Origin of the sequence: Pseudomonas sp. WS 5051 (assembly GCF_012985715.1) — a bacterium.
Lineage (GTDB): Bacteria > Pseudomonadota > Gammaproteobacteria > Pseudomonadales > Pseudomonadaceae > Aquipseudomonas > Aquipseudomonas bubulae.
This window is the reverse complement of record NZ_JAAQWV010000004.1, coordinates 226,178-339,974: the sequence shown is the minus strand read 5'-3', so window position 1 is coordinate 339,974 and position 113,797 is coordinate 226,178. Positions and strand designations below refer to the sequence as shown.

111 protein-coding genes, 2 tRNA genes and 4 pseudogenes (1 of these 117 only partly in view) are annotated in these 113,797 nt (G+C 55.8%); 51 read left to right on the top strand and 66 right to left on the bottom strand.

Translation table 11 applies throughout. From position 1 onward, the window contains the following. Nucleotides 1-42 precede the first annotated feature (42 nt). The 3 genes from HBN79_RS08785 to HBN79_RS08775 form a co-directional block, all read right to left on the bottom strand. Entirely contained in the window at nt 43-297 is a 255-nt protein-coding gene (locus HBN79_RS08785) for a DUF2790 domain-containing protein (RefSeq protein ID WP_095002888.1), read from the bottom strand. Between the two features lie 109 nt (nt 298-406). After that, nucleotides 407-877 carry a cyanase gene (gene cynS, locus HBN79_RS08780; protein WP_138738280.1) on the bottom strand — a complete coding sequence of 157 codons (471 nt, stop codon included), beginning with the start codon at nt 875-877 and terminating at the stop codon, nt 407-409. A gap of 29 nt (nt 878-906) precedes the next feature. After that, a complete protein-coding gene (locus HBN79_RS08775) occupies nt 907-1,566 on the bottom strand; it encodes a carbonic anhydrase (protein WP_095020743.1) in 660 nt (219 codons plus the stop codon). Between the two features lie 110 nt (nt 1,567-1,676). Between HBN79_RS08775 and cynR the strand changes: the two genes are divergently transcribed. The 3 genes from cynR to HBN79_RS08760 all read left to right on the top strand — a co-directional run bounded on the left by cynR (nt 1,677) and on the right by HBN79_RS08760 (nt 3,532). Continuing rightward, complete coding sequence (gene cynR, locus HBN79_RS08770; protein WP_095020744.1) at nt 1,677-2,567, top strand: transcriptional regulator CynR; 891 nt, start codon at nt 1,677-1,679, stop codon at nt 2,565-2,567. A gap of 108 nt (nt 2,568-2,675) precedes the next feature. Then, the gene (locus HBN79_RS08765; protein WP_095018608.1) at nt 2,676-2,903 is read left to right on the top strand and encodes a hypothetical protein; all 228 of its coding nucleotides are present in this window, start codon (nt 2,676-2,678) and stop codon (nt 2,901-2,903) included. A gap of 5 nt (nt 2,904-2,908) precedes the next feature. Continuing rightward, nucleotides 2,909-3,532: a flagellar biosynthesis protein gene (locus tag HBN79_RS08760; protein ID WP_095002953.1), complete on the top strand. Its 624-nt coding sequence runs from the start codon at nt 2,909-2,911 to the stop codon at nt 3,530-3,532. Between the two features lie 369 nt (nt 3,533-3,901). Here the strand turns inward: HBN79_RS08760 and HBN79_RS08755 are convergent, their stop codons facing one another. Together HBN79_RS08755 and HBN79_RS08750 are read right to left on the bottom strand one after the other, a co-directional pair. After that, nucleotides 3,902-5,257 carry a dicarboxylate/amino acid:cation symporter gene (locus tag HBN79_RS08755; RefSeq protein ID WP_095002892.1) on the bottom strand — a complete coding sequence of 452 codons (1,356 nt, stop codon included), beginning with the start codon at nt 5,255-5,257 and terminating at the stop codon, nt 3,902-3,904. Nucleotides 5,258-5,363: 106 nt separating this feature from the next. Continuing rightward, nucleotides 5,364-6,419: a tartrate dehydrogenase gene (locus HBN79_RS08750; protein WP_095018606.1), complete on the bottom strand. Its 1,056-nt coding sequence runs from the start codon at nt 6,417-6,419 to the stop codon at nt 5,364-5,366. Between the two features lie 136 nt (nt 6,420-6,555). Here HBN79_RS08750 and HBN79_RS08745 point away from each other — a divergent pair, with 136 nt between their 5' ends. The 3 genes and pseudogenes from HBN79_RS08745 (at nt 6,556) to HBN79_RS08740 (ending at nt 9,992) form a co-directional block, all read left to right on the top strand. Further along, nucleotides 6,556-7,467, top strand: a complete 912-nt coding sequence (locus tag HBN79_RS08745) for a LysR family transcriptional regulator (RefSeq protein WP_095002894.1) — start codon at nt 6,556-6,558, stop codon at nt 7,465-7,467. 203 nt (nt 7,468-7,670) lie between these two features. Continuing rightward, nucleotides 7,671-7,808: pseudogene (locus tag HBN79_RS23955) on the top strand (aldo/keto reductase); the annotation flags it as partial. A 759-nt stretch (nt 7,809-8,567) separates the two neighbouring features. Then, nucleotides 8,568-9,992 carry a site-specific integrase gene (locus tag HBN79_RS08740; RefSeq protein WP_169916561.1) on the top strand — a complete coding sequence of 475 codons (1,425 nt, stop codon included), beginning with the start codon at nt 8,568-8,570 and terminating at the stop codon, nt 9,990-9,992. Between the two features lie 10 nt (nt 9,993-10,002). On the opposite strand, the pseudogene HBN79_RS08735 reads toward HBN79_RS08740, so the two are convergent. Both HBN79_RS08735 and HBN79_RS08730 read right to left on the bottom strand, forming a co-directional pair. Then, a pseudogene (locus HBN79_RS08735) lies at nt 10,003-10,221 on the bottom strand (DHH family protein); the annotation flags it as partial. 78 nt (nt 10,222-10,299) lie between these two features. Continuing rightward, nucleotides 10,300-10,962, bottom strand: a complete 663-nt coding sequence (locus HBN79_RS08730; protein ID WP_095025352.1) for a hypothetical protein — start codon at nt 10,960-10,962, stop codon at nt 10,300-10,302. 1,195 nt (nt 10,963-12,157) lie between these two features. Here HBN79_RS08730 and HBN79_RS08725 point away from each other — a divergent pair. Then, complete coding sequence (locus tag HBN79_RS08725) at nt 12,158-12,484, top strand: hypothetical protein (protein ID WP_095025351.1); 327 nt, start codon at nt 12,158-12,160, stop codon at nt 12,482-12,484. Nucleotides 12,485-12,662: 178 nt separating this feature from the next. Here the strand turns inward: HBN79_RS08725 and HBN79_RS08720 are convergent, their stop codons facing one another. Both HBN79_RS08720 and HBN79_RS08715 read right to left on the bottom strand, forming a co-directional pair. Next, nucleotides 12,663-13,334: an ankyrin repeat domain-containing protein gene (locus tag HBN79_RS08720; protein ID WP_095023688.1), complete on the bottom strand. Its 672-nt coding sequence runs from the start codon at nt 13,332-13,334 to the stop codon at nt 12,663-12,665. A gap of 645 nt (nt 13,335-13,979) precedes the next feature. Continuing rightward, complete coding sequence (locus HBN79_RS08715; RefSeq protein WP_306300950.1) at nt 13,980-14,231, bottom strand: hypothetical protein; 252 nt, start codon at nt 14,229-14,231, stop codon at nt 13,980-13,982. 124 nt (nt 14,232-14,355) lie between these two features. On the opposite strand from HBN79_RS08715, the gene HBN79_RS08710 reads away from it, so the two are divergent. After that, on the top strand, nt 14,356-15,231 hold the full coding sequence (locus tag HBN79_RS08710; RefSeq protein ID WP_095023686.1) for a WYL domain-containing protein: 876 nt from the start codon (nt 14,356-14,358) through the stop codon (nt 15,229-15,231). On the opposite strand, the gene HBN79_RS08705 is transcribed toward HBN79_RS08710, so the two are convergent. From HBN79_RS08705 to HBN79_RS08695, 3 genes are all read right to left on the bottom strand, one after another. Beyond that, entirely contained in the window at nt 15,218-15,802 is a 585-nt protein-coding gene (locus HBN79_RS08705; RefSeq protein ID WP_256670551.1) for an ankyrin repeat domain-containing protein, read from the bottom strand. The two genes, HBN79_RS08710 and HBN79_RS08705, sit on opposite strands and share 14 nt — an antisense overlap. After that, on the bottom strand, nt 15,795-19,163 hold the full coding sequence (locus tag HBN79_RS08700; protein ID WP_095025348.1) for a TM0106 family RecB-like putative nuclease: 3,369 nt from the start codon (nt 19,161-19,163) through the stop codon (nt 15,795-15,797). Before HBN79_RS08700 ends, HBN79_RS08705 begins: the two co-directional genes overlap by 8 nt. 63 nt (nt 19,164-19,226) lie before the next feature. Further along, nucleotides 19,227-20,582 carry a hypothetical protein gene (locus HBN79_RS08695; RefSeq protein ID WP_254925237.1) on the bottom strand — a complete coding sequence of 452 codons (1,356 nt, stop codon included), beginning with the start codon at nt 20,580-20,582 and terminating at the stop codon, nt 19,227-19,229. Nucleotides 20,583-20,925: 343 nt separating this feature from the next. Here HBN79_RS08695 and HBN79_RS08690 point away from each other — a divergent pair, with 343 nt between their 5' ends. Continuing rightward, on the top strand, nt 20,926-21,573 hold the full coding sequence (locus HBN79_RS08690) for a HEPN domain-containing protein (RefSeq protein ID WP_095025346.1): 648 nt from the start codon (nt 20,926-20,928) through the stop codon (nt 21,571-21,573). Between the two features lie 151 nt (nt 21,574-21,724). On the opposite strand, the gene HBN79_RS08685 is transcribed toward HBN79_RS08690, so the two are convergent. From HBN79_RS08685 to HBN79_RS08675, 3 genes are read right to left on the bottom strand one after another with little or no spacing between them, the layout of a single operon-like run. Next, complete coding sequence (locus HBN79_RS08685) at nt 21,725-24,358, bottom strand: helicase-related protein (protein ID WP_169916560.1); 2,634 nt, start codon at nt 24,356-24,358, stop codon at nt 21,725-21,727. Beyond that, complete coding sequence (locus HBN79_RS08680; RefSeq protein WP_169916559.1) at nt 24,355-26,346, bottom strand: hypothetical protein; 1,992 nt, start codon at nt 26,344-26,346, stop codon at nt 24,355-24,357. The genes HBN79_RS08685 and HBN79_RS08680 overlap by 4 nt, the downstream gene beginning before the upstream one ends. Next, nucleotides 26,343-27,638 (bottom strand): hypothetical protein, encoded by a 1,296-nt coding sequence (locus HBN79_RS08675; RefSeq protein WP_169916558.1) that lies wholly within the window; start codon nt 27,636-27,638, stop codon nt 26,343-26,345. The genes HBN79_RS08680 and HBN79_RS08675 overlap by 4 nt, the downstream gene beginning before the upstream one ends. A 509-nt stretch (nt 27,639-28,147) precedes the next feature. On the opposite strand from HBN79_RS08675, the gene HBN79_RS08670 reads away from it, so the two are divergent. From HBN79_RS08670 to HBN79_RS08640, 7 genes are all read left to right on the top strand, one after another. Beyond that, entirely contained in the window at nt 28,148-28,522 is a 375-nt protein-coding gene (locus HBN79_RS08670) for a hypothetical protein (RefSeq protein ID WP_095025341.1), read from the top strand. Nucleotides 28,523-28,584: 62 nt separating this feature from the next. Beyond that, nucleotides 28,585-30,342 carry a dynamin family protein gene (locus HBN79_RS08665; RefSeq protein ID WP_169916557.1) on the top strand — a complete coding sequence of 586 codons (1,758 nt, stop codon included), beginning with the start codon at nt 28,585-28,587 and terminating at the stop codon, nt 30,340-30,342. Beyond that, nucleotides 30,339-32,576, top strand: a complete 2,238-nt coding sequence (locus HBN79_RS08660) for a dynamin family protein (RefSeq protein WP_095032549.1) — start codon at nt 30,339-30,341, stop codon at nt 32,574-32,576. Before HBN79_RS08665 ends, HBN79_RS08660 begins: the two co-directional genes overlap by 4 nt. Then, on the top strand, nt 32,573-34,966 hold the full coding sequence (locus tag HBN79_RS08655; protein WP_169916556.1) for a dynamin family protein: 2,394 nt from the start codon (nt 32,573-32,575) through the stop codon (nt 34,964-34,966). The genes HBN79_RS08660 and HBN79_RS08655 overlap by 4 nt, the downstream gene beginning before the upstream one ends. A 91-nt stretch (nt 34,967-35,057) precedes the next feature. Next, nucleotides 35,058-35,396, top strand: coding sequence for a YkvA family protein (locus tag HBN79_RS08650; protein WP_095023678.1), 339 nt, complete (start codon nt 35,058-35,060; stop codon nt 35,394-35,396). Between the two features lie 155 nt (nt 35,397-35,551). Further along, a complete protein-coding gene (locus tag HBN79_RS08645) occupies nt 35,552-37,639 on the top strand; it encodes an ATP-binding protein (protein ID WP_169916555.1) in 2,088 nt (695 codons plus the stop codon). 93 nt (nt 37,640-37,732) lie between these two features. Then, the gene (locus HBN79_RS08640; protein WP_169916554.1) at nt 37,733-38,764 is read left to right on the top strand and encodes a WYL domain-containing protein; all 1,032 of its coding nucleotides are present in this window, start codon (nt 37,733-37,735) and stop codon (nt 38,762-38,764) included. A 376-nt stretch (nt 38,765-39,140) separates the two neighbouring features. Here HBN79_RS08640 and HBN79_RS08635 read toward each other — a convergent pair whose 3' ends face one another. The 4 genes from HBN79_RS08635 to HBN79_RS08625 form a co-directional block, all read right to left on the bottom strand. Beyond that, entirely contained in the window at nt 39,141-39,341 is a 201-nt protein-coding gene (locus tag HBN79_RS08635) for a hypothetical protein (protein WP_095023675.1), read from the bottom strand. Between the two features lie 1,305 nt (nt 39,342-40,646). Then, nucleotides 40,647-41,351: a DUF5677 domain-containing protein gene (locus tag HBN79_RS08630; RefSeq protein WP_169916553.1), complete on the bottom strand. Its 705-nt coding sequence runs from the start codon at nt 41,349-41,351 to the stop codon at nt 40,647-40,649. 159 nt (nt 41,352-41,510) lie between these two features. Continuing rightward, nucleotides 41,511-41,645: a hypothetical protein gene (locus HBN79_RS23950; RefSeq protein ID WP_254925236.1), complete on the bottom strand. Its 135-nt coding sequence runs from the start codon at nt 41,643-41,645 to the stop codon at nt 41,511-41,513. A gap of 713 nt (nt 41,646-42,358) precedes the next feature. Further along, a complete protein-coding gene (locus tag HBN79_RS08625; RefSeq protein ID WP_262372320.1) occupies nt 42,359-45,070 on the bottom strand; it encodes a DUF1998 domain-containing protein in 2,712 nt (903 codons plus the stop codon). Nucleotides 45,071-45,222: 152 nt separating this feature from the next. On the opposite strand from HBN79_RS08625, the gene HBN79_RS08620 reads away from it, so the two are divergent. Next, nucleotides 45,223-46,373, top strand: a protein-coding gene (locus tag HBN79_RS08620; RefSeq protein WP_095023648.1) for an IS3 family transposase whose coding sequence is annotated in 2 segments (ribosomal slippage) — nt 45,223-45,460 and nt 45,460-46,373 — 1,152 coding nt in all. Because the reading frame shifts where the segments join, the coding sequence is not laid out codon by codon here. Nucleotides 46,374-46,438: 65 nt separating this feature from the next. On the opposite strand, the gene HBN79_RS08615 is transcribed toward HBN79_RS08620, so the two are convergent. Next, entirely contained in the window at nt 46,439-46,699 is a 261-nt protein-coding gene (locus HBN79_RS08615; protein WP_095023647.1) for a hypothetical protein, read from the bottom strand. 241 nt (nt 46,700-46,940) lie between these two features. On the opposite strand from HBN79_RS08615, the gene HBN79_RS08610 reads away from it, so the two are divergent. Next, nucleotides 46,941-47,525 (top strand): hypothetical protein, encoded by a 585-nt coding sequence (locus HBN79_RS08610; protein WP_095023646.1) that lies wholly within the window; start codon nt 46,941-46,943, stop codon nt 47,523-47,525. Nucleotides 47,526-47,749: 224 nt separating this feature from the next. On the opposite strand, the gene HBN79_RS08605 is transcribed toward HBN79_RS08610, so the two are convergent. The 7 genes and pseudogenes from HBN79_RS08605 to HBN79_RS08575 form a co-directional block, all read right to left on the bottom strand. Continuing rightward, nucleotides 47,750-48,544, bottom strand: a complete 795-nt coding sequence (locus tag HBN79_RS08605; protein ID WP_169916552.1) for a DNA adenine methylase — start codon at nt 48,542-48,544, stop codon at nt 47,750-47,752. A gap of 150 nt (nt 48,545-48,694) precedes the next feature. Next, nucleotides 48,695-49,078: pseudogene (locus HBN79_RS08600) on the bottom strand (lysis system i-spanin subunit Rz); the annotation flags it as partial. 117 nt (nt 49,079-49,195) lie between these two features. Continuing rightward, on the bottom strand, nt 49,196-49,402 hold the full coding sequence (locus tag HBN79_RS08595) for a hypothetical protein (RefSeq protein WP_095020761.1): 207 nt from the start codon (nt 49,400-49,402) through the stop codon (nt 49,196-49,198). Between the two features lie 170 nt (nt 49,403-49,572). After that, nucleotides 49,573-49,887: a type II toxin-antitoxin system RelE/ParE family toxin gene (locus tag HBN79_RS08590; protein WP_169916551.1), complete on the bottom strand. Its 315-nt coding sequence runs from the start codon at nt 49,885-49,887 to the stop codon at nt 49,573-49,575. Further along, on the bottom strand, nt 49,884-50,138 hold the full coding sequence (locus HBN79_RS08585) for an antitoxin (RefSeq protein WP_169916550.1): 255 nt from the start codon (nt 50,136-50,138) through the stop codon (nt 49,884-49,886). The genes HBN79_RS08590 and HBN79_RS08585 overlap by 4 nt, the downstream gene beginning before the upstream one ends. A gap of 146 nt (nt 50,139-50,284) precedes the next feature. Then, nucleotides 50,285-50,431 (bottom strand): hypothetical protein, encoded by a 147-nt coding sequence (locus HBN79_RS08580; RefSeq protein ID WP_169916549.1) that lies wholly within the window; start codon nt 50,429-50,431, stop codon nt 50,285-50,287. Between the two features lie 391 nt (nt 50,432-50,822). Further along, complete coding sequence (locus tag HBN79_RS08575; RefSeq protein ID WP_095002910.1) at nt 50,823-51,359, bottom strand: hypothetical protein; 537 nt, start codon at nt 51,357-51,359, stop codon at nt 50,823-50,825. A 228-nt stretch (nt 51,360-51,587) separates the two neighbouring features. Here HBN79_RS08575 and HBN79_RS08570 point away from each other — a divergent pair, with 228 nt between their 5' ends. Both HBN79_RS08570 and HBN79_RS08565 read left to right on the top strand, forming a co-directional pair. Continuing rightward, complete coding sequence (locus tag HBN79_RS08570) at nt 51,588-51,782, top strand: hypothetical protein (protein WP_240882368.1); 195 nt, start codon at nt 51,588-51,590, stop codon at nt 51,780-51,782. Further along, entirely contained in the window at nt 51,779-52,228 is a 450-nt protein-coding gene (locus HBN79_RS08565; RefSeq protein WP_169916547.1) for a hypothetical protein, read from the top strand. Before HBN79_RS08570 ends, HBN79_RS08565 begins: the two co-directional genes overlap by 4 nt. A 2-nt stretch (nt 52,229-52,230) precedes the next feature. On the opposite strand, the gene ykgO is transcribed toward HBN79_RS08565, so the two are convergent. Then, the gene (gene ykgO, locus HBN79_RS08560) at nt 52,231-52,386 is read right to left on the bottom strand and encodes a type B 50S ribosomal protein L36 (RefSeq protein WP_169916546.1); all 156 of its coding nucleotides are present in this window, start codon (nt 52,384-52,386) and stop codon (nt 52,231-52,233) included. Between the two features lie 180 nt (nt 52,387-52,566). Between ykgO and HBN79_RS08555 the strand changes: the two are divergent. Then, nucleotides 52,567-53,277: pseudogene (locus HBN79_RS08555) on the top strand (tyrosine-type recombinase/integrase); the annotation flags it as partial. 82 nt (nt 53,278-53,359) lie between these two features. On the opposite strand, the gene HBN79_RS08550 reads toward HBN79_RS08555, so the two are convergent. From HBN79_RS08550 to thrS, 9 genes are all read right to left on the bottom strand, one after another. Further along, nucleotides 53,360-53,436, bottom strand: a tRNA-Pro gene (locus HBN79_RS08550). Nucleotides 53,437-53,515: 79 nt separating this feature from the next. Continuing rightward, nucleotides 53,516-53,872: a MerR family transcriptional regulator gene (locus HBN79_RS08545; protein WP_095001969.1), complete on the bottom strand. Its 357-nt coding sequence runs from the start codon at nt 53,870-53,872 to the stop codon at nt 53,516-53,518. Further along, on the bottom strand, nt 53,853-54,155 hold the full coding sequence (ihfA, locus tag HBN79_RS08540) for an integration host factor subunit alpha (RefSeq protein ID WP_002553164.1): 303 nt from the start codon (nt 54,153-54,155) through the stop codon (nt 53,853-53,855). Before ihfA ends, HBN79_RS08545 begins: the two co-directional genes overlap by 20 nt. 3 nt (nt 54,156-54,158) lie before the next feature. Then, nucleotides 54,159-56,537, bottom strand: coding sequence for a phenylalanine--tRNA ligase subunit beta (gene pheT / locus HBN79_RS08535; RefSeq protein WP_095001970.1), 2,379 nt, complete (start codon nt 56,535-56,537; stop codon nt 54,159-54,161). A 26-nt stretch (nt 56,538-56,563) separates the two neighbouring features. Beyond that, nucleotides 56,564-57,580, bottom strand: a complete 1,017-nt coding sequence (gene pheS, locus HBN79_RS08530) for a phenylalanine--tRNA ligase subunit alpha (RefSeq protein WP_169916545.1) — start codon at nt 57,578-57,580, stop codon at nt 56,564-56,566. A 109-nt stretch (nt 57,581-57,689) separates the two neighbouring features. Beyond that, entirely contained in the window at nt 57,690-58,046 is a 357-nt protein-coding gene (gene rplT / locus HBN79_RS08525) for a 50S ribosomal protein L20 (RefSeq protein WP_003442184.1), read from the bottom strand. Between the two features lie 29 nt (nt 58,047-58,075). Further along, nucleotides 58,076-58,270, bottom strand: a complete 195-nt coding sequence (rpmI, locus tag HBN79_RS08520; RefSeq protein WP_002553160.1) for a 50S ribosomal protein L35 — start codon at nt 58,268-58,270, stop codon at nt 58,076-58,078. Nucleotides 58,271-58,330: 60 nt separating this feature from the next. After that, nucleotides 58,331-58,882, bottom strand: coding sequence for a translation initiation factor IF-3 (gene infC, locus HBN79_RS08515; RefSeq protein WP_169916631.1), 552 nt, complete (start codon nt 58,880-58,882; stop codon nt 58,331-58,333). Then, on the bottom strand, nt 58,882-60,804 hold the full coding sequence (thrS, locus tag HBN79_RS08510; RefSeq protein WP_095001972.1) for a threonine--tRNA ligase: 1,923 nt from the start codon (nt 60,802-60,804) through the stop codon (nt 58,882-58,884). The genes infC and thrS overlap by 1 nt, the downstream gene beginning before the upstream one ends. A gap of 362 nt (nt 60,805-61,166) precedes the next feature. Here thrS and HBN79_RS08505 point away from each other — a divergent pair, with 362 nt between their 5' ends. Next, nucleotides 61,167-61,469, top strand: a complete 303-nt coding sequence (locus tag HBN79_RS08505; RefSeq protein WP_095001973.1) for a hypothetical protein — start codon at nt 61,167-61,169, stop codon at nt 61,467-61,469. Between the two features lie 294 nt (nt 61,470-61,763). After that, entirely contained in the window at nt 61,764-61,976 is a 213-nt protein-coding gene (locus HBN79_RS08500; RefSeq protein ID WP_003179963.1) for a cold-shock protein, read from the top strand. Between the two features lie 70 nt (nt 61,977-62,046). Here HBN79_RS08500 and HBN79_RS08495 read toward each other — a convergent pair whose 3' ends face one another. Together HBN79_RS08495 and HBN79_RS08490 are read right to left on the bottom strand one after the other, a co-directional pair. Further along, nucleotides 62,047-62,355, bottom strand: coding sequence for an I78 family peptidase inhibitor (locus HBN79_RS08495; protein ID WP_095001974.1), 309 nt, complete (start codon nt 62,353-62,355; stop codon nt 62,047-62,049). A gap of 159 nt (nt 62,356-62,514) precedes the next feature. Further along, nucleotides 62,515-62,820 (bottom strand): hypothetical protein, encoded by a 306-nt coding sequence (locus HBN79_RS08490; protein WP_095001975.1) that lies wholly within the window; start codon nt 62,818-62,820, stop codon nt 62,515-62,517. A gap of 158 nt (nt 62,821-62,978) precedes the next feature. On the opposite strand from HBN79_RS08490, the gene HBN79_RS08485 reads away from it, so the two are divergent. After that, nucleotides 62,979-63,179 carry a hypothetical protein gene (locus tag HBN79_RS08485; RefSeq protein ID WP_095001976.1) on the top strand — a complete coding sequence of 67 codons (201 nt, stop codon included), beginning with the start codon at nt 62,979-62,981 and terminating at the stop codon, nt 63,177-63,179. Nucleotides 63,180-63,196: 17 nt separating this feature from the next. Here HBN79_RS08485 and HBN79_RS08480 read toward each other — a convergent pair whose 3' ends face one another. From HBN79_RS08480 to HBN79_RS08450, 7 genes are read right to left on the bottom strand one after another with little or no spacing between them, the layout of a single operon-like run. Then, a complete protein-coding gene (locus HBN79_RS08480; protein WP_095023610.1) occupies nt 63,197-64,225 on the bottom strand; it encodes a nucleoside hydrolase in 1,029 nt (342 codons plus the stop codon). Nucleotides 64,226-64,246: 21 nt separating this feature from the next. Continuing rightward, nucleotides 64,247-64,651: a D-ribose pyranase gene (gene rbsD, locus HBN79_RS08475; RefSeq protein WP_095001978.1), complete on the bottom strand. Its 405-nt coding sequence runs from the start codon at nt 64,649-64,651 to the stop codon at nt 64,247-64,249. Then, entirely contained in the window at nt 64,648-65,568 is a 921-nt protein-coding gene (gene rbsK / locus HBN79_RS08470) for a ribokinase (RefSeq protein ID WP_095018576.1), read from the bottom strand. The genes rbsD and rbsK overlap by 4 nt, the downstream gene beginning before the upstream one ends. Before the next feature lie 10 nt (nt 65,569-65,578). Beyond that, nucleotides 65,579-66,613, bottom strand: a complete 1,035-nt coding sequence (locus HBN79_RS08465; protein ID WP_095023609.1) for a LacI family DNA-binding transcriptional regulator — start codon at nt 66,611-66,613, stop codon at nt 65,579-65,581. A gap of 3 nt (nt 66,614-66,616) precedes the next feature. Further along, nucleotides 66,617-67,594 (bottom strand): ABC transporter permease, encoded by a 978-nt coding sequence (locus tag HBN79_RS08460; protein ID WP_095001981.1) that lies wholly within the window; start codon nt 67,592-67,594, stop codon nt 66,617-66,619. Beyond that, complete coding sequence (locus HBN79_RS08455; RefSeq protein WP_095018574.1) at nt 67,591-69,147, bottom strand: sugar ABC transporter ATP-binding protein; 1,557 nt, start codon at nt 69,145-69,147, stop codon at nt 67,591-67,593. Before HBN79_RS08455 ends, HBN79_RS08460 begins: the two co-directional genes overlap by 4 nt. A 55-nt stretch (nt 69,148-69,202) precedes the next feature. Beyond that, a complete protein-coding gene (locus HBN79_RS08450) occupies nt 69,203-70,156 on the bottom strand; it encodes a sugar ABC transporter substrate-binding protein (RefSeq protein WP_095001983.1) in 954 nt (317 codons plus the stop codon). 438 nt (nt 70,157-70,594) lie between these two features. Between HBN79_RS08450 and HBN79_RS08445 the strand changes: the two genes are divergently transcribed. The 8 genes from HBN79_RS08445 (at nt 70,595) to lpxO (ending at nt 78,282) form a co-directional block, all read left to right on the top strand. Then, nucleotides 70,595-71,674, top strand: coding sequence for an asparaginase (locus HBN79_RS08445; protein WP_095001984.1), 1,080 nt, complete (start codon nt 70,595-70,597; stop codon nt 71,672-71,674). A 173-nt stretch (nt 71,675-71,847) separates the two neighbouring features. Then, on the top strand, nt 71,848-72,099 hold the full coding sequence (locus HBN79_RS08440) for a DUF1654 domain-containing protein (protein WP_095001985.1): 252 nt from the start codon (nt 71,848-71,850) through the stop codon (nt 72,097-72,099). Nucleotides 72,100-72,103: 4 nt separating this feature from the next. Beyond that, entirely contained in the window at nt 72,104-72,793 is a 690-nt protein-coding gene (locus tag HBN79_RS08435) for an endonuclease I family protein (RefSeq protein WP_095001986.1), read from the top strand. 156 nt (nt 72,794-72,949) lie between these two features. Beyond that, nucleotides 72,950-73,663, top strand: a complete 714-nt coding sequence (locus HBN79_RS08430) for a GntR family transcriptional regulator (RefSeq protein ID WP_095018572.1) — start codon at nt 72,950-72,952, stop codon at nt 73,661-73,663. Then, on the top strand, nt 73,660-74,664 hold the full coding sequence (locus HBN79_RS08425; protein WP_095001988.1) for an ADP-ribosylglycohydrolase family protein: 1,005 nt from the start codon (nt 73,660-73,662) through the stop codon (nt 74,662-74,664). Before HBN79_RS08430 ends, HBN79_RS08425 begins: the two co-directional genes overlap by 4 nt. Nucleotides 74,665-74,762: 98 nt before the next feature. Beyond that, the gene (locus tag HBN79_RS08420) at nt 74,763-76,226 is read left to right on the top strand and encodes a cytosine permease (RefSeq protein WP_095001989.1); all 1,464 of its coding nucleotides are present in this window, start codon (nt 74,763-74,765) and stop codon (nt 76,224-76,226) included. Further along, the gene (locus HBN79_RS08415; RefSeq protein ID WP_095018570.1) at nt 76,219-77,148 is read left to right on the top strand and encodes a PfkB family carbohydrate kinase; all 930 of its coding nucleotides are present in this window, start codon (nt 76,219-76,221) and stop codon (nt 77,146-77,148) included. Before HBN79_RS08420 ends, HBN79_RS08415 begins: the two co-directional genes overlap by 8 nt. A gap of 234 nt (nt 77,149-77,382) precedes the next feature. Continuing rightward, complete coding sequence (gene lpxO / locus HBN79_RS08410; protein WP_095001991.1) at nt 77,383-78,282, top strand: lipid A hydroxylase LpxO; 900 nt, start codon at nt 77,383-77,385, stop codon at nt 78,280-78,282. A gap of 102 nt (nt 78,283-78,384) precedes the next feature. Here the strand turns inward: lpxO and copD are convergent, their stop codons facing one another. Both copD and copC read right to left on the bottom strand, forming a co-directional pair. After that, nucleotides 78,385-79,233: a copper homeostasis membrane protein CopD gene (copD, locus tag HBN79_RS08405; protein ID WP_095018569.1), complete on the bottom strand. Its 849-nt coding sequence runs from the start codon at nt 79,231-79,233 to the stop codon at nt 78,385-78,387. Between the two features lie 4 nt (nt 79,234-79,237). After that, nucleotides 79,238-79,612, bottom strand: a complete 375-nt coding sequence (gene copC, locus HBN79_RS08400) for a copper homeostasis periplasmic binding protein CopC (RefSeq protein ID WP_095001993.1) — start codon at nt 79,610-79,612, stop codon at nt 79,238-79,240. 109 nt (nt 79,613-79,721) lie between these two features. Between copC and HBN79_RS08395 the strand changes: the two genes are divergently transcribed. Further along, nucleotides 79,722-80,267: a histidine phosphatase family protein gene (locus HBN79_RS08395; RefSeq protein ID WP_095001994.1), complete on the top strand. Its 546-nt coding sequence runs from the start codon at nt 79,722-79,724 to the stop codon at nt 80,265-80,267. Nucleotide 80,268: 1 nt separating this feature from the next. Here the strand turns inward: HBN79_RS08395 and bkdR are convergent, their stop codons facing one another. Further along, nucleotides 80,269-80,757 carry a Bkd operon transcriptional regulator BkdR gene (bkdR, locus tag HBN79_RS08390; protein ID WP_016781430.1) on the bottom strand — a complete coding sequence of 163 codons (489 nt, stop codon included), beginning with the start codon at nt 80,755-80,757 and terminating at the stop codon, nt 80,269-80,271. Between the two features lie 205 nt (nt 80,758-80,962). On the opposite strand from bkdR, the gene HBN79_RS08385 reads away from it, so the two are divergent. The 7 genes from HBN79_RS08385 (at nt 80,963) to HBN79_RS08355 (ending at nt 88,199) form a co-directional block, all read left to right on the top strand. After that, nucleotides 80,963-82,195, top strand: coding sequence for a 3-methyl-2-oxobutanoate dehydrogenase (2-methylpropanoyl-transferring) subunit alpha (locus tag HBN79_RS08385; protein ID WP_169916544.1), 1,233 nt, complete (start codon nt 80,963-80,965; stop codon nt 82,193-82,195). Nucleotides 82,196-82,199: 4 nt separating this feature from the next. After that, entirely contained in the window at nt 82,200-83,255 is a 1,056-nt protein-coding gene (locus HBN79_RS08380) for an alpha-ketoacid dehydrogenase subunit beta (protein ID WP_016781432.1), read from the top strand. Continuing rightward, nucleotides 83,256-84,536, top strand: coding sequence for a dihydrolipoamide acetyltransferase family protein (locus HBN79_RS08375; protein WP_169916543.1), 1,281 nt, complete (start codon nt 83,256-83,258; stop codon nt 84,534-84,536). A gap of 2 nt (nt 84,537-84,538) precedes the next feature. Continuing rightward, on the top strand, nt 84,539-85,927 hold the full coding sequence (gene lpdA, locus HBN79_RS08370; protein ID WP_095001997.1) for a dihydrolipoyl dehydrogenase: 1,389 nt from the start codon (nt 84,539-84,541) through the stop codon (nt 85,925-85,927). Nucleotides 85,928-86,110: 183 nt separating this feature from the next. After that, nucleotides 86,111-87,496: a uracil-xanthine permease family protein gene (locus tag HBN79_RS08365; protein WP_153328380.1), complete on the top strand. Its 1,386-nt coding sequence runs from the start codon at nt 86,111-86,113 to the stop codon at nt 87,494-87,496. A 141-nt stretch (nt 87,497-87,637) separates the two neighbouring features. After that, the gene (locus tag HBN79_RS08360) at nt 87,638-87,901 is read left to right on the top strand and encodes a helix-turn-helix transcriptional regulator (RefSeq protein WP_095018565.1); all 264 of its coding nucleotides are present in this window, start codon (nt 87,638-87,640) and stop codon (nt 87,899-87,901) included. Next, nucleotides 87,864-88,199, top strand: a complete 336-nt coding sequence (locus HBN79_RS08355; RefSeq protein ID WP_095002000.1) for a DUF6388 family protein — start codon at nt 87,864-87,866, stop codon at nt 88,197-88,199. Before HBN79_RS08360 ends, HBN79_RS08355 begins: the two co-directional genes overlap by 38 nt. Nucleotides 88,200-88,213: 14 nt before the next feature. Here HBN79_RS08355 and HBN79_RS08350 read toward each other — a convergent pair whose 3' ends face one another. The 5 genes from HBN79_RS08350 to HBN79_RS08330 are packed head-to-tail and all read right to left on the bottom strand — an operon-like array spanning nt 88,214 to nt 92,936. Continuing rightward, nucleotides 88,214-88,801, bottom strand: coding sequence for an ATP-binding cassette domain-containing protein (locus tag HBN79_RS08350; protein WP_169916542.1), 588 nt, complete (start codon nt 88,799-88,801; stop codon nt 88,214-88,216). Beyond that, the gene (locus HBN79_RS08345; RefSeq protein WP_095002002.1) at nt 88,794-89,585 is read right to left on the bottom strand and encodes an ATP-binding cassette domain-containing protein; all 792 of its coding nucleotides are present in this window, start codon (nt 89,583-89,585) and stop codon (nt 88,794-88,796) included. Before HBN79_RS08345 ends, HBN79_RS08350 begins: the two co-directional genes overlap by 8 nt. Further along, complete coding sequence (locus HBN79_RS08340; protein WP_095002003.1) at nt 89,585-90,391, bottom strand: ABC transporter permease; 807 nt, start codon at nt 90,389-90,391, stop codon at nt 89,585-89,587. The genes HBN79_RS08345 and HBN79_RS08340 overlap by 1 nt, the downstream gene beginning before the upstream one ends. Next, complete coding sequence (locus HBN79_RS08335; protein ID WP_232527677.1) at nt 90,388-91,359, bottom strand: ABC transporter permease; 972 nt, start codon at nt 91,357-91,359, stop codon at nt 90,388-90,390. Before HBN79_RS08335 ends, HBN79_RS08340 begins: the two co-directional genes overlap by 4 nt. Further along, nucleotides 91,356-92,936, bottom strand: a complete 1,581-nt coding sequence (locus HBN79_RS08330; RefSeq protein ID WP_095018563.1) for an ABC transporter substrate-binding protein — start codon at nt 92,934-92,936, stop codon at nt 91,356-91,358. Before HBN79_RS08330 ends, HBN79_RS08335 begins: the two co-directional genes overlap by 4 nt. Before the next feature lie 241 nt (nt 92,937-93,177). Here HBN79_RS08330 and HBN79_RS08325 point away from each other — a divergent pair, with 241 nt between their 5' ends. Next, nucleotides 93,178-93,669: a hypothetical protein gene (locus HBN79_RS08325; RefSeq protein WP_095002005.1), complete on the top strand. Its 492-nt coding sequence runs from the start codon at nt 93,178-93,180 to the stop codon at nt 93,667-93,669. A 63-nt stretch (nt 93,670-93,732) separates the two neighbouring features. Here the strand turns inward: HBN79_RS08325 and HBN79_RS08320 are convergent, their stop codons facing one another. Beyond that, nucleotides 93,733-94,629, bottom strand: coding sequence for a DMT family transporter (locus HBN79_RS08320; RefSeq protein WP_095002006.1), 897 nt, complete (start codon nt 94,627-94,629; stop codon nt 93,733-93,735). Nucleotides 94,630-94,759: 130 nt separating this feature from the next. Here HBN79_RS08320 and HBN79_RS08315 point away from each other — a divergent pair, with 130 nt between their 5' ends. Beyond that, nucleotides 94,760-95,197: an Lrp/AsnC family transcriptional regulator gene (locus tag HBN79_RS08315; protein ID WP_095002007.1), complete on the top strand. Its 438-nt coding sequence runs from the start codon at nt 94,760-94,762 to the stop codon at nt 95,195-95,197. A gap of 12 nt (nt 95,198-95,209) precedes the next feature. On the opposite strand, the gene HBN79_RS08310 is transcribed toward HBN79_RS08315, so the two are convergent. After that, complete coding sequence (locus HBN79_RS08310) at nt 95,210-96,541, bottom strand: PLP-dependent aminotransferase family protein (RefSeq protein WP_169916541.1); 1,332 nt, start codon at nt 96,539-96,541, stop codon at nt 95,210-95,212. 98 nt (nt 96,542-96,639) lie between these two features. On the opposite strand from HBN79_RS08310, the gene HBN79_RS08305 reads away from it, so the two are divergent. Next, the gene (locus HBN79_RS08305; protein WP_169916540.1) at nt 96,640-97,536 is read left to right on the top strand and encodes a DMT family transporter; all 897 of its coding nucleotides are present in this window, start codon (nt 96,640-96,642) and stop codon (nt 97,534-97,536) included. Between the two features lie 125 nt (nt 97,537-97,661). Then, a complete protein-coding gene (locus tag HBN79_RS08300) occupies nt 97,662-98,999 on the top strand; it encodes an MFS transporter (RefSeq protein ID WP_095025813.1) in 1,338 nt (445 codons plus the stop codon). A 55-nt stretch (nt 99,000-99,054) separates the two neighbouring features. Here HBN79_RS08300 and HBN79_RS08295 read toward each other — a convergent pair whose 3' ends face one another. Both HBN79_RS08295 and HBN79_RS08290 read right to left on the bottom strand, forming a co-directional pair. Continuing rightward, nucleotides 99,055-100,410 (bottom strand): ATP-binding protein, encoded by a 1,356-nt coding sequence (locus HBN79_RS08295; protein ID WP_169916539.1) that lies wholly within the window; start codon nt 100,408-100,410, stop codon nt 99,055-99,057. Next, a complete protein-coding gene (locus tag HBN79_RS08290) occupies nt 100,407-101,117 on the bottom strand; it encodes a response regulator (RefSeq protein WP_095002098.1) in 711 nt (236 codons plus the stop codon). The genes HBN79_RS08295 and HBN79_RS08290 overlap by 4 nt, the downstream gene beginning before the upstream one ends. A gap of 171 nt (nt 101,118-101,288) precedes the next feature. On the opposite strand from HBN79_RS08290, the gene HBN79_RS08285 reads away from it, so the two are divergent. Together HBN79_RS08285 and HBN79_RS08280 are read left to right on the top strand one after the other, a co-directional pair. Further along, nucleotides 101,289-101,546: a hypothetical protein gene (locus HBN79_RS08285; protein ID WP_095002012.1), complete on the top strand. Its 258-nt coding sequence runs from the start codon at nt 101,289-101,291 to the stop codon at nt 101,544-101,546. A gap of 66 nt (nt 101,547-101,612) precedes the next feature. Continuing rightward, a complete protein-coding gene (locus HBN79_RS08280) occupies nt 101,613-102,176 on the top strand; it encodes a cysteine hydrolase family protein (protein WP_095002013.1) in 564 nt (187 codons plus the stop codon). A 39-nt stretch (nt 102,177-102,215) separates the two neighbouring features. Here the strand turns inward: HBN79_RS08280 and HBN79_RS08275 are convergent, their stop codons facing one another. After that, nucleotides 102,216-103,304, bottom strand: a complete 1,089-nt coding sequence (locus tag HBN79_RS08275) for a hypothetical protein (RefSeq protein ID WP_095002014.1) — start codon at nt 103,302-103,304, stop codon at nt 102,216-102,218. A 610-nt stretch (nt 103,305-103,914) separates the two neighbouring features. Between HBN79_RS08275 and HBN79_RS08270 the strand changes: the two genes are divergently transcribed. After that, entirely contained in the window at nt 103,915-104,307 is a 393-nt protein-coding gene (locus HBN79_RS08270) for a cupin domain-containing protein (protein WP_095025816.1), read from the top strand. Nucleotides 104,308-104,460: 153 nt separating this feature from the next. Here HBN79_RS08270 and HBN79_RS08265 read toward each other — a convergent pair whose 3' ends face one another. From HBN79_RS08265 to HBN79_RS08250, 4 genes are all read right to left on the bottom strand, one after another. Continuing rightward, nucleotides 104,461-105,354 (bottom strand): hypothetical protein, encoded by an 894-nt coding sequence (locus HBN79_RS08265; protein WP_169916538.1) that lies wholly within the window; start codon nt 105,352-105,354, stop codon nt 104,461-104,463. Nucleotides 105,355-105,649: 295 nt separating this feature from the next. Then, nucleotides 105,650-107,251: an ABC transporter substrate-binding protein gene (locus HBN79_RS08260; RefSeq protein ID WP_169916537.1), complete on the bottom strand. Its 1,602-nt coding sequence runs from the start codon at nt 107,249-107,251 to the stop codon at nt 105,650-105,652. A gap of 720 nt (nt 107,252-107,971) precedes the next feature. Beyond that, nucleotides 107,972-108,319, bottom strand: coding sequence for a hypothetical protein (locus HBN79_RS08255; RefSeq protein WP_095002018.1), 348 nt, complete (start codon nt 108,317-108,319; stop codon nt 107,972-107,974). Nucleotides 108,320-108,337: 18 nt separating this feature from the next. Then, nucleotides 108,338-109,090 (bottom strand): hypothetical protein, encoded by a 753-nt coding sequence (locus HBN79_RS08250; protein ID WP_169916536.1) that lies wholly within the window; start codon nt 109,088-109,090, stop codon nt 108,338-108,340. 683 nt (nt 109,091-109,773) lie between these two features. Here HBN79_RS08250 and HBN79_RS08245 point away from each other — a divergent pair. Beyond that, nucleotides 109,774-110,292 (top strand): cysteine hydrolase family protein, encoded by a 519-nt coding sequence (locus HBN79_RS08245; RefSeq protein WP_138738227.1) that lies wholly within the window; start codon nt 109,774-109,776, stop codon nt 110,290-110,292. Between the two features lie 198 nt (nt 110,293-110,490). Here the strand turns inward: HBN79_RS08245 and HBN79_RS08240 are convergent, their stop codons facing one another. The 3 genes from HBN79_RS08240 to HBN79_RS08230 form a co-directional block, all read right to left on the bottom strand. Further along, nucleotides 110,491-110,709 carry a hypothetical protein gene (locus tag HBN79_RS08240; RefSeq protein WP_095032571.1) on the bottom strand — a complete coding sequence of 73 codons (219 nt, stop codon included), beginning with the start codon at nt 110,707-110,709 and terminating at the stop codon, nt 110,491-110,493. 187 nt (nt 110,710-110,896) lie between these two features. Beyond that, nucleotides 110,897-111,898, bottom strand: a complete 1,002-nt coding sequence (locus tag HBN79_RS23945; protein ID WP_262372319.1) for a polymorphic toxin type 44 domain-containing protein — start codon at nt 111,896-111,898, stop codon at nt 110,897-110,899. Between the two features lie 491 nt (nt 111,899-112,389). After that, nucleotides 112,390-112,477: transfer RNA gene (locus HBN79_RS08230), tRNA-Ser, on the bottom strand. A gap of 124 nt (nt 112,478-112,601) precedes the next feature. Here HBN79_RS08230 and HBN79_RS08225 point away from each other — a divergent pair. From HBN79_RS08225 to tusC, 3 genes are all read left to right on the top strand, one after another. Then, nucleotides 112,602-113,273 (top strand): Bax inhibitor-1/YccA family protein, encoded by a 672-nt coding sequence (locus HBN79_RS08225; protein ID WP_095002022.1) that lies wholly within the window; start codon nt 112,602-112,604, stop codon nt 113,271-113,273. Nucleotides 113,274-113,383: 110 nt separating this feature from the next. Continuing rightward, nucleotides 113,384-113,776: a sulfurtransferase complex subunit TusD gene (tusD, locus tag HBN79_RS08220; protein ID WP_095019560.1), complete on the top strand. Its 393-nt coding sequence runs from the start codon at nt 113,384-113,386 to the stop codon at nt 113,774-113,776. Between the two features lies 1 nt (nt 113,777). Continuing rightward, nucleotides 113,778-113,797, top strand: partial view of a sulfurtransferase complex subunit TusC gene (gene tusC / locus HBN79_RS08215; RefSeq protein WP_095002024.1) — the beginning only. 343 nt of this gene lie beyond the right edge of the window; only the first 20 of its 363 coding nucleotides appear in the window; the start codon lies at nt 113,778-113,780; its stop codon lies beyond the right edge, outside the window.

Sequence of the window (113,797 nt, the reverse complement as noted above, 5' to 3'; positions counted from 1 at the left end):
AAAGACGTATTAAATATTTGCGATATGGATGGGAAGCACACACTAACCGTTAGAACAACCATTCCCCATTACGCGGTATTCGAGAATATGCCTATGCCCCTTGGAGTCTTCATACATCATACGCGCAGGCACCACTTCACAGACATTTGGCACTTCACCCATCGAAATGACTTTTGCGATATCAAGGTCTTGTGAATAACTGTACTGCTCTACCTGAATGTCGTTATCTGCTAGAGGCTGCCCAGCCAAAGCCACAGTGCACAAGCTACTGAGCCCTGCCAACAATAAAATTTTCATGTTCAAACACCTGGGGGTATCGCGTGACGCAAATACCCTTCAATACTTACAGGGTCAATGTAGCGCTTCATGACTCGGCATCGTATTACGACGCCGAGACACTCAACTATCAGAAAGGCTTGGTGGGCAGGTATTTACCATCCAGGGTAATGACTGCGCGCGACCCCCCCTCTGGATCTTCGACTTTTTTAATATCCAGTTTGAAGTTGATAGCACTGATAATGCCGTCACCGAACTTCTCATGGACCAACGCCTTAAGCGTGGTGCCGTAGACCTGCAGCATCTCGTAAAAGCGGTAGATAGTGGGGTCGGTCGGTATACCGTTGTCGATGCTGCCGCGCATCGGGATGGTTTGCAGCAGCGCCACGCCATCAACATCGAGGCCGAGCTTTTCACCCACTACTGTGGCCGCTGCTTTGGGCAAGGGATGTTGACCGAGCAGTGCGGCAGTGACGAACGCCTCGCTGAGCCCTGTGCCATCGGTGATCTGGGCAAATGACAGGTCATTCCGGGCTTTAGCCAGCAAAATGACTTCGGTCAGGGCCAGACGCGAACCTGGATTGATTTGGGACTGGATCATGGTGTTATCTCCTGGGGTAATAAACGAGTTCAAGCAGATTGCTTCTGTTGATAGGGAGCGGCACGTGCGCCGGGGTTGTCCACAAGGGGCGCAAACTTGCCGGTGTTACTATCGAAAGCATCCATACGGCCGCTCTCGATGTCATAGACCCAGCCATGCAGTGCTACGCGTCCCTCTTCGAGGGCCAGGCGTACCGATGGATGCGTCCGGATATTTGCCAACTGGGCGATCACGTTTTCTCGAACCATCGCCTCAACACTGCTGTGTGGGTCCTTATGTTTACGCGCTTCATTCACCACTCGAGCAGAGTCGGCGTACCGTAACCAGCCTGCCACTGCGGGCATGTGATCCAGGCACTTGCAGGTGGCAATGGCAGTCATTGCGCCGCAATCAGAGTGCCCGCAGATAACGATGTCGGAGACTTGCAAGGCAGCAACGGCATACTCGACCGAGGCCGACACACCGCCAGGCTCAGGGCCGTAGGGCGGCACGATGTTGCCGGCGTTGCGAATGACAAACAGGTCGCCGGGCTCTCGCTGCGTAACCAGCTCCGGAACCAATCGGCTGTCAGAGCAGGAGATAAACAGAGCCCGTGGGCTTTGCTGATTAGCCAGATTCTTGAACAGGCCGGCGCGTTCCGGAAAAGCGTTAAGTTGAAACTTTAGAAAACCATCGATGATGTCTTTCATGGTGACTCCTCTTGGTCGCGATGCGTTGGAGCAGAGATTACGGAGTCCGTGACATAAGGTAAAAGTCTCATTTATGATGGAGTACATCAGATAATCTTATGGCTCTGAGCATGCTGGCACGTCACATCAAATACTTTCTCGCTGTGGCGCAACACCACAGCTTCACGAAAGCAGCTGCTGCGCTGCATGTTTCGCAGCCCGCGCTGTCACAGCAAGTCAGGCAACTTGAGGAAAGTCTTTCTGCCCAGTTATTTGACCGATCGGGACGTACGACGCGGCTGACTGACGCCGGCGAAGTGTATTTACGCTATGCACGCCGGGCTTCGCAGGAACTGGAGGAAGGAAAACGTGCAATCCATGACGTGGGCGATTTGAGTCGCGGGGCACTCAGGGTTGCATTGACACCGACGTTCACCACATATCTGGTCGGACCACTGGTCGAAGCTTTCCACAGCCGATATCCGAATATCACCTTGAACCTGCGTGAGATCGCTCAAGAACAGATGGAGGAGCTTCTGCTGGCCGATGAGCTGGACGTGGGTATCGCTTTCGAGGACGGGCACTCTCAGGACATAGAGACCCAGCCGCTTCTGATAGAAGCCCTCGCGCTGGTGGTTGGGGAAAGACACCCGTTGGCTGGACAGAGTGCTATTGACCTGGACGCTCTGAGTGCCGAATCACTGATCCTGCTCAGCGAAGAGTTTGCCACTCGCGAGCAGATCGACCGCTACTGTCGCCAGCACAACATTACCCCGCGGGTGAAAATGGAGGCCAATGTTATCGGTGCAGTCATCGAAGTGGTGCGCAGGACCACACTGTCGACCCTGTTACCGGCAACCGTCGCGCTTGCACATCAGGGGCTGTTTGCCATTGAACTAAGCCCTCAGCGACTGCACCGTACCGCCGTATTGATGCAGCGCAAAGGGGCCTACCAGACTTCAGCTGCACGTGCCTTTATCGAACTGGCCACAGACATTGCGGCCCAACTCGAGAAGAGATAAGGGCATCTGATAGGTGCCCGGAGTTGATACGCCCGCGCAGCACGTTCACGACTTTAAGTCGGGTCAGCTCCGAGGCGTGGTCAAAAAATCTTCAATGGATTGCAGCAGATGACCGAGACGGTCTTGCTGATCATCATTTCCTCAAGACAAAAAAAACCGCGAAATGCGGGTTCAGGGATTACGAGCAAAAGGCTAGGGCCAGAGCCGATTGCTTTCGTGCTGCTTGCTCTCTCAACCGCGCAAGTCAGCCAGGCGGTTGAGCTGCACATTGTCTTCTACACTCTTTTTCGCCAGCTTTTGGACAAGCCTATGAAGGCCAAATATAAAAGGGAGTAAGGATGATGGTTCGAAAAATTTTGGCCGTTGCGGCATTGGTACTGTTAGCCGGTTGCGCCACCAACAGGGCAGAAGTGGATGTTTTACGGCCGGGTGATACTCAGACACCGGCCCCCAGCAATGGCAAAAAGGTTTATATCAGCGCCGTTGATGATCGAGTTTTTCAAATCAAACCTTCCAGCTCTGACATACCTTCACTGAAGTACGACGAGATCGACGATAAGTCGATTACCGAGCGGGCCATCGCGCGTAAGCGCAATAACTTCAATATGGCGATCGGCGACGTGCTGCTGCCTGAAGGGCGCACAGTTTCAGAGCTGGTGGGTAATGCCGTAGCCACTGCCTACCGGCAGGCCGGATACGAGGTGGTAAGCAGCCCCGGTGCCCGTGATGTCAGTGAAGTAAAAGTGAACATCATCGAATTCTGGTCATGGTATTCGGCTGAGGGGGTACTCGATAAGGTGCTACGCAACAAGTCGTTGTTGCAGATAAAAGCCCCTGGTACACCTGTACAGACCGTAAAAACACTGGTCAGTGAGAACGTGAAAGTGGCCACAGATACTGACTGGAAAACCATCACCGAATCCGGACTCGAAGCCATCACCCAGGAAACCCTGAAGCAGCTCTAAGGGGCTCCTGCAGAACACAGTGCAGTGGCCGTCTACTTCAAGTACCAGCCCCCTGGTTGGTCATCGATTGATTCGGTCACTCAATATTTGTGGTTAGCCGTGTTGCCACGAGTGGCGATACATGACCAAGAACCACCAGACAGACCACGCCGATGTGATCTGGTCGGATATGGTTCCGGCCCTGAATATCAGTGAAATCAATAGGGTCGGGACGGAGTGATTCGAACACTCGAACCCTAGCACCCCATTCAAGCTGGACTCACTCAGCGCCAGTTAATACGGGACTCCAGCAACAGGCGTTCGCTGCATAGGTATTCGTGCGCCTGGGCCGCACGAATACCCTTACCCGAGCACTTCAGCAACACACATTTATACCTGGGAGGCACTTGCAAGGCTGGGCTGCAAGGCATTACCCATCACTGGACCAGAGGGATGAGCAGCCTCTTCGTGTACGAACTCTGGTTCAGGCTCCCCTCTTTCACCATTCAACGCCTTGTGCATTTTAACGGTATCCAGCGCCCCGACCCACTTGGCAATAGCCATGGTTCCGACACCATTGCCGATAGTGTTGGTGATCGCACGTGCTTCTGACATAAAGCGGTCAACTCCCAGCAGCAGCACCATTCCCGCAACCGGGATGGTCCCCAAAGAAGACAAGGTGGCGGCCAGGATAATAAACCCTGAGCCGGTGACACCTGCCGACCCCTTGGAGGTGAACATCAAAACTGCCAGAACGATCAGTTGGTCAGTGAGGGTAAGCGGCGTGTTGGTTGCCTGGGCGATAAAAATCGCAGCGATGGTGTAATAAATCGCCTGACCGTCCGGATTGAAGGTCAACCCGGACGGAATGATCATCCCGGCGACAGGCTTGGAAACTCCGGCCTTTTCCATTTTTGAAATCATTTGCGGCAACACCGACTCCGAAGAACTGGTGCCCAGTACGGTGAACAACTCCTCCTTGATAAATTTAAGGAATTTCCACAGGCTGAAACCGCTGTACCGGCATATGGGCCCCAGGACAAAGATCACGAACACCGCGCAGGTCAAGTACACGCAGGCCATCAACTTGCCGAGGGAGAACAGCGAGCCGAAACCGTATTTGCCGATTGTGAATGCAATGGCCCCAAACGCACCGACAGGCGCCAGGCGCATAACCATATTGACGATGCGGAACATGCCCTGCATCAAGCTATCCAGTGCATCGACAAAGATTTTCCCGCGCGGGCCGACTTGGGCCAGGGCGACACCCAGAAGGACGGAAAACAGCAAGATCTGCAGCACATTACCCTTGGCAAAGGCATCCACAATGGTATCGGGGATGATATTCATGGCGAAGTCCATGAATGAGTCATGCTTCACCGCCGAGGTATACGTGGTGAGACTCGACGTATCGAGGCTTGCGACATCAATATTCATGCCCGCACCGGGCTTGAATACATCGACCACCACCAGGCCGACCACGAGCGCCAGGGTCGACACAACCTCGAAATAAATCAAGGCACGAAAGCCTACCCGCCCAAGCTCCTTCATGTTTTCCATGCGTGCGATACCCGTGACGACAGTCAGGAAGATCACCGGCGCGAGGAGCATTTTGATCAGTTTGATAAACGCATCGCCCAAGGGTTTGAGTGCAGCCCCGGTTTCAGGAACCAGGACACCGACGATAGCGCCAAGAACGACCGCAATAAGTACTTGTATATAAAGTTTGCCGAATATTCTTTTCATGACAGGGCCCTGATTTTTATTGTTGTCAGGAAATGCCAAGGAGTCAGACCCAATAATCTGCCCCTTGACGTAGTGCCGCAGTACTACTTTGAATCGCTGGGACGCTTCAACGGTTGATCAACGCAATGACTGCATCCGTGATCTGCCGTGTAGTGGCCGTACCGCCCAAATCAGGAGTATGCAAACCGCTTTCAGTCACAGCCTCGATGGCGGACATCAGTTGTTTTGCCGCGGCGGCCTCACCCAGATGTTCAAGCATCATCACTGCCGTCCAGAAAGTCGCAATCGGGTTCGCCACACCTTTACCGGTGATATCGAATGCAGAGCCGTGGATAGGTTCGAACATCGAAGGGAATTTGCGCGACGGGTTCAGGTTGGCAGTCGGCGCAATGCCCAGACTGCCGGATAGCGCCGCCGCCAGATCGGACAGAATGTCGGCGTGCAGGTTAGTAGCGACAATCACGTCCAGTGTGGAGGGTTTGAGCACCATGCGCGTAGTGACGGCATCGACCAGTTCTTTATCAATTTTAACGTCTGGAAAATCCTTCGCGACTTCATAGAAAATCTCATCCCACAGCACCATGCCGTGTCGCTGGGCATTGGACTTGGTGACCATGGTCAGGTGCTTGCGTGGGCGGCTTTGCGCCAGTTCGAAAGCAAAACGGTGGATGCGCTCGACTCCAACACGGGTAAAGACCGACACTTCCGTGGCGACCTCTTCCGGCAGGCCACGGTGAACGCGACCACCATTGCCGGAGTACTCACCTTCGGAGTTTTCCCGCACCACTACCCAGTCAATCTGGTCACCATTGACCAGTGGGCTCTTTACCCCAGGCAACACACGAGCCGGACGCACGTTGGCGTACTGATCGAAGCCCTGGCAGATCGGCAAACGCAGGCCCCACAGGGAAATATGATCCGCGACGTCAAGCGCACCCACGGCGCCAAAGAAAATCGCATCGAAGGTTTTTAGCTCTTCCAGCCCGCCTTCAGGAATGTAGTAACCATGCTTCAGGTAGTTATCCGAGTTCCAGTCGAAGTGTTTGAAATCCAGTTCGAAACTGGATTTTTTCGACAGGGCCTGCAGCACCTCGACACCCGCTGCAATAACCTCAATACCAATACCATCACCTGGAACCGCTGCAATTTTGTATGTGCTCATGATCAACTCCGCGCTCAAAACGTTCTTGTTTTGCCTGTCGAACGGTCTGTTCAATCAGGGTGTGAACGGAGTATATGTAGTGAATAAATAAGTGTGAGTTACTCAGAATCACTACATAAATAACTTTGAGTTACCAATGAGCCCAACCCTGGATCTGTCATTTTTTTATCTTCTGGCCAACAAAGGCAGCTTGGCTGCCACGGCCAGAGAGCTCGGCATCACACCGCCTGCAGTGAGCAAACGCCTCACTGCGCTTGAGGCTCGATTGGGGGCACGCCTGGTGAATCGCACCACACGTTCAATGAGCCTGACCTCAGAAGGTGAACTGCTTTTTTCCCACGCGGCCCGGATCCTGACGCAGATCGATGAGGTCGAGCAGCTGATCAACAGCAGCCAGGCTGAGCCAAAAGGCTTGATCCGCGTCAACGCATCGCTGGGCTTCGGACGCCGTTACATCGGTCCTGCCCTTGGCGCATTTTTCAAGAAACACCCGCAGGTGGAAGTACAACTGGAGATCAGCGATCACCCGCTCGACCTGACGACCCATGGGTTTGACCTTGGCATTCGTTTCGGCACACTGGCGGATGCAGCTTTTCATGCGCGAAAGATCGCTTCCAACCGCCGATTGCTATGCGCCTCACCGTTGTACCTGGAAAAATACGGTGCTCCGCAACGTCTGAGCGATTTGCAGCAGCACAACTGCATCTTCCTGCGGCAGAACGAAACGCCTTACGGGGTGTGGAGCTTTACCGACGGTGGCCGTACGCAAAACATCAAGGTACGCGGCGCTTTGGGCTGCAACGACGGTGAGGTAGCCCTGAACTGGGCGCTGGAGGGGCATGGGATTCTGCTGCGAGCTGAATGGGACATCGCCAGATATGTCCGTAGCGGCCGATTACGACTAGTACTCGAAGACCAGACACCGACCCGTGCCGATGTTTACGCGGTATACCCGCAGCAGTTACACCTGTCCACACGAGTGCGCAGCCTGATCGATTTCCTGGTTGAGCGTTTCAAGGACATCGATCATCTGGAGAGCGAGTTGTAGAGCCATTGCCCCCCTGTCTCACCACCCCACCTGCTGCCTGCGCAACCAAGCCGCCAGGCTACCGCAGCAGGCACTGGCGACGAGTAAGTCGCACGCCCACCGGACTGATGAATAAACCTCATAAACCCTTGCCAATTTACCCATCTAGTGCACATGCGCCATCTCGCATGCTGTCACCCAAACGCGAATATCGAGAGCCCGAAATGCACAAGCGCCCACTCGGCAACAGTTAACTCGAAGTATCAGCGCCGGGACTGGACTGCATGGGTTTAAGGCATGGCGGCGGCACGACGACGGACACACCACAAGCCATTACGTTGGTCCGCTCGGCGATCAGGCGGTGAGCAACGATAAAGCGTCAGGATCTGCTGCTCGCCTGTTGATTGTGCTGGGTGGTATTGCGGTGGTGTTTGGCCCAGTGACCGCCTGGGTGGCCGTAGCGTATTGCGCAACAAGACGTTGAGAATCGAACGGGCAAAGATCATCTGGCAAACCCTTAGACGCTTTGCACAGGCTAACGCAGACTTTGCAGATTACCTGTCAGCCGAGCAGCACGCAGGCTTATGTCCTAGGTCCTAGCCATTTCGATACCTACCACGTCCCTGTTGTGCCTGTCTCCCGTTCTGCTGTTACACCGCTGGGCATACCTTCCAACTGACCACCTTCTCGCGATCACCCGGCACAGGCTCTGCTTTGCAAAAGATGGCAGATAAACGACGAGGACTGCTGGTATGTGCTGGGCAGCAATGCTCGCCTGGGCACAAACTCAAACTTCAAGCCCTGATTGCCGCGAGCAATAACAGGCACAAGTTTCCTGCTGGTAGGGGTCCAAGTAGGGGCCTTTCTTAGGCATGAAAAAGCCCAACGGATTAGGTTGGGCCAAGTCATTGAAAAAGATGGTCGGGACGGAGTGATTCGAACACTCGACCCCTAGCACCCCATCGCGTTTTGAGCGATTCGTCGGGAAACGTCCTGACCCTAACCATCACGATCTATGCTTTAAAAACAGTGGCTTAGGTGATCATCTGACGTGCAGCACGTCCCATGCTTTCCCACCTAATCCCGGTATCTGGTGGGGGGTTTAGTGGGGGGTATTTTCAATGGTGAAAAACACGATCAAAGAGCTCGAAGCGCTCAGCAGCACCGACCATGGCAGGACGCTTCGAGAAGATGGCAATCTGATTGGCAAAGTCCTTATGCACAAGCAAGGGCTCTCCGTTCAGTTCCACTACCGCTTCAAGTGGGAGGGTAAATACAAGGACTTCGCCTGCGGTACATGGCCACGCACAAGGCTGCTGCACATTCGCGATGCTCGCGACTCGGCAAAACAGCAGTTGAAACAGGGCATCAACCCTTGCGCTCAGAAGCGAGCCGTGAAAATACAAGCGCACGCAAAGGTGGTTGAAGTTGTAGCCACCGAGAGTCTAGCTGACACGGACTGCCTGACCTTGGGCGAGCTGTTCGAGACCTGGCTACGTGATGGCGTGGCACGTAATAACGCCAATGCTGAATTGCGCCGCAGCTTCAGCAAAGATGTGTTACCGCCACTGGCTAACAAACCGTTGAATGATGTCACCGAGCACGACCTTAGAACCATTCTGCGCAAAGTCATTGCGCGCAATGCCCCCAGACGGGCGATCAGCCTCTTTGCCGATATCACCCAAATGTTGTCCTGGGCTGAAAAACGTCAGCCTTGGCGCGCACTGCTCATTGATGGCAACCCTGCCCACCTGATCGACATCGACCTGCTGCTGCCCGAAACGTACGAGGAGGAACGCAGCCGCATTCTGTCGCACGATGAATTACGCGAACTGCATCAGAAATGCACAGGCATGGCGGATGTTTACAGCGCGCTCCCGGCTGGGCAGAAGTACGGCGGTATACGTCCGCTCAAGAAGGAAACCGAACTAACGCTCTGGATCTGTCTGGGCACCTTGTGTCGGATAGGCGAACTGCTCGCCGCCGAGTGGCGCCATGTGAACCTAGACAGTGGCGAGTGGTTTATCCCGGCCAAGAACGTCAAAGGCCGGCGTGGCAAGAAGCAGGACCACCACATCTTCCTCTCGCCTTTTTCACTGCATTACTTTCAAGTGCTCTACTCGCTGACAGGGACTACCCCTTGGTGCTTTCCGGATAAAGACGGCACAGGCCCGGTCTTCTCGAAAACCGTCAGCAAGCAGGTGGGGGATCGCCAGGAAATGTTCAAGAAGCGCAAGCCGCTTTCCAGGCGCCGCCATGACAACAGCCTGGTTTTAGCCAAAGGTACCAATGGCGCGTGGACACCCCATGACCTGCGCCGCACCGGTGCGACGATGATGCAAGCCTTGGGCGTCAACCTGGATGTGATCGACCGTTGCCAGAACCACGTGCTGGCCGGGAGCCGAGTGCGTCGTCACTATTTGCATCATGACTATGCGCGTGAGAAGGCGGAAGCCTGGGCGCGTCTGGGCACCCAGCTGGAATCCATCATCTTTCCAAAGGGTATGGAGCATACGCAACAGGTGCCCGAACAAAAAATCTTGTGAAGAATTCAATTCAGTTGCGGGCCAATCCCAACGTCAACAGTTCCTTGCGTAACAGCGAACGCTCAAGCACAGCCATTCGAGCCTGCCAGTCGGTCAACAGCAATTGGCTCAACTTTTGTTGGCTGATCAAGGGCTCAGCCAGAAAAAAGTTTTTGCACTCGCGAATGCTGATGACGAGGAAAAACCAGTCCCCACCCTGCTCCGCCAGCCAGTTACCAATCGTTGAGCGAGCGGATTCGTTAACCAAACCCTCATTCGAAGCTCACACATCAGCGCTACCAAACTGTCAGCCCAACCCGATACTGCGTTACGAATTTAACAAATTCAGACTCGGGCACACCAAGCGCACCATTTTGTCCGCCTTGCGACGATAGTTATAGTTATCATCCGAGGTCCAGACATAGGCCTTCAGCCAGATGGTCATGCTCAGGTACTGAAATCTGATACAACTTTCGCCGTCCAGCCTCTTCAGTGATCGATTCACTTTCCGCTCACGCTCAAATACAGTGGCCACCAGGCCAACTCGGTAGTCCAGCGACTTATCCTGCAAAGATTTAACCGAACGGAAATCCCCTTCGGAAAATCGATAGAGATGACGGCGTTCAAGCTCGAGCTCGGTTTTTATTTCATCGTCTTCGAAGCTGTATGGGTGACTGTGATAGTCACCCAAGTAGCAGACTTCGGGGAAAAACGTGTCGATAAAGCCTTGTTTCAGCTCTTGCGCTTCATCGGTAAAAGCAACCGAGCTCTGGTCTCTTTCAACCGCGGTGGATGTGTCTGCCAGTACCACCCTGTAGATCATGTCTCTACCGATTAATGGCTGATCGTACCCCCACAGGTGCCCGAATGTTTCGACGCGCGCAGCCGAGTCGCCGCCGTTCAAGACGTGCTCCAGTTTGTAGGCTTCCAGCGCAGACGTGACAATGCTGAAAAATGCTTGCTCGGATATTGAAACTACTGAATCGATCACAACGTTCCTTAATGATTTAGACGTGGGAGGGATTACCTACTTCACGCTCATACTACAGAAATGGCTTTTGGCCATCAGTATGTCGATACCTTGAAGAAAGTGAAAGCGCATCCCCCCGCCAAGGACCATCGATAGTGGCGAAGATAGACATGGGCCGTACGCACGTTAAGTACTTCGCCAAGCGGGATGAGCCACTCGCGATGGTTCGCAGCCTAAGCAGTGAATGCAAAAAAGCCCAACGCTGGAGCTGGGCTTTGAGTTACAAATTTATTGTGGAGCCCTACTTTTGACTCATTTTGATTGCTTCCGCACTTTCGATAGTGCTTATCTGACTTTCGATCAACTTACCAACAGCGAGGGTGTAAGCCGCACGCTTTTGCTGTGGGGTAGTGTTGCGAAAAAAGTCAGACATTGGGGCTGATGCCACCTCCACATCGTCTCTCATGACGTGGCCTTGGTTAAATAGTGTTCAAGTCCAACAGATTCTTAGGAATGGTTAACCAGCGCGTCAATGCATCGCCATCAAGATCAATGCCGATCTCACTTATCTGCCCATCACTGTCCCTCCCCATCAAATCGACGTGCAGATCAGTACTAAAAGATTTTTTCAGCTGTCAAAAAGTCTCTATTGAGAAGAAAAATTCGCCGCACCAACTCCGCACAGAGAATACTTCGTCCTTCGGTGATCTCGTGCGCAACAACAAAACCAGACTAGCTCTGGCCGCTGGTACATATACACGACTTGAACAGCACGCCCTCGAACAAAGAAACTCTCAATGTTATTAATGAAGCTTTGGAACCCGTCTTACTCATCATAATAAATGCGGTAGTGGCGTCGCCGCATAGAGCGTTCACGCTGAGCACACTATAAAATCAGAAGACTTCAAACTTTATCACAAATTCAACTGCCAACAACACTTACCCCCCTAGTGCACACCTGAGCTGTAACGCCACGTAAAAATCAAGCATCACTTTAACATCAAAGCCAACACCTAACTTCATACCTAGACTCATTGGACCGTGCATACCCCCCCCATAACCCAAGTACCGACCTAGCACTCAAACAATTGAACACAATTTAAAATATAACCATATTAGAGAATAGTATTTTTATCTTCACCTTAAGTGATACTGTCACCATAAGCCGCGCACAGCGCGCGACACATAATGCCACTACACCCTAAGGGCGAATCAAATGACAACACACCATTTCCTGTTTACTTATTCGATTTCTCCGATCGAAGGCTCTGATAACGCAGCCAAAACAGCTGACAAAGTAAGAAAAGGCATCGCCAATATAGCAAGCCCTGACTGGGTCAAACTCTCTACAGTCGAAACCACTTTTTCCGGTCGGGTGACACTGACAGCGGAAACTGTCTGCGAAAAAAGAGAGGAAGCAAGGGACATTATCGATCGTGAGCTGAGAGGTGTCATTGATTCCTATAAAGCGCGTTGCGATATACGGGCCAATATTTCCATACTGGTTGATGGACTGGGGCCGCGCATGGATATCATCATATAGTCACGCGTTTACCTTTAGTCGTTTACAATTTAAAACATGGCAACATCACGCCTTCGCACTGTCACCCCAAAAACTTGGCCAGCTCCATCTAGATTTATCTTCACCTGACAGTCACCCTCTACACCCAGTGACTGTCAGATCAAGCCAAGAGTTTTTCAGCTAATAGCCCTATAAAAAACTAACGATCTTTACGTCTGGGTAACATTTCCTTCAAGCCTGCACTCATTTTGTACATGACTCGCACCGAGGTTATGTAATTGTCGATCTCCCAGATCAAAAGCTGCTGCGCTATATCTTGATGATCCTCAAGAACGGCCAAGTTGCGCGCAGTATTCCCGTCATGGTTCTTCGCATCAATATCCACGTTGAACATGAAGTGCTTTTCAGAAAAGTGCTTAACTGCCTTGAGGTGACCGTTTGCGGCTAACCAGTGGATCGGTGTATTACCTCCCTTATCACGGGAATTAAGACATCCGCCCTCCCTGTATCGTTTTTCCAGCGTCTTCAGCTTTCCCTGCTTACCAGGCAGATGGACGTAGTTATCATTTTCGATGAAGCGACCAACGCCCCTCGCTTCGAGGTTTGACTTCTCCCCCTCTGCGCCGTTCGCCTCTAATCGCTCGATGAAGGAAGTCCGGTTTAAACAATAAGCGATGTCCAGTGGTGTATGCCCTGCAAAATTCCTGGCATTTAATGCTAACAGCTCGAGCGACGACAGATGATTCGTGTTGTCGAGAAGCACTGCGGCATGCCAGTCACCCATACCGTGATCAAGCATATCGCCGACACAATAGCTTGTCGGCGCTAGCGTTTGTTCAAGCAGCGTGAGTAATTCGGGTGCGTAAGCCATGGCATCTTTTCCTGAATAGTTCACCTAGCAGCAATTCGTAATAAGACTATTGCATAGGTGCAGTTAATTCGAATTATTTTTTGAAAGGTGCAGATCACGCAACATGAACACCGCTCCCGAAGCCCAGCGGTATCTTGCAAGCCAACCCGCCTCACCGGATTCGGCCCAATAGCCTGACGCTCTTCTGCCGTAAGCCTTTGAACCGGCGCTGCACGATGGCCATTGACTGTGTTCTGTTCCGTCCCAGCTTTAGCTGAAGCAGGTATATTTCCAATCTACTTGAGATTCAACAAAAGCCATCCGACCGCATTCCATACTCCCCACAATATAAATGCGCCAGTCAAGCTGCTTAAAACTCTAGCCAGCCATGAAATATCCCTGTTTAAAATAGCTAACACACCTGCGATTCCAACAACAAAAAATCCCAAAGCAAGAAAAATTATAATAAACCAGCCCATCGCATCCTCAGTAATTATTAGTCTAAAAATAGATCCAGCCACTCCCCCAGGGCCTCTCGAGTACCAGGAGGGCACGTGCCGTGCGGTGTTGCTTTGCTTCAACGTTTCAGACCCCAGGTAGACCCGGTGTAATGGGCCGCTGCTGGGTCTGTCCTTAAACTGACGGCGACAGAGACTGGGCGTTCTCTTATCCCCCTGTCGGGATCAATTCCTGCAAAATCACCAGCTTTTTTTCCAACACCTCAACGCGTTCTTTTTCATCCCGCAGCGCAGTACGCAGTTCTCGTTTTTCCATTTCCAGAATCTGTACCCAGCGCACATCTTTTTTGAATCGCTGAGCCATTCGCCAGAGCTCATTTATTCTCAGACTCTGCTGCACAAGGACCAGCAAGACTGCCATCAGCATGATCAATACCACGGTCAGAAATTCCTCCGACATACCCATATCCACGCCCTTAATGACTTTGATTCATTCCGAAAACAAATACACGATATGTAATGATTCACGACAGGTCTAGAATGTAGACTTATACAGGTAAAGTTTTCAAACACATGGAGCGGGTATGAAACGCAAGCAATCCATCGAACAAGTGCGCTGGGATCTGGCACTTCGCTATCGTTTGATCGAAACCGTCGCCTGGTGGGAAGGCCGACTGACCACAGGACACTTGATTCAAAGCTTCGGCATTAGCCGCCAGCAAGCCTCCAAGGACATCAACACCTACATCAATGAACATGCGCCCCGAAACTTGACATATGACAAGCAACGCAAGGGCTATGTCCCAAGCAAGCAGTTCAAACCACTATTCATCGATGACAGCGCCAGTGCCTACCTGCACCTCCTTTACCAGAACAATGAGCGGGCACCGCACATCGATGGATTGGCCCTGGCCTACGCCCATACCAAGGTGCTCGAAGTGCCAGACCGGCCGATTCGGCCTGAAATTCTGCGGCCCTTGCTCGCAGCTTGTCGAGACGGTTTGCGCTTAGAAATCGAGTACGTTTCGCTTAACACCCCAAACGTGGAAATCCGCCTGATTGCCCCGCATACCCTGGTGTACTCCGGGATGCGCTGGCATGTGCGCGCTTACTGTGAGAAAAATCGTCAGTACCGCGATTTTGTGTTGAGCCGACTACGCGGTGACCCAGACCTGCTGGACGCTTCAGAAAACACCCGCGAGCTGGATGAAGATTGGAATACCGAAGTACCGATCATTTTTACCCCCGATAGCCGCCTAAACGCCGCGCAACAATGCATTATCGAAACCGACTTTGGCATGACGGAGGGGAAACTGGTGGTCTCCAGTCGCAAGGCATTGGTGAAGTATGTATTGGCCCGCTATCAGGTCGACCCGAGAAACCAGGCCACCAACCCAGAGGCCCAGCAGATCGTGGTCAGCAACATCAAGGAACTGAGGCCATGGCTTATGCATGATTGAGGCCCATCTCCTGCCAAAGACGTAGCGCACGGAGGTAGTTGTCGGTTTCAGCCGTCAGTAACTGATGCGCCAGCGCATGATGGCTGTTGAGCAGGGCAATATTTCGCACGGTATTGCCCTCGCCGTTCTTACCGCTCAGATCAAGGCCATACATCGCACAGTGGGTAATGAAATACCCGGCGGCCCTCAAGTGACCATTGATCAGCAGCCAATGCAGCGGCGTGTTGCCCTGTCCATCACGATCATTGAGGTTCGCGCCCAATCGGTAACGAGCCTGCAAGGTTTTGACATTGCCATACCGGGCAGGCAAATGAATGTACTTATCGTAGGGCATCAAGCTTCCCCGCCCGACCCAGTCCAGTGGCTGCCGCTTGCCTTGCGCACCCAGAGACTCCAGCGTGTCTATCAGGCTGCTTCGGTTCAGACAATAGGCTAGGTCAAGCGGCGTGTTGCCAATCAGATCACGCTGATTCAATCCCAGCGGATTGAAAGGCGGCGTACCTTCGAGCAATACACAGCGGTGCCAGTCGCTAAGACCAAGCTTGGCCCAATCATCGTGTCGATCAAGCATGGTGATGGGTCGCGCCGTATCTGACCGCCATGCACAGACCATTGACCAGACTCATGTCATGGGGCGTGATGCAGCGCACAGCGGTCAGGTCCGGGCTGGCGACGATACACGCCAGGGATTTGGCGCGACTGACGGCCACGTTCAAACGGTTTTTCGAGTACAGAAAGCCAATGTCACGCGGAAGGTAATTTTCATTGGAAGTCGCCATCGATACGATAACAATTTCCGCTTCCTGCCCTTGGAATTTATCCACTGTTCCCACCCGCGCGCCTGAGGGCAAAACTTGTTTGAGCACTTGTACCTGCAAGTTATAAGGCGCCACCACCAGGATATTATCAACACCGATCGCCTGTTCCTCACCGTCGCTATCGATAAACCGTTGCCGCGAAAAATACGCATAAAGTGCCTGGACCTGTGCCGCCTCTTCATCCGAGCTCTGACTATTGCCATCGTGCTTCACAGGGCAAAACATCAGCCCACTGTTCGGCACCTCCGGTCGTTGCCCATCAAGTGACAATACCCGGCGATCGGTACCTGGCGCTGAAGACAGTTGCCCTTCGTACACGGCATGCGAAATAAACGAACATACGTGCGGGTGCATCCGCCAGGTTTGCGCCAAGAACACCCCACGATCAGACGCGATGGTGGGCGTGCCATCCAGTAGATAGTCGAGTATGGAATCGCCAGAGCGGCCCGGGTGCACGCCTTGCACTGGCTGCGACAATTGCATCTGGTCGCCCATCAGAACGATGTTGCGTGCAGCCATGCCCATCGCCACCAGATTCGCCACGCTCACTTGTCCGGCCTCATCGATGAACAGGTAATCCAGCTGCTCGGTAAACGTCTCGTCGGCCAGTATCCAGACGGTACCGGCGGTCAAGTCAATCGAGGGGCTCCAGGCCGTGAGAAAGGCTTTTTTGTCCTCGATGGAGTGAATACAGCGGCCATTGAACTCATTGCCATCCCCGTCCGAAGATTTTTTCAGACCAGTGAAGGTGAGTCCGTCTTCTTGCGCACGTGCTTCAACCGCCGCCAGCAGGTTATTAATAGCGTGGTGCGAATTGGAGGTTACACCGATACGTTTGCCCGCCTTGAGCAAATCGACAATGACGTGCGAGCCGGTGTAGGTTTTGCCGGTACCCGGTGGCCCCTGAATAAACAGCACGCTGCTCTCAAGGTTGCGTACCACCTGCTTGATCGCGTCCAACGGCACCAGGTTCGGGGCCAGCAGGGGCGTGCCCGGCTCGATACCGCTCACCCGTGGACCGCGTCGATGCAGGAAGTCTGTCACCGCCTGAAAACGCTGCTCGCCAGCCAGCACGCTGTCGGCATAGCGAAACAGCGCCTCGCGCAACGAATCTGTCGGGATAGGCCGGCCGGGAATCATATCGAAAAAGGCCGGCGGCGCCTTTTTCTCGGTGGCCTTGAACGTCGCCAAGCCCTGCTCATGATCCAGACGATACAACTCAATGTTGTCCTGAGTCTCGGCGACCAAGCCCTTGGAGCCTGTACGTAATTTGGTCTCTTGCGGTTCGAAGCGGTACTCAAACAAAAATGACCGACTGATCGGCTCACGCGGTGTTTCCGTGCGCTGCAACCCTGCAAGGCTTTCTATGTCTTCCAGCAGCTCCTCGGTGGTCATGTCCTGGCGGCTGAACATCTGCCACCAAGTCGGCTTGTCGGCACGACGGTGGAAATCGAGCAGTTGGAAAGTCAGCAGGCGAACTGGGTCCTCGACGGGTGGCTCGCCAAGTAAACGATGGCGATAGTGCTCCAGGCGAATTTCCAAGTCTGTTTGCTCGGCGACGGATTTTTCGCTCGCGGGCTCAGGCCCAACAAAAACGCCCGTATTTGACGGTTTGATTGCCAGCAGCCAGTTACGCAACAGGTAAGTGGAGAGCACATCGTCTTCGTTATAACGCTCGATTTTCTCAAGCAATGCCGACTCGCCAGTCTCTTTCCAGCGCTCATAAAACACGATACTCGCGCCGGCATTGGTCACGTCGCCGTCGCGCTTGCCCATGTAAAAATGCTCGATATTTTTAATCGAGTAGCTGGGCTCAGACACCCGGATAGCTTCGCGCACGACCTTGTACAAGTCGATCAGTTTGCCGTTGCGCAGCAACCAGTCCACTTGCGCTTCACGCGTCCCGTGTTGACTCATCAGGCGCTTGATAGCGGTTTCTTCATAACTGGCGTAATGGTAAATATGCGCGTCGGGGTAACGTTTTAAATGGCCGATTACCCAGTCAATAAACTGCTCGAAGGCGAGCTTTTCTTCATCTCGGGTATGCGCCCAAAAGGGTTTGAAGATTTGTTGCCCGCCCTCGTCAATGTACAGGCCGAAGAGGTATTCCAGGCCACCCTCTTCCAGCGGATTGCCCTCCATATCGAAGAACAGGTCGCCCTCCACGGCATAGGGCATCCGATAAAAGCCACGTCGCTCACTCAACATGGGAAGCAGCTCGAACAGCGGGGCCTCACTAGAACGGCCCTGAAACTGCAAACGCGCCTGATGCCGCAGCTTGCTCAATGATTCGGTCTGCAGTTTTGGAATACGCAGGTCGTCAGTGCTCTCCGCCAACTGGTGCAATGTGGTGACACCAGCACCCTGTAATTTCTGGATTTGCGAACGGCTGATACCCGCTACCGCCGAAAGGTGGTCGTCATGCTGTCGTTGATCGTCGCAGCGATCACGCCAGGCACAGAAACCACAATGCCCGCACGGCTGCGGGTAGGTAGGCGGTCGCTCGGCGCCGTTCACGAACCCGTCAAAGCGCTGCAACACATGCTCCAGATAATCGGCGTAGTCGGCGACGCGAAACGCCTGTTCAGTACGCGCAGCATCACCGAGCACGACGTACATATACTGGGGTTGTACGCCCTGGATCGAGGTCAACATTCGCGAATAAAACGCCACCTGCACCAGAAACTTGGCCTTGGCTGTTTTCGCCAGTTTGGTGTCGATCACCTCATAGCTGTGGTCGCCCAGCGCCGACGCCCGTGGCACTTTACGCAGGAAGTCGGCATGACCAATAAACGCGCCTTCCTGAAACGACGCTTGGAAGATAACCTCGGCGCCAGCTTTCATGGCCTCAATGGTCAGCGCCACACGACGAGCAACACTCGGATTGCCTTCAGCAATGTCAACCACGTTGGCATATTTGCGTTTGAGCTCCTCGAAAAAGGCCGCCTCATGGGCCAGGCCTTTGTCCTGGATCAGACGGTTCTGGTCGCTTGCTGCCGCCTTCTCCATCGGCATCACAAGGTGCTGAAGGTCTAGCGCCGTCAGGTGCTGGCACTCAAGAAAATTGCAGATATCTGAAGCAGAGTACAACTGAGTTCCGTTGCGCGCTTGCATGGTCGGTTCCTGTTCGGCGAAACGTCCAGGAACGCTTCATGCTGATTGAGTATCGTGCGTGTATCAGGCGTCGACCGCACATCCGCAGAAAAACTGCTCAAACAAGGTCGTTGGCAAGTGTTGGGCATCAAGCAAGCCAAAGTGTTTGCCCACGTTGCGCCCCACCGCCAGCAGTGTTCTTGCCGCGTTCTCGGTACCCGCATATCCGGCGCTAAGGACGTAAGCAACGCGTGCCTGATCGGTCTTCGCTCGTAAATACGCGTTACCCGTGATCAATACATCCACCAGACACACGTGTACACGCTCATCACCCAGGGTGAATGGCTCCAATGTCGGTGTAGCCAATGCCGCACGCAATCCATCCTGGCCACCTCTGACGATTTGCTCAAGCGCTGCCAGTGGCCGTTCGAACAGATCGAACTCCTGAATGGAAAACGCAAAGCAGTAGCCCATAGCAGTCGCGCGGGTTGGCGGTTGCTCATTGCGTGGATTGGCTACCTGCCAGGCAACGAAGTTGGCTTTACTGTCGAGCGCGCCGCTGAGACGAAAAGTCAGATAATCCTGAAGAACCTGACTGAACGGATGCCCGGTCGGCACCCATCCAGTGCCCGCACGCTCGCGGCTCTTCGCATCATTCGCTGCCCCTGCAGCCTCCGAATCTGCCGCCAGCGGCACTCCAAAGCACTGCAGGTCATACCCAAGCATAAACAGGCAGGCCTCAAACGCGTGGCACCGTGCAGGCAACGCACCTTGGCCGGCGAACCAGTCTGTGCGCTGAAGCAAAGCTTGGATTATCCACCCCAATCGCACTTGCCAGCGGGCCCATGACTCATAACTGATTGAAGAAAACTGTGGCGCAGCCAGCCCGTTCACAAACGCCCCGGGGTTGCGGATCTGGCTGCCGCGAGCGGCTCCGGACGGGAACGCCAGCAAGGGTTTGCCGCCCCCCGCCCATTGCTGGCGAAACAGCGAATACAGCATGCCAATCGCCGCGCCAACGCGACTGTCATAGATGGGTGACCCCGATGCATCAAGCAAGGCATGAACCTTGGTAAGACCGGCATCGAAACGCTCGACACTGCTTGCATCCAGTTCATTCAGATCACTGCTACCGTCAAGCGACATCAGGCCTGCCATCTTTTTCAGGTAGCTGGACAACTCACCTTGCGCAGCCAACCGGTGCAAAAACGGAATGGCGCCTCGCACGCCCCCCCAGCGAAGAATCTGCAAGCACGCCTGCAGCGCTTGTGTTTCATCCCCTTGGTTGACCGCGCTCGTCAGCCACTCACGCAGTTGCCCAAGAGAGCGTTGCGTGTCAGCCCAGGTTTGTGAATCCACTGGGCTTTGGTTGGCATCCTGCCAAGTTGCCTTCCAACGGTAATGCTCTAGCACCTGCTCGATCCCCTGGACATCAGCCATTAAACCGCCCGGCACAAATTTGCTCGATTTAAAACGTAAGGTGAAAGTCAGCGTCGGTAAGTTCGCTGCCAGCCAATTGAGGAAAGCCCCAACTTCTGGTTGTGCCAAGAACTGTGTACGCGTCATGCAGGCTGCCTTGCAGGTAATGTCGAATGGCCATACCCTAAGCAAATGCACTGGCCCCGTCCATGTTGTTTGTCTGTACAGGTAAACAAATAGCGCAGGTTATGGGCTCCCGGATAAACACTCTTCTGCCAACGCCAAGCCTGGCTCAAATATATGTAAAGCTTTAAGACACTTCATACCGGTTTACCCATCCCCATGACATCAAGGATCGGCCCCCATGGACCATCAAGCTCTGAAGACTCGTCATCGTCAGGAACGAGAAAGCCATCACCCTAATCTCACCTTGCGTGTCCATCGAGCGCTGAGCTGGCTCAATCGGGCCGAACAGGCAGACGATGTCGACGGACGCTTTGTCTTTCTCTGGATTGCCTTTAACTCGGCCTACGCCACCGATATCGACGAGCAGTACCGGCTTTCCGAGCAAACCACATTCAAAGCGTTCCTGGATAAGCTGTGTGCACTCGACACTGCAACTCTGATCGAAAACCTGGTCTGGTCCGAGTTCTCCGGTAGCATTCGCGCCTTACTGGATAACCCCTTCGTATTCCAGAGTTTCTGGGATCACCAGAACGGCAAGATCAGTGAGCAACAGTGGAAAGAGCGCTTCGCCAGCGGTCGGCGGGCAGCACAACAAGCCTTGGCCAACCGCAACACCCCCGCCGTACTCGGCGTTCTGTTCAATCGAATCTATACACTGCGCAACCAGGTAATGCATGGGGGCGCAACCTGGAATAGCAGCGTGAATCGAGATCAGTTGCGCGACTGCTCGAACCTCCTCGGCAAGCTGGTGCCGGTGATTATTTTGCTGATGCTGGATAACCCCGAAACTCTCTGGGGGGATGCTTGCTATCCGGTTGTGGCTTAGGACGCCCGAAAAGAGCGCCCTGATCACCTACCAGGCCCCTGACACTTCACCATCACGGCGCCCCTTGATCGCCGGTTGGCCGTGATGCAAGGAAACACCCAGTGCCATTAAAAAGCGGCTCCCCCTGATCAGCCCAGAGGGGGAGATTGCTTCAAGCACTTCTTCCCAGCGGCGAAAAACACGGTGCGCCGACCTTCAGCTCCGCCAAAAGTTGCTCATATGCCACATCGCCGTCTGCCTCCTTGGCCGGGATCACTTCACCATGTAATTGAGCGCGCAAGTCATCCCAACGCTCCAGCAAGACCTGCCAGTTATACTCGTCATAAGTCCCTCGAAAGATCACCGGGTGCACATCAATCTGCGGTAGCTGTGCGGGCGGACGGTTTTGTTTCAGTGCATCGTCAAGCTGGCGACTCCATTGACTGCCCACACGATCTACGCGACCTATCTGTTGCTCGACCACCCCAGGGTTCCACTCAGGGTGCATGAGAATGACCGTCTTGCAGGCCAAATGCAGGTTAAGCCCCTCACGACCAACTGTGGATTGGGCCACAAGCACACGGGGAAAGCTTTTACTGCGATTAAAGGCCAGTTGCAGCAAACGCCGAGTGGATTGTTCAGTGCCGCCATACATCAAGCGAGCGTACCCCCCTTCCTGATGGCCCGACTCAGCTTGCAGGCGGGCCAGCAGCAACTCCCATTGCAATGCAGTTTTCTGGTTATCCTCAGCCTCGGGGTCATCGTCCGTACGCTGGTCGCTGGCAGCGCTCAGCAGCTGGCAAAAAGCCGTGCAGGTGTGCTCGGCAGTCAGGTGCTCGACATCCTCGCCAGTGAGGTCGAGAATCGCCCGGGCAAACAGCGCGACGGGATGCTTCTCGACTGCCTCTGCCACTTCCCGGGTACGCTGCGCCGCCTCAAGGTGTTTGAGCATCGCCCGCGGGAGCGGATCGTCATGAGGCAGCCCCGCTTGGAGCCAGTCGAGCAAGTGTCGGCGAAATTGCTCACGACGGGCACTGTGGCTGTTGTATTGAGTGGCCAAAAGTTCAGGGATGCGGCTCAGAGCCAGCGGACTTTGTAACTGACGGTGCGCAACCCGCACGGCAGCCCATTGCGAATGCTCATCGGAGTCGTCGTCACGGGTTTGAATAACACTCTGCGGCCAGTATCGACCCGCCTGCAGACTGCGCAACATCTCCCGCGCGTTCAGCAAACGGACCAGGGCCCGCATGGGCGCGGTGAAACGGCCGAACACCAGGACCTTTTCATCTTGCCCGTGCGCCGCTTCGATGGTCGCGATTGTGGCCAGGATTGCCGGGTGTTCAAACAAATGGTGAGGGGTCTGAAACGCTTGAGCAGCCGTCTGCAACCACCATTGCACGCGTTGTTGGCGCTTGTTATCGACAGTACTGGTCTGCTCGTCAACCGCCAACACCGAAGAAACCTCCGGCTCGTTGATCTGCGCTAACAAGTCAGCAATGCCATGCCCGTTGGCCAAGGTCAACCGCAAGCGTTTGGCGGTTACGTTCTCGTCCAGCCGCGAGGTCACCGAGAGGGCTTCTGTTGCGCACACGGCCTGGCGCCAAGGCAAGCTCAGAGTGCGTACATCCACACTGACCGCGCTATCTGTGTTGCGATAATTTTTGCCCTGAGTCAGCTCGGTGAAGCGCGCGACATCTGGATCTTCACGCTTGTCCCGACGCAACAGGTAGGGGCTCAGCGTCGATTGAAAGGCACTGGCAGTCACCTGATAGTGCTGACGGGCTGTATCACTGGAGCGCCAATGGGCGCGCAGATGACGAATGGCCTGGGCAAAGTCATTGATCACCAGTTGCAGGCGATCGCGCACCGGCTCGTCGAGGCCAAGCCGCTCGAAGGTTTGCCGCCACTGCTCGACATCCAGTTCCACCGGGGTTGCGGTCATGCATAGACGACGGTTCTGCAACGTGCTCTGCAGCACATTACAGAGCAATCGGCTCAAGCCGCTGTCACTGCCGCGACTTTTGTGCGCCTCATCAATCACCACCAGGTCGAAGGCCCCCAGGCCAAACCCGACCACCTGCTCCAGCCAGTACCGATGCGCGGTACCGCTGCGGTAATCTGTATGACTCCTGGGATCCGGCCAAGCATTTTGGTTGTTGAGGTTGGCCAGCCAGGTGTAAGCCGGTTGCCGAGGATCTTGGTTGATGTGCTTGACGATACTCGCGGCCGCCTGCTCGACCCAAGAGTCATAAGGACAGGAAGCATGGAAGCCGTTGGGGTATTTGAATCCTGCTTCCTTGCGCCAGCGCGCCAAGACTAACGGCACCAACTCTCGACGCCAGCGCGAGGTGTGCTCGCCCATGCGCCAATTGGCAAAGGCCTGCGACAGCACCAGCGTGGGGGCCTCAAACCAGGGCTTGTCTGGTGTGGTTTCCTCGCCACTCCAAGCTTCAAGGTAGCGGTAAAGCCCACGCAGCATCGCCGGGGCTTCGACGCCGCCGCGCTTCAATTCATCGTGCCACTGATAACCCAACCCAGGTGGCGCCACAACGGCCACGCGACCGCCAGCGTGGTTAACCGCCCGAATCAACTCCACCGCGATACGGGTCTTCCCCATGCCGACCTCGTCAGCCAGCACCACGCCGTGGTCGCCAATACGCTCGGCTAGCGCATGCAGACTGGCGCGCTGACCTGGATTCAGGTGGGCGGCCGCCTCACCCTCGGCACAGGCGAGTTGTTGCTGCTGGGACGCCCTTTCGCGCAGTGCAACCGCAACCGCTGCCCAGTTAAACGCTCCAGACTTCATGCCGGGGCTCCCAGGGGGTGTAAGTGATCTAGCGCCCAATGCGCCTCGATATGGTTCAACGCCGCCTCGTAGCGCTGTCCCGCCAGGTGCTCTGGCGTTTCCGCGAAGTGGGGCCTGAACGCCGCCTGGCGCAAGGCATGAATGGGGTTGAGGTTGAGGGCCAGAAACGCTTGCAATAACCCGCAGCCACTGGCCTGGATGAGCGACTGCTCCAGACGCGCACACCAGACAGGCCAATCGATGGGCGCAAGCGCGGTCTGTTTCGCCGCAATGCCCTCGATTAACTCCATCATTTGCCGGATTGGATAGCTTGCCGTGCCTTGAGCACGCCCAAAGTTCTCCTGCCGGCTACCTGAACGCACGCTGTGATCAAAGGCATCGGGCAGCTCCTCCTCACTGGGCAGTTGCGGAAAACCCTCGAGCTGACGCCACGCATCCTCCAGGCTGATGTTCGGCAGTTCCGTGGCCGCCAGGCGACCAAAGCCATCGAGCACCGGCACGGCCATAAACTGCTCAGTATTTTCCACTTGCCAGCGTATGAGCACCTGACGTGGCCGCTGACCACACCATGTAAAACCTTGCCCGTCGACGTAAGTGCACGGCTGATGCGAAGGATCGAGCACCACATAATCAACTTCTAAGTCGTCTTCACTGCTTAACCAGCCTTGCTCCGGCGTTTGCGCTTCCCGCCACACCAAGTATGCCACGCGGGCCGCGCTGAACACTTCGCTGCCCACTTCAAACGCCTCACCCGCCTGCAACGCTTCAGGCCTGCATGTGAGTTGCCGTTGAATCGGCAGGTAATAGCTAATCGACTCAGGGTCGGCGACGGCCATGTGTGGTGGGTGCCAGTTCAACGGCGTCGGTGCGAACACCACCCCAGCCTCAAGATTGCCCAGGTGACGTCCCATTTTCAGGGTAAAACCCTGCGGGGTAAGATTGCCTGAACCCAGATACAGCCAGGGATTGGCAGTCTTGTTCGAGTGCCCCGTCTCACTGGCGCTGAAGATAAACTTGGCATGTAAAGTGCGTTTTTGCGCGTGGGGAAAATACCCCGGCTGAGCCGCTGGCCGCACGCTGATGTCGGCCGCAGTCAACATCGCCAATGCCTCAACAACACCCTGACAGCCGCCTTCGTTGACGAACAGATTGACATCGCTGGACATCGTCAACAGCCGCGGCCCTCCCCCTTCACCGCGCAAACCGCGGACAACCTGCAACGGCACCGACGGCGTTTTTCCGAGCAATGAGGACTCGTAAAATCCCGATCCCATGGCCAGGTAGTTACGCGCAACCCCTCGCCCCGAAGCGCTCACCACCTTCGCGGGCAATTGGGCGAGCAGCGACGCTGTGCGGTTATCGAAAAACCGCGCGCTCAAACCAGAGGCTTTCAATGTGATCTGCTTGAACAGCAGCGTATCCATATCCGTGATGGCTTTTGCCGTCAGCGGGTTGGCGAGTAGTACACGACTGTCGTATTGCTGACGCAGCCACGACAGTAAATCCCAGGCACCAGAGATGTCCGTGCGCGCCTGCTGCGTCGTTTCGGTAGGTGAGCGCAGGTCATCACTGTGCAAGTCCAGACGCCAGACCAGGTCAAGACTGTGCTCCAGGGTCTGGCGAGTCCAATTACCGGTGCAGACCAGCAAACGCACACTCCAGACGTCACTCCGGGCGGTGCTGCGGTAAGTCAGCACTGCCACCTTGGCGTGCATCAAGTTGAACGGCAAAGCAGCTTTCGCCCAAGGTAAATGCAACAGCCCGGGGACTTCGATGGGAGTGATTTGGGGCGCACGTGGATCCAGTAATAACGCCAGTGAGGTATCCCCAGTGTAGGCACGCTGGTTGGCTTGTCGGTGAGTGAAGCGTTCAAGGGCATCGTTGAGAAAGCTATCGTCAGCCGAGAAGCCACATAACCAGCCGAAATGGCCGGTAAAACCATCTGGCGTTTCGAAGTGCTGAGCCAGTGATGCCGGAACCTGACTCATAGACTCACCTCGGCCACTGCAGCGGCTGGGGGCTGTGTGAGCCAGATGCCCAATTGACCTTGCAGGTCCAGATCCAACTGATATAGGCGTTCCACACGCGGAGAAATCCAGGCCGGTAGCGCACCCTCGACGACCTGACCTTGAGGCTCGCCAGCAGGTTGATCGGTGACCGCCAACACCTGAAACAGGAAAGCACTGCCGGGCAGCACCTGCGTGCCCTGCAAGCGCAGCACCCGACCGTCTCGGTTTACCAGGCTGGCCAGCACATGGGACGCCTCAGGTGCACTGCACTCATGGCAAAAGCGCGCGGCGACCGCATCGGTTCGCTGCGCCAAAGGGTTATCCAAAAACAGACGGGCCAGCTCGCGCAAATGCCCGATACGGGTTGAGATCAGCTCGGGGATGCTCTCCCCTAACCGAAACTGTGGTCGACTCGATGCCGCCATGTACTGCTCCAAGCCATCCAGCACCTGGTAGGCGGCATCCTGAACCTGAAAGAACAGCGCCCCGTAGTGCAAGTCGTTCCAGTGTTCGACGTCAATGTCATTGGGCCGAGCGCCCCAGTCAAACACCGCAGGATGAGCGTCGCGGGCCTGCACCCAGCGGCGTATGGCAGCGCGCTGCAACCCACCACGGGCAGACGCGAGGTCGGTATTGAGGCGACGCGACAACAATGCTCGCGCTTGGGCAGGTAATAGCTGCAAGGGTGAAAGCACTGCCGCAGTGGGAGCTTTCAATTGATTGACCGAACGGCCCTTTTGCGCCCATTGCAATAAGAGTTCCAACTGCGCGCCGTCATCCCCACAGCAGGCGTTAATAAACTCATAACCAAACGCCGTGCACATAAAGGCATTGAATCGCTCTCCCTGGGCACGTACCAAACCCAAGGTCAACAACGCCTGGCCAGTGCCCATGCGCATTGGCTGGCTGACATAAAAGCCAGGTTTGCACAGCGCCTGGAAATCAAAATCGGCCTTGCCGCGCAGCTTTTCCGAACCCCGCACGCGGGAATCACCCTGGCCCTGGTTGTGCTTGAGGGCGAAGTAACAACCCAAGGCTTCAATAGCATTGGCAACCGTAATGTTCGACACATTGACCTGGCGCTCGCGCAACTTTTGAGCAAGTGCAATGCCCAGCATCGCCAGCAGCAGCTGTTTGGCGTACCACACCCCGCCCATGCCCGGTACCGCACGCTCATTGTACTCACGCACAGCAGCACCAAGGTCCAAGGTACGGGTTCGTCTCTCGCCCCCCAATTGCTCGGGGCCCAAAAGCCCCCACATCATGCTCATCAAGAGGCTTCCTTAGCGGTTTGGTCGGTGTACTGTCGGCGTAGTCGAGAACACGAGGCACTTTCGTGCAGGGTCCGCTAAATGCCAGCGAGGATAGAGGGGGAAGTGTGAACTGGAGCTCACTTCCGGATGACGGGCGAGCGCGCAAATTTACGCATGGCCAAGAACAGTAGCAAAATGCCACAATTGCGTCCATATCTGCCTTGGGACGGCTTGCAATGCCCGTCCCTTCATAGCATAACCGTCTGCGCGCACAAGGAAGTTGCCCATGTCTGCCCCTGCGTTGATTGATACCCCTCTCATACCTGCACCGTCAAAACGGACATCCACCCTGCTCATATCAGCGTGGGTTCGGCACACTGCGCGCCCTGCACCCTGATACCGGACACGACACAAGATGTCGTCGGCAGGCTCGATCCTCACTCGCCTGTTCTCCATACAAATTAGCGAGAGATACGTTCATGCCTGAGTCCTTCTACCCATCACAAAAACGCTCGCGACATCCAACCATGTTCCTGGCCATCGACATGTGGGGGATCGAAGGCGAGTACGCTGACGGGAACTGGCATGTTTTGCTTCACCGGTTCGCAGTGGACTGGAGCCAGAAGCATCCTGAGCAGGCCACTGCCACCCTGTGGTCAAGCGTTCAACCCTGCAGCATTTTCACCAACGGATCTTCCTGCTACATCGCTGGCAGCGCCCACTTACCAGATGCTTTTTTTCAGCAACTGGAGGTTTTTCTGCGCGCAGCATTCGGCGACTGTGCACGTATTGGCGGTGAAATTCAGGTCAACGTGGATGAGTGGCGGGTGTACCTGCACTTCGAGAGCGGTGGTATCTGGGAAAAATACAACAGTTACGAATGGCGCGCGCTCGAGTTGTGAAGCGCCTTAGGCAGCAGTCGACGAACACATATTCATAATTAGACGCAAGGATTCGTACTGCGATGTTGAATACTCAACGCACCTACCTCAATTACCTGAACGCCATTTTTCCTGTTATTGCAGATACCGCTCTCCAGTCCGATGAGGTAACGCGACTGCAGAACGATATCGAGCATACCGAACTGCTTGTTCCTGTAATCGGTGCCTTCAGCGCCGGCAAAAGCAGTTTGCTGAATACTTTTCTGGGTGAAACTATCCTCAGTGTTGGCCTGACACCTGAAACAGAATTGGCCACAGAGTTGCGCTACAGCAGCGACCCGCACCTATTGGCCATGCGCCTGGACGGCAGCGCTGAACGCATGGACATCACGGCGCTGGCCACCCTCAAGGCGCGTGCCCACGAATTCACGCACCTTCAGTTGTACCTGGACAACCCACGTCTCAAGGCCTTGCCCTCACTGGTTCTGGTCGATATGCCGGGCTTCGGCTCTTCGCTGTCCAACCACAACAAAGCCATCGCCTATTACCTGCCCCGTGGTGTGCACTTCATCGTGGTCACCAGCGTTGAGGATGGCAATATCACTCAGTCAATGCTGCGCCAATTGGACGATCTGCACACCTACGGCCGCGCGTTCACGTTCCTGCTGAACAAGACCAACCTGCGCTCAGATGAGCAGGTGCAGGACGTCGCCGAACTGGTCGATGAACAGATCAAGATCAACTTTGCCGATACCCGTCAATTGGTGCGTGTTGGGCTCGACGCAGCCCCTCGTCTGACCGAAGTCCTGGCCTCACTGCAACCGGAACAGATCATCCGTGATGTGTTCGAAGATCGCCTCAAAGACCTGACCCACTCACTGCTCAACCAAATTAATCTGGCACTGGCATCATTGCAAAAAACCCAGGGCGAAAATCAACACGCACTAAACGAACTGGCCCAGGGCATTCGAAAAGTCGAGCGCCAGCGCGACAACATTCTCGAAGACTTACGCGATCAGCAACTAGAACGAACCGTGGAATATTGCCTCAGTGCCGCGGGTCACGAGCTGGATAGCGTGCAGTCGGAACTGGTCAGTGCGGCCGTCGCGGGCAATCAGGAAGCGTTTTCGCGAATTGTCTCCGAGGTCGTTCGCGGCTCAATGACGCGCTCAATCAAGGACCAGATGGACCATCTCAGTAGCACCGTGGTGACGGACTTTGCTCAAGCCTTGGGCGATCTGGGCCAGAGCATGGGACAGTTCAACAATGAACAGAACTGGCTCGGGCAGATCACGGACAGGATCAACCGTACGCTGCACAAGACCGGAGAAACCCTGGGCCACTGGAATGGCACATTGGCTGAGCGTAATGGCCGCGAGCTGGAACGCCTTAAGCAGGAAACTGGCTGGGAGCATGGAAAGCCGCTGCCCCGTGTGACATACCAAGGCTTGACCACTGTTCTGGCAGTCACTACCTCGGTGGTCAACCCCCTCATCGAACTGGCGATCATCTTCCTCCCCAATATTCTCGCGTTCATCAATGAAGGGCGCCTACGCGAGCAACTGCGTCAGAAGGTAATCAACGAAGTAATTCCTGCGGTCAAGCGTGAAATGCGTGAGCGCCTGCACACCCTGCTCCACGAACAGATGAACACTTTAGTGACCCAGGTTAGCAGCGAGTTCGAACGGGAGATCGGTGAAAAACAACGCCTGATTGACGAGATGATAGCCAATCGCCAGCAGGATGCCGAGGCAGCACAGCAGCAGCTCGAGCTCTTGATCCAGTGCCGGGAACAACTGCAACAACTGGCCAAACAAGCCCTTTACGAGGTTCAGTCATGACCCCGCAACACGTCCTTGAACTGAACCAGCGCCTGCACCAGTGGATGCAAACCTACCACCCGGAGCTGGAAAAAGACCTTGCGCCCATGCTGAACCGGCACGCCATCGATCGTAGCGAAGACCTGGAACAAGCCTTCAGTGATCTGGTGGAGGAAAACCGCCTGCTGCAAATTGGTGTCGTGGGTCGCGTCAAGGCCGGTAAATCCTCCCTGCTCAACGCTTTGGTGTTTGATGGCCACGCCATTCTCCCCAGGGCTGCAACGCCGATGACGGCAGCGCTGACCACCCTGACCTACGGCGACACGTTCGGCGCCGATGTACAGTTCTACAGTGCAGCAGACCGGGACAACATCCAGCAGGATGCCTTGCGCTATCAACAGCGCTACCAGGAAGAACTGACCAAAGCTGTAGAAACCTTACGTCAGCGCCGCCAACGCAGCGGCCAACCGGTCGATGACGCAGGGCTTTATCGTGATGCAGAGAAGAGCGCCAAACGAGCCCTGCAGAGTGAACACACTCTGGTGGCCGCCAGTGAACAATGGCAGCACATTGAAGCCTCGACCGTTGACCTCGGGGCACTAGACGCCCTGGGCCACCTTCAAGCACCTGACGCGGCCACCTTGGCCGTTTTGCTGAGCGATTATGTCGCGGTGGGCGGAGCCTTTATGCCGTTGACCAAGAGTGTCGACATCTTCCTGCCGCTGGAGTCGCTGCGTAACGTGCGCATCATTGACACCCCCGGGCTTAACGACCCGGTGCAGTCCCGCGAAGAGCGCACCACGGCGCTGCTGAAAAACTGCGATGTGGTGTTTATCGTCAGCCCGGCCGGCCAGTTTCTCAGTGAACAGGACATCGAGCTGATGAGCCGAATCACGCAAAAGGAAGGGATTCAGGAACTGGTACTGATTGCCAGCCAGGTCGACAACCAGCTGTATGGCAGCGACACTCATCAACCGACACTTCAGGGCGCACTGGATAAAATCACCCAAACCCTCAGCGTGCATATGGTCGATACCCTACAACGCTTGAAGGCCCAGCATCCGGAAATCGGCGCGACCTTCGACAACCTGATCCAACAAGGTACAGGCAAGGTGCTGTACACCTCTGGCATGTGCCACAGTCTGTCCGAGCGTTTTGACCAACAACACGCCTGGGACAGCGCTGAACAAAAAGTCTGGGAGAACTTGCGCACCCACTACGCCGACTTTTTCACCCCGGAACATGCCGACCGTTGCCGGGGCAACCTCGATCTGCTGGCGAATACCCACGCATTGCGCGCGGTATTGGACACTGTGCGCGAGCAGAAAGACCACATCATCGAACAGCGCCGTACCGAGTTAGTCCGCGCCAAGTTGACCGCCCTGGAAGCGCTACGCACCGACCTGTTGACGTTCAGCCGGGACAAGTATCAAGAAATCCGTAACACCGATATTGAAAAACTGAAGGCCGCACGCCACGAGCTGGACACCAAGATAGTGACCGCCTCCTACGACCTCGACGTTATGCTTAGCAAATGCGTTGCGGAGTTTCGCGAACAACTCAAACGTGAACTCACTAAACACCTTGATGCAGCCTATAGCACTACAAGCAAGGGCGTCAAAGACGCCTCGGAGGAAACCTCACATTCCAGGGAGGTGGTCCGCGACAGCACTTTCGCAAAAATGGCTAACTGGATGTGGGGCGGTGGCACTGAAACCCAGCACTACACCGTATTTAAATTGTTTTGGCGTCAGGTCCATAACCAACTGGAGGAGTTTGCCGAGGGACTGAGCGGCACCCTCAAGCATTCAAGCGAAACTCTAACCCAAACGTTTCGCGACAATCTAATGAAAGAGTCGACCCGAGTTGCCCGCCTGCACCTGGAGGACAATCTCGATGCCGGCTTGATCATTCTCACCAATCAGAATCTGGCAGCGGGCTTTCGCCTCCCAGCATTTGAGTTAAACAGCCAGGCATTAGGCAAGCTCAAGGGCTCCGGCAGTTATCTGCTGGACGACGCCGCACGGCAATTTCTCGATGACGCCAAGCATCTGCTGCACGACCTCCATGGGCAAGCCAAACGTCAAATCCGCCATCTGATCGATGACGTCACGCACTCACTGCCGCACTCTTACGGCAATGCGTTTTTCGCTGATTTGCAGGCCCGCATCAGCCAACTTGAGGCACAAGTCAGCAATGTTCTGCATACACTCGACCGCTTGCAACGCATGGCCCAAGAACTGGAGGCAGCATGAATAGCGAGCTGTTTCCGCCTGCGTTGCTGGCACAACTGGACAAGATCGGCCAACTGTTCGTCTGGCGGCGCAAGACTCTGCGCGACAGTATGATCGAGGCACTGCAGGTAGCAAATCGCAGTCACGAAGCCCTCGCCCTCGACCATCAAGCGACCCTGGCACGTTTGCAGGCCTTGAACGTGGAGCATGCGCAACTGACCGAGCTCCAGGCCAGTACGGTCGCTGAACTGAGCGATACTTGCCAGACACTGCAGGGCCTGCAGAATACCCTGACCCAGGCACAGGCCCAGCATCAGCAGGCTCAGGAACATGCCCGATTGCGTTTTGACAATTTGTCAGTCAGCTATACCCAACTGGTCGAGGAGCGTAACGGCATCGAAGCCGCTCGCCTGGCGCTCGAGCAAGCCCAGCAGCAAACTCGTCAGGCGCTCGAGGCCGCGCACACCCGTAATGCCCAGCTGACGCTCGAGCGCCAGGCGCTACAAGCCAGTCTTGACACCCTTAACAGGGAGCATGAGCGACTGACCGAGCATCAAGCCACCACCGCCGTCGAACTGAACCATACCCAAAGAACCCTGGAAGAGGTCCAAGCGTCGCTGGCACTGGCCCTGGATCAGCATCAACACCAGCAGCAACAGGCCGCCGAGCGCTTCGAAACCCTGTCAACACAACACAGCCAACTGGAACAGGCCCGCAATCGCATCAAAGAGGACCTGGACCAAACTCGTCAAAATCTCCAGGTGACGAACGACACATTGCTGGCTGAGCACGCCCGCAATGACCAATTACTCCTCGACTGCCAGGCGCAACAAGCCCGCCTTGACGCTTTGAACGAAGAGCATCAGACCTTGAGTGAGCGCCAGGCCGCTACTGTGGCAGACTTGAATAACACCCGTCAGGCCGTACTGAACGTGCAAGCGTCGTTGGCGCAAGCCCTTGACCAGCATCAGCGCGCGGAGAGCCAGGCCGGTGAACGTTTCGAAGTACTGTCGAACCAACACCTGCAGCTGGAACAGGATCACAACCGTCTCCAGTCGGCCCGTCAAACGCTCGAACAGACACTTGAGCAGGCGCATCTTGAGCTGCGCACCACGGGAGAATCACTTATTGCGCTGCAACAGGCGCATGGCCAGGAGCAACAACAACACGCGCAACTGGCAGACCAGTTCCAATCCACCTGGACTCGCTTTCAGCTGATTTCACGGCTGCTGGCCGCCAAGCCGCGGGAAAGTGCCGGGCTTGCCCGTTTCAGGGAGTTACTGGACAACGACTACATGACATTTGCCGACGGCGAGTCGTGTCTGGGCGCGGAAGCCAAAGCCCTGAGAATGTTGCAATCGATCGAACAGGAACTGGCTTTGCTGGTCGGGTTCCCCGATATTCACGAGCGCACCATTGTCGGGATTGTCGGCGGTTTCAGCAGTGGGAAATCCGAGTTTATCAACAGTTTCATTCGCGACCCCGAGGTGCGCCTGCCAGTAGGTATGCAGCCCGTCACAGCGATCCCCAGCTATGTGCTGGCGACTGATCAGCGAATGATCCGCGGCTACTCTGCGAACGGTGGCCACATGGAGCTGGATGTGGCCTTTTACAAAAACATCTCCCATGCGTTCATCAACTCATTCAGCTTCGACTTGAAGAGTTTAATGCCGTTCATGTGCGTCGGCGTGCAAATGGCACCTGAGCTTTTCAGCAACATCTGCTTCATCGACACGCCAGGCTACAACCCGCCTGCCACTGCGGCCGAACACAGCCAAGGCGACAAACGCACGGCCATCCAGTTTGCCCAACAGTGCGAGGCCATTATCTGGCTGATTGGCCTCGATGCCAACGGCACTGTGCCAGTGTCCGACCTGGACTTTATCCATGAGATCGGTGTGGAACAGCGCTCGGTGTATGTCGTGCTGACCAAGGCAGACCTCAAGCCCGAGGATGAGATCGAAGAAATCATGGACGAAGTCCAGGATGTGCTGCAGAGCGAAGGCATTAATGTGGTAGGGGTCAGTGCATACAGCTCGACTCAACGTCACGAGATCGCTTACCGGGACACACCACTGCTGGAGTATTTCTCACGGATCAACCAGCAAGGAGATTCAAGCCAGCACCTGGAAGGCCGACTGCAGGAAATTTTCACTATGTATGAAGACGCCATCCAGACAGATATCAACGGTATTCGTGCGCAAAAAACCGCCATCAACGGATTGCGCCTTGACTGCCTGGAGGTTGGCGGAGCAGACGTCTATGGCCGGATGTTCGAGCCTATTGCCAAGCTTGACCGCCATCTGGACACCGCACCCCAGGAAGGCTGGCTCAAGGAATCCAGGCGACTGCTGGAAGACTTCCGCGAGGCGGTACGCATGACTGCAGCCCCCCAAAAGACTCAAATTTAATGGACATCCACGAGCACCGACGCATAAGGCTGACTGCTCGCGGACAACTGCCACAGTTCAATGTACGCCCCAACATTTGAAGCGAGACAACATGTCAAACAATGCCTTTGAAAAAGACTACTCAGACGATTCGTTCTGGGACAAAGTGAAAACGTACGCCAAGTCTGCCGGCGAGACCGCACTCGAGCCCGCACTGAAAATGTATTACGCAGCCACTGACGCCGACACTCCCACCTGGGCCAAAACAACGATTTATGGCGCCCTCGGGTACTTTATCTCGCCGATTGACGTCATTCCGGATATCACCCCATTTTTGGGCTACACCGACGATGTTGGTGTGCTGTGCGCGGCATTGGCCGCGACTGCGAGCCATATCAAGACCGAACACGTAGACAAAGCTAAAGACACCTTAAAACAGTGGTTTTCCTGACTTAACCGTCAACGCTAGGCGTTACTGAACGCTGAACTGGGATCAGGCACGATCGAGCATGTCGAGTCTGATCCCTTGCCAAGCAGGATTAGTACGACACATTTTGACCCCCGCTGGCCTCATCCTGCTGACTCCACTGCATCAGGAGACTCAGCATGGGCAGACGCCTATCCCCCTTTGCACACGGCAGCCGCCGTGCTGCTGATACTTGTACGCTCTCGCTGAAGTGGTGTTATCAACTGCTGCTGGATCTGGGGGGACATCGTAGCTTTATCAACCGCCACGGTCTGAGCGAGGATGATTTGGCTCACGAGTTGGGCCTGGCCGAATGGTTAGACGATGACCAGTACAGCCCTGCCCTGGCGCTGACGACACTGCGCACCCGCGCTCGCGCCTTCAATGCCGAGCACATGACAGCCCTCTATCCGAACAACCTACAGAGCAACCTGGAGGCGCTTGGGGCACTGTTAGGCTTGGGTGAGTCAGGACTGCAAGTACTCGGTTTCTGCGTGCTGATGCACAGCGACCCAACACTCAGTGATGCCACAGACCAACTGGGCATGTTGGGGCTCAACCGGGCAATGAAAGTGCTGTCTGTTCTATTGGGATTACCGCTGGCAGAAGTCGAGGCATGCCTGGCACACAATAGTCCACTGATGCGCACGGGCCTGCTGGATCTGAGCACCAATCACCGCGCCGTCATGGCACTGAGTTCAACCTTGTCGGTGAGTAATCCGGACCTGCCTGGCCTACTGCGTTTTAGCAAAGGTACACCGCTGGAGCTCTTCGCTTATGCGTTTCGTTTAAGCCCTCCAGGTAGCTTGAACAGGGAGCATTACCGTCATATCAGCCAAGCGCTCACGATCGCCGAGCGCTACCTGAGCAAATCCTTGGCCCAAGCGCGACAGGGCGTGAATATTTTGCTCTACGGCCCACCCGGCACAGGTAAAACTCAGCTTAGCCGGCTGATTGCTGAAACACTGGGCTGCGCGCTGTATGAAGTGGCCTGTACCGACAGCCAGGGCGATCCCGTCAGCGCCAAGCAACGTCTGTGCTCCTTGCGCGCGGCCAACAGCGTACTGCGTTCGCAACCTGCTCTGCTCGTGCTTGATGAAATCGAGGACATCTTCCAGGCCGCCCCTTCCGCGCCCAATAGCCATTCCCAGAAAGGCTGGATCAATCGCATGCTGGAAGAAAATAGCCAACCGTGTTTCTGGCTAAGCAACAGCATAGAGACTATTGATCCGGCACATATGCGCCGTTTCGACCTGGTGATTGAAGTACCCAATCCACCCTTGGCGCAGCGCAAACAAATGCTGCACACGTGCAGCGCCGGCAAGTTGAGCGAGGTCTTGATTGAACAGCTCTGCGCCCATGAGCAGATGACGCCGGCGGTTCTAGAGAGAGCCGTGCGCGTAGGGCGCAGCGTGTCACAACGAGCCAGCAAAGCACTGGACAACACGATTCGATCGATCGTCAATGGCACGCTCAAAGCGCAAGGCTTCGCTTCGCTACAACAGCACAGCAATGGTTTACCGAGCTTCTATTCGCCAGACTGGATCAATACCGACCTGCCCCTGCATGGTTTGGTAGAAGGGCTGCGCGCCCATCCACAGGCGCGGCTGTGTTTTTACGGCCCGCCCGGTACAGGCAAAACCGCATTCGGCCATTGGCTGGCTCAGGAGCTGGGCAAACCTTTGATGGTCAAACGGGTTTCCGATCTGGTTTCCCCGTTTGTCGGGGTGACAGAGCAAAATATGGCACACGCCTTTGAACGCGCCCGGCAAGAGGACGCGATTCTGTTGCTCGATGAAGTCGACAGCTTTTTGCAGGACCGACGCAAGGCGCGACAGGGCTGGGAGGTTACGACCGTCAATGAAATGCTCACTCAAATGGAGAATTATTCAGGCCTGTTTATTGCCTCCACCAACTTGATCACCGACCTGGACGAGGCCTCCTTGCGCCGCTTCGACCTGAAGGTGCATTTCGGTTACCTGACGACGGAGCAAGCCCAGGCATTATTTGCTGAACACCTCAAGGCTTTGGCACTAAAGGATCCACAGCATAATGCCGCCCGCCGCTTGCGCGCCGAGGCACATCTGACACCTGGCGACTTTGCAGCAGTCGCGCGCGGAGGCCGTTTCAACCCATTCACCAATGCCGACGAATTGGCCCGTGCACTGTTGGCCGAGTGTCGCTTGAAACCCACTGGGCAACAACGGCCCATCGGCTTCGTACATTAAGCCCATTAAAGGTTGCCGGATTGACGCCGATAGGTGAGCAACCGACTTTCTTACTGGCTATAGGCCAGCCTGCACCCTACAAGGATGATTCTCTTGCCTTCAGCCAAGACCCATAGCGCCCTGAGCCGTCAGTGGGAACTGCTACAGCACCTGCCCAAACGCGCACCTGGCATCACGGTGAGTGAACTGCTCAGTCGCTTGGTGAGCGCGGGTTACTCGATCAGCCGCCGCAGTGTCGAGCGCGACTTGCGTGATCTGTCCGTGGTGTTTCCCTTGCAGTGCAACAATGGCGGGACGCCTTTTAGTTGGTACTGGAAACCAGGCGTAAGCGTGGAATTGCAGGGCATTACACTGGCAGAGGCGGTCAGTCTGACCCTCGTCGAAGATGCGATCCGCCCCCTCTTGCCCGGCAGCATGTTGAGCGTACTGGAGCCACGATTCGAGCACGCCCGGCAAAAACTCAAAGGCCTTGAAGACGGCAACCCCACTGCCCGCTGGCCGGATAAAGTGGCCAGTGTTCGCCCGGACTTCAATCTGCACGCACCGCAAATCCTGGCTGAGACCCTGGAAGCCTTGCAGCACGCCGTGATTAGCGAACAACAAGTACACTGCCACTATTACTCGGCACACACCAATAAAATCAGCGAACTTACCCTCAACCCGCTGGCCATTGTTCAGCGCGGCTTAATCACCTACCTCATAGCGACGGCAGCGCCGTATACCGATGTTCGTCAATTCGCCGTGCATCGCTTTCGTGAAGTAACGGTACTCGACACTCAGTGCCAAGGGGTGGCGTCATTCGAGTTACATACCTACTTGGCCAGCGACGCCTTGCAATTCGGTAACCCGGAAAAAATCCTTTTCAAAGCGTGGGTCAGTGAACACCAGGCGCGTTTGATTCGAGAGACGCCCTTGAGCGCGGACATGGTGCTACAAGCACTGCCAGACGGTTTTCAGATACAGGCGACCGTCAGCAATACCTGGCAACTGCACTGGTGGATTCTCTCCTTGGGCGCTTCGTTGGTGGTGCATGAACCAGCGGCATTGCGACAGCAGGTGGGCGACACCTTGCGACTGGCCGCAGCAGCCTATGGCTCTGAAAGCAGTTCGAAGTCATCTGACTAGTAGGGCCAACTGGGCTCACGGAAAAGGCTCTGAAGCCTGATTGACAACGCTCATGTCAAAGCACGCTTGGAGGACATGAGTCATTGGCTGATGCTCCCCGCCTGATTGCCCAACCTCAGCAACTGCGGCGGACGCTCTGCCGCTTTACCAAGCAACACCAACACACCCTACTCATCAACTGGCTCCCGCACCACGTTAATATGCATCACTCGTGCCCCACACTGCCTGGCGATATAGGGGATTTGCGCCGTAGGGTGAACCAGCCCGATGTACCGACGCAAATTAATACGTCCGCCTCCTTAGCCACCGCCAGTGCTTGGCGCCACGCAGGTTGAGTCGTGACAGGGGTTCCGCGGGACGCATTGGCCAAGCCCCCCTAACGGCGTAATCGGGTAAACCATTGCGCCAACGTACGGTCAACGACGCCGGCTATCTGCCGGGTCAACACGTCACTGCCACAGCGCTCACACCGCTCACACCAGTCGAGGGGCCCCAGTGCATCACTGAGCGGTGCAACGGTTTTCTTCCAGTGACACGCCTGACATACAAAAGTGAAAGGCTGTGGTCGGATAGGCATGTTCTTGCTCCTCTGCCACGCCTGTAGGTGCACGTGGCTATGGGTCATTGTCTAAGGCTGAGAGGTTGATGGCACTAGGGCTTGCAGGTTTTCGAGCTTTCGCTGGAGCTGATCGACGTGTGCATTTTGCGCCTGGAGCGCCGCTCTTAACTCTCGATTTTCCTGCGCGTGCCAACCCACCCGCCGCTCGCGCTCTTGCGTGGTCACCTGCCAGTGCGTGAGCAAATGCCACGTTTTATGGCCTTGTGAATACAGTGCGCAAAGGATTGCCAACATCAGCCCCAAGACCGCAATTGCCACCCAATACTCAATACCCATAGCCTGCCCCACTGAATGCGACCTTGGAGGTGATGGGCGATGCACAGACCCAGCGCAATCCGCAAACCAAATCAGAGCCAAGCCACAGCAGGCGCTCAACTTCTGCTCGTGCGGTACTCGGAACAAAGCAGACATTTAATGTTGGGGGCATCTAGGCAGCCTTTACGTGAGTTATTCGATAGAAGGCATTATCACAATGGCTCACGACAGTTTGTGTCGTTACCACGCCCACCTCTGCACTCCAGGTCAAAACTCCTGAATGCCGCCACTAAGGCACTCTGGGTCTGGGTAAATAAACGGCTATCACACCTTCCGAACTTCGCTAGATAAACCATTGAGGCTATCGGCTGGAGATGTCTATGGTGCCGCGGGCAAGTGAGATTCAGGAACTGCTGTCGCATAGATGGCAAGCGATTTAATTGCGCAAGACGGAATTCCCGGACGGCCACATTAGAACTAAAAATTCCAATAGAACAATATGAAGATCATTTTTGCATAAAGGGCTATAAGATCAAGCAAGGAAGTCGCTATCACGCCAAAAGAAACAGAATAACTATAACTGACGGCGACATGAAAAACACAATAACCACAATAAAAAACACATCTGGAAAAAATAGAAATTCTTTGTTGCTCGAAGAGCCATGTAAACCATTAGAGCTCTGAGCGCAAACAATTGAACTCAACCCCAAAAGCCACCTTCTTAAAAAATGCCAAACATAAGTATCTTCGTACCTTTTAACTTCAAGGGCTTATTGGAATCTGAAAATACCACAACATGAAAGCTAGGCGCCGTTTGGCGCCTGCCCCCTGCATCAAGCGCCAGCTTACTACGACTAATACCTTGAATTTCCTAATGGCGTGTGAGTGGATCCAGAATCACTTTATTGCAATTATGATTGCATATCACGAGTGGTAGCAATCGGCCAGAAGTCACCAATTGGCACTCGCACATAAAAAAGCCATGAAAACCTCTTTAAAAACCCCTAACTACTGCTTCTGATTATTAATTACATCAGGTACTTTTAGGTAGTTAGTGATCTTTGAAATGGTATCATGAATGTAAATTTGCCCTTGAACCTGAAGTATCATCGTGGTCTCAGGGGACGCCGAGTTCTTATAGTTATTCACCAGATATGAACTTGGATGCACAAGCTTTGAGAACAGTTTGTAAACGCTTTTGTGCTCATCGCTAGAGTCTAGTTTTTTTGCTATTTGCCCTGCTGAGGCTGGGGTATTAATTTCTGGCAAGCTATATTTTTTTCTGACTTTTTTAAGCCGGTTAATCTCTTCGATTAATATTAATCTCTGATCAGCCAAGTCAGATGCAGTATTAATACTGAGCATCCCCTCCAGAACTTGAATATTGTCAGTAATGGCCTCTGAATTCCATTCGTCGAGATTATTTTTGCTACCGATTATCGAGCGGGCTATCAAGTTGAGCTCGTAAAGATTTCGGGTTGCAAGTGCCAGAATTGAAATATGGTTACCAATTGCTGTTTGAAAAATGTTTACACACTGTGAATTAGCGGCCAACAAATTTAGCAACGCTATATTTTCATCGTTTCTGGGGCAAGCAGCATCCACCCAGTCCATTATTAAAAGAATCTTATCTTCTAGGCTTTCTAGTGCAAGCTTTAGATCATCCTCAGTTCCAGATGTTACATAATCACTGATTGGTGCGGTATTATACATATCTAGCATCCTGCTGTTAATGTTTGGCGTTAACTATGGGGGATTATGCCATATACTCAGCAAACAAGTAATCGCCAATCGCAGGACTGAGGCAGCTCCCTATTAAGGTCATGCAGCATTCTGCAGACAACCGTCTGGCAATATCAGTAAATTGCGTTGCTACTGCTTGATCGTCTGCAGGCTCTGGGGTTTTTTGAACTTGGCGCGAGTAGAATCGACTAAAGCCTGACTGAAATTACCGCAACGGTTGACGCTCAGGACGTTTTTCATGCAACCGATCAGCAGTTTTTTCATACCTACTGACCAAGATCGTGATGCTCTCGTGCATCATCGATATAGTGACCAGTCAACAGCGCGGCATTTACAACTCGCTGCAAATCTTGATCGGCGTGGCCAAGCTTATGAATTGCAGATCATATTTAGCAAAGAGAGTGCAATGGTAATAAATTTCGGCTAGGTGTGAATGGCCCTTGATTTCTTAAACGCTTTTGACTAGCAGCTTTTGTCCGATTCTGTAGAAAAAGTAACTCCCCTGCCTAGTCTGCGGCAAGATTTCTGGATTGGACGACAGGGGATCACACAGCATGAAGGGACTGTTATCGAGTGGGCAGGGGCGGATGTTTTACTCGTTTAAATTTAAAGATCAAAGGTCGCGGTAGGGATGGCAGTTACCTGCCACCCCCCGCACAGATCCGTACGTGCGGAACTACCGCATACGGCTCCTGCCTTGGGTGCGTGACGCGAAGCGATCCTCAGGATACGGGTGTGCGTTCTTTGGGCTCGGTATGTAGTGATCTGTGAGCAACCCGAAGCGAGACCATTGCAGCCGATTTCGCTGGCTGCGTCGCCCGAGAGCCTGACGCCAATATCAACCTCGATATGGCGAGCATTCTCGCCTAAATGGGTGTCCGGTTTCATTAGACCACTACAGACGGATACAAAGATAGAAAGGTAGCGTCCACTTTATCTTAGGTGGACACCTTTCTCTGGCTCATTGAGTGCTTGGCTTAGCTCACGAGCAGGCTCATGTAAGTGGGCCAATCACCGTTGGGACTCATTTGCGCCATTTTATATTTCTCCAGCATTTGTAGCGCTTGGCTCTCGTGGTTAGCACGGAAGTCAAACCCCATCTGGTCGCGATACGGCAATTTACCTCGCCAGTATCCCATTCCTTGATCAAGGAAAACTTTGCTGCGCTTACCCGACACCCAATCTACTGTTATCACTCTCGCGTGTTGAAGTTCCCGGCTTCGTTCTTTGATTTCAATTTCAGGTGAGATGAAGAACTGGCTACCCAACCAAAGCTTAAGAAGTGCTTCTTGATCAAGTTGGAACCTCCAGTCATGACTAATTTGATTGCTGGACTGATCGCCACTGGATGCTAGCGTTTGAATTCGAAGCGACTCAAGCTTTTCATTTTTGAAAAGTTCAAGAAAACCGCTTAACAACATTAACGACCATGGTGATTTCAAATAACGGTCGGAATAGCTGACCACTGTTGCTTGATCCGTGGCAATCAACTCAGTCAATTCGGGCGCGTGCTTCTCAATGAGAGTAGCGAGACGCCTATGCAAGCTGCTGATAGGACCGTCAAGTTCGTGGGTGATTTCGATGACCCGTGCACCCTGCTCAAATTGGCGCCAGGTCCGGACGTCGATAGGCTGACCACCGCAATCAGAAACACAGTTGCTTCCAGCCCATACTATTCCATCATTGCTACTCAGCCATCCGACTCCTGGAGTCGCAGCGGAGGCATCGCTGCTAAAAAGACTTTTGATGCCCGACTTGGAACGAATTTGAGCCACCAAGTAAGGTTTGATCGGTGGAAGAGTGTTGTCCATATCCTCAATCACCACCCCAAGACTAGCCAGGTCAAAGAGGGTGTTCTTCTGTGCTTTGCTTAGCGACGCTCCTGAAGGAATTGCCAGTTTCACCTTGAGTTTGTCAGCGATTGCCCAAGTGAGGATTTTTTCACGGAAGTAAGGGTGATCTAGGTCCCAGTCCTCTGCATCGCCCCTCATCACCAAGCAAATAGAGGTGTCATTTTCACTGCGATCCGCTGAATTGATCGCAGAGGACAAATAGCGGATCGGGCCGGTCGAGCAATAACTAGCCCCCACCACAGTCTCAAACTCGCAGGGCAAGTCTAAATGTTCAATCAGGCCCGACACAGTCAGCCACTCCATGGCGCGCCCACGATCTAGCTCCTCTCGCTCCACTCGACTGTCTTGACCTGCAAGACAGTGCGAGCAGACGTTTTCGCAGTTAACCGGGCAATGCAGCTTCCCTAACGCTTTACGTAATAGTTCCGTGGTATTCGCTAAGCCAGCCAGGACAAACCCAGCTCCTCCGCTGACTTCATCGAATAGCTGAATGACCGTTCGCCCTTGTCCACTTTCGATATCACGATCAAGACGGAAACCAAAGCCCATTTCTGTGCTGGCAATACCTAAGAGTTCGGCGATTACGTCGCGTAGTGCAACGGCAAGAGTCGTGGCTATGATTTGCTCTGCCAGACTATCCCCGAGCCACAGGCCTGTCTGGGGACTTCTCAAGTAAAGCTCCATGACGTCAGTGCGAATTTGATAGCCCAGGAAAAGGTTAGGCTTAACTGCCGTTCCGGGGCAGTCGAACTCTTTACGACTGCCTGTGATCCCGCCCACTGGCCGGTGTAGCTGATCTGGAAGCAGATTTTTAGGAATGTCTCCGGAGGCGAGCATTGAATCTGCACGTCCGCAGGTTAGGCACACGGCGTAACCTTTTTCGTGTTCACCGGATGAATGATGAAACACACTGCCATCGTGACCAAATCGAACGAAACCACACCGCTTGTCGGGCAGCGAGATCGTCTCGCCAGTCAGTTGGATGCGAGGTCGTTCAACTCGGATGAACTTCTGAGAAGTGATGTCGTTTGTTGTGGACTCATAAAAGTCGGTTACAAAGCCGCCAGGGCGAAGGACGGTTCGGCGCTCGCTTGGTTGAATTGCGTGCATGCAGTGTGAGCACGTTAGCTCGGAGCTGTTGGTATAAGCGTTTTCGATTACGCCTGTCGCTCCACAATTTGAGCATCGCCAGGCGATATCAAATTTTTGTGCTTCGTTTACTTGGCCTGACGAATGCCATTGCAAACTGATTCCTGCCGAACGATAGACTCGCCCATCGATTACCACTTGCGACCCAGGTGCATACTCTCGGATCGCAATGTTTAAGCCGCGAGACGGAAGCTCTTTGTTGTTGAAAATGCTGTCTTCACGACTCTCAGGATGAGTTCGCTGGTGCCTGAAGTCCTCAATATTGTAGGTATTGAGTGTCACGACATCGGTAGGGAATCCATATCCTGGAAGGAACGCACGGGACGCGAGATCGCGAAGCAAGTACTCACCGTCGTGACGTTTTTTCTCCAGCTCTAGCGCTTTTTTGTACGGCAAATCTGTCGCCGCTTGCAGCTTAGCGTTGAGCTTTCGAGACTCTTCAAGCCACCGGTCCTCCAGAATACGTACGCTTTCCTGAGTCTCTGCTGAGATTGTGCTGAGCAGGCAGCCATCTAAGCAGGTTCCGCTGACAAGGCGTTTGATTGGGTCTGCGAATTCTGCCTGACAACTAGTCAGCCAGCTTTTGAATTGCTGGCAGGGTGAGTCGTCCCCGCCAAAAAACCATTGGAGAGTCAGCCTGGTTCGATCACCGTCACTACTGGTTTTTGATTTTAGGAAAATAGACAAGAGCAGCGAATTGACGTGCCTCCGAACAATGCGAGAAGAGCTTAAAGTAATGGTGGGCGCGGGAATGGCGGTAATGAATGGCCACTTAGGTGAATCGCCCCGGGTTTCCTAGACACCTCTTTGCCTTAAAATGAGGCCAATCAGGAGGTGCCATGAGCAACCCACGTTATCCCGAAGAATTCAAAATCCAAGCAGTCAATCAAGTGATCGAAAAGAAGCTGCCTGTCGCTGATGTGGCAGCACGTCTCGGTGTATCGACTCACAGCCTTTATGCGTGGGTAAAGCGCTACAGCAAGCCACAGGAAGAACGACAGCAAGGCGATGATCAGCAGGCTGAACTTCGACGTCTTAGGGCGGAGCTCAAGCGGGTCACTGAAGAGCGAGACATATTAAAAAAGGCCGCCGCGTACTTTGCCAAGGAGTGCGGTTGAAGTACGCCTTTATCAAGCAGCAGGCTGCCGACTACTCCGTTCGACGGCTTTGCCTGACGCTCAAAATCCACCCCAGTGGCTACTACGCTTGGTTATCGGAACCGCAATCTGCGCGCGCCAAAGACGACCAGCGCCTGTTGGGGCTGATAAAACATTCATGGCTGGAGAGCGGCGGCGTTTATGGCTATCGCAAAATCCATGATGACCTGCGTGAAATCGGTGAGGCTTGCGGTCGCCATCGGGTTGCCAGATTGATGCGTATTGAAGGTCTGCGCTCTCAGACAGGGTACCGCCGACGTCCAGGGAAGTACGGAGGTAAACCTGCGGTGGCCTCACCCAACTTATTGAAGCGTCAGTTTGATGTGGTGGAACCCAACACGGTTTGGGTCACTGACATCACCTACATCCGCACGTACGAAGGCTGGCTGTATTTGGCAGTGGTACTGGACTTGTTTTCTCGCCAAGTAGTTGGCTGGTCAATGAAACCGCAAATGACAAGCGATTTGGCCAATGATGCATTATTGATGGCCGTTTGGAGGCGTAAACCAAAACAAGAGGTGATGGTTCACAGCGACCAAGGCAGCCAGTACAGCAGCTCCGATTGGCGTAGTTTCTTGAAGGCGAACAATTTGGTTGCCAGCATGAGTCGTCGAGGTAACTGCCACGATAATGCTGTCGCAGAAAGTTTTTTCCAGCTTTTGAAGCGAGAACGGATCAAGCGAAAAATCTACATCACACGGGAAGATGCTCGTGGTGATGTATTCGATTACATCGAGATGTTTTACAACGCAAAACGTCGTCATGGTTTCAACAATCAGCTGTCCCCGGTAAAGTTTGAAAAGCGTTACGCAGCGAGCTTGGAGAGTGTCTAAAGAACCCGGGGCGATTCAGTGAGGTTCTACGAGACTCCTCCTGTCCTACAGACTGCTAGAGCTTATCAAACAGCAAGAGGGGAACAGTGGAGCGTGTACTGACGATTGGCATTGATGGTTGTGTCGACTAAGAACCGGTGAATATTTCCGGATACAGAGACGTCAATTTCATCTACCGTAAGCCCTGACTCACCAAGTTCAACAGAGATTTTGGTGCCGCTATCACAGCTCTCGATCTCTACGTCTCTATCTGGCAGGATGACCATTCTTCTGGGATTGCTATATAAGCAATGGAGCGTTAAATCAGCCTTACCCTTGTAGTTCATCTTGCACCTCCTATGTCGGTAAACCCGAGCGTATCATATGTGTCGAGCAATAGACGTTATGGCTGAATTCTCGCTGGGCCTTCCGATTTTCCAAGATCGTATTCCGACTGTCCGGGCGCCCTTGCTACCATAACGTCGTTCCATAAGCGAAGCACTACAATCCTAATTTAGCATTGCAGATGCCTGTTTTTTTGCGTGTGTGATATTGTCTGTAGCATCTCCACAAGGACAATAATCGAACATGCTGCTTTATCATTTCACCCGTGCTGGTGCTATCAACGACATTCTCAAAAACGGAATTCTCCCTGGTAAGGTTCCATGTCAAGAGAACGGCAAACCGAAGCTTGTCTCCCTAACATCAAGGCTTGACCCGAGCGGACATGGATTGATAACCGGACAATTGCTTTACGAGCAGACGTCTCCAGAGTTCCAATTCATGGCCAGCGTTTATCCTCAACTGATCACAGGTCAATCGCCCAATAGACAGTTGCAACTATTCGACCAGACAGAGGTAGTTGTAGAGCTGGACATTAGCGATACAGATCCAAATTTATTGGACTACAACAGCTTTATTAATCTAATACTGACGCAGATGAACTACTCGAAAATACATAAAAACCTTTTCAAAGCAGCTATTCTGGTCAGCACTCGGTATCCATTAGGTCATGATCATATAGCAACCAAGAAATATGATAAGGAAGTACGAGATGTTCAATATTCAGGTGCCATCTCCGACCCTGGCTGGTTCCTCTATGATGGAACAATTTCGCCCAATATGATTAAGTGCATCAGGACTCGGGACAATCAGACCGGAAAATATATTTGATCACGGTCATGTAAAAATTAAATTTTCTACTAGCCGATCAATAAAATCTATAGAAGTCGGCAAGATATTGGCGAGAGCCTCTCTGATCAGGGCATCGATCAATTTTGAGTGAGCGTTGGTTTTTCGGACAAGCACGACTTTAGAGTTGGTTCAATCCTAGGCGATTGCAGATTTAGGGAAATAGTAGCTTTAGGGCGGTTACAGCCAACCACCCTAAAGCTTTACTAAAATAGCCCCCCCAAAGCCTCCTGCTCCCAATTCATCACAATCAACTCTCCCGTCACCTCAGCCTTCCCCTGCCGCTGATTCGTGGTCGTGTACCTGATCTCGGTTGTCTCAAAATGAAACCCCTCAAACACTCGCCGAATGTCCGGATGGTCGTTGATGCTGACCATCACCTTACCTTTGCAGCGACGCATAAAATCAGCCATGCGCTCGTAGTTTTCAAAAGGGAAGTCCACACCGTAACCAGCGGTCTGCCAGTAAGGCGGGTCCATGTAATGGAAGGTATGCGGCCGGTCGTAGCGCTCTGCGCACTCAAGCCAGGGCAGGTTTTCAACGTAAGTGCCGGCCAGGCGCTGCCAGGCTGCAGACAGGTTTTCTTCAATGCGCAGCAGGTTGATTGCAGGAGCTGTAGTTGCGGTACCGAAGACCTGTCCTGTGATCTTGCCACCGGAGGCATGGTGCTGCAGGTAGAAGAATCGGGCCGCACGCTGGATGTCGGTCACGCTTTCCGGGCGGGTCATTGTTTGCCACTCGAAAATCTGCCGTGAGCTAAGGGCCCACTTAAATTGCCTCACGAATTCTTCCAAGTGGTTCTGCACCACGCGGTACAGGGTTACCAGGTCGCCGTTGATGTCGTTGAGCACTTCGCAAGGCGCGGGCTGTGGGCGCAGGAAGTACAGCGCCCCGCCGCCGGCGAAGACTTCGACGTAGCATTCGTGGGGTGGGAACAGGGGGATAAGGCGGTCGGCCAGGCGGTGTTTGCCGCCCATCCAAGGGATGATAGGTGAAGACATAATGTGCAAGACCTTTACTGTATAGATAGACAGGTGCTTGGCTCGCTCCGCTTTATGCACGAAGCAGGAGCCTTGACTGGGCTTGCAGGACTGTTCTGCGGGTTTGGTGGCCGGGCTGGATGTTGACGCATCCAGTTTCGGCCGCTCCTTTTACTTTGTGCCTAATACTTCTTTGGCGTAAGCCTGGCAGGCCTGCAGCGCGGTCAGTCCTTGATCGCCCTCGCCGTCGCCGTCGCCGGTGATTCCGATAATTCGTTGAGCATGCGCTGAGTCAAGTCGGGCTCTATGGGCGCCATAAACCACGCTGCCGGCGCCGGTGGCGGGCGGCACTGCGTCACAACCAGTTGCGGCGGCGTCGAGTTGGACTGACAGCCGCAGGTCAGCAGTAGCAAGGCGATCACGCAGGCGGGCTTGTTTGGTTTTCTCATCGGTCAGGGCTCGGTAATGGGATTGGTCACTGGCTGCCAGCCATTGCTCCAGGGCGAGGCGCTTGCCCTGCTCTGCCAGAATTTGTGCGGAGTTGGCATTGGCCAGATCGGTGCGTTCGGTTTCGGGAGGATCTGCAGCAGTTGCTGCGCTGTGATGGGCATGATTTTCTTTAGATAATAAAAAACCCGCACTCGGCGGGTTTCTTTGAATCGGTGCAGGTATTTACTGTGGCTGGATACCTTTGATTTTCTCCAGGCGCATTGGATAGCCATTGGCTGGCTGAACCACAGTTTCGCTTTCAACCGTTTGAATGATCTTGCCGTTGGCATCTTTCGTCACTGAAATAGTCTTGCTATAGGTGCTCTGCACCACGCAGCCATTTATCAACAATGCCGCGCCTACTACAGCCAAAAACTGGATGCCCTTCACTTGGTACTTCCTTACCTGGATAATTTCGGCGCCGACTGTAGCAGGCTTTATGCCATCATTTCCAACGACATGGGCTGAAGTCTTGCTTCGCTGGAAGGTATGCCTATCTCGAGACAAAAAAATCCCGCACTTGGCGGGGTTCGGTACTGCAGTTTCATTTCAGCAAGACATCACTTGTTCTGCCGTTCTGCCAGTCGCGTCATCAGGTCCATGCGTTCATGCAATATCGCCACGATCAAAGCAGGTGCACCTTCACGCGGCAGGGCAAATGCGTAATGGTGTTCGCAGTGAGCCATCAACAACGTCGGGTAGAGGTCGCTCATGTCCCTGTAAGCGCCTTGAATGGCGGCAAGGCGCGCAATACCGCGTTCCAGTCTGCCGATATACACACGCACCTGCTGGTCACTCCACTGTTGGCGCGTGTAGCGGATGATCCCGCGCAAGTCGGCTTCAGCCTCAAGCGTAAGAACGTAGGCACCGCTCAAACCCGGCTTTCCCCGGACAGTTCTTCATCAAGGATGTCACCAATGCCCCTGGCCGAAACCTTGCCCGCCAGGCCATCGTTGATGCGGGCGGTCAGTACGCCTCTGAGCTCTTGCCATGCCGGATCATTGTCGACATTGCCCGGAAACAGGCGCTCGATGGCGTATTGCTTGATCGTCTTGCCCTGCAAGGCGGCCAACGCTTTCAGGCTCTGATGCTGCTGCTCGGATATGTCGATGGTCAGGCGGCTCATGTGGCAACTCCATACGTGATCTACGCCCTGATCTTCGCACAAATGTGGGAATGTGGGCCATCGACTGGACGACCGGGACTTCTCCCAGGCTAGCTTGGACGTAATGGCCGCATGTTTGAATCGGGATAGCCCTTTGCATCCAGTTTCTAGGCTCGAACCTGATTACGGTAGTCACACCACAGGCGCTCTGTGCCCGCTACCTGCTCGCCATCCTCGATGGCCTCCAACTGCTCAGCCACGAACTTACGCTCCTGCTCGATCCACTGGACTTCGACAGCAATCAAAGGCGCCAACCGCGCCCTGCGCGAAGATCACCCCCTGCGCCATGACTGATGATGCGTATACCCCATGTGATCAACATGCCATCTGCAAACTTTATAAAGCTGCCGCTGGCATTCGTCCCTTGATCAATAATCGCTCTGCTCGCCACGGAACCCACAACATCTGCAAACGCTGCGCTTTTAAGCGCTGCTGCCTTGTCGTATAGCTCCCGCGTCATAAAGTTAATCTTCTGACTGGCCACACGCGGTGGGTCACCGGGAGGAGATTTACCTGCGCATTCAGGCATAGCGCAGCCTGAACGGAAAGCATCACTACAGGCCGCTCGCTGAGCAGGTTGGGGGGAATGAGAGCTGTGGAAAGTCTCGGTGAAATGTCAGCCATCATAGAAAAGGTTTACCAGGCTCACGGGCTAGAATTAGTGAGCTGAACATAAATACAAAAACCTGCAAGCAGCGCCCAAAAAATTACAAATAGCCATGGTGTCCTCATAGAGAACATTAGCGATTTGCGATACCCCTGCTGACTCGATTCTTTTTCGTTAAATAAGGGTGAGTCATCATAGGCCTCCCCCATAACCGGGTCACTTCGCAATAAGTGACTTTGTTTGAAATGCCAATGATCAATGATGACATACGAGGCCCTAAACCCAGGCCAGGCATGCAATGAGCTAAATATTCCTAGGATGGCCATCAAGGTTGGTACAACCAAGGTAAAAAGCTCGCCCCATCTGGGATTGAGGTTCGCCATTGAAGAGGCAAACGCAATAACCAAGAACGATTGGGCCGTTAAATATGCGTTCGTTCTATTCGAGAGCAAACTTGTTTCATAGTGAATTTCTCTCCGATAGAAATCTAGACGATCTTTAGGAGTGCCAAATAGAAAAACGTCTGAGGGCGACTCCTGATGAAGCCGGATTTCCTCAGTGATGATCTTAGTCACAGCACGCCTCCGATGGACTGAATGACTTTAGAAGCGCTCCCCTTCAAAGGGTTCATTAAATTTCAGCGCATAAATACTCAATCCTAGCCAACTTCAAAAACTCATTTCATCCCCATGAATGTCAGCGAAAGAAGTGAAGATGAATAATCCACAGCTCTGCAGGCGACCATGACCCCAAGTCAACGCGCTTACTGTGATGTAGCGCTCGCAATAAACCAGAGCCGCAATATGTTCGTCGCGCTTAGCCTCGGGCTTGCCGGCTCCAGCACACCGAAGAGCGCCCCGCGCTACCGGGTAGTGCCAGTGAGTGGCGAGTTCTTCCACATCGTCGATACCGGTACCGGCAAGGTGAAAGGCTTTCGCCGCGAGCATAACGATGCCTGTGCTTTCGCCCGTAAACTCGAACAGGAGTCGCTGCCATGACTGACTTTCTGGATACCGTCGAAGGCCCGGACTGGCTTTACGATGCCATCAACAGCCTGATCTGCGGCGACACCGTCACCGCGCCGCGATCCTTCGGCAAACCGGTTGCCTTGGTTACACCACAGTCGCTGTACGAAGCGCTGGCCGAACACCTGGGGCACAAGAACACATCGCCCCCGCTGCTGACCGACAATCGCGAGTACCCGATCGAGCAGATGATTTGCGAAATCATTGCCGGCGGGAGCCGCGTTCATGGCAAGGCTTACGACTTGGCCTGCTCGGCTCTGGGCACGCCAAAGGCCAAGCATCACCCAACTGCCTTGCACGATCTTGCCGAGTCACTGATTCGTCCCCGAGCCAATGAGTACGGCCAGGCCCGCGCCGAGGAACTGGCGACAGACCTTGCCGCCGACCGGGCGGATCAACGCAAAGCCGACGCTGCGTAAGGTCAGCCCTTGCCTTTGTTCTTGTTCTTCGCTCCGCCCTGGCGAGCCTTGAACTTCGGATTGGTTTTGCAGATCACATAAATACGGCCACGGCGCTTAACGATCTGGTAGTCACGGTGACGATTTTTCGCTTCTTTGAGTGAGGACAGCACTTTCATCGGTGAGGCTCCTTGCGGTGAGTTGAAACGTAATAACATATCTTAAATACGAATGAGAATGTTTAGCAACTCATATTTCCCCTAACCCTTCTTGATGCTGCGTAGATCGCGGCAAGGATTTTGTCGTGTCCATGAATATGCGGATCTGGGATCAAGTCGATAAGACCGACACCCGGAGCACAAAAGCTGCTTTGGCTGGACAGCGTGCCCATGCTGACAAAACTGGAAGAGAAGAAATCGAGCCGCAAGCCCTACCCCATGTCCTGGGAAGAGCAGTCGATTCTTTTTGGGGAGTTGCCCGCCCACTTGCAGACGATGGCTTTGTTCTAGGTGAACACGGGCTGTCGCGAGCAGGAGGTGTGCAAGTTGAAATGGGATTGGGAGATTGCGGTAGCGGAACTGGGCACCAGTGTGTTTCTGATACCGGCCGATTTTGGCGGCCGGCATGAGCGGTCGGGAGTGAAGAATGGTGATGAGCGCCTGGTGGTGCTCAACACCGTGGCCATATCGATCATTGAGAAGCAGCGTGGTATCAGCAAGGAATGGGTGTTTCCTTACAACGGTACTGCGATGCACCGGATGAATGACTCAGCCTGGAAGAAGGCCAGGGTCAGGGCGGCGAAGAAATGGCAGGAGAAGTATTTGCGGCCGGCACATGATGGTTTCGTCCGGATCCGCATTCACGACCTGAAGCACACCTTTGGCAGAAGGCTGCGTGCAGCAGGCGTGACTGAGGAAGATCGCAAAGCATTGCTCGGCCATAAGAACGGCAGCATCACCAGTCACTACTCAGCGGCAGAGCTGGACCAACTGATTGAGGCTGCAAACAAGGTATCAGTAACCGACTCACGCGCACCAGCGCTGACGATCCTGAAGAGGAGGCAGGGATAGCAGAAAACCCAAGGTCACTCGAAAAGTCACTAGGGTAGAAATGAAAAAGCCACCGAGAAGGTGGCTAAGTCATTGAATAATATGGTCGGGACGGAGTGATTCGAACACTCGACCCCTAGCACCCCATGCTAGTGCGCTACCGGACTGCGCTACGCCCCGACTAGGCGTTACAACTTGCTAGAACGTTGAGAAATATACCTTAAGCTTTTGAAATACGAAAGTATTTTAAATGCCTCGGTTATTTCTTCAGTACCAGCAAGACATCCTCCAATTCGGAGATCGTTTGGCGGATCAGCTGCTTGTATTGCGTGGTGTCATCTTTGGCTTCATCACCGGAAAGCCGCAAGCGCGCACCTCCAATGGTGAAACCCTGGTCATAAAGCAGCGCACGAATCTGCCGGATCATCAGCACATCCTGGCGCTGATAATACCGGCGGTTTCCGCGACGTTTTACGGGGTTGAGCTGAGGGAATTCTTGCTCCCAGTAGCGCAGCACATGCGGCTTTACACCGCACAGCTCGCTGACTTCGCCTATGGCGAAGTAGCGTTTGCCAGGGATCGGCGGGAGCTCGTCGTTATGACTTGGTTCCAGCATAAGCCTCTACTCGGGCCTTCAACTTCTGCCCTGGACGAAAAGTGACTACACGGCGAGCCGTGATCGGGATTTCTTCTCCCGTTTTCGGATTGCGGCCAGGCCGCTGTCGCTTGTCACGCAGATCAAAATTGCCAAAACCTGACAGTTTGACCTGCTCGTTGTCTTCAAGAGCGTGCCTGATTTCTTCAAAAAACAGCTCGACCAATTCTTTGGCCTCGCGTTTATTCAGGCCCAACTCTTCGTAAAGACGTTCCGCCATCTCAGCTTTTGTCAGAGCCCCCATACGTCACTTCCTTAGCGTGGCGTTCAACCTTTGTTCAAGCGAGGTGAGGATATTTTGCGTTGCGGCGTTCACCTCATCGTCATTAAGAGTGCGCGATGGATGCTGCCAGGTCAAGCCAACTGCAAGGCTTTTTCTATGCGGATCAATGCCTTTACCCTGGTAAACATCAAATAACCTTAGGTCTGTCAGCCATTCGCCTGCATTTTCACGAATTACATCCAGCACAGCACTGGCTGCAACGTCACGATCGGCCAACAACGCCAGGTCACGACGCACTTCAGGAAAGCGCGATAACTCATGGAATTTCGGCATTTTACCTGCCGCCACTTCTGCCAGAACCAGTTCAAAAACAAACACTGGACGGTCAAGACCAAGGTTTTTTGAAAGCTCAGGGTGGATGGCACCGACATAGCCAACTTCGCGACCGTCACGCTCGATACGTGCAGTCTGGCCCGGATGCAGAGCAGGATGTTTGCCCGGCACGAAGGTAAACGCGTCCAGGGCACCGGCAAAACCCAGCACCGCTTCTACATCAGCCTTGACGTCGAAGAAGTCGACAACATCACGACCTTGAGCCCAGCCTTCAGGCAGACGACTGCCGCAAACAACACCCGCCAGCATCGGCTCTTGTTTCAGACCCTCAAGCTGGCCAACAAAACGCAGGCCGCTTTCAAACAGGCGAACGCGATCTTGCTGACGGTTCAGGTTGTGCTGCAACGACTTGACCAGGCCGGGCCACAACGAGGCACGCATGGCAGCCATGTCGTTGGAAATCGGATTGGCCAGCAACAGCGGTTCAACACCCGGGCTAAACAGTTCGAACTGTTTCGGGTCGATAAAGCTGTAGGTGATTGCTTCCTGATAACCACGAGCAACCAGCAAACGACGCAACTCTGGCAGGTCGCTACGCGCCTCTGCTTTGGCTTGCGGTGCCAGACGGGCCTGCGGGTAACGGACCGGCAGGCGGTTGTAGCCGTACAGGCGCGCCAGTTCTTCGATCAGGTCAACTTCCAGGCTGATATCGAAGCGATGGCTTGGCACTTCTACGCGCCATTGCCCTGCCCCTTCAGCGGTGATGGTCAGGCCCAGGGCGCTGAGCAGACGCTCAACTTCCGCCGCGTCCATTTCCATGCCGAGCATCTGGCTGATACGCGCTGCACGCAAGGTGATCGGTGCAATCGATGGCAGATACTGCTCGCTGACGGTTTCAACGATCGGTCCAGCTTCGCCGCCAGTGATTTCCAGCAGCAGGCCAGTGGCGCGCTCCATGGCTTCACGGGCCAGTTTCCAGTCCACGCCACGCTCGTAGCGGTGCGAAGCGTCGGTGTGCAGGCCGTAGGAGCGGGCCTTGCCAGCAACGGCGATCTGATCAAAGAAAGCGCTTTCAAGGAATATGTCGCGGGTCTTGTCGGTCACACCGCTGTGCTCGCCACCCATTACGCCGGCAATGGCCAAAGCGCGGGTATGGTCTGCAATCACCAGCGTGTCGCTGCGCAAGGTGACTTCCTGGCCGTCGAGCAGTACCAGCTTCTCGCCTTCTTCAGCCATGCGTACACGAATGCCGCCATTGATCTCGGCAAGGTCGAACGCGTGCAACGGCTGACCCAGTTCCAGCATGACATAGTTGGTAATGTCGACAGCGGCATCGATGCTGCGCACGTCAGCGCGACGCAGGCGCTCAACCATCCACAGCGGCGTTGGCCGGGACAGGTCGACATTGCGGATCACACGGCCCAGGTAGCGCGGGCAAGCAGCAGGTGCCAGCACTTCAACCGGACGCACTTCCTCGTGTACCGCAGCAACTGGCGCAACCACCGGGCGAGTCACCTGGGCGTTATACAGAGCGCCCACTTCACGCGCCAGACCTGCCAGCGACAGGCAGTCGCCACGGTTCGGCGTAAGGTCGACTTCAATGCTGGCGTCTTCAAGACCCAGATAGACGCGGATGTCCTCGCCCACCGGTGCATCGGCCGGCAACTCCATCAGGCCGTCATTGCCCTCGCCCACTTGCAGTTCTGCTTGCGAGCACAGCATGCCGTTGGACTCAACGCCACGCAGCTTGGCCTTTTTGATTTTGAAGTCACCCGGCAGTTCGGCACCGATCATGGCGAACGGGATTTTCAAGCCAGGGCGCACGTTGGGCGCACCACACACTACCTGAAAAGTCTCGGCACCATTGCTGACCTGGCAAACACGAAGCTTGTCAGCATCAGGGTGTTGCTCGGTGCTCAGCACCTCGCCCACAACCACGCCACTGAATACACCGGCGGCCGGCGTAACGCTGTCGACCTCAAGACCGGCCATCGACAGACGAGCAACCAGCTCGTCGCGACCTACCTGCGGGTTTACCCAACCACGCAGCCATTGTTCACTGAATTTCATCCTGCTCTCCTAAGAATTCGTTACGACTAGCGAAATTGCGCGAGGAACCGCAAGTCGTTGTCGAAGAACAGACGCAAGTCGTTCACGCCGTAACGCAGCATGGCCAGACGCTCAACGCCCATGCCGAAGGCAAAGCCCGAGAACTCTTCCGGGTCGATCCCGGACATGCGCAGCACGTTCGGATGAACCATGCCGCAGCCCATGACTTCCAGCCAGCCAGTCTGCTTGCAGACACGACAGCCTTTACCGCTGCACATCACGCATTCCATATCCACTTCAGCGGAAGGCTCGGTGAACGGGAAGTAGGACGGACGGAAACGCACGGCCAGTTCTTTTTCGAAGAACACCCGCAGGAACTCTTCGATGGTCCCTTTCAGGTCAGCGAAGTTGATATCGCGATCGATCAGCAGGCCTTCGACCTGGTGAAACATCGGCGAATGGGTGATATCCGAGTCGCTACGGTACACACGGCCCGGGCAGACAATGCGGATCGACGGCTGCTTGGATTCCATGGTGCGGACCTGTACCGGCGAGGTATGGGTGCGCAACAACATGTTGGCATTGAAATAGAAGGTGTCATGCATCGACCGGGCCGGGTGATGGCCTGGGATGTTGAGCGCTTCGAAGTTGTGATAGTCGTCTTCAACCTCAGGGCCTTCGGCGATGCCGTAGCCAATATGGGTAAAGAACTGTTCGATACGTTCCAGAGTCCGGGTCACCGGATGCAGACCGCCAGAGGTCTGGCCACGGCCAGGCAGGGTCACGTCAATGGACTCGGCAGACAGTTTGGCGGCCAGCTCGGCCTCTTCAAACAACGCCTTGCGCGCATTGAGAACCTCTGTGACACGCTCCTTGGCAACGTTGATGAGGGCACCGACTTGCGGACGCTCTTCTGCTGGCAAATTGCCCAGGGTCTTCATCACCTGAGTCAATTCACCCTTTTTGCCAAGGTATTGAACCCGGATTTGCTCCAGGGCATTGATATCTTCAGCGCTTTGCACAGCCTCTAGTGCTTGAGAGACCAGCGCATCCAGGTTTTCCATGTACAGACTCCAGATACAAAATAGGGGAAGAGCTTGAAGGCTCTTCCCCTATTTATGACGTTTAGCACCCGGGCTTACACAGGCAAGCCCAAGTGACTGTCGGGGGTACTTAAGCCAGAGTGGCTTTAGCTTTCTCGACAATCGCAGCAAACGCCGCTTTTTCGTTCACTGCCAGATCAGACAGAACCTTACGGTCGATCTCGATGGAAGCTTTTTTCAGGCCGGCGATGAAACGGCTGTAAGACAGACCGTTGATACGAGCACCAGCGTTGATACGAGCGATCCACAGAGCGCGGAACTGACGTTTTTTCTGACGACGGTCACGGTAGGCGTATTGGCCTGCCTTGATTACCGCTTGCTTGGCAACACGGAATACGCGTGAGCGTGCGCCGTAGTAGCCTTTAGCCAGTTTCAGAATTTTTTTGTGACGTTTACGGGCGACAACGCCACGCTTTACACGAGCCATGAGTTACTTCCTCTAGTCTTAACCAAAAATTAACGAAGGCGCAGCATGCGCTCGACTTTTGCCACGTCAGACGGATGCAGCAAGCTGCTACCGCGCAGTTGACGCTTACGCTTGGTCGACATTTTGGTCAGGATGTGGCTCTTGAAAGCGTGCTTGTGCTTGATACCGTTAGCAGTTTTCAGAAACCGCTTAGCAGCACCACTTTTAGTCTTCATCTTTGGCATGTTCGGATACTCCGCATTCAGTTGATAAACATAATCAGAAGGCCTGCCGTGCCCAATTGATTACTTCTTCTTTTTCGGGGCGATGACCATGATCAGCTGGCGTCCTTCCATCTTAGGATGCTGTTCGACGGTACCGTATTCCGCAAGGTCAGCTTCAACCCGCTTCAACAGTTCCATACCCAGCTCCTGGTGGGCCATCTCACGGCCGCGGAATCGTAACGATACCTTGGCCCTGTCCCCATCACTCAGGAAACGTACCAGGTTGCGCAGTTTTACCTGGTAATCCCCTTCCTCCGTCCCTGGACGAAACTTGATTTCTTTAACCTGAATCTGTTTCTGGTTTTTCTTTGCAGCAGCAACCTGTTTCTTCTTTTCGAAGATAGATTTGCCGTAGTCCATCAGCTTGCAAACTGGGGGTACTGCATCAGCGGAAATTTCCACCAAGTCCAGTTTGGCCTCTTCAGCTTTAAGAAGCGCGTCTTCAATTGACACAATCCCAAGCTGCTCGCCTTCAGCCCCAATTAACCGAACCTCGCGTGCCGAGATATTCTCGTTGATCGGGGCTTTCGGTGCAGCTCGTTTATCTTGTCTCATTTCACGCTTAATAATAATTACTCCGAATCATGGCGACCACGCCGGGAAACCGCTTGTGCGAGGAATTCAGCGAATTGCGCGACGGGCATCGAGCCCAGGTCAGCACCTTCACGTGTACGCACAGCGACAGTCTGCATCTCGACTTCCCGATCTCCGATAACCAAGAGATAAGGAACCTTGAGCAAAGTATGCTCGCGGATTTTAAAGCCGATCTTTTCATTTCTCAAGTCAGACTTGGCACGAAATCCGCTCTGATTGAGAGTTTTTTCAACTTCAGCAGCAAAATCTGCCTGTTTGTCAGTGATATTCATGATCACTGCCTGGGTTGGAGCCAGCCAAGCAGGGAATGCGCCTTCGTAATGTTCGATCAGGATACCGACAAAACGTTCGAACGATCCAAGGATCGCGCGGTGCAGCATAACCGGGTGCTTACGGCTGTTGTCTTCGGACACATATTCTGCGCCAAGACGGATCGGCAGGTTGAAATCGAGCTGCAGGGTACCACATTGCCAGACACGACCCAGACAATCTTTCAGAGAAAATTCAATCTTGGGACCGTAGAAGGCACCTTCGCCCGGTTGCAAATCGTACGCCAGGCCAGCGCTATCAAGGGCTGAAGCCAATGCGCTTTCGGCGCGATCCCACAGCTCATCCGAACCCACACGCTTTTCAGGACGCGTCGACAGCTTGAGCTCAATGTCCTTGAAACCGAAGTCAGCGTAGACATCCAGCGTCAGCTTGATAAAGGCAGCCGACTCGGCCTGCATCTGCTCTTCAGTACAGAAGATGTGGGCATCGTCCTGGGTAAAGCCACGCACACGCATGATGCCGTGCAGGGCGCCCGACGGCTCGTTACGGTGACAGGCACCGAATTCGGCCAGACGCAGCGGCAGCTCGCGGTAGCTTTTCAGGCCCTGGTTGAACACTTGCACATGGCAAGGGCAGTTCATCGGCTTGATCGCGTAGTCGCGGCTTTCCGACTGGGTAGTGAACATGTTCTCGGCGTAGTTGGCCCAGTGCCCGGACTTTTCCCAGAGGCTGCGATCAACGACCTGAGGAGTCTTGATCTCCAGGTAGCCATTGTCGCGCTGTACTTTGCGCATGTACTGCTCAAGTACCTGGTACAGGGTCCAGCCATTCGGGTGCCAGAACACCATGCCCGGGGCTTCTTCCTGGGTGTGGAACAAGCCAAGGCGCTTGCCAATTTTACGGTGATCGCGCTTTTCGGCTTCTTCGATACGCAGGACGTAGGCCGCCAGCTGCTTTTTGTCAGCCCAGGCCGTGCCATAGATACGCTGCAACTGCTCGTTCTTGGCATCGCCACGCCAGTAGGCGCCCGACAGCTTGGTCAGCTTGAACGATTTGAGGAAACGCGTGTTCGGCACGTGAGGACCGCGGCACATGTCGACGTATTCTTCATGGAAGTACAAGCCCATGGCCTGCTCGTCCGGCATGTCTTCGATCAGGCGCAGTTTGTAGTCTTCACCACGGGCAGCAAACAGTTCGATCACTTCGGCACGCGGCGTCACTTTCTTGATGACGTCGTAGTCTTTTTCGATCAGTTGCTGCATGCGCTGTTCGATAGCAGCCATGTCATCCGGGGTGAACGGACGCTCATAGGCGATATCGTAGTAAAAGCCTTCGTCGATGACCGGCCCGATGACCATTTTGGCCGTCGGGAACAGCTGCTTCACCGCATGACCGACCAAGTGGGCGCAAGAGTGACGAATGATCTCCAGCCCCTCTTCATCCTTGGGCGTGATGATTTGCAAGGTGGCATCGTTTTCAATCAGATCACAGGCATCCACCAGCTTGCCGTTGACCTTGCCGGCCACGGTGGCTTTAGCCAGGCCGGCGCCAATTGAAGCGGCAACCTCGGCTACTGAAACTGGATGATCGAAAGAGCGTTGACTGCCGTCGGGAAGAGTAATAGTTGGCATGGCGCCTCCTCTCCTAGTGGTGACCCCTACCAAAGGTCACGTGGGTTGGGATGAGCCAGTACGCGATTCGGTGGTATGCCTGCCTCACAGTGGCAGGAGCCTTGCGGCGAACCTAAAACCGAACCAGAGTGACTGGAGTTCAAATCAAAAAGGTTAATGGCACTGCATGACGGTTCAAGGAACACGCGAATGCAGGAAATAGCCAGGGCGGCATGCTAGCACAGATGGATACGCCTGTTGCGCACCCCTCCCCGCATCCGCGAGAAAACGGGGTTTTTTACAAAAGGGTGAACTTGAGCTCCACTTACCTTTCACATACTCAGTGATACACACTCGGTTTTAATGCCTACAAGGAGCATCTTATGCGCACGATCCGCTTACTCGCCTTCGCAGCCCCCCTGGCGCTGCTGCTACCCCTGAGCGCCCAGGCCGATAACTGGCCTGCAGGCGCCAAAAAAGACTACATGAAGGACTGCGTAGCGGCAGCCAGCCAAAGTGTTGACGCAAAAACGGCCCAACAGCATTGCGCATGCGGTGCGGACAAGCTGTCCGAGAAGTTCACAAGCGCCGAAATCACACAGCTGATGAGCAAGACAACCCAGCCTAGCGCAGAGCTTCGCACCCGGGCACTGGACGCCATCCAGGCTTGCCGGGCCAAGAAATAACCACCCTCCTCACGGCTCGAATTGAGCCGTGAGGAGAGCAAAAACAGTCAAAAACGCTCTTGCACGTAAAAAATATTGATTCTCGACTGCTTTTTTTCTAACAGCCTTTAGCCCTCAACCCCCCGTAAACCGGGGGTCTTGAGCATTTCAAAGAGCAGACGAGGGTTAACATTGCAGCAATCTGTAGCTCAGGGGGGCTCCCAAAGCGCACATTTCGACTATGATACCTCGGTGTGCCCAGTTGGCCTGAGCAGCACAGTACTACTGAAAATATAAGTTTCTTGGAGATACACCATGTCTAATCGCCAAACCGGCACCGTAAAATGGTTCAACGATGAAAAAGGCTTCGGCTTCATCACTCCTCAAGGTGGCGGTGACGACCTGTTCGTACACTTCAAAGCTATCGAAAGCGACGGTTTCAAAAGCCTGAAAGAAGGCCAGACCGTTTCCTTCGTGGCTGAGAAAGGCCAAAAGGGTATGCAAGCTGCACAGGTTCGTCCGGAGTAAATCTCCCGCGAACAAAAAAACCCCGTCCATGTGACGGGGTTTTTTATGCCTGACGCAATGTCAGGCCAGGTTAGCCGCAGTTAACCCGGGTAATGATGCCAGCGTCGTCCGCATTGAGATTGAGACGGTCCGAGCGGTACTCAAGCGTCATCACGTCATGCGGCATCAAAATACGCGCGTTCTGCGCACCAGCCTTGATACGGGCCTGTTCCAGAAGCTGCGCCGAAGCCTTTTGACCGACTGCAAATGCTGCTGATTTAGCATCGCAACGGCTATGCCCCGCCTCGGCGACAGGCTCCTTGACCGAACTTGCGGTGCTGCATCCGGACAGTGCCAAGACCGCCAACAACGAACCCAATGACACTAGCTTCCAAGACATGAAGCCTCCTTAAGATAAATAGTCTGAACCCTTGCGACAGCTTTTTCGCACATAGGTTGCATGACGCCTCTCAGCGCCTTCTGATTTGCCAGCACCGGCAAGTGTGCCCGAGCCGACTTTTACCGTGCACCCCTAATCATTGCCAAATATGTTCAGGTGTCAGTACACATCAATGTAATCGAACGGCGGATTAGGCCAGTTGTCCTTGAGGGCATTGAATATCTGCATGACCCAGACCTCATCGCTTGCTGCAACTTTTCCGACATAGCCAGAACCTGCCGCCCAGGTCTCCAGCCTGAAAAGCAGACCGTCGATATCGACACCGCCCACCACACCCGAAGAAATATAAGCGATACCCGTCTTGGTCACGCGCAACTGTGTATGGGCATCATCACTGGCCGAGGCCAGCAACTGACGCACAGCGCCAAGAGTAAAGCCCTCAGGGTTGTTTAGATCAATTTGCATGGCCTGCACCGCTCCCAAAAAGTGCAAGTGTGGCACGCAGTGCGGGGGTCATGGGCTGTTGAGGGTGCAAAAACCAATATTTACTTTGGTCTATTCATAGCGAAATGACGACTTTTTGCTAAAATCGCCTTTTCACGCCCCCTTCCCATGAGCACCCCATGACAACAGTCAGCATCGATGCAGATATCAAGGCCAAGTGGCATCAAGGACAGTGCTCATACAGCCCTGGCAGCCCTGAAGAGCTGGCCATTATCGGCATCGACCTTTTGGTTAAAGAGCTCGGCACGGAAGCTGCCCGAGCGTTCGTCAGTCAGGTGTTCGAAAAGTACAAACCGGCCGAGCCCGTCAGGCTGACCTGACGGCGCGCAACCTCACTTCACTTGAGCCGGCCCAGACGCGCGGTAAGCAAGTCAAAAAAGCCCTGCGCGTCACCGCTCTCGACCCAAAAGGCGTTTTTGGGCTGGTTCAAGGTGTTGTACCAGTCCGGGATAGTCTGGCCAAAGGTCGGCCCCTCGCGAGTATCCACGACCAGGTTGACTTCACGCCCGGAGAACAGCGCAGGATTGAGCAGGTAGGCAATGACACTGGCATCGTGAACAGGCCCGCCAGGCAGTCCGTAGTGCACCATGTCGCCTTTCACATATTCATTGAGAATATCGCCCACCAGTTTGCCGGCCGTATTGCCCAGTGCAGCGATCTGCTTCAGTCGCGCCTCGCTGGTAAGGATCTTGTGTGTCACATCCAGCGGTACATAGGTCAGTTTCACCCCGCTCTTCAACACCACGTCTGCCGCATGCGGATCGGCATAAAGGTTGAACTCGGCAACCGGGGTGATATTACCGCCATTGAAATGGGCGCCGCCCATGACCACGACTTCCTTGATTCCCTGCGTGATTTCCGGGGCCTGGATCAAGGCCAGGGCCAGGTTTGTCTGCGGGCCGAGCATGGCAATGGTCACGCTGCCTGGCTTGGCTGCACGCAAGGTATCAACCAGGTAATTGACCGCATTGGCCTTTTCGAGACCTTTGGCCGGCTCATGCACAGGCACACCGGTGACGCCTTCCTGGCCGTGAATGTTCTCGGCGTAAATCGGCGTACGCACCAGGGGTTTAGGCGCCCCGGCATACACCGGCACGTCTTCGCGCCCTGCCCACTCCCGGGCCAGCCGGGCATTGCGCGAGGTCTTGTCGAGCCGTACGTTGCCCGCCACGGTGGTAATGGCCCGCACCTGTAACTGCTCCGGTGAAGCCAGTGCCAGCAGCAGAGCGACCACATCATCGGCGCCGGGGTCCGTGTCGATGATCAAATCGATCTTGTCTGCGGCTTGAACACTCGACATCGTGATGGCGGACACGAACAAGACACTCCTGATCAATGGCTGAAAAATCCGGGTAAAACGTGGCATCACAACTCCCTGGTTATTTGTCTAAAAAGTCACGCCAGAGACCAAGGCAATATTGCAGTACGGGCGACACTCTCCAGTACGAACAATCACCTTTGCCTGCAGGCATAGTTCCTTGAAAGCATTATGGGTGAGCAGGCTCCTTGAGCCCAACTCCCCCTTGCCTGCATATTCGTCGATACATGACAGCGCCGGGCATGGCGCCTGCAACAACTCAGTGGCGAGCACATGGCTTTGCACCTGCATCTCACTGAGCAGGGCGCGCAACGTGCTGGCAACATCAGGCACGCCTTGAGTCAGGGCCAGATCAATCAGTTCGATGCCCTTGGGCACCGGCAAACCGGCATCGGCAATCACCACGATGTCGCCATGCCCCAGCGAGGCAACCAGCCGCGACAAGGCGATATTCAGCAGCGGTGTTTTTTTCATGGTGCTTTAAAGCCCTGAACATCACGCAACAATGGAATCGAAGGCTGAGCCCCCGCCCGAGTGACCGATAACGCGGCGGCGACCTGCGCAAAGCGTATCGCGTCGTCCTCTTCCATACCCGCCGCCAGCGCGGCAGAGAAGCCGCCGACAAAGGTATCGCCCGCCGCCGTGGCATCCACCGCCTCGACCTTGGGCGCAGTAAAGTGCATCACTCGGTGGGCACTGACAAACAAGGCCCCCAGCGCGCCCAGGGTGACAATCACCTTGCCCGCGCCCAGCTCGACCAACCGCCGGGCAGCCCGCCCGGCCGACTCAAGGGAATCAACCGGCACACCGCTAAGCGCCCAGGCCTCGCTCTCATTCGGGATCAGGTAGTCGATGGCGCCATACCAGTGCCCCGGCAACGGAGCACTGACCGGGGCGGGATTGAGGATCACCACTTTGCCCAGTTCACGTCCACGCGCCAGCACGCATCCGACTGTTTCCATCGGCACTTCAAGCTGGCAAACAAGCACTTGCGCACCTTGCAAGACGTGATCAAAGGCGCGGATATCTTCCGCGGCCAGGCAGCCATTGGCACCCGGCACCACCACAATGGTGTTCTGGCTGCAGGCATCCACCGTGATAAGGGCCACGCCGCTGGCACAATCAGGCACGGTGCGCACTGCCACACAATCAACCCGGTCAGCCAGCAAGCCGTCGCGCAACTGCACGCCATAGGCGTCACCGCCGACACAGCCGAGCATTGCCACCCGGGCACCCAGGCGCGACGCTGCTACCGCCTGGTTCGCGCCCTTGCCACCGTGCACGGTGGTAAAGGATTGCCCGAACACCGTTTCCCCCGGGCGCGGCAATCTCTCGGTACGCGTGACCAGATCCATATTCAGACTGCCTGCAACCACAACATTCGCTTGCATGTATCGACACTCATCCAGTGATTGTAGGGGGGGATTTCAACGGTGCTTGCGCATAAGCCCGGGTGGACTCGCGCAGCACAATGTCGGGTTTGACGATCCGCTGCTCCACCGCCCGCCCGGGTACGGCAATGCGGCGCAACAATAACTGGGCAGCGATCTCGCCCAATTGCAGGATCGACTGCCCGACAGTTGTCAGCGACGGATAGACATAACGGCTCATCTGTACATCATCAAAACCAATCACCGACAACTGCTGGGGTACCCGAATATTGCGCTCGGCCGCCGCTCGCAATACGCCGATGCCCATCATGTCGTTGCAGGCAAAAATGGCCGAGGGCGGGTTGTGCTGCAGCAAGCTGACCGCCGCGTTGTAGCCCCCGACACTGCTGAAGTCACTCTCGACCATCCACTGCCCCTGAGGCGTTATACCCGCCTCCAGCAGCGCACGCCGATACCCGGCCATACGCAACTGCGCGACACGGGTGGCGGCGGGCCCGCCAATGCAGGCAATGGCACGATGCCCCAGATCGAGCAAGTGCCGCGTAGCCAGATAAGCCCCCAGTTCGTGGTCGATGCACACCAGGTCAGCCTCAACCCCCTCAAAGCTGCGATCGACAATCACCATCGGCGTGCGTACGCCGACCAACCCGCTGGCCATCCCCAGGTCGCCTGTGGACGAAGCGACCACCAGCCCGTCCACACGCTTTTCCAGCAGCACCCGCAGGTAATTGCGCTGCTTGACCGGGTCATCATCACAGTTGCACAGGATCACGCAGTAATTGTTGCGCTCACAGTAATCCTCGATACCTCGCGCCAACTCGGCAAAGTACGGGTTCAGGCTATTGGCCACCAGCAGGCCGATGGTCGCTGTGGTCTTGGCCTTGAGCGAGCGTGCTACCGCGCTGGGTACATACTCCAGGTGTGCAATGGCTTGCTCAACCTTCAAGCGCACAGGTTCACTGACAGGGCGGGTTTTATTCAAAACATGAGAAACCGTCGTGTACGAAATGCCTGCCATTGCCGCGACATCTTTAATCGTTGCCATTGCTCAATTCCGTCGCTGTGCGCGTTGACTGCGGTAAGTGTCCAATACCACTGCTATCACAATGACAGCACCGGTAATAATACGCTTGGTGGGTTCCGTCGCGCCGATTTGAGCCAGCCCTGCGGCCAATACTGAAATAATCAGCACACCAAAAAACGTACTGATCACCGAACCGCGCCCGCCCATCAAGCTCGTGCCACCGATCACCACGGCCGCAATCACCTGCAGTTCAAGGCCCGAACCGGCATTGGGGTCTGCCGCCTCGAGGCGGGATATCTGAAACAGCGCTGCCACTCCTGCCAACAACCCCATCAGGCTAAAGACCAAAATCTTGTAGGGCTTTGGATTGATACCGGCCAGGCGCACGGCTTCTTCGTTGGTGCCAATGCCAATCAGATAGCGCCCAAACACCGTGCGCGTCAGCACCGCCTGGGCGATGACAATAATCAGCAACGCAATAATGAACGCGGGCGAGATGCCAAAGGCAACCGGATTGGCAAGCCAGGCGAACGCGTCGCCGATATACGCCGTGCGCGATCCTGTAAGCTGGTAGGCCCCGCCCCGGGCCATTTCCAGCACCCCCAGCGAGACAATAAAAGACGGGATTTTCCAGGCCACCGTGATCGACCCCGTAAGGGTGCCCGCCAGGGCCGCACAGCCCATGCCCAGCAAAGCGGCAGGCAATACACTCCAGCCCCAGCCCAGAATCGCAACACTGACCGCCGACGCTGCCAGGGCCAACACCGAGCCGACCGACAGGTCGATGCCGCCGATGATCAGCACAAAGGTCATGCCGACCGACAACACCATCAAGTCGGGGATCTGGTTGGCCAGCGTGCTGAGCGTGTCATAGGAGAAAAAATGTTCACTCAGGCTGGAAAACAGAATGATCATGGCCAGCAAGGCGCCCGCCAACCCGAGGTAGGTGCCCATTCCGTAGTAGTTATGTGCACTTTTATGCGGCACGCGGGTAGGGTTCATGAGGCTTCCTTTGGCGTGGCTTCAGCAAGCAACGCATCTCGTTTTTGATAACCGGCAAAAGCTGCCGCCAGTAACTGTTCCTGACTCCAGCTGTCACGTTCAAAGGTATCGATCAGCCGGCCCGCAGACAGCACGCCAATGCGGTCACAAATCAGCATCAACTCGCGAAGATCGCTCGACACCACCACCAGCGCCTTGCCCTTGCGCGTCAGCTCGCCCAGCAGCCGGTAAATATCGAACTTGGCGCCAATATCGATACCGCGCGTAGGCTCATCGAACAGCAGAACCGAACAGTCGCGCTCCAGCCAGCGGCCAATGACGACCTTCTGCTGGTTGCCACCGGACAGTTGCGACACCACTTGTTCCGGGCCGCTGCTGCGGATGCCCATGGCGTCTATCTGACGCCGGGCCAATGCGGCCTCCTGCTCCCGGTTGACCAAGCCACTGCTTGAAATCCGATCCATATTGCCCAGGCCGATGTTGGCACTGATCGACTGGGTCAGCAGCAAGCCTTCACCCTTGCGGTCCTCGGTAATCAGTGCGATGCCCTGCCGGACAGCATCTGCCGGCGAATGGATGGTCACTACCTGCACAGGAGTACCCACTGCAACCGTGCCGCTGTCGGCCACATCGGCACCATAGATCAGTCGCAGCAGTTCGGTGCGCCCTGCCCCGATCAGTCCGGAAATCCCGAAAATCTCGCCTTTTCTGACTTTAAACGATACATCTCGTACCTTGTCCGAGCGGCTGATACCACAGACTTCAAGCGCCGTTTCACCCAAGCTACGTTCGCCCAAATCCAGCTGGTCACCCAACTCGCGGCCCACCATCAAGTTGACCAGTTGCTCGCTGTTGTAATCGGCAATGGGCTCGACGCACACCAGGCAACCATCGCGCAGTACGGCAATCCGCTGCGCCACCTGTGCCAGCTCTTCAAGTCGATGGGAGATATACACAATCGCCACGCCACGAGCCTGCAGCCGTTCGATTTGCACAAAAAGCATTTCAACTTCACGGGCGGTGAGCATGGCCGTGGGCTCATCGAGGATAAGCACATGGCAATCGCCGATCAGGTTGCGCGCAATCTCGACCATCTGCTGATGGCCAATGCCCAGCTCCCCGACCAGGGTGTCCGGGTCAATCGCCTCCAGACCCACCTGGCTCATGGCCTCAATGGCCGCTTTGCGCAACTGCTTGCGGCTGATCCAGCCCAGGTGGCCGGGCAATTTGTCCAGAAACAGGTTTTCCGCCACCGTCAGCGTGGGCAGCAGGTTCAGTTCCTGCATGACCATGCGCACACCCAATTGCTCGGCCTGCGCACGACTGCCCGGGGCATAGGCCTGGCCATTGAATTGCATGTGCCCGAGAGTCGGCACCTCCAGGCCACCCATGATCTTCGATAGTGTGCTTTTGCCAGCGCCATTCTCACCCGTCAGGGCCAGAACTTCGCCGCGATGCAACGACAGCTCGATAGCAGCCAGTACCGGCTGCTGAGTGTAGGTTTTACCAATCCCGCTGACCGTGAGGACCACGCTGGCATCAGGAGCAGACATGACATTTCTCCGGGCACCTGCCCGACCGGGCAAGTGCCTGCGACAGCGAGTGGGATTACTTGTTGATGACCAGTTCGACAGGGGTATCGATGACACCGTCCTTGAGGTTTTCAACCGGTTCTTTTTTGACCAGCTTGAGCGCCGTTTCGATGCCATAAACCGCCTGTTTGGCGGCAGCCTGATCGGCCGTTGCCAGCACGCGGCCATCCTTGAGCATGGGTTTTATCGCATCGATGTTGTCATAGCCGACCACTTGCACCTTGCCGACCTTGCCTGCAGCCCGGATAGCCGACACCGCGCCCAGCGCCATGCTGTCATTGCCCGCCAGGATGGCCTTGAGGTTCGGATACTCGCTGAGCATGCCCGCCGCAACCTTGTTGCCACCGTCGATTTCCCAGTTGCCCGACTGCACCGGCACAATCTTCATCCCGGCAGCGTTCATTGCATCCGTGAAACCCGCTGTGCGCATTTGCGCATTGGTCGTGGTCGATACACCCTCGATGATCCCGACCTCATCACCGGCCTTGAGCCTGGTGGCCAGGTACTCGCCGACCTCACGAGCCCCCTGCCTGTTGTTGGGCCCGACAAAGGGTACTTCGAGCCCTTTGCTTTTCAGCACCTGGGGGTCGAGCTGGTTGTCGATATTGACCACCACAATGCCACGGTCACTGGCCTTTTTGATGGCCGACACCAGCGCCTTGGAGTCTGCGGGCGCAATCACCAGCGCATCGACCTTGGCGATGATCATCTGATTGATGATGTCGATCTGGCCCGCAGTGTCCGTTTCATTTTTGATCCCGTTGGAAATCAGGTCGAAACTGGCGGCATTGGCCTTTTGATAATCCTCGCCACCCTTTTGCATGGTGACAAAGAACTCGTTTGCCAAGGACTTCATGACCAGGCCGACTTTGGGTTTTTGTGGCGTATCGGCATTGGCGACAGGGAGGGTAAGGGATGCCGCAGCCAGCATGGCGACAGCAAGAAGGCGTCCAGCAAATGGCAGCTTCATGGGGGCAACTCCGATCTTATGATTATTGTGAGCAACGTCCTGCTCGCACACGCCTGAGCGCCAAAAGCTGGGTGACTGGCATCAGGTCCTGCCTGACTGCCAGAAATACAGACTCAAGAAAACGGCGCAAACGTTTGCTAGGCCCTCACTATGGAAAGCCACCTGTTATTTGTCAATGTGAAAAAAAACGCGATCAGACACATCGATATTCGACTCTCCGAACAAAAAAAACGCTTCTGTTCGGAAAACCGTCCGGTTTCTTTTCCAGAAAGCGGATCGTGGAAATAAAGACCCATAAATCAATACGTTGTGTGCGCCCCGAGAAACTTCGCTTAGTGGCACAAATAGTGCTTTCCAGTCTCTATGCATGGTCAATAAATGGCACATGCCGAGCAAAGTGTGCAGTCATCGGCATACTCACTAATAAGAGAAAAAACAATGAAAAATGCTGTTTTGAAAACTTTTGTTCCGGGCGCACTGGCCCTGCTGCTGGCACTGCCGACCGCTCAAGCGCAAGAGGCTGTCACCAAGCCCAACGTCATCATCCTCGCCACTGGCGGCACTATCGCCGGTGCAGGTGCCAGCGCTGCCAACAGCGCCACTTACACGGCCGCTAAAGTCGGTATCGACAAATTGATCGCCGGCGTCCCCGAACTAAGCCAACTGGCCAATGTGCGTGGCGAGCAAGTGATGCAAATTGCATCCGAGAGCATCACTAACGAAAACCTGCTGCAATTGGGCCGCCGGGTCGCCGAACTGGCTGACAGCAACGACGTTGATGGCATCGTTATCACCCACGGTACCGACACCCTCGAAGAAACCGCCTATTTCCTGAACCTGGTCGAAAAAACCGACAAGCCCATCGTGGTGGTCGGCTCCATGCGTCCGGGCACCGCCATGTCGGCTGACGGCATGCTGAACCTGTACAACGCCGTTGCCGTTGCCGGCAGCAAAGATGCGCGCGGCAAAGGCGTGCTGGTCACCATGAACGACGAAATCCAGTCGGGCCGTGATGTCAGCAAAATGATCAACATCAAGACCGAAGCCTTCAAAAGCCCGTGGGGTCCGCTGGGCATGGTCGTTGAAGGCAAGTCCTACTGGTTCCGCTTGCCAGCCAAGCGCCACACCATGGACTCCGAGTTCGACATCAAGAACATCAAGAGCCTGCCAAACGTTGGCATCGCCTACTCCTACGGCAATGTGGACGACACCGCCTATAAAGCGCTGGCCCAATCCGGTGCCAAAGCCATCATCCACGCGGGTACCGGCAACGGTTCAGTGTCCTCCAGCGTGGTGCCGACCTTGCAAGCCCTGCGTAAGGATGGCGTACAAATCATTCGTTCTTCCCACGTAAACAGCGGCGGTTTCGTACTGCGTAACGCAGAACAGCCTGACGACAAAAACGACTGGGTTGTTGCCCATGACCTGAACCCGCAGAAAGCCCGCATCCTGGCCATGGTCGCCCTGACCAAGACCCAGGACAGCAAAGAGCTGCAGCGCATCTTCTGGGAATACTGAGTGCTTGCTTGACGCCTTGGCGCGCTGAATAAGCAAGGCCGCCTCCCCTATGGGAGGCGGCCTTTTTATTGGTCGGACAAAAGCTGCGGCACAACCGGCAGTTGCACCAAACAGTTGCCAAATGTGGCGCAGTTAAATACTGTATGCGTATACAGCACACCAAGGATTGCATCATGGCTAAAAAAGCAGCAAAAGAGCCGACTCCGCCAAGCCCCTATGAAATTTTCGGCACACGTATACAAAAAATCATCAGCTCGCCAAAAGCTCAAAAAGACAAAATGGCGGTGCTTGAGCGACTCGAAGGCGATAACCCTGAGTTCTGGGAACGCCTGCTGGAAGAAATTTCTGAAAACGATAACGTCACTGTCGCCCACCGCGATGATGGCGGCGTGAATGTTTTCTGGACCGTGCTTGAGGAAGACTGAGTCAATGAGGGTTTGTTTACTGGTACTGCTCGGTCTTTTCACCGTTTCAAGCGCACAGGCCGCGGCCCCGAACACCTTCAGCGAAGCCAAGAAGGTTGCCTGGAAGCTCTACGCGCCGCAGTCCACCGAGTTCTACTGCGGTTGCAAATACACCGGCAACCGCGTCGATCTGAAAGCCTGCGGTTATATCCCGCGCAAAAATGCCAACCGTGCCGCACGCATCGAGTGGGAACATATCGTTCCCGCCTGGCAGATCGGCCATCAGCGCCAATGCTGGCAAAGTGGCGGGCGAAAAAACTGCACCCGCAATGACCCGGTGTTCAAAGTTGCTGAAGCCGACTTGCACAACCTGGTACCCAGCATCGGCGAGGTCAACGGGGACCGCAGCAATTTCAGTTTTGGCTGGTTGCCCGAGCAAAAAGGCCAATATGGTTCGTGCCTGACACAAGTCGATTTCAAATCCAAAAAGGTCATGCCCCGCCCCTCCATTCGCGGGATGATCGCGCGCACCTACTTTTACATGAGCAAGCAATACAACTTGCGTCTGTCCAGGCAGGACCGCCAGCTTTACGAAGCCTGGAACAAAACCTACCCGGTTCAAGCCTGGGAGCGCCAGCGCAATCAGGCGGTGGCCTGCGTGATGGGCCGTGGCAACGAATTCGTCGGCCCGGTCAACCTCAAAGCCTGCAGTTAAAATCCCCCCTGCCTGCACCCGCCTTGAGCCCTGGTTAAAACTGCGGTTCAAGGTGCTGTCCCTGCCCTTCGACGTTCGCTTTCGGCCAATCATTGTCCGACTGGATTCAGAGGGCGAATATTGCCGAACCGACAATGCTGAGCTATTACTTTCGGCATGATCAAACAGGTTCGATTCAATAAAAAACAACGGGTGGTAGACGAACTCGTCCACCGTATCGAAAGCGGGCTTCTGGCAGACGGTCACCTGCTGCCGGAAGCAGACCAATTGGCTCAAGAACTGCGTGTCAGCCACAGTACGTTGCGAGCAGCACTGGCCGAACTGGAAAAGCGAAAATACATTGCCAAACGCACCGAGGGCGGCGCCATCGTCACCTACGACGGTATTACGCTCGACCAAAACAACGGCTGGACACAGGCCCTGGCCAACACCGGCGCCCGTATCCACACCGAGCTGCTGCGACTCGAGGCCATAGAGCGTGCGGACCTCCTGCATCGTTTCGGCTTGAGCCAGTTCGTGATCCTTGAGCGCCGCCGTCGCCGCGATGATGGCACTGCGATTTCTCTGGAACGCTCGTTCGTGCCCGCAACAGGTGGCCTGGAAGGCCTGCCACGTATAGGGCTGATTGACGACTCGCTCACCATTACGCTGGCGGCCTACGGCTTTGTCGGTGATCGTGGCGACCAATGGATTGGCGCCGAGCCGCTCGATGAAGAAGACGCACTATTGCTCGGCCGCCCCGCCGGCACGGTTTTTCTCAAAGCCCTGCGCACCACCTACGACCGCCAAGGACGCTTTATGGAAATGGTCGAGAGCTGGCTGGATCCTGTGCACTTTCGCATGTACCACTCATTTGGCACGCCAACATGACGCAGCCGGATCTCGCCCTTGGCGCACTGTACGGCCTGGCCCTGGGTGATGCGCTGGGCATGCCGACCCAATCGTTCAGTCGCGGACAGATCCAGGCCCGCTTCGGGCGCATTACAACCCTTGAGAATGCCCCGGCCGATCAACCCATAGCGCCAAATATGCCCGCGGGCTCAATCACCGACGATACCGAGCAGGCAATACTGGTCGGCCAACTGCTGGTTGAAGGCAAAGGCAATATTGACCCCCACCAGCTTGCCCGGCGCCTGATCAGTTGGGAGTCCGGCATGCGGGCCAAGGGTTCCCAGGACCTTCTGGGGCCATCAACCAAGCGCGCAATCGAGATGATCCTCGCTGGCCACAGCCCCACTGAATCGGGCCGCTACGGCACCACCAACGGCGCGGCCATGCGCATTGCTCCGGTAGGTATCGCCAGCGATATCAACCAGCCGGAACGCTTCATCCATTGTGTGGTTCAGGCGTGCCAGGTGACGCACAACACCAGCCTGGGGATTGCCAGCGCAGCCGCAGTGGCCGCCGTCATCTCCAGTGGCATAAACGGTAAAAAACTTGAGCACGCCCTCAATGCTGGCACTGAAATGGCCTTTATCGCCGAACACCAGGGTCACTGGGTTGCCGGGGGCCGCATCGGCCCGCGTATTCGCTGGGCCAGGCAGGCCAGCAGCGAGTGCAACCCCGACAATTTTGGCGACCTGCTCTATGACGTGATTGGCACTTCGGTCGCCTCCCAGGAGTCCGTAGTAGTCGCCTTTGCCCTTGCCCAACGCGTGGCCAGCGCAGGGCTGAACCGTTTCGATGCCCTGTGCATGGCCGCCAGCATCGGTGGCGACACCGACACCATTGCCGCCATCCTCGGCGCCATGCTTGGTGCCTGTGGAGGAATGCAACAGTGGCCCGCGACACTGATCGAACAGATCACAAGGGTCAACGACCTGCATCTGCAGCCTCTGGCACGCGATCTGTTAGCCCTGCGCCTTGCGTAAAAAACCTGCCATGGACAGCAACACGACGGGCCTGGCACAAAGTCAGCGCCACACACAGCCTGCGACAACGATAACAAGCGCATCAGGAGCCATACGCCATGACTTCCCCTGACCCCGGGCACAGTGCCGGGCAACTGGAAACACGCGGCATCGAGCCGGTTCCCGAAAACGAGTGCAACGGCAACCCCGGGCAGCTGTTCTGGGTATGGTTTGCTGCCAATATCAGCATCCTCGGCCTGCCACTGGGCGCCACGCTGGTGGCCTTCCATCAACTGGCCATCTGGCAGGTGGTCATCGTCGCCTTGATCGGGGCTGGCGGCTCGTTCGCCCTGGTCGGCGTCATCTCCATCGCCGGTCGACGGGGCCGAGCACCAAGCCTGACCCTATCGCGAGCTATATTCGGCGTACGGGGCAATATAGGTCCTACGCTGGTTTCACTGATTTCCCGTGTCGGCTGGGAAACCGTAAACACCACCACCGCGGCATTTGTGCTGCTGGCCTTGTCTTCAATCCTGTTCAATACCCCCACCGAAGCCAAAAGCGCACCGGTGCTCACCCTGGTGTTTATCGCCCTCTTCACCCTGCTGACCCTTGCGGTTTCAGGCCTGGGCCACGCCACGCTGCTGCTGATCCAGAAGTGGGCAACTTATGTGTTCGGCGCGCTCAACCTGCTGGTCGGCGGTTTTCTCTGCGCCACCATCGACTGGCCAGGCGTCTTCAGCGCCAGCCCGGCACCCGTCAGCGCCGTGATTATCGGGATTGGCATCATGGCCGCGGGCACCGGTATCGGTTGGGCCAACGCCGGGGCTGACATGTCGCGCTACCAAAAATCCAGCGTCAGCGCCGCGCAACTGGTGGCCAGCGCAGCCTGGGGCGCAGGGATTCCACTGGTTCTGCTGATTACTCTGGGGGGGTTGCTGACGGTCGGCAACCACGCGCTGGCATCCGCAACCGACCCCATTGCAGCAATCCGCAGCCTGCTGCCCTCCTGGATGGCGGTTCCCTACCTGGTCAGCGCCTTTGGCGGCCTGTTGCTGTCCAATCATCTGTCCGTCTATTCGGCCGGTCTCACTACCCTGACCCTGGGTGTAAGGATCAAGCGGGTGCAGGCCGTCGTCGTGGATATCGTGGCGATTTTCTGTGGTTCGATTTACTTCATGCTATTTGCCGACAGCTTTTACGGCCCTTTCATCACTTTTATTTCACTCACTGCCATCCCGATTACCGCCTGGGTAGCGATTTTTGTCGTCGACCTGCTGCACCGTCACTGCTACAGCGCCAACGACTTGCTCAACGTCAGCCCCAGCAGCGCCTACTGGTACAGCGGCGGCATCGAATGGCGGGCCTTGAGTGCCTGGGCCGTGGCCCTGCTGCTAGGGTTATGCTTTACCCGGGTTGGCAGCAACGATGCCGACTGGTTTACCGGCCCGCTCGCCGATTCCTGGCTGGGCCACAACGGCCTCGGCTGGGTCGTGACTTTCATCGTGGCTGGCGGCCTGTATGCGCTGCTGGGCGGCGCCAGAGACCGCCGCCTGCCAGCACAGGACAGCGCCCATGCCTAGATTGCTGCACACAGGCCAGGTGATCATCGATCTGGCCATGAGCCTGGACACACTGCCCGCCTCCGGCGGCGACGCGCTGGCCCACAGCGCCAGCTTTCACGCCGGTGGCGGGTTCAACGTAATGGCCGCTGCCCAGCGCAACGGCCTGCAGAGTGTGTACCTGGGGCGTCATGGTCAGGGACAGTTCGGTGACATGGCTCGCCAGGCCATGCACGCCGAGGGCATACACATGACCCTGCCAGTAGACCCGCATAAAGACACCGGGCTGTGCGTCGCACTCACCGAAGCCAGCGCCGAGCGTACTTTTATTTCCTGCATTGGTGCCGAAGGCGGGTTGTCTGCCCACGACCTCGCGCACGTCAGCGTGCAGCCCGACGACCATCTCTATGTCAGCGGTTACAGCCTGCTCCATGTCGGCAAGGCGAGGCCGCTTTTGCAGTGGATACAGGGCCTGGCGCAGAGTGTCCAGGTGACCTTCGATCCCGGCCCGTTACTGACCGATATTGACCCGCAACTGCTCGACGCCCTGCTCCCGCGCCTGAACCTGTGGACCGGCAACACTGCCGAAGCGCTGAGTTTTACCCATGCCCCCACACTGACCGACGCCCTGCCTGCCCTGAGCGCACGCCTGCCCACACACTGCCTTGCGGTTGTGCGCGACGGCCCGCAAGGCTGCTGGATCAGTGACCGCCACGGTCAGCAACACATCGCCGGGTTCAAGGTGCAGTGCATCGACAGCAATGGTGCCGGGGATGCTCATACAGGCGTGCTGATTGCCGCATTGGCGGCCGGGCATCCCGCACCGCAAGCGGCGCAACGGGCCAATGCAGCAGCGGCAATCGCCGTGACCCGTCGGGGGCCTGCCACAGCGCCGGGCGCTGGCGAAATTGATCGTTTATTGGGCGAAAATGGTTTTCATTGATCGAAAAAGAATTCCCCTACATGCAAATACGACTATAGGCCTGCCCACAACAGGACTAAAGACTGTAAAAAACATCTGCAAAAACATGATGAAACGTTAGAAAATATTCAAAATACTGTTTTAACCCTAACCAGGCTCACGGAATGCAACTCCAGCGCCCGATAACTCTTCTAGAGGTCGGGCCATTTGTGCGTGTTTGCAGGGCTGCGTTTCTCCTGAATTGTGAAGATACTCTTGAAACTCATCATTATTGCTGTCTACGTCTTGTCCATCGCCTATGTCCACCTGCGGGGCAAGGTTCGCCATAAGCTCGGGCGTCAACTGACCGATCACTCCTCCTTCCTGGCTCCGATCAACTGCTTTTTGTATCTGTTTTCCAAAGTGCCCGGCCAGCCCTACCTCAAACCTGCCGATTTCCCGGAACTGCAACCCTTGCAGGATCACTGGCAGGAAATCCGTGAAGAAGCGCGAAACCTGATGCAGGCGGGCGAGATCAAGCGTTCCGAGCAACCCAACGATGTCGGCTTCAACTCGTTTTTCAAAAGTGGCTGGAAGCGCTTTTACCTGAAGTGGTATGGCGACAACCACCCTTCGGCGGTCGAACTGTGCCCGCGCACCATTGAGCTGCTCAACAGCATCGGTACGGTCAAGGCCGCCATGTTTGCCGAATTGCCCCCTGGCTCCAAACTGGTGCGTCACCGCGACCCCTACGCCGGATCGCTGCGTTTTCACCTGGGCCTGGACACCCCGAATGATCCAGGCTGCTATATCAACGTTGACGGCCAGAACTACGCCTGGCGTGACGGCGAGGCGGTGATGTTTGACGAAACCTTTATCCATTACGCCGAAAACACTACCGATAAAAATCGCATCATCCTGTTCTGCGATGTCGAGCGTCCGATGCAGTATCGCTGGGCCAGTGCCTTCAATCAGTGGTTCAGCCGCACAGTGATGGCATCCGCCAGTTCGCCTAACGATGCCAGTGACAAAACCGGCGCCCTGAACCGCGCATTTACCCGGTTATACAAGATTCGCCTGCGCGGCAAAGAGCTGAAAAAGCGCAATCGCACGCGTTACTACGTAGAAAAATGGTTGGTGTTCGGCGGGTTGCTGGGTGTGTTTTTGTTGGTCTAGCCTTGTAGCCGCTACGAGGCACGAAGCTGCGAAGGGCTGCGTAGCGGGCCCGCACTTTTAAACTCCTGTGGCCCTTAATGCAGCCTCGCACCTCGTCAGCCGCTACACCACCAGCGGCGGCAAGGTGCCCAGCAATGACACGGCGGCGACTGCCGCCAAGCCAAACAGCCATTCCAATGCAACGCTTCTGCGCAACAGGGTGAAGCGGCCCGCACGACTCATCAGCAGATTGAACAGCGCCAGCAGCAACATCACCCCCACCAGGGTCACCTTGATCAACAGAATCAGGGCGAAGCCTTCAAACAAAGGTGAAGGCCAGAGCGCACCGGTCAGCACGCGGGTATTGATCAGCCCGGTAAGAATAATCCCGGCGACCAACATAAACCCCAGATTGCTGAAGCGCTGCAACACAGCGCCCACGTCCTGACCGACAGGCCGCACAAGGATAAGCTGCAACCCCAACAGACCACCGATCCAGGCCCCCACACACGCCAGATGCACCCACTGGTTAAGCATCAGCAATTGCCCACGCCAGCCATCCAGCATCGCGCCGTGACCCACCGGAGCCAACGTGCCCAACAACAGAAAACCCAGCAACCAGATAAGGTTAAATCCGCTACGGGCATACAAGGCGAGCAACAACAGCACGCAAAACAGCAGATGAAAAGCCCACACCTGGCCGAAAAAGGTACTGCCCAACACCAGCCACAACGTCGCCGGGGCCAGGGTTTCAGGCCAGCTTCCTGCCATCGAGTGGGTGGTCAACAGTAACCAGGCAAGGCCGCTGGCCAGCGCCACCCAGGCAAGCACCCGATTGACCTTAAGCAATTGGCCATCAATGTCGAAGGATGGCCATGCCCCGCGCAACAGAGGCCTGAATGCACAGGCTCCGAAGATCAGCAACACCACACTGAAATGCACAAACCGGCAGATCACCATTGCACTGAGCATCAACTCAGTTGCTCACCGTAAAGCTGTAATCGCCGGCACTTTTGTGGGTATCGACAGACACGGCGTTCCATTTGACGTTATAGGTACCCGCCGGCAACGGCTGTGCCGGTGTCACAATCAGGGTTTTCTTGTTGCCGGGTTCGGTCTTGATGCTGCTCACCGGCACCGGCGCCTGGTCATGGCTGATCACAACCTGGGTAAACGCCTGCTCCACGCCTTCACTGAACACCAGGCGCAGTTCGTTGACGCTGTTCACCGTGCTGTCGGCGGCGGGGGTCGCCTGCTCCAGATGGGCATGGGCAAACGCAGCCCCGGCCCCGGTCATCAGTGTCAGTAACGCAGCCGTATTAAGAACTTTCTTCAAAAAAGCAGCAGCCATTGCACAGTACCTTGAGAGTGAATTACACGGTCATAATACTCGCCTAAACTGATTTGAAGGGCGAGCGCAGACAACACAAACACAACGTCTCCCCCGCAAGGATTCCGGTATGCCCACCCGCCTCAGCTTTATTTGTCATGCCCGCACAGAAGCCCAGCGTCTGGGCCGCTTTGCACTGGATGAGGCGGCTGACCCGAAAGGCCTGCTGTTGGCCGCCGAATTGAGTGCCAGGCTGAAGAAGCCGGTACGCATACTCTGTGCGCCCGAAACCCGCACATTGCAAACCGCCCTGGCACTGGGTGGTGAGATTGAAATCGTGCCCGCCCTGGGCGATTACGATATCGGCGACTGGCAGGGCCAGCGCCTGTCAGACCTGCAACAAAGCATGCCCCAAGCGCTAGCCAACTGGATCAGCAACCCCGATGCCGCGCCCCATGGCGGCGAGTCGATACAGGCCCTGTGCCTGCGGGTCAGCGCCTGGCTCGACGAGTTTCGCGAAGAGGGTCATTTTGCCGTGGTGACTCATCCTTTTGTGATCCGCGCTGCCATATTGCACGCCCTGGCAGCGAGCACTGCCTCCTTCAACCTGATTGACGTAGAGCCACTGGCGGTGGTCGACCTGCGCTTCAACGAGCGCTGGCGCTTGCGGGTGTAATTCACTCCTCCAGCGTCAGCCCGCCGGGAGGCAATGGCAGCGCAGTTTTGTAGCGCACCTGTTTGAGGGCGAAGCTGGAGCGGATATTGGCCACCCCGGGCACCTTGGTCAAAAAGTCCATCATGAAACGCTCCAGCGCCTGAATGCTGGGCACCAGCACCCGGATCAGGTAATCCGGGTCGCCGGCCATCAAGTAGCACTCCATGACTTCATGGCGATCGGATATCGCCGCTTCAAAATGCTGCAGGGCTTCCTCGACCTGTTTTTCCAGGCTCACATGGATAAACACATTGACATGCAGCCCCAGCATATCGGCGTCAAGCAGGGTCACCTGCTCGCGGATCAGGCCGCGCTCTTCCATGGCCTTGACCCGGTTGAAACAGGGCGTCGGCGACAGGTTGACCGAACGCGCAAGGTCCGCATTGGTGATGCGCGCATTCTGCTGAAGGCTATTGAGAATCCCGATATCAGTTCGATCTAGCTTGCGCATGAGACAAAAGCACCTGTTTTTTATGTTTATGCAGAATTCTTATCCTTAAACGCTGCAAAGCACAATGAACTACAGAGAAATATTCTTCGGCGTCAGGAATATGATTGTTGTAGGACAAGATCTTGGTTTTTATCAGACGGATCTTCGACAGTACTACCTAGCTCCCGCGCCTATAAACACGACAAGATCGAGCGTAGAGAAAGCCATGAATGAATATGCACCGCTGCGCCTGCACGTTCCCGAACCGTCCGGCCGCCCAGGCTGCAAGACCGACTTCAGCTACCTGCGCCTGACCGATGCCGGTCTGGTGCGCAAACCCCCGATCGATGTGGAACCTGCCGACACCGCAGACCTGGCCAGAGGCCTGATCCGTGTGCTCGACGACAAGGGCCAGGCCCTTGGCCCGTGGGCCGAAGGCGTATCGAGCGAAGTGTTGCGCGAAGGCATGCGCGCCATGCTCAAGACGCGCATTTTCGACACCCGCATGGTGGTCGCCCAGCGTCAGAAAAAAATGTCGTTCTATATGCAAAGCCTGGGCGAAGAAGCCATCGGCAGCGCCCAGGCCCTGGCCTTGAACATCGACGACATGTGCTTCCCCACCTACCGCCAGCAAAGCATCCTGATGGCTCGTGATGTGCCGCTGGTCGACCTGATCTGCCAATTGCTCTCCAACGAACGCGACCCGCTTAAGGGTCGGCAATTGCCGATCATGTACTCGGTGCGCGACTACGGCTTTTTCAGTATTTCCGGCAACCTCGCCACCCAATTCGTACAGGCGGTTGGTTGGGGCATGGCCTCGGCCATCAAGGGCGACACCAAAATCGCCTCGGCCTGGATCGGTGACGGCGCCACCGCCGAATCGGACTTCCACACTGCCCTCACCTTTGCCCACGTTTACCGCGCCCCGGTGATCCTCAACGTGGTCAACAACCAATGGGCCATTTCGACCTTCCAGGCCATTGCCGGTGGCGAGTCCACCACCTTTGCCGGACGCGGCGTGGGCTGCGGTATTGCTTCGCTGCGGGTCGACGGCAACGACTTTATCGCCGTTTACGCCGCCTCGGCCTGGGCCGCAGAGCGCGCGCGCCGCAACCTGGGGCCGACCCTGATCGAATGGGTCACTTATCGTGCTGGCCCGCACTCCACCTCCGACGACCCGTCCAAGTATCGTCCGGCCGATGACTGGAGCCACTTCCCGCTGGGCGATCCGATTCTTCGCCTCAAGCAGCACCTGATTGCCACCGGCAACTGGTCGGAAGAAGAGCACGCAGCTGTCAGTGCCGAGCTGGAAGCGGAAATCATTGGCGCGCAAAAGGAAGCCGAGCGTTTCGGCACCCTGGCAGGTGGGCAGATCCCCAGTGCCGCGAGCATGTTCGAAGACGTGTACAAGGAAATGCCCGAGCATTTGCGCCGGCAACGCCAGGAATTGGGGTTATAACCAGATGAACGACAACAATAAAATTCAGATGGAGAACGCCGTGAGTACCAGCACCATGACGATGATCCAGGCCCTGCGCTCGGCCATGGATGTGATGCTCGAGCGCGACGATAACGTGGTGGTGTTTGGCCAGGACGTGGGCTACTTCGGCGGTGTGTTCCGCTGCACCGAAGGCCTGCAGGCCAAGTACGGCAGTTCGCGGGTGTTCGACGCACCGATCTCGGAAAGTGGCATCGTCGGTACCGCCGTGGGCATGGGCGCCTATGGCCTGCGCCCGGTGGCCGAAATCCAGTTTGCCGACTATTTCTACCCGGCGTCCGACCAGATTGTTTCTGAAGCGGCGCGCCTGCGTTACCGTTCTGCCGGCGAGTTTATCGCGCCAATGACCATCCGCATGCCCTGCGGCGGCGGGATTTACGGTGGCCAGACCCACAGCCAGAGCCCCGAGGCCATGTTTACCCAGGTCTGCGGCCTGCGTACCGTGATGCCATCCAACCCCTACGACGCCAAGGGCCTGCTGATTGCCGCCATCGAGAACGATGACCCGGTGATCTTCCTCGAGCCAAAACGCCTGTACAACGGCCCGTTCGACGGCCACCACGACCGTCCGGTAACCCCCTGGATGAAGCACCCGGCCAGCGCCGTGCCCGACGGTTACTACACCGTCCCGCTGGACTGCGCCGCCATTGTGCGGCCCGGTACTGAAGTCACCATCCTGACCTACGGCACCACCGTTTATGTGGCCCAGGCCGCCGCCGAAGAAACCGGCATCGACGCTGAAGTCATCGACTTGCGCAGCCTCTGGCCGCTGGACCTGGACGCCATTGTCACCTCTGTAAAAAAGACCCGCCGTTGCGTTGTTGTTCACGAAGCCACCCGTACCTGCGGGTTTGGCGCCGAGCTGATCGCACTGGTTCAAGAGCACTGCTTCCACTACCTGGAAGCGCCGATCGAGCGCGTAACCGGCTGGGATACCCCCTATCCCCATGCCCAGGAGTGGGCCTATTTCCCCGGCCCGGCGCGAGTGGGTGCTGCACTACAACGGGTTATGGAGGTCTGAATGGGTACGCACGTTATCAAGATGCCGGACATTGGCGAAGGCATTGCGCAAGTAGAACTGGTGGAATGGTTTGTCAAAGTCGGTGACATGGTCAGCGAAGACCAGGTGGTCGCCGATGTGATGACCGACAAGGCCACGGTAGACATCCCCTCCCCCGTGGCCGGCAGGGTCCTGGCCCTGGGTGGCCAGCCTGGCGAAGTCATGGCCGTGGGCAGCGAACTGATCCGCATCGAAGTCGAAGGCGCCGGCAACCTGCGTGAAAGTGCGCAAGCTGGCCCTGCAGCGGAACCTGTGGTCGCCGTAGTAAAAGCCGCCCCTCAAGCTCGGGTAGAAGTGGCCGTGGTGGCCGCCCCACCGATCAAGGCAGCGCCGGCACAACGATCGGCGCCTGTGGCCCGTGAAGCCAACGAGCGCCCGCTGGCCTCCCCGGCCGTGCGCAAGCGCGCCTGGGATAGCGGTATCGAGTTGCGCTTTGTGGTTGGCAGCGGCCCGGCGGGCCGTGTCCTGCATGACGACCTGGATGCGTACCTGGCTCGCGACACCGAAACCAGCGTGGCACCTGCCAGCGGTTACGCCCTGCGCAACGACGAGCAACAGATCCCGGTGATCGGCCTGCGCCGCAAGATCGCCCAACGCATGCAGGACGCCAAGCGCCGTGCCGCACACTTCAGCTATGTCGAGGAAGTGGACGTCACCGCCCTGGAAGAACTGCGTGCCCAGCTCAACCAAAAATGGGGGGACAGCCGCGGCAAACTGACCCTGTTGCCGTTTCTGCTGCGGGCCATGGTCGTGGCCTTGCGCGACTTCCCGCAGATCAACGTGCGCTACGACGACGAAGCGCAAATCATCACCCGCTTTGGCGCCGCCCATATCGGCGTCGCCGCACAAAGCGACGGTGGTTTGATGGTGCCTGTGGTGCGCCATGCCGAGACCCTCAACCTGTGGGGCGCCGCCGATGAAATCGCCCGCCTGGCCAACGCCGTACGCACCGGCAAGGCTACCCGCGAGGAACTCACCGGCTCGACCATCACCCTGACCAGCCTGGGAGCCTTGGGCGGGATTGTCAGCACACCGGTGGTCAACCTGCCCGAAGTGGCGATCATTGGCGTCAACCGCATCGTCGAGCGCCCGGTGGTGGTCAAAGGCCAGATCGTGGTGCGCAAAATGATGAACCTCTCCAGCTCCTTCGACCATCGTGTGGTCGACGGCATGGACGCGGCGCAATTTATCCAGGCCATGCGTGGCTTGCTCGAACAACCTGCCACCCTGTTTGTGGAGTGAACATGCAGCCAACCCAACACACCACGCTGCTGATTATCGGCGGCGGCCCCGGCGGCTATGTGGCGGCGATCCGCGCTGGCCAGCTGGGCATCCCGACGGTCCTGATCGAAGGCCAGTCGCTGGGCGGTACCTGCCTGAACGTCGGCTGCATCCCGTCCAAGGCCCTGATCCACGTTGCCGAACAGTTCCATGCCACCCAGCGCTACAGCACCGGTACTTCACCGCTGGGGATCAAGACCCAGGCCCCGACCCTGGACATCGGCCAGAGCGTGCAATGGAAAAACACCATTGTTGATCGTCTGACCAGCGGCGTCGGCGCTCTGCTGAAAAAGAACAACGTCAAGGTCATTCACGGCTGGGCCAAAATCCTCGACGGCAAGGCGGTTGAAGTCGGCGGCCAGCGCATCGAATGCGAACATCTGTTGCTGGCCACCGGCTCGCAAACGGTCGACCTGCCGATCCTGCCCATTGGCGGGGCGATCATTTCGTCCACCGAAGCCCTGCAGCCCACCACCATTCCCCGGCGCCTGACCGTGGTTGGCGCTGGCTATATCGGCCTGGAACTGGGGATCGCCTACCGCAAGCTGGGGGCCGAAGTCACGGTGGTTGAAGCTCGTGACCGTATCCTGCCAACTTACGACAAGGACCTGACCTTGCCCGTGGCAGAATCCCTCAAGGCACTGGGGATTACCCTGTATCTGGAGCACAGCGTCGAAGGTTTCCAGGCCAGCAGCAAAACCCTGTCGATGCGTGACCGCATGGGCCAGAGCCAGACCCTGGAAACCGATCAGGTGCTGGTGGCGGTGGGTCGTCGGCCGCGTACACAAGGCTTCAACCTTGAAGCGCTGGCGCTGACCATGAACGGCCCGGCGATTCGCGTCGACAACCGTTGCCACACCAGCATGCGCAATGTCTGGGCGATTGGTGACCTGACCGGCGAGCCGATGCTGGCTCACCGGGCCATGGCCCAGGGCGAGATGGTTGCTGAAATCATTGCCGGCAAACAGCGTGAGTTCAGCCCTGCGGCGATTGCGGCGGTGTGTTTTACCGATCCCGAAATCGTCGTGGTGGGCAAAACCCCGGTTGAGGCGCAAGAGGCCGGTCTGGACTGCATCAGCGCCAGCTTTCCGTTCTCTGCCAACGGCCGGGCCATGACCCTGGAAGCCAAAACCGGCTTTGTGCGGGTTGTGGCGCGCCGGGACAATCACCTGATTGTCGGTTGGCAAGCCGTGGGGGTCGGTGTTTCGGAGTTGTCGACGGCCTTTGCCCAGTCATTGGAAATGGGCGCCTGCCTGGAAGACATCGCCGGCACCATCCACGCGCACCCGACCCTGGGCGAAGCCGTCCAGGAAGCCGCGTTGCGTGCGCTGGGGCATGCGTTGCACCTGTAATCCCCCCCTTACTGTGGGAGCGGGCTTGCTCGCGATGCAGGCGACGCGGTTTATCTGATAGACCGAGTGGCTGCTATCGCGAGCAAGCCCGCTCCCACAGCAAGTCAGGCCTTGCGCAATCCAACACTGGGCGTAATGGCTCAACACCAGTAGAATCGCGCTCTTTTTTCCAGGGCGCTCGCCATGACCTCTCTTAAAACCCCGCACGAAGCCGAGTCCCAAACCAGCGAGCTGGTCTTAGGTCTTGAAGACCGTCCCAAGCCGTGGATCGCCTTTCTGGCCGCCCTGCAGCACCTGCTGGCCATTATTGTGCCGATCGTCACCCCCGGCCTGCTGATCTGCCAGGCCCTGGGTGTGTCCAGCCGTGATACCAACCTGATTGTCTCCATGTCGCTGGTGATCTCCGGTATCGCTACCTTTGTTCAGTGCAAACGCTTTGGCCCCTTTGGCGCCGGGCTGCTGATCGTCCAGGGCACCAGTTTCAACTTTGTCGGCCCGCTGATTGCCGGCGGCGCACTGATGGTCAAGCAAGGCACGCCGGTTGAAGGCGTGATGGCGGCGATCTTTGGCGTGGTGATTGCCGGCTCGTTTGTCGAAATGGGTATCTCGCGCATCCTGCCTTTTGTAAAACGCATGATCACCCCGCTGGTCACCGGCATCGTGGTACTGATGATCGGCCTGACCCTGATCAAGGTCGGCCTGATCAGCATGGGCGGCGGCTTCACGGCCATGGGCAACGGTACGTTCGCCAACGGCGAAAACCTGATGCTCTCGGGTGTGGTGCTGGCCATTATCGTGATCCTTAACCGCATCCCGCTGGTGTGGATGCGCAGTTGCGCCATTGTTATCGCCCTGGCCGTGGGCTATGCCCTGGCAGGCTACCTGGGCCGCCTGGACTTCACCGGCATGCACCAGGCCGAGCTGTTCCAGGTGCCAATGCCTTTGCATTTCGGCTTGGGGTTTTCCTGGGCGCTGTTTATTCCCATGCTGGTGATCTACCTGGTCACGTCGCTGGAAGCCATTGGTGACGTCACAGCCACCAGCAAAGTGTCGCGCCAGCCGGTTGAAGGCCCGGTGTGGATGCAGCGCATCAAGGGCGGTGTGCTGGTCAACGGCGCCAACTCGTTTCTGGCGGGTATCTTCAACACCTTCCCGAGTTCGGTGTTTGCCCAGAACAACGGTGTCATCCAGCTCACCGGTATCGCCAGCCGCCATATCGGTGTGTGGATTGCCGGCATGCTGATCCTGCTGGGCCTGTTCCCCAGCGTTGCCGGTGCGATTCAGGCAGTGCCTGAGCCGGTACTGGGCGGTGCGGCCATGGTGATGTTCGGCGCCGTTGCCGCATCGGGCATCAATATTCTGGCCAGCATTACCCTGGACCGCCGCGCCCTGCTGATCATTGCCGTGTCCCTGGCGCTGGGCCTGGGCGTATCGCAAGTGCCTGAGTTCCTGGCGCATATGCCTGCAGCTCTGCGTAACGTACTGGAGTCAGGTGTGGCTACAGGCGGTATCTGTGCCCTGCTGTTGAACTGGTTCCTGCCGGAAACAGAGAAAAAACCGACGTTGTAAGCGACGCAGCCAGGCAGGAGTGCCTTTTGCCCTCCTGCTTGTGCTTACAAAAACGGGTCGTTATTCACCGCCCATCTTTCCCAATTTCTTCATTTGGCCTACTATTTTTCAAACCCTTTATGCCTGACATAGGCGATGTTTATGAACACATACGGTGAGCGACTCAAACATGAGCGTTTGCGCCTGAAACTGACACAGGCACAACTGGCGGATGCGGGGGGTATAGGGCGCCACGCACAAAGCTACTATGAACGCGATATCACCTTGCCCCGCGCCGACTATCTGGCGGCCATTACTCTGCTCGGTATTGATGTGGTGTTCATCATCACTGGCAAGCACACCCTGCCTGTTTACGAGGAAATCAGTTGTGACCGAACCCGGCACCCGGCATCAAAAAGCACTTGATCGCTTTCTCAGTGACCACCCTGAACTGGTCGTGGCGCTTGAGACATTGAACCCATTGGCCGCCCGCGCTATCGGCCAATCGATAAAGGAATATCGCCAGGAACGCTTGAACGAAGCCTTTGAGGCCGAGGCTGAGCGTCTGGGTTTTTTCGCCTGGGAGCTGACCCTGCAATTGACCAGCGCAAGCCCGCAAGAATTCGAGGCCCAGCGCCTTGAAGTGCATCGCGAAGTGGCGCAAATGGCCGGCATGGAATGGGTTGAATACTGCGAACTGCATGGCCCGCTCCGTAGCAGTTGACGAGCCGTGCGAGGCTAGGGCAGCCAGATACTCGAACATACCTTCTGCAACAACGCCTTGTTGTGACTGAACACAATCATCCCCAGCTCCCGACGCCTGGTCTCTTCGAGCAAGACTTGCCACACCTGCGCCTGTACATGCGCATCCAGTTGCGCCGTCACTTCATCGGCAATCAGGTAGCGGGTGCGCGGATCCAGCGCCCTGAGCAAAGCGATACGCGCCAGTTCTCCGCCAGACAATTCGTCCGGGCGACGGGCCAACCACCCGGGATTCACCGCCAGGCGTGCCAGCCAGGCGGCATCTGGCGACCAGGCATCACGCAGGCTCTCGCCCGTTGTGCGATAAGGGTTGAAGGTCTGTTCAGGATGCTGCGGCACCAGCTGCACCGGGCAATAGCCCTTTTTCGCAAGCGCTTTGCCATCCACGGTGATGCTGCCCGAGGTTGCTGACTGCCATTGCGCCAGCACCCGGCCCAGGGTGGTTTTGCCATAACCGCTGGGCGCCGAGATGCCCTGACGCTCCCCCGGCCGCACCTGAAACGACACACAGTCCCAGAGCTGCTGGCTATCCTGGACAATGCTTAACTGCTGGACCTCAAGCATATTCCGGCACCCGCCGGGCAAAAAACTGTTGTTCCGGCAAGGCTGCCCACAACGACTGCAACCAGGGGCTGCCGCCGTTTTCGCGCAGTTCCAGGGCACTCAGGGTTTCGTGCAACTCGCCCTGATGCAACACAGCGATCCTGTCGGCAAAGCGCGCCGCCAGGGCCAGATCATGGGTCACCCACAAAATCCCCCGACCTTGCAGGCAAAAGCCCTTGAGATGGGTCAACAGTTGGCAGGCATGTTCGTCATCCAGCCATGAGGTGATCTCGTCCGCGAGGATATAACGCGCAGGGGTCAAGGCCGCGCAACTGGCCAGAACGCGCTTGGCCATGCCCCCTGACAACATGCGCGGGAATTCGTCCACCAGTTCTGGCTTGAGGTTGTAGTGCGTGAGCTGCTCGGCCACATCGCCAAGCCCCAGCCTGACCCCGCTCAAGTGCGCAGCACGCTGCAATTGCGGCCCGACCTTGATCAGCGGGTTCAGGGCGTTGACACCCTGGGGTACATAGCACAGGGCTTTGCCCCGCTGATTGACCTTGCCGGCCTCCCCCAGCACCTGCCCGTCGAGCACTATTTCGCCGCGACAACGCATGTTTTCCGGGAGCAAGCCCAAGGCACTTTGCAGCAGCAGGCTTTTGCCTTCGCCGCTGGAGCCCACCAGCGCCGTCAATTCTCCGGGGCGTACTTCAAGGGAGATATTGCTCAGCAGCGGATGCCAGGTTTTATGGCCCAACCAATGATAGTGCGCAACGTCGATCGCAAACCGGTCGAATTTCAGCATCAGGTAATCCTTATCCAGAGCTGCTGCAATGCCCGTGCAAACTGGTCAAAAACCAGTACCAGGCCCACCAGAATCAAACCCGGAAAAAACGCCAGCCACCAGGCACCACTGCTCAAATACCTTAGCGCATCGGCCAGCAACAGGCCCAATGACGGATCATGGGGCGCCAGGCCGAAGCCCAGGAAACTCAACGCCGCCGAATGCAGAACTGCGTGGGGGAACATCAACAGGGTACCGACGATCCACTGCGGCATCAGCAACGGCAACAAGTGATGACGCCAGCGATAGAAGCTGCTGTTGCCCAGGCGATGGGAGAGCATCACAAAATCGGTCTCGCGGATACGCAGGATCTCGCCGCGCAGGATCAGGGCCAGGCGTGGCCAGTGGGTCAGCGCCACGGCCAGGATGACCCCCTGCTTGCCACCGCCCAAGGTGAAGCAAATCAATACCAGCAGCAACAAATGCGGCAGCGCCAGCATGCTGTCGATCAGCCCGCGAATCAGGTAATCCAGGGTTTTGTTCAGCGCACACAGACTGGCGGCCAGCATCGCCAGAAAACCGCTGCTGAACGCTGCGGTCAGGCCGATCTGCAGGCTGGTGGTCATCCCCTGAAAACACCGCAGCCACAGATCACGGCCCAGGCTGTCAGTGCCAAACCAGTACTCGGCAGACGGTGGCAGGCGCCGTGCCAGCAGATCCATGGAGACATCAATATTGATGATTGAGATACCGTAGGCGATCAACCCCAGCAGCATCAGCAACGAGAGGCAGAGCCTTAGCAAGGCGCGATTGGGGTTGTAGGTCATACCTGGCGCGCCGCCCCGCGGTTAAGGCGCAGTAACAGCGCGTTGGCAATGCTGTTGCCGGTGAATACCAGCACCGCACAGAACATCACGATCCCCATCAACAATGGAATATCGCCGCGTAATCCGGCATCGATCGTGGCCTGCCCCAGGCCTGGATAAGCGAACACTTTTTCAGCCAGCAACGAACCGCCGATCAACTCCCCCACCGAAGCAAATTGCAGGCACAAGGCCGGGGTGATGGCATGGCGCAGGATATGAAAGTTGATCAGCGGCCAGCCTTTGTCGCCCTGGGCATGGGCGAAACGAATAAATTCGCTGTTCATCACTTCAGCCACCCGCGAGCGGGTATGCAGGGCGATATTGCCCACGCCCAGTACACCCAGGGCCAGCATGGGCAGGATCAAGTGTCGCAACTTGTCACCCCAGGTTGCGGTTTCGGCATTGCTGCCGGGGGTCCAGGCGCAGCAGATCGGCGCCCAGTTGAGCGTCACGGCAAACAGTGACAGCAACAGCAGGCCAATCCAGAACGTCGGCATGGATGCCAGCACATAGGACAGGGTCGAAATAAGGCGGTCAGGCCAACGGTTCAAATAACGCCCGGCCGTCAGCCCCATGGCCAGGCCGACGATGCCGGAAAACAGCCAGGCCGAAAACAGCAGTGCAAAGGAGGTGGCAAAACGCTCTCCAATCACCTGCGAGACCGGCGCGTTATAGAGCATTGAATAGCCGAAATCGCCTTGCAGCATTTGCCCGAACCAGCGCAAAAAGCGCTCCCATAACGGCAGATCGAGCCCCCAGCGCGCCGCAATCAATGGATATTGCTCGGGCGGTACGTGCAACAGATCGTTACCTATATAGGCCCGGATCGGGTCTACCGGAGAAAAACTGAGCAAGGCAAAGGTGCCCGCTGCCGTTACCAGCAGCAGGCCCAGCAAACGCAGCACAAACAGCGATAGGCCGCGGATCACCGGCAGGTCCACTTCCAGTGATCAACGCTGTTGAGCAGCGACCAGGAACCGTGGATTTCCGGGGCGCCCTTACCCAGATCGATGCACTCATCGGTGAGGTAAGTGTGCTGAACATTGAGCAACCAGGCCCAGGCGGCATCTCCTTTAACGCCGACGCCGGTTTTGCCGTCCCACTCCACTTGCTGCCAGAACGGCACCGCCTGCTGCCAGGTCGGCGCATCGAGGGCTTGCTGCAGATGCTGATCGACAACCGGGTTCTGGTAATAACCGGGGTTGTAGTATTCCACGCCTGCCGCCTTGCTGCTGTAGTGATGGTAAAGCTCCATCGGGTCGAGGCTGCCCCAGCCAAACAGGGTCGGGTTGGCGTGCATGTTGCGCTCAACGGTTTCCCAACTGCCGGACTTCAGGTCTACGTCGATGCCCACGGGCTTGAGCATTGAGCGCACGGCCTGGGCCAGATCCCGGCGAGTGGCATCGCCACTGGCGTACCACAGGGTGATTTTGGCCGGCAGGCCGTTTTTTTCACGGATGCCATGGGCGTTTTCAATCCAGCCTGCGTCTTCCAGTATCTGCCGGGCTTTGTCGGTATCGCCATCCTTGAACAGCGCATCCGGGTTATCCCACGGTAAACCCTGCACGCCGGTGTAGGCCGGGATCGCGTGGCCTTCGAGAATCTGATCGGCAAGCAGTTGGCGATTGATGGCGTAGTTGATGGCTTTGCGGATGGCCACATCAGCCGTCACATCATTGCCAATCGGGTAGCCCTGGGCATCTTTTTTACCGGACGCGAGGGTTGGCATCACGATGCCACGGTTTTCCACACTGGGGCGAACCCACAGTTTCATGCCCGCGGCAGGCGTCACGGCCAGCGCAGGGGCGATGCGCACAATACCCAGCTGCTTGCTTTGGGCGGCAGCGAAAGCGCTGTCTTCATCCAGGAACACAAACACCAGTTTGTTGAAATCGTTCTTCTGCCCTGCGTAGTACGGGTTGGCCTCAACGATCAACTGCTGACCCGGCTGGTAGCTGACCAACCGATAAGGCCCGGCGCCAATCGGCTTTTGCGCGTAGGTTTTGGCGTCGTATTGGTCTGCCGAGACAATCCCCAGCGAACCGAGCACATTGACGAACGTGCTTTGCGGCGCCTTGAGCTCAATACGCACCGTGAGCGGATCAACCGCCTCGGCCTTGAGGAAGTTGCCCATGTCAACCTTGCCACCACTGGCCGCCGCATTGTTGTAGGTGTAAGCCACGTCCTTGGCGGTCAGTGGCGAGCCGTCGGAGAACTTGAGGTCGGGCTTGAGCTTGAGGGTCCAGGTCTTGCCATCCGCGCTAGCCTGATAATCGCTGAGGAGAAAACCGCTCCAGGACAAATCTTCGTTTTGCTTGAGCAAAGGGCTGTGCAACAGCAGATAACTGCCGTGGCTCCAGCCCAGCATTGGATCAAAGCCTTCGGTCGGCTCATCACCAATGGCCAGTTGCAGGGTGCGATCCTGCGCTGAGACAACAGGCGCTGCCAACACACTCAACAAGGCCGCAGCCACCAGGGTGTTACGCATCCATGCGGGTTTTGACATCTATCCTCCTGATATGAAATGGCCTCGCCCAAACGGGCCGTACGCAGGTTATCGCGCCCCACAGTAATAGCAGGCTGATTTTAAATAGCCAGTTATGCATCTGATTTTTTAGGGGTTTTCCAGGCGATACGTCTTACCTTGTAACAATTGCCACAGGTCAGGTTCCCCGGGCATGACTGTGCTATACCAATGGGTACGCTTATTCAGTCACGCCATACAGACACAGCTGACAGAGGTTCGCATGTTCAAAGGATTAGCCGGTCACCTCACAGAAAAAAACGTTCACTCGATCAACACCTTGCCGTCCAACAATATCGAATTGTTCGACTGCTATGCCGGTCTGATCCTGGGCCACCTGTACCGTAACTTCCCCTTGCCCATCACCCTGACTGCCGAGCGCTTTATCGACTACAAAGGCCTGGCGGACAGCAACCGCGAGGCGCTGGAAAAAGAAGAGAACCTGTTCCTGGCCACGGTCAAATGGCTGGCGGATATTGGCTACATCCACTTCGACGGCATGTCGGGCGTAGCCTTTTACGAAGTGGTTCTGACCAACAGCGGGCTGCTGATCCTGCGCGCTTACCCGGAAGGCACCGACACTGCGCCGACCCTGGGCGAAAAACTGGCGCAGTGCGTCAACAACGAAAACACCGCCGATATGAGAGCGCTGGTAACCCAGGCACTGAGTCTGGGCGTGCGCATGATCAGCCCGATGAGTCGGTCGGGGATTTAAGCCAGGCCCATCAATGCACTTGGCCATGAACGCTCACCGTGACCAAGTGCATTTAAACAGCCATTATCCTCCACTCACTACCCGTCGCCCTCCCACCCGCCACCCCAGCTGAATCCCGGCTGCCGCGATTAAAATCGCCGCCACGCCCACCCATTGCAGCGGTTCCAGGCGATGGCCAAAGGCAAACCAGTCCACAAATATCGCGGCAATGGGGTAGATAAAGCTCAGTGCTCCGATCAATGCCGTGGGCAGTTTCTGGATTGCTCCGTAGAGCAGTACATACATCAAGCCGGTATGGACTACGCCAAGCGTCAGTAAGGCGCCCCACGCCTGTGCGCCAGCAGGCAGCTCAGTGACGTTGGCCAGGGGTGCCAGCAGCAGTGCGCCGGTGCTGACCTGGATCAGCGCGATCAGGTGCGGGGGGATCCCGCGCAGGCGTTTGATGATCAGCACGGCCACGGCGTACATCAAGGCCGCACTCAGCGCCAGGGCAATCCCCAGCAAGTACTCACTGCCGCTCTCCCCTTGCCCGTGGTGGGCGCTGACGATCGCCAACATGCCCACAAACGACACCACCAGCCAGGCCAGTTTGTGCAGGGTTATTCTTTCACCCAGGAACAACGCTGCCAGACCGAGCAGGATAAACGGCTGAACGTTGTAGACCGCCGTACCAATGGCGATTGAGGCCCTGGAGTAGGACGCGAACAACAACACCCAGTTGGCAACGATGGCCACTCCGCTCAAAACAACCAGCGCAAAGGTAGTGCGGTTCAGCAGACCGCGGCGTAAAAACCCCATCCGCGCACAGATCAGCAGCAACGTCACCGCGCCAAACACACAGCGCCAGAACACCACATCCAGCACTGCTTGCCCGCTTAGCAGGACAAGCCAGCCAATGGTGCCGGAGATAAGCATGGCAGCGACCATTTCCAGCGAACCGCGTTGCGTGGTTTTGTCCATATTTGCCTCCCTCAAAGTAGGAAACAGTATGGCAATCGCGATTCATGCAGCGCCATAATCCAGAAAAGGCAATTCGTCATTTTTGCCTTTAGTGTTAAGGCATTCTGCCAATTTGGCCTAAGGAGCAAAGATGAGCGACGAGATAGATCAGCTGTTGATCAGCGCACTGATGCAAGACTCACGCAGCTCCCTGAAAACACTGGCCAGCCTCAGCGGCCTGTCGTCACCCAGCGTCGCCGAGCGCATTCGCAAGCTCGAAGAGCGCGAAGTGATCAAGGGTTACACCGTGGAAGTCGATCCCAAAGCCTTTGGCTATCAACTCCAGGCCATCATCCGCATTCGACCGCTACCGGGGCAGTTGCAGGAAGTGGAGCGCCAGATCCAGAACATCCCCCAGTTCACCGAGTGCGACAAGGTGACGGGCGATGACTGTTTTATTGCCCGTCTGCATGTGCGTTCAATCGAGCAATTGGACAGCCTGCTTGATGGCCTCAATGCCTACGCCGAAACCAATACGTCGATCATCAAAAAAAGTCCGGTCAAACGCCGGTTGCCGCCCATGGCCTGAGTGCGCCCCTCCCTAAGCATGGGCCTGAACCACCCACTTCACTTTCGCCAGGCCCTCACGCAGGGCCGTCATGCCCACCGAGCCCAGCGCCAGCCTTATCGCATGGGGCACATGGGCCGAAGTTGCAAAGGGCTGCGCGGTCGACACCGAGACCTGCTCACGCGCCAACGCCGCAACAACCTGGTCCGCCCGGGCGTCCTCTGACAGAGGCAACCAGACAAAGTAGGACGAAGGATGGCGGATCCTGTGCAACCCCGCCAACTGCTCATCAGCAATGAGCTGCCTTGCCTGTGCGTCTTTGCGCTTTTGCGACTCGAGCCGGGTCACGGTGCCATCGTCGAGCCAGGCACTGGTGATAGCGGTCATCACACCGGGAGCATTCCAGGCAGTCACTCGGATTATCCGCTCAAGGACACTGACCTTTTCTGCGGGCGCGACGATAAAGCCCACGCGTAAACCCGCTGCGACACTTTTGGAAAACCCAGACACGTAAACGGTTCTTTCCGGCGCCAAGTCAGCCAAAGACGTCGGCGGGTTATCGACCAGAAAAGCGTAGGCCGCATCTTCGATGATATGCAGATCATGTGCCCGGGCGATCGCGACCAAGTGTTGGCGCTGCTCCAGGCTCATCACCCACCCCAACGGATTGTGCAACGTCGGCATGCTGTAGACAGCACGCACAGAGCGACGGCGACACAGACTGGCGAGGGCATCCAGATCCGGCCCGCTTTCCGTGCTCGGGATGGGCAGCAATTCAAGGTGCAGGGCCAGCGCCAGTGCCTTGAAACCCGGGTAGGTCAAGGCGTCCACCGCGATCACGTCACCAGGCTGGAGCAGTGCCATCAGCACCACGCTCAACCCGTGTTGTGCGCCGTTGACGATCAACACCTGTTCGGCGGGCACATTCAACCCGCTCCTGCCCAGGTGCCTCGCGATCGAGGCGCGCTCATGCAGGCGCCCGCCATGGGGCTGGTAGCGCAACAACGATTCCAGATCGCCAGACAACGCCAACTGCCGCAGCGCAGTACGCAACAGTTCGGCCTGGCCCGGCAAGGAGGGATAGTTGTAATTGAGATCCAGCATCCCCGCGATCACGTCGGGCTGGTCTATACCGTGGCCTGGTGGTAGCGAGGTTTCCCGGACAAAAGTGCCACGCCCGGTTTCGCCACTGACCAGCCCCATGGCCTCTAGCTCGGCATACACGCGACTGGCCGTGACCAGCGCCAGCCCTTCGCTGGCCGCGAGCTGGCGATGGGTCGGCAAACGCGTACCCGGCGACAGACGGCCTGAGCGGATATCGGCAGCAAAGCCGTCAACCAGCGACTTGTAGCGGGAACGGGGCATCGGGCTTTGTATCCATGACAATTTTTTGATTGTCATTAATCATCAGCCCTAGGATGCATTGAATGCAATCCCGCGATTAGCCTGGAGCCTGAGACTCGATGGAACGTACTTCCCACCTGCAACACCCCGCCACCGAAAAAAACCTCAGCGGCTGGATCAACGGCTTTATCGGCGTGGTCATTTTCAGCGCCTCATTGCCCGCAACCAAGGTGGCGGTGCTGGAGTTCGATCCCGTGTTCCTCACCCTGGCCCGTGCCAGTATTGCCGGGGTACTGGCCCTGGCCATGCTCGGGTTGTTCAAGGCCCGGCGGCCGCAGCGCAGCCAGCTGGTGCCCCTGCTGCTGGTGGCAACCGGGGTGGTGGTGGGGTTTCCGCTGCTGACCGCGCTGGCTTTGCAGCATGTGACATCGGCCCACACCATTGTCTTCCTTGGCCTGCTGCCGCTGTCTACCGCCATCTTCGCCGTGGTGCGCGGGGGTGAACGGCCACGGCCAGCATTCTGGCTGTTCTCGATCCTGGGCAGCGCGTGCGTCGTGGCCTATGCCCTTGCGCAGGGTCTGAGTGCAGCGCCCGAGGGTGACATCCTGATGCTTCTGGCTGTATTGATCTGCGGTCTTGGCTATGCCGAAGGGGCCAGGTTGTCGCGTACGCTGGGCGGCTGGCAGGTCATTTCATGGGCACTGGTGCTGTCACTGCCATTGATGGCTCCGCTGGCATGGTTGTGGGCCCCCGCTTCGTTCAAAGGCATTAGCGTACCTGCCTGGCTCGGCCTGGCTTACATCTCGATCTTCAGCATGCTGATAGGCTTTGTATTCTGGTACCGGGGGCTGGCCCAGGGCGGGATTGCCGCCGTTGGGCAGTTGCAGCTGCTGCAACCATTTTTTGGCCTGGCACTGGCTGCCACCTTGCTGCACGAGACTGTCAGCATGGGCATGTTTGGTGTTACAGCGGCGGTGATCCTGTGCGTTGCCGGGGCCAAAAAGTTCGCCCGGTAGCCTGTAGCCCCCGTGCTTGACCTCTGAGAAGTCGGTACTGACTATGCCGATGACACTTTTAGAGCGAATCGTTTCAGCCGCTGCCTCGATAATCACTCCTTACTGAGGACAGGTCGAGGTGCAGCATGACAAGCGTATCCATAGAGCAGGTCAGCCCTGAAACGCTGAGAAAAGTGATTGTCGCCGCCGCCATCGGTAATTTCGTCGAATGGTTCGACTTCGCCGTCTACGGTTTTCTGGCCACCACCATCGCTCAGCAGTTTTTCCCCAGTGGCGATGCCAGTGCCGCATTGCTCAAGACCTTTGCTGTGTTTGCGGTGGCCTTTGCCTTTCGCCCCCTTGGTGGGATTTTTTTCGGCATGCTGGGGGACAGGATAGGCCGCAAGCGTACCCTTGCCATGACCATTTTGCTGATGGCCGGGGCCACTACCTTGATCGGTATATTGCCCACTTATGCTGCAATCGGGGTTATGGCGCCGATCCTGCTCACCCTGATTCGTTGCGCCCAGGGCTTTTCTGCAGGCGGTGAATACGCCGGGGCCTGTGCCTATTTGATGGAGCACGCCCCCAGCGATAAAAGGGCCTGGTATGGCAGCTTTGTGCCGGTTTCGACATTTTCCGCTTTTGCCGCTGCGGCCGTAGTGGCCTACGCCCTTGAGGCTTCGTTATCCGCTGAAAGCATGGGCAGTTGGGGCTGGCGCCTGCCGTTCCTGATTGCTGCGCCACTGGGCCTGGTAGGGCTTTATTTGCGCTGGAAGCTGGATGAAACCCCGGCCTTCCAGGCCGTGAAGGAGGAGCATGCGATCGCCCACTCCCCACTCAAGGACACCTTGCGCAACCATGGCGCAGCGATCTGCTGCCTGGGAGCCTTTGTGTCGCTGACGGCACTGTCCTTCTACATGTTCACCACTTACTTCGCGACCTACTTGCAGGTCGCGGGCGGCTTGAGCCGGGCAACCGCTTTGCTGGTGTCGCTGATCGCCCTGCTCTTCGCCGCCGCCATCTGCCCTCTGGCCGGGCTGTATTCGGACCGGGTCGGGCGGCGGGCGACCGTGGTGACCGCGTGCGTTCTACTGATGGTCGCGGTGTATCCGTCGTTCCTGATGGCCAGCTCGGGTGGGTTCGCAGCGTCCATCGTCGGTGTCATGCTGCTGGCAATTGGCGCGGTGTTGTGTGGCGTGGTGACCGCAGCTTTGCTCTCGGAGACGTTTCCGACCCGCACTCGCTATACCGCTTCGGCCATCACCTACAACATGGCGTACACCCTTTTTGGCGGCACCGCACCGCTGGTGGCGACATGGCTGATCAGCACCACCGGCAGCAATATGTCGCCCGCGTTTTATCTGATTGCAGTTGCACTGCTCGCCCTGGCTGGCGGCCTGGCATTGCCTGAGACCTCACGGATTTCCTTGCATGATGTGGCGACACCCGAAAATGCGGCGCAAGCCGTCGCTGCGGTCTGAGGGGCCAAGAAGCTGAGAGTGCCGGGGCTGCCCGGCACTCTCTGCAGAAGATCATTCACCCAGCCCCCTTGAGCACCGGCAACACAACCCTCACCGCCAACCCGCCACCCGTGCGGTTGCTCAGGGTTAGCGAACCGCCGTGTTCCAGCACAATCGCTCTGGCTGCCGACAGTCCGAGCCCCACCCCGCCGGTGCTTTTGTTGCGCGATTCTTCAAACCGATAAAAAGGCACAAACACCTGCTCATGACTTTGGACAGGAATGCCCGGCCCCCGGTCAAGAACGAAAACAGTGACCTGCTCATCGTCCCGACTCAGCTCGATGGCCGGCTCGCCTGCGTACTTGATAGCGTTATCCAGCAGGTTGGTCATCACCCGTTTCAGGCCAAGCGGCCGGCCCAAATACACCAGGTGCTCAGGACCGTTGAAGGCAATGTCAATGGACTGGTCGCGGTAGTCATCAATCAGGGTTTGCAACAACCCTGCCAGGTCAAATTGCGTGGCCTGCTCCAGCCGGGCATCGTCGCGAAAGAACTCCAGGCTGGAGTTGATCATGGCCTGCATCTCGTCTACATCGCGAAACAGACGCTGTTGTTGGTCCGGGTCGTCAATAAACTCACCGCGCAGTCGCATGCGTGTCAGCGGGGTGCGCAAGTCATGGGAAATGGCCGCGAGCATCTGGGTACGGTCTTTTATGAAGTGTTGCAACTGCGCCTGCATGGCGTTGAACGCAAGAATGGCCTGTCGGATCTCCCGAGGGCCAACCGGCTCAATGGGCGGCGCGCGACAATCGACACCGAAACGCCGGGCGCCCTCGGCGAACTGCTGCAAAGGCCTGGCCAGATGGCGAGTGGCGATCAGCGCCACAAGCACCGTGGACAACAACACCAGCAGGATCAAAATCAGATTGCGCTGCCATTGGCCCAGGCCCCAGCTGCGCGATGCGATGCTGAACATAAGCCATGAGCCATCCTCCAGTTGCACCAGCAGGGCGTAATGCCCGTTGTGCTGTGGCCAGTCATCAGGCTGATAGGCTTCGAGGCGTCGCTCTGGGCTATTGAACAGTCGCTGCGCCAGCGGCGTGGCCGTGCGACTGGCCGCTTCGGCCACCTGCGGCAAATCCAGGCCGGCACGGCTGGCATGCCAACTGATGCTCAGGGCGCTGTCAGTGGCTGCCGCAGCCAGACGTTGGCGCTGTGGCGCCGGCGAAGCTTCGATCAGCTTGGTCGTCAGGGAAATCTTTTCCAGCAGCCCGATTTCACTCAGCGGCGGGTAAGCCCAAACACCCGCCAACTGAGTAAACAGCGCATTGAATGCCAGCGCCGTAAGCATCGCGACAATGGTGGTCAAGGCAATCCAGCGAGCGATGGTGTTGCGCGAACGCAGGCGCCAGCCTGAAATCCAGCCCGTCACTGACAGGTCACCCCGGGCGTGAACAGGTAACCGACATTGCGCACGGTGCGAATCATCTCGACCCCTTTGCTGTCGAACTCCAGCTTGCGCCGCAAACGGCTGACCTGTACGTCGATGCTGCGATCGAACGCGTCATGGCCAGCGCCACGAGCCAGATCCAGCAACAGTTCGCGAGTCAGAATGCGCTGGGGATGTTCGACAAACACCAACAACAAATCGAACTCTCCGGCAGACAAGGGAATCATCACCTGATCCGGGGAACGAAGTTCGCGGCGGGTCAGGTCCAGTTGCCAGCCCGCAAACTTCATCAGTGGCCGCGGCACCTGCCCGACCGAGGGCTGGCCCTGCCCTGCCCGGCGCAACACGGCACGCACCCTGGCCAACAGTTCCCGGGCATCAAAAGGTTTGCTCAGATAATCATCGGCGCCCATTTCAAGACCGACGACCCGATCACTCAGCTCGCCCATGGCCGTCAGCATGATGACCGGCGTGGGGTATTGCTGACGCAAACGCTGACACAGCATCAGGCCGTTTTCGCCAGGCAGCATCAAGTCGAGAATGATCAGGTCCGGTGGTTGCAGCGCCATCGCCGCCCACAGTGACGTGCCATCGGTGGCCACCTCCACCGAATATCCGTGTTGTACAAAAAACTTCTTCAGAAGCGCGAGGACCTCCAGGTCATCGTCCACGATCAAAAGGCTGCTCACCGGCGCATTCCACTTAAGGTATGTAAAGGCTTCCATCTAAAACTATTCATCCCGCTGCGTCATATATTTCAACTTGGTAACAAAGTTGCGGCCAGGCAAAAAAGCAGACATATCCAGGCAAACCGCGAATGCGAGGATCAGACCTCTTTCCTGCCAAGAACGCGTGTACCCATGCCTTGCGAAAACCCGGCCATGATCCTGGAGCAGCGACTGGTAAAGCGTGCCAACGCCGCCCTGCACTGTCGCGAAACAAGCCTGCGCCTGTCGAGCGATCGCGACACGCTGGTACTCAGCCGCTATATCGAGCATTACAGCCATGAAGGTGTTCAGTGGGTCGAGAGCACCCATACAGTGCCGGTGAGGGCTTTGCTGAAATGGATGATCAGCCACGGCGAACCGCAAACCCTGAGCCAGGATAAAGACCTGTAGCCATCTGGTGACCCCGGCGCAATAGACTTAGCATGGTGCTCCCTATCCCCAGCCAGAGGAACGGCCATGCCCCTGATCAAATCCGATGCGGCACTGATCATCATCGATATGCAAAAAGGGATAAGCCTTCCCGGGCTTGGTCGCAGAAACAACCCGCACACCGAGCTCAACGTACAGCGCCTGCTGGAAACCTGGCGGCATGTACAGCGTCCGGTAGTCCATGTCCGGCATATATCCCGATCGCCTGCCTCGGTATTCTGGCCCGGCCAGCCTGGCTGCGAGTTTCAGGAGGGGCTGGCCCCGCTCGATAGTGAGCACGTGGTTGAAAAGAACGTACCCGATGCATTTACCAACACAGGCCTGGAACGCTGGTTGCGCACGCGCGGGATTGAGCAGTTGGTCATCGTCGGCGTGATCACCAATAATTCCGTAGAGAGCACGGTTCGCTCAGCAGGTTGCCTGGGGTTCGATGTGATTGTGGGATCGGATGCCTGCTATACATTCGATCAGATAGACCTGAATGGACGCCTGTGGCCTGCCGAGGATGTACATGCACTGTCGCTTGCCAGCATGGCAATGGATTACGCCAGGGTCCGGGACGTCAACCAGATACTTGAACAGCAGGGTTAGGAAGGAAGCCGCCGAACTTGCGTTCGGCGGCAGCCGGGGTCAGGAGACCGCGTCCAGCGCGGTTTTTTCCGCCTTGGCCAGCGAGCGACTGCGCAGCCAGCTGAAGCAAATGGCGAGGATCAGCGCAAAGCCTACGTAGCCCAGCAGCGGATACACGGTGCCCACCAACTTGCTGAAACCACCCAGGCTCAAAGCCAGACCGACACAAACGGTCACTGCACTAAACAACTTGAAACGGCCCGATTCCGGCTTGGCAAAGCGTGCACTGAAGGCAAAGAACATCCCAACCGCAGTGCTGTAGACCATGCACACCAGTGCGATGGACATCACCACCGAGAGCAGTGGCGAGATGCGCCCGGCCAGTGCCAGGGACGGCATTTCAATACCCTGCAGCTGGTTGATGTTGGCAAACAGGCCGATGTTCAACAACAGGATCAGGGCGCCCAAACCAAGCCCGCCGAGCACACCGCCGAGAGCGGCCGCCTTGGGTTGTTTGGTCATGCCACCGATCACTGCCAGCATCGGGAAACCTACCGCGATATTGAACGAAGCGTAGAGCAAGGCGCCGACAAACCAGTTGCCAGTGACCGTCTCGTTGTTTTCACGCGCCACAGCATCCAGGGTCTCGATTGGAGCGTTGTAGCTGAAAATCGAGTAGGTCGTGATGATTAGCACCATCGCCAGCAGAAAAGGCATGACCGCGCTGATCAGATCAATGATGCGCTTGACGTTCATGCACAGCGTGGCGATCACCAGCACGGTCATCAATACACCGCCAAACAATGGGGGCAGATCGTACTGCTGGGCAAAAATCGAACCGCTACCGGCCAGCATCACCACACCAACCCCATAGAGGAAGAATGACAGCACCACATCGACGACCCAGCCCAGACGTGCGCCGAACAGGGCGTAGAGTACTTCCTTGTGCGAGTTGGCCTGCATCTTCGAACTCATGCGGGCGATCTGCATACCGAGGAAGGCAAACATCAAACCGCTTACCAGGGTGCCCAGGATACCGATAAGCCCATAGCCGGTGAAAAACTGCAGCACCTCCTGCCCGGAGGCAAAGCCACCACCGATAACTACGGACATGTACGCAAGCGCAATCTGGATCGACTGTTTATTCATTACACTTTTTCTCATTCTTAGACTTATTAGGTGCAGGAAACAAGACGACGCGGACACCACCTCATTTACGCAGGGTGGCTATCGCCATAGCAGTTCGATCACTCATCGTGATTGGCTGAACTGTACAGGTACGTAGACACCGCGGGCAGTATAGGAAGTGTTGCGCAGGTAATTTCACCATATACACAACAAAATTCAGCTAAAACGTCATGCTGGAGAGGTTTTGCCCTATCAATTATCTCGCAAGCGGCATTATTGACCGCAAAACCATCAGAAACATTTAGATACATGCTTGTTTTTATAAATCAGTCACTTAGCTTATTTCTGTGCTGGCCTCTGCGCATTTTTGCACGCCCCCGGGAACAGCCAATGACCACAAGAAAATGATGGAATGAACGAACAACTTAATAACGACACACTAAAAAAACATGACACACATTAAATTTCGCACAAATATGAAAAGAAATGAACCACACAAGTAACAGAAAAAAACTACATACCTTAGCGAGCCCAAAAATCTATTGTTTTTACGCGATAAACTTAAAACATGAACACCTAAAAACGTCTGACTCGCACAGCCAATCAAGCGTCATAAACCGGAAATCAAATAATGAAAGGCACGCCCCCAGCCATATTTATGTTGAGTGCCGTCCTCTGGGCGGGAGCTGCCATCGCAGACATGCCAACACCCGCAAAGTCTGACGTGTTGCAACGAATCGACATGCCTGATACCCACTATCAAATGGGCTTGCAAAAAGCAGTACTCGCCCCGAACGAAGTCAAGGCTCGCCACATACATACAGGACCAGAAGTCGCCTATGTGCTTGAAGGCGAGGTCATCATTACAATGGATGGGCAGCCTGAAAAGCGAATAAAGGCCGGTGACAGTTTTCAACACCTGGCGCACGAACCCCACATCAGCAAAGCGGGCCCACAGGGCGCTACCGTTCTTGCCACCTGGGTAGTGGAGAAAGGCAAGAGCTTTTCTGTCCCTGCACCCTGATCCAGCGACTGCGCATCACACCGGGCAGCATCTTGCATGGCTAACATGAGGTAAATCAGGGGGGAGGATATACTGCTTCTTTTTGCATGGTCACTGAAGACATTACAATGGATCCGTACTCTCATTGATGACCCCCCTGATGTTTAATCCGTTTCAATCAGCAGGCACAAAGTCCGCGACCTTTAACTTGGAACGCACATCCAAAAACCAACGACTCAGTTGCGAATCGAAACCCTGAGCAATCCGGTCTGCAGCATGGAGTGCCTCATCAGCGCTTCCCCTATTGCCCAGCCCTTGGCAAGCTTTAGACACTTGAAGCAGCAAGAATGCCCTGTCCACCTCCTCCACCCCGTTCGATTCGATAATGACCAGTGCCTTGCCAGCACTATCCAGAGCACTCTGCCACTGCCCGAACCGGTTAAAAGTCAACGCACATAAATAAAGGCTTCGCTCATGGTTCAACCAGGTTCCAAACTGCATCCAGAGCCGCTCACACACAACAGCCGCATCCATGATGACGTTTCGATGGGACAGCTCGTCACCCTGAAGGCGGGGGTCATCAATCAGCTTGGAAATAATATTATTCAAGGCCGCCGCCGCACCTTTACCCACCAGTGAATTCGACGGCTTACCCAGCAGGTCGACGCACCCTTCCACTGCGTTAACCGACTGAGCGATATCCACAGAACCTTGCAAACTTTGTACGCATAGCAAACCAACATGCGCCTTGGCCTCTATCAAAGAAGCGCCTGTAAGTTCGGCATATTCAAGTTCGGCAGCAAACGCATGCACAGGATGTGCAGAGCAATAGGCCGCACAGGCCAAAAACTTGAAATAAATAGCGGAGCCTTCCCATCTATTGCATAAAAGCAAGTCAAAAGCCGCGACCCAATCAGAAAGCAACTCTCCAACCACATGATTGACCAGCCAGATAAAAGTATTCTTCTCTTGATCAGTCAAATCACTAAAAACAATAGACTTCAATAAAACAGCCGCCAACCCTGGATCTTCATCATGAATATCCAGGACTCTTTCCAAACTGGACATGCAAGCACCTGACTTATAATAAAACGGCCTCTGACACCGCACAAACAACTCCATGTATTACACCGACCACAGACCTGATCGCACCCAACAGGACATCAACTTAGAAGAGCATTACACCACTGTCAATTAAAAACCAACAAGCCCATAGTTGGGCACTCACATTGCAAACGCATTATTTCAGTGCATACCTTGCATAAGACTTTGGCCTATTCACGTCTATAGCGAGGTTATTTCGGTGCCGCGAGCGCACCAAAAACCATCCCGGGCTTCTGGTGCACTCAGTTGGGGCTTGCTGTTACTTATCCAGGCTCACCCCGTAGAACGGTGTCAGCCCAAAGGGGCTGATTTTGAAATCAGTCACTTCCTTGCTCAGGGGCTGGAAAACCGTCGAGTTCGCAATGGGTGTAATCGGAACTTGCTCCTTGAGGATCTTCTGCGCCTCTTGATACAACTTGATGCGTTGTTCGCGGTCGCTGCTGAGCTTGGCTTGCTGCACCAGCTTGTCATAGTCTGGGTTGCACCATTTGGCGTAGTTGCTGCCCTTGACCGCCGCGCAGCTGTAGAGCACGCCGAGCCAGTTATCCGGGTCGCCGTTGTCGCCCGTCCAGCCGTAAATCATCACGTCGTGCTCGCCGTTCTTGGCGCGCTTGATGTACTCGCCCCACTCGTAGCTAACGATATTGGCCTTGATGCCGACCTTGGCCCAATCCTGCTGGATGATTTGTGCCGACATACGCGCGTTCGGGTTGGAGGCACGTTGAACGGTCATCGCCCACAGGTTGATAGTGGTCCCTGGTGCAACCCCTGCTTCTTTTAAAAGCTGCCGGGCCTTGACCGGGTCGTAGGGGGCATCCTTGATTGTCGGGTCATAAGACCACTGCGCAGGTGGCAAGGCGTTCTGCGCCAATTGCCCTGCGCTCTGGTACACGGCCTTGATGATTGCCGGCTTGTCGATGGCCATGTCCAGGGCCTGACGCACCTTGAGTTGGTCCAGCGGCGGATGTGTCACGTTGTAAGCCAGAAACCCCAGGTTGAACCCGGCTTGCTGCAGCACTCGCAAGTTGGGATCCTGCTTCATCACTTCGATATCCGCCGGTCGCGGGTAACCGCTGACCTGGCACTCCCCGGCTTTGAGTTTCTGCAGGCGCGACGCCGCGTCAGGGGTGATGGCAAAAACCAGATTGTCGAGTTTCACATCCTCGGGCTTCCAGTACTGTTTGTTGCCGACGTAACGAATCTGCGAGTCCTTCTGGTAACGCTTGAACACAAACGGCCCGGTGCCCACCGGTTTCTGATTGATCTCTTCAGCCTTGCCCTGCTTGAGCAGTTGGGCTCCGTATTCGGCGGACTGCACCGAGGCGAAGCTCATGGCCAGGTTTTGCACAAAGGCGGCATCAACGTTATTGAGGTTGAAACGCACGGTTCGGTCGTCGAGCTTGTCGACGCTCTTGATCGTGGTGTTCAAGCCCATATCGGTGAAATAGGGCGATTCGGACGGGTAAGCCTTGCGGAACGGACTCTGGGCATCCAGCAGGCGATCGAAAGTAAACAACACGTCATCCGCGTTGAAATTCCGGGTCGGGGTGAAGAAATCGGTGGTATGGAACTTGACGCCATCGCGCAGGTGGAAGGTGTAGGTCAGGCCGTCATTGGAGACATCCCAGCGGGTGGCCAGGCCAGGTTCGACTTCAGTACTACCCCGTTTGAACTGGATCAGGCGGTTGAATACGGTTTCGGCGGAGGCATCAAAATCGGTACCGCTGGTGTACTGGCTGGGGTCAAAGCCGGCGGGGCTGGCTTCGGAGCAGTAAACCAGCGTGCTGGCGGCGTGGGCCATTGGCATGAACGCCAGGAGGCCGGCGACGAGAAGGAGCGGTTTGAAGGCGATTCTATCCATGGAGACCCTTGAAGTTGCAGACATAAATATGCGCCTAGACGAAACCGACACCCACCGAGATTAACGTCGTTGCCGAACATCAGATAGCGGAAACCTGAATTATTGGAGAACGGACGGCATACACGCCTGCAGAACTTCGAAATCAAGGGCGATAGAGTCGCCTCAGCGCCCTGGACACCTCCAGCCCCGAAAAAACAGCGGCCAGGCTCATTTCGCTGTATGTACAGCACAGGAGCCTTGAGTGGGCGGGAAGTTGGCGCACCCGGCTTTTGGCCCCGTATTTTATTTCGTGCCTGATGCTTCCTTGCCACAGGCTTTCAGCGCGATCAGGCTGATCATTGGTTGAGCATGCGCTTGGTCAAGTCGGGCTCTATGGACACCCTAAATCACACCGCCGGCGAGGCGGGTGACTTGTAATAAATAAACCCCTCGAACTGTTTCAGTCGTGCACTTTCAAGCGTAGGAATTCCTCTGAATAATCCACCATCGGACTGCGCACCCTCATGACCGCTTAGACCTGAACATGCCGATACCAGCGCTTGTATCCCCCTGCATACTTTAAACAGACGCCGCACAGGCCACTGCTTAGCGATGGCGCTGAGTGTTCTGTATCGCAAATCGTACAGGACACAATTAACAGCGGGCGCGGCAAAGTGCAGACAATCAACACCTTTATTCTGCAAGTGTGCCGCCTCCACTTGAATAGTGACCCCTCGAAACTTAATACATATTTGTCAAGACCACACCCGTAAAGTAATTACATCCGCCGCCGGACTCATCAAGAAGAGACACTTGCTGGCCTGTCAGCTTCGACAGGGACAGCATATTAAGCAGTGCATAACCTGTGGGATCATTCAGATTGCGCTCCCCATGAACTGCCCACCAGCGCGTTCCGGTCGAAGTTAACATTACGCTGATCCCATTGCCGCTGTCGTAGTTACCTGCCCCTATATGTATTTGCTTCACCGTGCCCTGCGCGCACTTTATATCCCGACTCACACCCATCAAGCCAGGCTCTTCGGCAAAAGCATTGACACTCAACACCAACAACAAGGCTGCAAGACGCATGCTCATACTCCTCAACGTTTATAGCTCATCATGGTTAATAATGGAGGTACTGCTGTTATAAACAGACTCCAGGGTAAACATTATTGCTGGAATATCTTGCTTCAGATCCGAACGCGACGCAGCCAGGCACGCCCCGACCATCGGGATCATGCCCAACCAGGTAGGCCTTCTTTCTCGTGGGGCTTCACCGTTGAAATAGGGCCTGTTCGTGGCTCGGGTATTATCGGCCACATAACGGGGGTTAACCTGAGCAGTTGAAACTTGCAACTCACCGTCGACAACAATATAGGACTCCACATCCCTGATATTTTGAGTAGGAATGAGGGTCGGCGTTATATATTCATTGGCTGCCCGTGAGGGATGGTAGTTCAAGGGGGTGATCGGGACTTGCGGGTTGTTGTCATGCAATGTCCGCAATGAGGCCTCGGCATTGAAGAAGTTGCTGTCCGGCCTGACGCGATAAAGATAAATACGCTGACCGGGTTGGGCAAAAGCCCTGGCAGCTGCGGCAGTGCGAATGAACTGAAAGTTTGCCGCGGTTGAGACAAAGCCTGAATCTCGCTGCCCCTGTTGCCTGTTGACGCATGACTCGCCGGTCACATGGTCATGAACATTAAAGTTACTACCCCAGGCCTGGAAACCAGCGTGAAATATCAGCTGTTCCGGCCGGGTATCCATTCGCCATACCGTACCTGGCGACTCGGCCCATGAATAAGGAGCCTTTAATGTAACTGCCACAAAAACCCATAGCAAAACCCCCAGCTTCTTCATGACCCTGCCCCCGGTAATTAAAGAAATGCCTGCAAAGCACACGCACTTAATTAATATTACCGAAAAACAAATTACCCGCCATTCATTATGGGCGCCAACAGAACGATAATAAACTCAAAATATTACATGACTGACCCCATACTTTTAATTACCCCCGCGCAGCACCTCGGCGTACGGAATCTCTATGACTGTTTCGTTAAAGTACCAGGGCTACGTTCAATATTTAATTTAAAGCACAGACTGTGCGTGCTGGAACTCAAGCTCAAGGCACCGCAGTACGTCGATGAACGCGGCCAACTGCCCTTGTGCCTTAGGCTCATACCTAAGAAGACGAGGCACCCATCAACAACATCTCGTATCACCACAGCGCGTGTAGGTTGCGCCGGACGACCTTTAGTCTGAGTTTGATTGGCTGCGGCTTCCAAGAAGCATATGGGTATATGGCTGGCCAGCTCGAAGTCATGACGCTTCCTGCTCCTGCTTGCCAACCCGCTGATGCGCAGCTACTGTCAGCTCCATGAATCAATTACGAGTTGCCTTGACCACGACTACCACGACCGCCGAAGGCGGGTCGTGAGAGGTATCGTGAGGCCATAACGCACGAACTTCAAAGGCCCGCCAGTGATGGTAAGGGCCTTTTCTTTTGCCCTTGTGTCACTGGCCAAAACGCAAGGAAAAGCCCAATGTATGCACTGTTGATTCTTGATATGCAGGTAGGATTGGTGCATGGCCCGGACAAGCCATGGGCTGGCGAGGCCCTGTTGGACACATTGAACACGTTGCTGGATAAAGCCCGGAGCGCAGGTGCCCCGGTCTTTCTCGCCCGCCATGTCGGCCCTACCGGCTCACCGATTGAACCGGGAAGCCCGTTGACCCAACTGATACCGGAACTGGTGCTACAGGGCAACGAAGTGATTTTCGAGAAAAACCGCCCCAACGCCTTTGCCAGGACAAACCTGGCCGACCAGCTACAGGCTCTTGGTGTTGAGGGTGTGGTCATCACGGGCATGAAAACCCAATATTGTGTCGACAGCACCTGCCGCGCGGCACGAGACCTTGGGTTCGACGCAGTACTGATTGCCGATGGCCATACCTGCAGTGACACCCCTGCGTTGAAGGCACAGCAGATTATCGCTCATCACAATGCAACCCTGGCGGGGCCATTCTGTCGTGTCATCAACGCTGAGGACTGGGGGTTTTAGTCTCGGTCGACAGATCAGGCTGATCCAGGCTGATCTGTTGCTAAAACAATGAGGCACAGAGGTAAAAATCGAGCGCTAATACCTGTCGAGGCCGGCTGCTTTCAAGACCTCTATGGAGAAATACAGCACGTGGCCTGTAGGCCACGTGCTATGTGGGAGTATTTTTCTTCCAGGCCGGTGTTTTTTTCAACTAAAAATCTATGGGGCAGTTGAATCAAGATCGAATTTCACGATATTGATCTCACCATCAACTTTAAACAATGAAATATTGTGAAACCCATAAATAACCCCATCAACTTTTAGTTTGACCCGATCATCTAAAACCTCGCGAACAGCTGCAGAGCTTTTTGTAACAAGGAATGGGGCGGTCTTCTTTGCTTCCTGAAGCGCTTCTTCATCGCCAGGTTGAAGATTCATCAGGAAATACCTATAGACAACTGGCACCGTAGCGCCACCAGAATCATATAAGACCTCATAGATGGCCCCGCCATGGCCAACATTTGTAACTGAAGTAATCTTGACAGGATTAGGTCTGCCTGGAGCAGACATATATATGTACAAAGCTTGCCCAAGACAAACAAAAAACAAACTCCAAACAACCCACTTAATACCCCTTCGACTTCGCATAATCTATTCCTGCTTTAATCCATACTTGATCAACAGGATCATCGCCGTAAGGAGCCTCTGACCACCATTTATCGAATTCTGCCTGAGAAGTCCCAGCTAAGGACTGTGCAGCACCAGCTGCTCTTAAAAGTACCGTTTCAGAAATCCCAGCTGCCGTACCAACAGCACCATAATTAAAATTGCCGAAGCTCTCATACTGAGGCTGGCCTTTTTTGTAATCCCACTCGCCCTTGTTTCTGACTTGGGTGTAAAACCAGCTGAGCAAAAAACCTCTACCCTTAATACTAAAGTATGCTTTTTGGCTTTTCGCAAATTCTAGGTTCTCATCTAAAGAGACGCCGGGTGGAGCGCTAGGATACTGTTTATGTCTGGCTTGCTCTTTCGCATCGCGCAGATTTGTCGCTTTAGCCACCTCTATGAGAGCCAATTTCTGCTGCTTTTCTTTCAAGCGTCGGGCCGTTTCTGAATAGACCTCAGACAACCTGGCAAATTCATACCTCTGTGCCCAATCAAGAAGTTTAGGTGTATTAACTATGACCCTCATCTTCCCGGCCTGAGTAAAACTCCCCGCACTTGGTCTTTTTGAAGCTTGTACATCACTGCCGTCCCCAGCACCTTTAGAAGCCTTAACCTTTCTATCAGCCTCATTCTCTTTAGCCATATATAGTGTTACCAGGATATTTTTCTCTCTTGTGATTATTTTGCTTGACGTGGATACATCCATAGGCATATTTAGCCCGCCTGCACCCTTGATTTCCTGGTCAATCTCAAAATCTATGGCCGCAATATTATCTTTGTGCTGCATATCAAATCTATATGCATTATCAAAAATCCATTGAGTTACATTCTCAAGCGCCCTTATCAATAGACCGAGTATATCATGCATATAATCTGGCATCATAGACTCTCTCGATGTGCCAGGAATGGAGAAGTCTATTATTCTCCCCACAACAGATATCGGACCAAGCTCTAATGGCATATTCATACTCCTTATGAATCAATCCAGACTTTATATTATTCATCGAACTCCCTACTCATACAAATTTATAAAGTCACAACATATGTTCAGACCGAAATTTTAGTGACGAGTTTTTTTGTACGCATAATACGAAATGGCGCCTTCATGAGTTCATGGCAATAACTGCTCTCAAGTATATTGAATACTTTGCTTTCGTAGGCAAAACGAAAGCAGGTGAGGTACACGGGTATGCTGGTAACGGGGACTGTTTACATACGGGTTGTGAAAATTGTGAACGCTACCTGTTAAATCGGCGAAAAGTGCACAGCTAAAAAGCACTTTCCCTCCGACTAAAACACAGCCGTTAAAAACGCTGGATCGGGCTCTAAAATTGCCCCAGATGCGGACACGGTCTGAAGCTATGCGAAAACGACGAGCTCGGTGCAGCGCCCTTCCCCACCCCCCAGAAACGACAAAGCCCGCCAAAAGGCGGGCTCTGCGGTGTAGCAATATGGCGGAGGCGATGGGATTCGAACTCATGGACCTGTTACAGTCGACGGTTTTCAAGACCGTTGCCTTAAACCACTCGGCCACACCTCCTATACGTTGTTTCGGGCGCCATAATACCTGAATGAAACACGTTGTCAAACTCTCTTGATCGCTTGTTTCAGAGCCTCTGCTATGATCTTTGCTACTTAACATTTCTAAACACAGGAGTATCGCCATGCGCGAACAGGATTACGCAGTTAATAGCAGCGTGCAGGCCGAGCAGCTAGAGGTTAGCCGCGTCCTGCGCAATACGTACGGTTTGCTGGCCCTCACCCTGGCTTTCAGCGGTGTGATGGCTTATGTCTCGCAACAGTTGCGGGTCGGCTACCCCAATATTTTCGTTGTACTGATCGGCTTCTACGGCCTGTTTTTCCTGACCAACAAGTTGCGTGACTCCGCGTGGGGCCTGGTTTCTGCCTTTGCCCTTACCGGTTTCATGGGCTTCTTGCTGGGCCCTATTCTCAACCGTTACCTGGGCATGCAGGGCGGCGCCGAGGTGGTCAGTTCTGCCTTTGCCATGACGGCTCTGGTATTTGGCGGCCTGTCTGCCTATGTATTGATCACTCGCAAGGACATGAGCTTCCTCGGCGGTTTCATCACTGCCGGTTTCTTTGTTCTGCTGGGCGCTACGCTGGCGAGCTTCTTCTTCCAGATCAGCGGCCTGCAGCTGGCTATCAGCGCCGGTTTTGTACTGTTCTCTTCGGTCTGCATTCTGTTCCAGACCAGTGCAATCATTCATGGCGGCGAGCGCAACTACATCATGGCTACCATCAGCCTGTATGTATCGATCTACAACCTGTTTATCAGCCTGCTGCAAATTTTCGGCATCATGAGCCGCGACGACTGATCAACAACCGCTATATAAAAGCCCGCTTCGGCGGGCTTTTTGTTGTCTGCCACAAGCATCTTTGGGCATCTGGCTTTATCATTGCCCCAGATTTGCCGACAGAGCCCACCATGAAATTCGCCATTGCCCTTTATTCAGCGGCCCATGCCCCCTCCTCCCGTCGAGCCTTGCGCTTTGCCGAGGCAGCGCTGGCAGGCGGCCATGAAATTGTCCGTTTGTTCTTCTATCAGGACGGTGTTCATATTGCCTCGAGCAATATCGTCACGCCGCAAGACGAGCAGGACCTTGCGCAACAATGGGCAACTTTTGTCAGCCAGCACCAACTCGATGGTGTGGTCTGTATTGCCGCTGCCTTGCGCCGCGGTGTACTCAATGAAGACGAGTCCGCACGCTATCAGCGCCCCGGGGTCAATGTTCATGCACCCTGGGAGTTGTCCGGACTAGGCCAATTGCACGATGCCATTCAATCGGCCGATCGATTGATCTGTTTCGGGGGACCTTGAAATGCCCAAGTCACTATTGAT

Bases quoted from the DNA above. Each gene is read 5' to 3' on its own strand.
- HBN79_RS08785 (WP_095002888.1), bottom strand. From the start codon at position 297: ATGAAAATTTTATTGTTGGCAGGGCTCAGTAGCTTGTGCACTGTGGCT.
- cynS (WP_138738280.1), bottom strand. From the start codon at position 877: ATGATCCAGTCCCAAATCAATCCAGGTTCGCGTCTGGCCCTGACCGAA.
- HBN79_RS08775 (WP_095020743.1), bottom strand. From the start codon at position 1,566: ATGAAAGACATCATCGATGGTTTTCTAAAGTTTCAACTTAACGCTTTT.
- cynR (WP_095020744.1), top strand. From the start codon at position 1,677: ATGCTGGCACGTCACATCAAATACTTTCTCGCTGTGGCGCAACACCAC.
- HBN79_RS08765 (WP_095018608.1), top strand. From the start codon at position 2,676: ATGACCGAGACGGTCTTGCTGATCATCATTTCCTCAAGACAAAAAAAA.
- HBN79_RS08760 (WP_095002953.1), top strand. From the start codon at position 2,909: ATGGTTCGAAAAATTTTGGCCGTTGCGGCATTGGTACTGTTAGCCGGT.
- HBN79_RS08755 (WP_095002892.1), bottom strand. From the start codon at position 5,257: ATGAAAAGAATATTCGGCAAACTTTATATACAAGTACTTATTGCGGTC.
- HBN79_RS08750 (WP_095018606.1), bottom strand. From the start codon at position 6,419: ATGAGCACATACAAAATTGCAGCGGTTCCAGGTGATGGTATTGGTATT.
- HBN79_RS08745 (WP_095002894.1), top strand. From the start codon at position 6,556: ATGAGCCCAACCCTGGATCTGTCATTTTTTTATCTTCTGGCCAACAAA.
- HBN79_RS08740 (WP_169916561.1), top strand. From the start codon at position 8,568: ATGGTGAAAAACACGATCAAAGAGCTCGAAGCGCTCAGCAGCACCGAC.
- HBN79_RS08725 (WP_095025351.1), top strand. From the start codon at position 12,158: ATGACAACACACCATTTCCTGTTTACTTATTCGATTTCTCCGATCGAA.
- HBN79_RS08720 (WP_095023688.1), bottom strand. From the start codon at position 13,334: ATGGCTTACGCACCCGAATTACTCACGCTGCTTGAACAAACGCTAGCG.
- HBN79_RS08715 (WP_306300950.1), bottom strand. From the start codon at position 14,231: ATGTCGGAGGAATTTCTGACCGTGGTATTGATCATGCTGATGGCAGTC.
- HBN79_RS08710 (WP_095023686.1), top strand. From the start codon at position 14,356: ATGAAACGCAAGCAATCCATCGAACAAGTGCGCTGGGATCTGGCACTT.
- HBN79_RS08705 (WP_256670551.1), bottom strand. From the start codon at position 15,802: ATGCTTGATCGACACGATGATTGGGCCAAGCTTGGTCTTAGCGACTGG.
- HBN79_RS08700 (WP_095025348.1), bottom strand. From the start codon at position 19,163: ATGCAAGCGCGCAACGGAACTCAGTTGTACTCTGCTTCAGATATCTGC.
- HBN79_RS08695 (WP_254925237.1), bottom strand. From the start codon at position 20,582: ATGGCTGATGTCCAGGGGATCGAGCAGGTGCTAGAGCATTACCGTTGG.
- HBN79_RS08690 (WP_095025346.1), top strand. From the start codon at position 20,926: ATGGACCATCAAGCTCTGAAGACTCGTCATCGTCAGGAACGAGAAAGC.
- HBN79_RS08685 (WP_169916560.1), bottom strand. From the start codon at position 24,358: ATGAAGTCTGGAGCGTTTAACTGGGCAGCGGTTGCGGTTGCACTGCGC.
- HBN79_RS08680 (WP_169916559.1), bottom strand. From the start codon at position 26,346: ATGAGTCAGGTTCCGGCATCACTGGCTCAGCACTTCGAAACGCCAGAT.
- HBN79_RS08675 (WP_169916558.1), bottom strand. From the start codon at position 27,638: ATGAGCATGATGTGGGGGCTTTTGGGCCCCGAGCAATTGGGGGGCGAG.
- HBN79_RS08670 (WP_095025341.1), top strand. From the start codon at position 28,148: ATGTTCCTGGCCATCGACATGTGGGGGATCGAAGGCGAGTACGCTGAC.
- HBN79_RS08665 (WP_169916557.1), top strand. From the start codon at position 28,585: ATGTTGAATACTCAACGCACCTACCTCAATTACCTGAACGCCATTTTT.
- HBN79_RS08660 (WP_095032549.1), top strand. From the start codon at position 30,339: ATGACCCCGCAACACGTCCTTGAACTGAACCAGCGCCTGCACCAGTGG.
- HBN79_RS08655 (WP_169916556.1), top strand. From the start codon at position 32,573: ATGAATAGCGAGCTGTTTCCGCCTGCGTTGCTGGCACAACTGGACAAG.
- HBN79_RS08650 (WP_095023678.1), top strand. From the start codon at position 35,058: ATGTCAAACAATGCCTTTGAAAAAGACTACTCAGACGATTCGTTCTGG.
- HBN79_RS08645 (WP_169916555.1), top strand. From the start codon at position 35,552: ATGGGCAGACGCCTATCCCCCTTTGCACACGGCAGCCGCCGTGCTGCT.
- HBN79_RS08635 (WP_095023675.1), bottom strand. From the start codon at position 39,341: ATGCCTATCCGACCACAGCCTTTCACTTTTGTATGTCAGGCGTGTCAC.
- HBN79_RS08630 (WP_169916553.1), bottom strand. From the start codon at position 41,351: ATGTATAATACCGCACCAATCAGTGATTATGTAACATCTGGAACTGAG.
- HBN79_RS23950 (WP_254925236.1), bottom strand. From the start codon at position 41,645: ATGAAAAAACTGCTGATCGGTTGCATGAAAAACGTCCTGAGCGTCAAC.
- HBN79_RS08615 (WP_095023647.1), bottom strand. From the start codon at position 46,699: ATGAACTACAAGGGTAAGGCTGATTTAACGCTCCATTGCTTATATAGC.
- HBN79_RS08610 (WP_095023646.1), top strand. From the start codon at position 46,941: ATGCTGCTTTATCATTTCACCCGTGCTGGTGCTATCAACGACATTCTC.
- HBN79_RS08605 (WP_169916552.1), bottom strand. From the start codon at position 48,544: ATGTCTTCACCTATCATCCCTTGGATGGGCGGCAAACACCGCCTGGCC.
- HBN79_RS08585 (WP_169916550.1), bottom strand. From the start codon at position 50,138: ATGAGCCGCCTGACCATCGACATATCCGAGCAGCAGCATCAGAGCCTG.
- HBN79_RS08570 (WP_240882368.1), top strand. From the start codon at position 51,588: ATGTTCGTCGCGCTTAGCCTCGGGCTTGCCGGCTCCAGCACACCGAAG.
- HBN79_RS08565 (WP_169916547.1), top strand. From the start codon at position 51,779: ATGACTGACTTTCTGGATACCGTCGAAGGCCCGGACTGGCTTTACGAT.
- ykgO (WP_169916546.1), bottom strand. From the start codon at position 52,386: ATGAAAGTGCTGTCCTCACTCAAAGAAGCGAAAAATCGTCACCGTGAC.
- HBN79_RS08545 (WP_095001969.1), bottom strand. From the start codon at position 53,872: ATGCTGGAACCAAGTCATAACGACGAGCTCCCGCCGATCCCTGGCAAA.
- ihfA (WP_002553164.1), bottom strand. From the start codon at position 54,155: ATGGGGGCTCTGACAAAAGCTGAGATGGCGGAACGTCTTTACGAAGAG.
- pheT (WP_095001970.1), bottom strand. From the start codon at position 56,537: ATGAAATTCAGTGAACAATGGCTGCGTGGTTGGGTAAACCCGCAGGTA.
- pheS (WP_169916545.1), bottom strand. From the start codon at position 57,580: ATGGAAAACCTGGATGCGCTGGTCTCTCAAGCACTAGAGGCTGTGCAA.
- rplT (WP_003442184.1), bottom strand. From the start codon at position 58,046: ATGGCTCGTGTAAAGCGTGGCGTTGTCGCCCGTAAACGTCACAAAAAA.
- rpmI (WP_002553160.1), bottom strand. From the start codon at position 58,270: ATGCCAAAGATGAAGACTAAAAGTGGTGCTGCTAAGCGGTTTCTGAAA.
- thrS (WP_095001972.1), bottom strand. From the start codon at position 60,804: ATGCCAACTATTACTCTTCCCGACGGCAGTCAACGCTCTTTCGATCAT.
- HBN79_RS08505 (WP_095001973.1), top strand. From the start codon at position 61,167: ATGCGCACGATCCGCTTACTCGCCTTCGCAGCCCCCCTGGCGCTGCTG.
- HBN79_RS08500 (WP_003179963.1), top strand. From the start codon at position 61,764: ATGTCTAATCGCCAAACCGGCACCGTAAAATGGTTCAACGATGAAAAA.
- HBN79_RS08495 (WP_095001974.1), bottom strand. From the start codon at position 62,355: ATGTCTTGGAAGCTAGTGTCATTGGGTTCGTTGTTGGCGGTCTTGGCA.
- HBN79_RS08490 (WP_095001975.1), bottom strand. From the start codon at position 62,820: ATGCAAATTGATCTAAACAACCCTGAGGGCTTTACTCTTGGCGCTGTG.
- HBN79_RS08485 (WP_095001976.1), top strand. From the start codon at position 62,979: ATGACAACAGTCAGCATCGATGCAGATATCAAGGCCAAGTGGCATCAA.
- HBN79_RS08480 (WP_095023610.1), bottom strand. From the start codon at position 64,225: ATGCCACGTTTTACCCGGATTTTTCAGCCATTGATCAGGAGTGTCTTG.
- rbsD (WP_095001978.1), bottom strand. From the start codon at position 64,651: ATGAAAAAAACACCGCTGCTGAATATCGCCTTGTCGCGGCTGGTTGCC.
- rbsK (WP_095018576.1), bottom strand. From the start codon at position 65,568: ATGCAAGCGAATGTTGTGGTTGCAGGCAGTCTGAATATGGATCTGGTC.
- HBN79_RS08465 (WP_095023609.1), bottom strand. From the start codon at position 66,613: ATGGCAACGATTAAAGATGTCGCGGCAATGGCAGGCATTTCGTACACG.
- HBN79_RS08460 (WP_095001981.1), bottom strand. From the start codon at position 67,594: ATGAACCCTACCCGCGTGCCGCATAAAAGTGCACATAACTACTACGGA.
- HBN79_RS08455 (WP_095018574.1), bottom strand. From the start codon at position 69,147: ATGTCTGCTCCTGATGCCAGCGTGGTCCTCACGGTCAGCGGGATTGGT.
- HBN79_RS08450 (WP_095001983.1), bottom strand. From the start codon at position 70,156: ATGAAGCTGCCATTTGCTGGACGCCTTCTTGCTGTCGCCATGCTGGCT.
- HBN79_RS08445 (WP_095001984.1), top strand. From the start codon at position 70,595: ATGAAAAATGCTGTTTTGAAAACTTTTGTTCCGGGCGCACTGGCCCTG.
- HBN79_RS08440 (WP_095001985.1), top strand. From the start codon at position 71,848: ATGGCTAAAAAAGCAGCAAAAGAGCCGACTCCGCCAAGCCCCTATGAA.
- HBN79_RS08435 (WP_095001986.1), top strand. From the start codon at position 72,104: ATGAGGGTTTGTTTACTGGTACTGCTCGGTCTTTTCACCGTTTCAAGC.
- HBN79_RS08430 (WP_095018572.1), top strand. From the start codon at position 72,950: ATGATCAAACAGGTTCGATTCAATAAAAAACAACGGGTGGTAGACGAA.
- HBN79_RS08425 (WP_095001988.1), top strand. From the start codon at position 73,660: ATGACGCAGCCGGATCTCGCCCTTGGCGCACTGTACGGCCTGGCCCTG.
- HBN79_RS08420 (WP_095001989.1), top strand. From the start codon at position 74,763: ATGACTTCCCCTGACCCCGGGCACAGTGCCGGGCAACTGGAAACACGC.
- HBN79_RS08415 (WP_095018570.1), top strand. From the start codon at position 76,219: ATGCCTAGATTGCTGCACACAGGCCAGGTGATCATCGATCTGGCCATG.
- copD (WP_095018569.1), bottom strand. From the start codon at position 79,233: ATGCTCAGTGCAATGGTGATCTGCCGGTTTGTGCATTTCAGTGTGGTG.
- copC (WP_095001993.1), bottom strand. From the start codon at position 79,612: ATGGCTGCTGCTTTTTTGAAGAAAGTTCTTAATACGGCTGCGTTACTG.
- HBN79_RS08395 (WP_095001994.1), top strand. From the start codon at position 79,722: ATGCCCACCCGCCTCAGCTTTATTTGTCATGCCCGCACAGAAGCCCAG.
- bkdR (WP_016781430.1), bottom strand. From the start codon at position 80,757: ATGCGCAAGCTAGATCGAACTGATATCGGGATTCTCAATAGCCTTCAG.
- HBN79_RS08385 (WP_169916544.1), top strand. From the start codon at position 80,963: ATGAATGAATATGCACCGCTGCGCCTGCACGTTCCCGAACCGTCCGGC.
- HBN79_RS08380 (WP_016781432.1), top strand. From the start codon at position 82,200: ATGAACGACAACAATAAAATTCAGATGGAGAACGCCGTGAGTACCAGC.
- HBN79_RS08375 (WP_169916543.1), top strand. From the start codon at position 83,256: ATGGGTACGCACGTTATCAAGATGCCGGACATTGGCGAAGGCATTGCG.
- lpdA (WP_095001997.1), top strand. From the start codon at position 84,539: ATGCAGCCAACCCAACACACCACGCTGCTGATTATCGGCGGCGGCCCC.
- HBN79_RS08365 (WP_153328380.1), top strand. From the start codon at position 86,111: ATGACCTCTCTTAAAACCCCGCACGAAGCCGAGTCCCAAACCAGCGAG.
- HBN79_RS08360 (WP_095018565.1), top strand. From the start codon at position 87,638: ATGAACACATACGGTGAGCGACTCAAACATGAGCGTTTGCGCCTGAAA.
- HBN79_RS08350 (WP_169916542.1), bottom strand. From the start codon at position 88,801: ATGCTTGAGGTCCAGCAGTTAAGCATTGTCCAGGATAGCCAGCAGCTC.
- HBN79_RS08345 (WP_095002002.1), bottom strand. From the start codon at position 89,585: ATGCTGAAATTCGACCGGTTTGCGATCGACGTTGCGCACTATCATTGG.
- HBN79_RS08340 (WP_095002003.1), bottom strand. From the start codon at position 90,391: ATGACCTACAACCCCAATCGCGCCTTGCTAAGGCTCTGCCTCTCGTTG.
- HBN79_RS08330 (WP_095018563.1), bottom strand. From the start codon at position 92,936: ATGTCAAAACCCGCATGGATGCGTAACACCCTGGTGGCTGCGGCCTTG.
- HBN79_RS08325 (WP_095002005.1), top strand. From the start codon at position 93,178: ATGTTCAAAGGATTAGCCGGTCACCTCACAGAAAAAAACGTTCACTCG.
- HBN79_RS08320 (WP_095002006.1), bottom strand. From the start codon at position 94,629: ATGGACAAAACCACGCAACGCGGTTCGCTGGAAATGGTCGCTGCCATG.
- HBN79_RS08315 (WP_095002007.1), top strand. From the start codon at position 94,760: ATGAGCGACGAGATAGATCAGCTGTTGATCAGCGCACTGATGCAAGAC.
- HBN79_RS08310 (WP_169916541.1), bottom strand. From the start codon at position 96,541: ATGCCCCGTTCCCGCTACAAGTCGCTGGTTGACGGCTTTGCTGCCGAT.
- HBN79_RS08305 (WP_169916540.1), top strand. From the start codon at position 96,640: ATGGAACGTACTTCCCACCTGCAACACCCCGCCACCGAAAAAAACCTC.
- HBN79_RS08300 (WP_095025813.1), top strand. From the start codon at position 97,662: ATGACAAGCGTATCCATAGAGCAGGTCAGCCCTGAAACGCTGAGAAAA.
- HBN79_RS08285 (WP_095002012.1), top strand. From the start codon at position 101,289: ATGCCTTGCGAAAACCCGGCCATGATCCTGGAGCAGCGACTGGTAAAG.
- HBN79_RS08280 (WP_095002013.1), top strand. From the start codon at position 101,613: ATGCCCCTGATCAAATCCGATGCGGCACTGATCATCATCGATATGCAA.
- HBN79_RS08275 (WP_095002014.1), bottom strand. From the start codon at position 103,304: ATGAATAAACAGTCGATCCAGATTGCGCTTGCGTACATGTCCGTAGTT.
- HBN79_RS08270 (WP_095025816.1), top strand. From the start codon at position 103,915: ATGAAAGGCACGCCCCCAGCCATATTTATGTTGAGTGCCGTCCTCTGG.
- HBN79_RS08265 (WP_169916538.1), bottom strand. From the start codon at position 105,354: ATGTCCAGTTTGGAAAGAGTCCTGGATATTCATGATGAAGATCCAGGG.
- HBN79_RS08260 (WP_169916537.1), bottom strand. From the start codon at position 107,251: ATGGATAGAATCGCCTTCAAACCGCTCCTTCTCGTCGCCGGCCTCCTG.
- HBN79_RS08255 (WP_095002018.1), bottom strand. From the start codon at position 108,319: ATGCGTCTTGCAGCCTTGTTGTTGGTGTTGAGTGTCAATGCTTTTGCC.
- HBN79_RS08250 (WP_169916536.1), bottom strand. From the start codon at position 109,090: ATGAAGAAGCTGGGGGTTTTGCTATGGGTTTTTGTGGCAGTTACATTA.
- HBN79_RS08245 (WP_138738227.1), top strand. From the start codon at position 109,774: ATGTATGCACTGTTGATTCTTGATATGCAGGTAGGATTGGTGCATGGC.
- HBN79_RS08240 (WP_095032571.1), bottom strand. From the start codon at position 110,709: ATGAATCTTCAACCTGGCGATGAAGAAGCGCTTCAGGAAGCAAAGAAG.
- HBN79_RS23945 (WP_262372319.1), bottom strand. From the start codon at position 111,898: ATGCCATTAGAGCTTGGTCCGATATCTGTTGTGGGGAGAATAATAGAC.
- HBN79_RS08225 (WP_095002022.1), top strand. From the start codon at position 112,602: ATGCGCGAACAGGATTACGCAGTTAATAGCAGCGTGCAGGCCGAGCAG.
- tusD (WP_095019560.1), top strand. From the start codon at position 113,384: ATGAAATTCGCCATTGCCCTTTATTCAGCGGCCCATGCCCCCTCCTCC.